General features: G+C 67.1%; 91 protein-coding genes and 4 tRNA genes (1 of these 95 running past the window's edge). 41 read left to right on the top strand and 54 right to left on the bottom strand.

The genetic code is table 11. From position 1 onward, the window contains the following. The 13 genes from ACP690_RS08250 to ACP690_RS08190 all read right to left on the bottom strand — a co-directional run. Positions 1-927, bottom strand: partial view of a choline dehydrogenase gene (locus tag ACP690_RS08250; protein ID WP_426254730.1) — the 5' portion only. 693 nt of this gene lie to the left of the window's left edge; only the first 927 of its 1,620 coding nucleotides appear in the window; it begins with the start codon at positions 925-927; its stop codon lies off the left edge, out of view. Then, positions 894-1,529 carry a TetR/AcrR family transcriptional regulator gene (locus ACP690_RS08245; RefSeq protein WP_426254729.1) on the bottom strand — a complete coding sequence of 212 codons (636 nt, stop codon included), beginning with the start codon at positions 1,527-1,529 and terminating at the stop codon, positions 894-896. The genes ACP690_RS08250 and ACP690_RS08245 overlap by 34 nt, the downstream gene beginning before the upstream one ends. A 16-nt stretch (positions 1,530-1,545) precedes the next feature. Further along, complete coding sequence (gene treA, locus ACP690_RS08240; RefSeq protein ID WP_426260767.1) at positions 1,546-3,087, bottom strand: alpha,alpha-trehalase TreA; 1,542 nt, start codon at positions 3,085-3,087, stop codon at positions 1,546-1,548. Then, positions 3,084-4,853 (bottom strand): glycogen debranching protein GlgX, encoded by a 1,770-nt coding sequence (gene glgX / locus ACP690_RS08235; protein WP_426260766.1) that lies wholly within the window; start codon positions 4,851-4,853, stop codon positions 3,084-3,086. The genes treA and glgX overlap by 4 nt, the downstream gene beginning before the upstream one ends. Beyond that, complete coding sequence (locus tag ACP690_RS08230) at positions 4,850-6,469, bottom strand: alpha-D-glucose phosphate-specific phosphoglucomutase (protein WP_426260765.1); 1,620 nt, start codon at positions 6,467-6,469, stop codon at positions 4,850-4,852. The genes glgX and ACP690_RS08230 overlap by 4 nt, the downstream gene beginning before the upstream one ends. After that, the gene (glgA, locus tag ACP690_RS08225; protein ID WP_426260764.1) at positions 6,466-7,896 is read right to left on the bottom strand and encodes a glycogen synthase GlgA; all 1,431 of its coding nucleotides are present in this window, start codon (positions 7,894-7,896) and stop codon (positions 6,466-6,468) included. The genes ACP690_RS08230 and glgA overlap by 4 nt, the downstream gene beginning before the upstream one ends. Further along, positions 7,893-9,155 carry a glucose-1-phosphate adenylyltransferase gene (gene glgC, locus ACP690_RS08220; protein WP_257785364.1) on the bottom strand — a complete coding sequence of 421 codons (1,263 nt, stop codon included), beginning with the start codon at positions 9,153-9,155 and terminating at the stop codon, positions 7,893-7,895. The genes glgA and glgC overlap by 4 nt, the downstream gene beginning before the upstream one ends. Positions 9,156-9,203: 48 nt before the next feature. After that, entirely contained in the window at positions 9,204-11,369 is a 2,166-nt protein-coding gene (gene glgB, locus ACP690_RS08215) for a 1,4-alpha-glucan branching protein GlgB (RefSeq protein ID WP_426260763.1), read from the bottom strand. Beyond that, positions 11,366-13,807: a glycogen/starch/alpha-glucan phosphorylase gene (locus tag ACP690_RS08210; protein ID WP_426260762.1), complete on the bottom strand. Its 2,442-nt coding sequence runs from the start codon at positions 13,805-13,807 to the stop codon at positions 11,366-11,368. The genes glgB and ACP690_RS08210 overlap by 4 nt, the downstream gene beginning before the upstream one ends. A gap of 87 nt (positions 13,808-13,894) precedes the next feature. Further along, positions 13,895-15,202: an Nramp family divalent metal transporter gene (locus tag ACP690_RS08205; RefSeq protein WP_426260761.1), complete on the bottom strand. Its 1,308-nt coding sequence runs from the start codon at positions 15,200-15,202 to the stop codon at positions 13,895-13,897. Positions 15,203-15,290: 88 nt separating this feature from the next. Beyond that, positions 15,291-16,322, bottom strand: a complete 1,032-nt coding sequence (locus ACP690_RS08200) for a DUF6976 family protein (protein WP_426260760.1) — start codon at positions 16,320-16,322, stop codon at positions 15,291-15,293. Then, positions 16,319-16,564 (bottom strand): hypothetical protein, encoded by a 246-nt coding sequence (locus ACP690_RS08195; RefSeq protein ID WP_426254719.1) that lies wholly within the window; start codon positions 16,562-16,564, stop codon positions 16,319-16,321. Before ACP690_RS08195 ends, ACP690_RS08200 begins: the two co-directional genes overlap by 4 nt. 97 nt (positions 16,565-16,661) lie before the next feature. Next, positions 16,662-17,297 (bottom strand): DNA-3-methyladenine glycosylase family protein, encoded by a 636-nt coding sequence (locus ACP690_RS08190; protein ID WP_426254718.1) that lies wholly within the window; start codon positions 17,295-17,297, stop codon positions 16,662-16,664. 57 nt (positions 17,298-17,354) lie between these two features. Here ACP690_RS08190 and ACP690_RS08185 point away from each other — a divergent pair, with 57 nt between their 5' ends. Next, positions 17,355-17,672 carry a 2Fe-2S iron-sulfur cluster-binding protein gene (locus tag ACP690_RS08185; RefSeq protein WP_043059391.1) on the top strand — a complete coding sequence of 106 codons (318 nt, stop codon included), beginning with the start codon at positions 17,355-17,357 and terminating at the stop codon, positions 17,670-17,672. Positions 17,673-17,734: 62 nt separating this feature from the next. Here ACP690_RS08185 and rlmB read toward each other — a convergent pair whose 3' ends face one another. Then, positions 17,735-18,478: a 23S rRNA (guanosine(2251)-2'-O)-methyltransferase RlmB gene (gene rlmB / locus ACP690_RS08180; protein ID WP_426254717.1), complete on the bottom strand. Its 744-nt coding sequence runs from the start codon at positions 18,476-18,478 to the stop codon at positions 17,735-17,737. A 177-nt stretch (positions 18,479-18,655) separates the two neighbouring features. Between rlmB and ACP690_RS08175 the strand changes: the two genes are divergently transcribed. From ACP690_RS08175 to ACP690_RS08160, 4 genes are all read left to right on the top strand, one after another. Beyond that, positions 18,656-18,741 (top strand) — tRNA-Tyr (locus ACP690_RS08175). A 197-nt stretch (positions 18,742-18,938) separates the two neighbouring features. Beyond that, positions 18,939-19,514: an SRPBCC family protein gene (locus tag ACP690_RS08170; RefSeq protein ID WP_147035614.1), complete on the top strand. Its 576-nt coding sequence runs from the start codon at positions 18,939-18,941 to the stop codon at positions 19,512-19,514. Further along, entirely contained in the window at positions 19,511-20,698 is a 1,188-nt protein-coding gene (locus tag ACP690_RS08165; protein WP_426260759.1) for a zinc-dependent alcohol dehydrogenase, read from the top strand. The genes ACP690_RS08170 and ACP690_RS08165 overlap by 4 nt, the downstream gene beginning before the upstream one ends. 13 nt (positions 20,699-20,711) lie before the next feature. Further along, the gene (locus tag ACP690_RS08160) at positions 20,712-21,497 is read left to right on the top strand and encodes an SDR family NAD(P)-dependent oxidoreductase (protein ID WP_426260758.1); all 786 of its coding nucleotides are present in this window, start codon (positions 20,712-20,714) and stop codon (positions 21,495-21,497) included. Between the two features lie 66 nt (positions 21,498-21,563). On the opposite strand, the gene ACP690_RS08155 is transcribed toward ACP690_RS08160, so the two are convergent. Then, a tRNA-Gly gene (locus ACP690_RS08155) sits at positions 21,564-21,637 on the bottom strand. 225 nt (positions 21,638-21,862) lie between these two features. On the opposite strand from ACP690_RS08155, the gene ACP690_RS08150 reads away from it, so the two are divergent. Beyond that, positions 21,863-23,080, top strand: a complete 1,218-nt coding sequence (locus tag ACP690_RS08150; RefSeq protein WP_426260839.1) for a methyltransferase family protein — start codon at positions 21,863-21,865, stop codon at positions 23,078-23,080. Here ACP690_RS08150 and ACP690_RS08145 read toward each other — a convergent pair. From ACP690_RS08145 to purM, 4 genes are read right to left on the bottom strand one after another with little or no spacing between them, the layout of a single operon-like run. Then, on the bottom strand, positions 23,065-23,673 hold the full coding sequence (locus ACP690_RS08145; RefSeq protein WP_426260757.1) for a hypothetical protein: 609 nt from the start codon (positions 23,671-23,673) through the stop codon (positions 23,065-23,067). The genes ACP690_RS08150 and ACP690_RS08145 overlap by 16 nt on opposite strands. Next, a complete protein-coding gene (locus ACP690_RS08140) occupies positions 23,670-24,032 on the bottom strand; it encodes an MmcQ/YjbR family DNA-binding protein (RefSeq protein WP_426260756.1) in 363 nt (120 codons plus the stop codon). Before ACP690_RS08140 ends, ACP690_RS08145 begins: the two co-directional genes overlap by 4 nt. After that, a complete protein-coding gene (purN, locus tag ACP690_RS08135) occupies positions 24,029-24,574 on the bottom strand; it encodes a phosphoribosylglycinamide formyltransferase (RefSeq protein ID WP_426260838.1) in 546 nt (181 codons plus the stop codon). The genes ACP690_RS08140 and purN overlap by 4 nt, the downstream gene beginning before the upstream one ends. A gap of 7 nt (positions 24,575-24,581) precedes the next feature. Then, positions 24,582-25,697, bottom strand: coding sequence for a phosphoribosylformylglycinamidine cyclo-ligase (gene purM, locus ACP690_RS08130; protein WP_426260755.1), 1,116 nt, complete (start codon positions 25,695-25,697; stop codon positions 24,582-24,584). Positions 25,698-26,140: 443 nt separating this feature from the next. Here purM and ACP690_RS08125 point away from each other — a divergent pair, with 443 nt between their 5' ends. The 5 genes from ACP690_RS08125 to ACP690_RS08105 all read left to right on the top strand — a co-directional run bounded on the left by ACP690_RS08125 (position 26,141) and on the right by ACP690_RS08105 (position 32,454). Further along, the gene (locus ACP690_RS08125) at positions 26,141-26,542 is read left to right on the top strand and encodes a nuclear transport factor 2 family protein (RefSeq protein WP_426260754.1); all 402 of its coding nucleotides are present in this window, start codon (positions 26,141-26,143) and stop codon (positions 26,540-26,542) included. A gap of 187 nt (positions 26,543-26,729) precedes the next feature. Continuing rightward, the gene (locus tag ACP690_RS08120) at positions 26,730-27,977 is read left to right on the top strand and encodes a heavy-metal-associated domain-containing protein (RefSeq protein WP_426260753.1); all 1,248 of its coding nucleotides are present in this window, start codon (positions 26,730-26,732) and stop codon (positions 27,975-27,977) included. Between the two features lie 4 nt (positions 27,978-27,981). Then, complete coding sequence (locus tag ACP690_RS08115) at positions 27,982-28,614, top strand: HdaA/DnaA family protein (RefSeq protein ID WP_426260752.1); 633 nt, start codon at positions 27,982-27,984, stop codon at positions 28,612-28,614. A 2-nt stretch (positions 28,615-28,616) separates the two neighbouring features. After that, a complete protein-coding gene (locus ACP690_RS08110) occupies positions 28,617-30,782 on the top strand; it encodes an RNA degradosome polyphosphate kinase (protein WP_017978761.1) in 2,166 nt (721 codons plus the stop codon). A gap of 205 nt (positions 30,783-30,987) precedes the next feature. Further along, positions 30,988-32,454, top strand: a complete 1,467-nt coding sequence (locus ACP690_RS08105) for a Ppx/GppA family phosphatase (protein ID WP_426260751.1) — start codon at positions 30,988-30,990, stop codon at positions 32,452-32,454. Between the two features lie 126 nt (positions 32,455-32,580). Here the strand turns inward: ACP690_RS08105 and ACP690_RS08100 are convergent, their stop codons facing one another. Together ACP690_RS08100 and rnd are read right to left on the bottom strand one after the other, a co-directional pair. Further along, positions 32,581-32,877: an I78 family peptidase inhibitor gene (locus ACP690_RS08100; protein WP_043059379.1), complete on the bottom strand. Its 297-nt coding sequence runs from the start codon at positions 32,875-32,877 to the stop codon at positions 32,581-32,583. Next, positions 32,874-34,049, bottom strand: a complete 1,176-nt coding sequence (gene rnd / locus ACP690_RS08095; RefSeq protein WP_043059378.1) for a ribonuclease D — start codon at positions 34,047-34,049, stop codon at positions 32,874-32,876. Before rnd ends, ACP690_RS08100 begins: the two co-directional genes overlap by 4 nt. A 171-nt stretch (positions 34,050-34,220) precedes the next feature. On the opposite strand from rnd, the gene aspS reads away from it, so the two are divergent. Continuing rightward, positions 34,221-35,981 (top strand): aspartate--tRNA ligase, encoded by a 1,761-nt coding sequence (aspS, locus tag ACP690_RS08090; RefSeq protein ID WP_426260837.1) that lies wholly within the window; start codon positions 34,221-34,223, stop codon positions 35,979-35,981. 282 nt (positions 35,982-36,263) lie between these two features. Here aspS and ACP690_RS08085 read toward each other — a convergent pair whose 3' ends face one another. Continuing rightward, positions 36,264-37,097, bottom strand: a complete 834-nt coding sequence (locus ACP690_RS08085) for an AIM24 family protein (RefSeq protein ID WP_426260750.1) — start codon at positions 37,095-37,097, stop codon at positions 36,264-36,266. 139 nt (positions 37,098-37,236) lie between these two features. On the opposite strand from ACP690_RS08085, the gene ACP690_RS08080 reads away from it, so the two are divergent. Then, positions 37,237-38,628 (top strand): APC family permease, encoded by a 1,392-nt coding sequence (locus ACP690_RS08080; RefSeq protein WP_426260749.1) that lies wholly within the window; start codon positions 37,237-37,239, stop codon positions 38,626-38,628. 22 nt (positions 38,629-38,650) lie between these two features. Continuing rightward, on the top strand, positions 38,651-39,421 hold the full coding sequence (locus ACP690_RS08075; protein ID WP_426260748.1) for a polyphosphate kinase 2 family protein: 771 nt from the start codon (positions 38,651-38,653) through the stop codon (positions 39,419-39,421). A gap of 189 nt (positions 39,422-39,610) precedes the next feature. Here ACP690_RS08075 and ACP690_RS08070 read toward each other — a convergent pair whose 3' ends face one another. Genes ACP690_RS08070 through ACP690_RS08060 form a run of 3 tightly spaced genes read right to left on the bottom strand, consistent with a single transcriptional unit; the run spans position 39,611 to position 41,955 of the window. Next, positions 39,611-40,984 (bottom strand): glutamate--cysteine ligase, encoded by a 1,374-nt coding sequence (locus tag ACP690_RS08070; RefSeq protein ID WP_295562379.1) that lies wholly within the window; start codon positions 40,982-40,984, stop codon positions 39,611-39,613. Positions 40,985-41,029: 45 nt separating this feature from the next. Further along, positions 41,030-41,770 carry a 16S rRNA (uracil(1498)-N(3))-methyltransferase gene (locus ACP690_RS08065; protein WP_426260747.1) on the bottom strand — a complete coding sequence of 247 codons (741 nt, stop codon included), beginning with the start codon at positions 41,768-41,770 and terminating at the stop codon, positions 41,030-41,032. Next, positions 41,767-41,955: a hypothetical protein gene (locus tag ACP690_RS08060; protein ID WP_426254703.1), complete on the bottom strand. Its 189-nt coding sequence runs from the start codon at positions 41,953-41,955 to the stop codon at positions 41,767-41,769. The genes ACP690_RS08065 and ACP690_RS08060 overlap by 4 nt, the downstream gene beginning before the upstream one ends. A gap of 134 nt (positions 41,956-42,089) precedes the next feature. Between ACP690_RS08060 and ubiA the strand changes: the two genes are divergently transcribed. The 4 genes from ubiA to ACP690_RS08040 all read left to right on the top strand — a co-directional run bounded on the left by ubiA (position 42,090) and on the right by ACP690_RS08040 (position 45,458). After that, entirely contained in the window at positions 42,090-43,010 is a 921-nt protein-coding gene (gene ubiA, locus ACP690_RS08055) for a 4-hydroxybenzoate octaprenyltransferase (RefSeq protein ID WP_426260746.1), read from the top strand. A 49-nt stretch (positions 43,011-43,059) separates the two neighbouring features. After that, positions 43,060-44,409 carry a TldD/PmbA family protein gene (locus tag ACP690_RS08050; protein ID WP_426260745.1) on the top strand — a complete coding sequence of 450 codons (1,350 nt, stop codon included), beginning with the start codon at positions 43,060-43,062 and terminating at the stop codon, positions 44,407-44,409. Further along, positions 44,402-45,190: a 3'(2'),5'-bisphosphate nucleotidase CysQ gene (locus tag ACP690_RS08045; RefSeq protein WP_426260744.1), complete on the top strand. Its 789-nt coding sequence runs from the start codon at positions 44,402-44,404 to the stop codon at positions 45,188-45,190. The genes ACP690_RS08050 and ACP690_RS08045 overlap by 8 nt, the downstream gene beginning before the upstream one ends. 121 nt (positions 45,191-45,311) lie before the next feature. Next, positions 45,312-45,458, top strand: coding sequence for a lmo0937 family membrane protein (locus tag ACP690_RS08040; RefSeq protein WP_017978775.1), 147 nt, complete (start codon positions 45,312-45,314; stop codon positions 45,456-45,458). Positions 45,459-45,495: 37 nt separating this feature from the next. Here the strand turns inward: ACP690_RS08040 and ACP690_RS08035 are convergent, their stop codons facing one another. The 4 genes from ACP690_RS08035 to ligA form a co-directional block, all read right to left on the bottom strand. After that, on the bottom strand, positions 45,496-46,293 hold the full coding sequence (locus tag ACP690_RS08035) for a LytR/AlgR family response regulator transcription factor (RefSeq protein ID WP_017978776.1): 798 nt from the start codon (positions 46,291-46,293) through the stop codon (positions 45,496-45,498). After that, entirely contained in the window at positions 46,290-47,402 is a 1,113-nt protein-coding gene (locus ACP690_RS08030) for a sensor histidine kinase (protein WP_018250763.1), read from the bottom strand. The genes ACP690_RS08035 and ACP690_RS08030 overlap by 4 nt, the downstream gene beginning before the upstream one ends. A gap of 107 nt (positions 47,403-47,509) precedes the next feature. Next, the gene (locus tag ACP690_RS08025; RefSeq protein ID WP_426260836.1) at positions 47,510-50,365 is read right to left on the bottom strand and encodes a TonB-dependent receptor; all 2,856 of its coding nucleotides are present in this window, start codon (positions 50,363-50,365) and stop codon (positions 47,510-47,512) included. 178 nt (positions 50,366-50,543) lie between these two features. Further along, positions 50,544-52,679 carry an NAD-dependent DNA ligase LigA gene (ligA, locus tag ACP690_RS08020; protein ID WP_426260743.1) on the bottom strand — a complete coding sequence of 712 codons (2,136 nt, stop codon included), beginning with the start codon at positions 52,677-52,679 and terminating at the stop codon, positions 50,544-50,546. Between the two features lie 165 nt (positions 52,680-52,844). Between ligA and ACP690_RS08015 the strand changes: the two genes are divergently transcribed. Further along, on the top strand, positions 52,845-53,819 hold the full coding sequence (locus ACP690_RS08015) for an SDR family oxidoreductase (protein WP_426260742.1): 975 nt from the start codon (positions 52,845-52,847) through the stop codon (positions 53,817-53,819). A 29-nt stretch (positions 53,820-53,848) separates the two neighbouring features. On the opposite strand, the gene recN is transcribed toward ACP690_RS08015, so the two are convergent. Then, a complete protein-coding gene (recN, locus tag ACP690_RS08010; RefSeq protein WP_294282331.1) occupies positions 53,849-55,507 on the bottom strand; it encodes a DNA repair protein RecN in 1,659 nt (552 codons plus the stop codon). A 79-nt stretch (positions 55,508-55,586) separates the two neighbouring features. Beyond that, on the bottom strand, positions 55,587-56,555 hold the full coding sequence (locus ACP690_RS08005; protein WP_017978782.1) for an outer membrane protein assembly factor BamD: 969 nt from the start codon (positions 56,553-56,555) through the stop codon (positions 55,587-55,589). Between the two features lie 89 nt (positions 56,556-56,644). On the opposite strand from ACP690_RS08005, the gene ACP690_RS08000 reads away from it, so the two are divergent. Further along, positions 56,645-57,469, top strand: a complete 825-nt coding sequence (locus tag ACP690_RS08000) for a phosphoheptose isomerase (protein WP_426260741.1) — start codon at positions 56,645-56,647, stop codon at positions 57,467-57,469. A gap of 59 nt (positions 57,470-57,528) precedes the next feature. Then, a complete protein-coding gene (locus ACP690_RS07995) occupies positions 57,529-58,722 on the top strand; it encodes a glycosyltransferase (protein ID WP_426260740.1) in 1,194 nt (397 codons plus the stop codon). Here ACP690_RS07995 and ACP690_RS07990 read toward each other — a convergent pair. Genes ACP690_RS07990 through yajC form a run of 4 tightly spaced genes read right to left on the bottom strand, consistent with a single transcriptional unit; the run spans position 58,704 to position 62,010 of the window. Then, positions 58,704-59,072 carry an MTH938/NDUFAF3 family protein gene (locus ACP690_RS07990; RefSeq protein WP_426260739.1) on the bottom strand — a complete coding sequence of 123 codons (369 nt, stop codon included), beginning with the start codon at positions 59,070-59,072 and terminating at the stop codon, positions 58,704-58,706. The genes ACP690_RS07995 and ACP690_RS07990 overlap by 19 nt on opposite strands. Before the next feature lie 10 nt (positions 59,073-59,082). Continuing rightward, positions 59,083-60,057, bottom strand: coding sequence for a protein translocase subunit SecF (gene secF, locus ACP690_RS07985; RefSeq protein WP_018250758.1), 975 nt, complete (start codon positions 60,055-60,057; stop codon positions 59,083-59,085). A gap of 16 nt (positions 60,058-60,073) precedes the next feature. After that, on the bottom strand, positions 60,074-61,672 hold the full coding sequence (gene secD / locus ACP690_RS07980) for a protein translocase subunit SecD (RefSeq protein WP_426260738.1): 1,599 nt from the start codon (positions 61,670-61,672) through the stop codon (positions 60,074-60,076). After that, positions 61,672-62,010, bottom strand: a complete 339-nt coding sequence (gene yajC / locus ACP690_RS07975; protein ID WP_017978788.1) for a preprotein translocase subunit YajC — start codon at positions 62,008-62,010, stop codon at positions 61,672-61,674. Before yajC ends, secD begins: the two co-directional genes overlap by 1 nt. A 216-nt stretch (positions 62,011-62,226) precedes the next feature. On the opposite strand from yajC, the gene ACP690_RS07970 reads away from it, so the two are divergent. Beyond that, positions 62,227-62,303, top strand: a tRNA-Pro gene (locus tag ACP690_RS07970). 94 nt (positions 62,304-62,397) lie between these two features. On the opposite strand, the gene ACP690_RS07965 is transcribed toward ACP690_RS07970, so the two are convergent. From ACP690_RS07965 to ACP690_RS07955, 3 genes are all read right to left on the bottom strand, one after another. Next, positions 62,398-63,561 carry a serine hydrolase domain-containing protein gene (locus tag ACP690_RS07965; RefSeq protein WP_426260737.1) on the bottom strand — a complete coding sequence of 388 codons (1,164 nt, stop codon included), beginning with the start codon at positions 63,559-63,561 and terminating at the stop codon, positions 62,398-62,400. Between the two features lie 26 nt (positions 63,562-63,587). Then, on the bottom strand, positions 63,588-65,813 hold the full coding sequence (locus tag ACP690_RS07960) for a penicillin acylase family protein (protein WP_426260736.1): 2,226 nt from the start codon (positions 65,811-65,813) through the stop codon (positions 63,588-63,590). 160 nt (positions 65,814-65,973) lie between these two features. Continuing rightward, entirely contained in the window at positions 65,974-68,904 is a 2,931-nt protein-coding gene (locus ACP690_RS07955) for a TonB-dependent receptor plug domain-containing protein (protein WP_426289625.1), read from the bottom strand. A gap of 302 nt (positions 68,905-69,206) precedes the next feature. Between ACP690_RS07955 and ACP690_RS07950 the strand changes: the two genes are divergently transcribed. From ACP690_RS07950 to dacB, 7 genes are all read left to right on the top strand, one after another. After that, complete coding sequence (locus tag ACP690_RS07950) at positions 69,207-71,543, top strand: penicillin acylase family protein (RefSeq protein ID WP_426260734.1); 2,337 nt, start codon at positions 69,207-69,209, stop codon at positions 71,541-71,543. Next, complete coding sequence (locus ACP690_RS07945; protein WP_426260733.1) at positions 71,540-73,126, top strand: N-acyl-D-amino-acid deacylase family protein; 1,587 nt, start codon at positions 71,540-71,542, stop codon at positions 73,124-73,126. The genes ACP690_RS07950 and ACP690_RS07945 overlap by 4 nt, the downstream gene beginning before the upstream one ends. Positions 73,127-73,197: 71 nt before the next feature. Next, positions 73,198-74,244 (top strand): N-acetyltransferase DgcN, encoded by a 1,047-nt coding sequence (gene dgcN, locus ACP690_RS07940; protein WP_017978794.1) that lies wholly within the window; start codon positions 73,198-73,200, stop codon positions 74,242-74,244. Further along, positions 74,202-75,200 (top strand): N-acetyl-D-Glu racemase DgcA, encoded by a 999-nt coding sequence (dgcA, locus tag ACP690_RS07935; RefSeq protein ID WP_426260732.1) that lies wholly within the window; start codon positions 74,202-74,204, stop codon positions 75,198-75,200. The genes dgcN and dgcA overlap by 43 nt, the downstream gene beginning before the upstream one ends. Further along, on the top strand, positions 75,191-76,441 hold the full coding sequence (locus ACP690_RS07930; RefSeq protein ID WP_426260731.1) for a dicarboxylate/amino acid:cation symporter: 1,251 nt from the start codon (positions 75,191-75,193) through the stop codon (positions 76,439-76,441). The genes dgcA and ACP690_RS07930 overlap by 10 nt, the downstream gene beginning before the upstream one ends. A gap of 25 nt (positions 76,442-76,466) precedes the next feature. Further along, positions 76,467-77,351: a LysR family transcriptional regulator gene (locus tag ACP690_RS07925; RefSeq protein ID WP_426260730.1), complete on the top strand. Its 885-nt coding sequence runs from the start codon at positions 76,467-76,469 to the stop codon at positions 77,349-77,351. Beyond that, positions 77,348-78,778: a D-alanyl-D-alanine carboxypeptidase/D-alanyl-D-alanine endopeptidase gene (gene dacB, locus ACP690_RS07920; protein WP_426260729.1), complete on the top strand. Its 1,431-nt coding sequence runs from the start codon at positions 77,348-77,350 to the stop codon at positions 78,776-78,778. The genes ACP690_RS07925 and dacB overlap by 4 nt, the downstream gene beginning before the upstream one ends. 148 nt (positions 78,779-78,926) lie before the next feature. On the opposite strand, the gene ACP690_RS07915 is transcribed toward dacB, so the two are convergent. The 7 genes from ACP690_RS07915 to ACP690_RS07885 form a co-directional block, all read right to left on the bottom strand. Further along, entirely contained in the window at positions 78,927-79,811 is an 885-nt protein-coding gene (locus tag ACP690_RS07915) for a BadF/BadG/BcrA/BcrD ATPase family protein (RefSeq protein ID WP_426260728.1), read from the bottom strand. A 12-nt stretch (positions 79,812-79,823) separates the two neighbouring features. Beyond that, on the bottom strand, positions 79,824-80,888 hold the full coding sequence (locus tag ACP690_RS07910) for a beta-N-acetylglucosaminidase domain-containing protein (protein WP_426260727.1): 1,065 nt from the start codon (positions 80,886-80,888) through the stop codon (positions 79,824-79,826). A 25-nt stretch (positions 80,889-80,913) separates the two neighbouring features. Next, positions 80,914-82,191, bottom strand: a complete 1,278-nt coding sequence (locus tag ACP690_RS07905; protein WP_426260726.1) for a serine hydrolase domain-containing protein — start codon at positions 82,189-82,191, stop codon at positions 80,914-80,916. A gap of 146 nt (positions 82,192-82,337) precedes the next feature. Beyond that, positions 82,338-84,263 (bottom strand): M1 family metallopeptidase, encoded by a 1,926-nt coding sequence (locus ACP690_RS07900; RefSeq protein WP_426260725.1) that lies wholly within the window; start codon positions 84,261-84,263, stop codon positions 82,338-82,340. Further along, on the bottom strand, positions 84,260-85,096 hold the full coding sequence (locus ACP690_RS07895) for an acid phosphatase (RefSeq protein ID WP_426260724.1): 837 nt from the start codon (positions 85,094-85,096) through the stop codon (positions 84,260-84,262). The genes ACP690_RS07900 and ACP690_RS07895 overlap by 4 nt, the downstream gene beginning before the upstream one ends. Positions 85,097-85,165: 69 nt before the next feature. Continuing rightward, positions 85,166-88,339: an efflux RND transporter permease subunit gene (locus ACP690_RS07890; RefSeq protein ID WP_426260723.1), complete on the bottom strand. Its 3,174-nt coding sequence runs from the start codon at positions 88,337-88,339 to the stop codon at positions 85,166-85,168. Then, entirely contained in the window at positions 88,336-89,598 is a 1,263-nt protein-coding gene (locus ACP690_RS07885) for a TolC family protein (RefSeq protein WP_426260722.1), read from the bottom strand. The genes ACP690_RS07890 and ACP690_RS07885 overlap by 4 nt, the downstream gene beginning before the upstream one ends. A gap of 213 nt (positions 89,599-89,811) precedes the next feature. Between ACP690_RS07885 and ACP690_RS07880 the strand changes: the two genes are divergently transcribed. Continuing rightward, entirely contained in the window at positions 89,812-90,489 is a 678-nt protein-coding gene (locus ACP690_RS07880; RefSeq protein ID WP_426260721.1) for a response regulator transcription factor, read from the top strand. After that, positions 90,467-91,816 carry a sensor histidine kinase gene (locus ACP690_RS07875; RefSeq protein ID WP_426260720.1) on the top strand — a complete coding sequence of 450 codons (1,350 nt, stop codon included), beginning with the start codon at positions 90,467-90,469 and terminating at the stop codon, positions 91,814-91,816. Before ACP690_RS07880 ends, ACP690_RS07875 begins: the two co-directional genes overlap by 23 nt. 18 nt (positions 91,817-91,834) lie before the next feature. Here ACP690_RS07875 and ACP690_RS07870 read toward each other — a convergent pair whose 3' ends face one another. The 3 genes from ACP690_RS07870 to ACP690_RS07860 are packed head-to-tail and all read right to left on the bottom strand — an operon-like array spanning position 91,835 to position 96,035. Next, entirely contained in the window at positions 91,835-93,277 is a 1,443-nt protein-coding gene (locus ACP690_RS07870; protein ID WP_426260719.1) for an efflux transporter outer membrane subunit, read from the bottom strand. Between the two features lie 8 nt (positions 93,278-93,285). Further along, positions 93,286-94,866, bottom strand: a complete 1,581-nt coding sequence (locus tag ACP690_RS07865) for an MDR family MFS transporter (protein WP_426254671.1) — start codon at positions 94,864-94,866, stop codon at positions 93,286-93,288. Continuing rightward, positions 94,863-96,035 carry an HlyD family secretion protein gene (locus ACP690_RS07860; RefSeq protein WP_426260718.1) on the bottom strand — a complete coding sequence of 391 codons (1,173 nt, stop codon included), beginning with the start codon at positions 96,033-96,035 and terminating at the stop codon, positions 94,863-94,865. Before ACP690_RS07860 ends, ACP690_RS07865 begins: the two co-directional genes overlap by 4 nt. An 86-nt stretch (positions 96,036-96,121) precedes the next feature. On the opposite strand from ACP690_RS07860, the gene ACP690_RS07855 reads away from it, so the two are divergent. Next, positions 96,122-96,562: a MarR family winged helix-turn-helix transcriptional regulator gene (locus ACP690_RS07855; protein ID WP_147036618.1), complete on the top strand. Its 441-nt coding sequence runs from the start codon at positions 96,122-96,124 to the stop codon at positions 96,560-96,562. A gap of 230 nt (positions 96,563-96,792) precedes the next feature. Here the strand turns inward: ACP690_RS07855 and ACP690_RS07850 are convergent, their stop codons facing one another. From ACP690_RS07850 to ACP690_RS07835, 4 genes are all read right to left on the bottom strand, one after another. Then, a complete protein-coding gene (locus ACP690_RS07850; protein ID WP_426260717.1) occupies positions 96,793-96,984 on the bottom strand; it encodes a YbdD/YjiX family protein in 192 nt (63 codons plus the stop codon). Further along, a complete protein-coding gene (locus ACP690_RS07845) occupies positions 96,981-99,032 on the bottom strand; it encodes a carbon starvation CstA family protein (RefSeq protein WP_426260716.1) in 2,052 nt (683 codons plus the stop codon). Before ACP690_RS07845 ends, ACP690_RS07850 begins: the two co-directional genes overlap by 4 nt. A 229-nt stretch (positions 99,033-99,261) precedes the next feature. Continuing rightward, positions 99,262-101,199, bottom strand: a complete 1,938-nt coding sequence (gene acs, locus ACP690_RS07840; protein WP_426260715.1) for an acetate--CoA ligase — start codon at positions 101,197-101,199, stop codon at positions 99,262-99,264. 87 nt (positions 101,200-101,286) lie between these two features. Next, entirely contained in the window at positions 101,287-102,114 is an 828-nt protein-coding gene (locus ACP690_RS07835; protein ID WP_147036614.1) for an alpha/beta fold hydrolase, read from the bottom strand. A 218-nt stretch (positions 102,115-102,332) separates the two neighbouring features. On the opposite strand from ACP690_RS07835, the gene ACP690_RS07830 reads away from it, so the two are divergent. Next, entirely contained in the window at positions 102,333-104,063 is a 1,731-nt protein-coding gene (locus ACP690_RS07830) for a DUF885 domain-containing protein (protein WP_426260835.1), read from the top strand. A 293-nt stretch (positions 104,064-104,356) separates the two neighbouring features. On the opposite strand, the gene ACP690_RS07825 is transcribed toward ACP690_RS07830, so the two are convergent. Beyond that, positions 104,357-105,796: an MFS transporter gene (locus ACP690_RS07825; protein WP_426260714.1), complete on the bottom strand. Its 1,440-nt coding sequence runs from the start codon at positions 105,794-105,796 to the stop codon at positions 104,357-104,359. Positions 105,797-105,842: 46 nt separating this feature from the next. Between ACP690_RS07825 and ACP690_RS07820 the strand changes: the two genes are divergently transcribed. After that, the gene (locus ACP690_RS07820; RefSeq protein ID WP_426289624.1) at positions 105,843-107,951 is read left to right on the top strand and encodes a prolyl oligopeptidase family serine peptidase; all 2,109 of its coding nucleotides are present in this window, start codon (positions 105,843-105,845) and stop codon (positions 107,949-107,951) included. A gap of 35 nt (positions 107,952-107,986) precedes the next feature. Here the strand turns inward: ACP690_RS07820 and ACP690_RS07815 are convergent. After that, positions 107,987-108,076 (bottom strand) — tRNA-Ser (locus ACP690_RS07815). A gap of 139 nt (positions 108,077-108,215) precedes the next feature. On the opposite strand from ACP690_RS07815, the gene ACP690_RS07810 reads away from it, so the two are divergent. The 7 genes from ACP690_RS07810 (at position 108,216) to ACP690_RS07780 (ending at position 115,192) form a co-directional block, all read left to right on the top strand. Then, positions 108,216-109,217: a lytic murein transglycosylase gene (locus ACP690_RS07810; protein WP_426260713.1), complete on the top strand. Its 1,002-nt coding sequence runs from the start codon at positions 108,216-108,218 to the stop codon at positions 109,215-109,217. Between the two features lie 72 nt (positions 109,218-109,289). Further along, positions 109,290-110,456, top strand: coding sequence for a D-alanyl-D-alanine carboxypeptidase family protein (locus ACP690_RS07805; RefSeq protein ID WP_017978821.1), 1,167 nt, complete (start codon positions 109,290-109,292; stop codon positions 110,454-110,456). 13 nt (positions 110,457-110,469) lie between these two features. After that, positions 110,470-111,444, top strand: coding sequence for a DNA polymerase III subunit delta' (locus tag ACP690_RS07800; protein WP_426260712.1), 975 nt, complete (start codon positions 110,470-110,472; stop codon positions 111,442-111,444). Positions 111,445-111,487: 43 nt separating this feature from the next. Then, entirely contained in the window at positions 111,488-113,041 is a 1,554-nt protein-coding gene (gene metG, locus ACP690_RS07795) for a methionine--tRNA ligase (RefSeq protein ID WP_426260711.1), read from the top strand. Continuing rightward, on the top strand, positions 113,041-113,817 hold the full coding sequence (locus ACP690_RS07790) for a TatD family hydrolase (protein WP_426260834.1): 777 nt from the start codon (positions 113,041-113,043) through the stop codon (positions 113,815-113,817). Before metG ends, ACP690_RS07790 begins: the two co-directional genes overlap by 1 nt. Beyond that, complete coding sequence (locus ACP690_RS07785) at positions 113,814-114,578, top strand: MBL fold metallo-hydrolase (RefSeq protein ID WP_426260710.1); 765 nt, start codon at positions 113,814-113,816, stop codon at positions 114,576-114,578. Before ACP690_RS07790 ends, ACP690_RS07785 begins: the two co-directional genes overlap by 4 nt. After that, positions 114,575-115,192: a retropepsin-like aspartic protease family protein gene (locus tag ACP690_RS07780; RefSeq protein WP_426260709.1), complete on the top strand. Its 618-nt coding sequence runs from the start codon at positions 114,575-114,577 to the stop codon at positions 115,190-115,192. The genes ACP690_RS07785 and ACP690_RS07780 overlap by 4 nt, the downstream gene beginning before the upstream one ends. Positions 115,193-115,343 lie beyond the last annotated feature (151 nt).

The following is a 115,343-nucleotide window of genomic DNA, read 5'->3' as shown; positions in this document are numbered from 1 at the left end:
CGTGCGCAGGCCGCGGCTGCGCCAGTTCATGATGACGTCGAGATGATCCTGCAGGTTGCGCCCGACACCGGGTAGCTCATGCAGGGTCTTGATACCGACGCCGCGCAGATGCGCGGGATCGCCGATGCCCGACAGCTGGAGCAGCTGCGGTGACTGGACTGCGCCCGTGCACAGCAGGATTTCGCCGGAGGCGGTCGCCCGGCGCGCCTCGCGCCCGACCACATAGTCGACCGCGACAGCCCGTCCGCCCTGCACCTCGATACGCGTGGTACGCGCATCCGTCGCGATCGTCAGGTTCGGTCGGGCTAAGGCGGGGAACAGATACGCCTCCGCCGCGGTCCAGCGCCGGCCGTTGGCGATGGTCAGGTCATAGGGGCCGAAGCCTTCGGGATGCGCGCCATTGAAATCGTCGGTGATCGGATAGCCGGCCTGTCGCCCCGCGGCGATGAAGGCGGCGTTGAACGGGCTGTCGCTTTCGCCTGCCGAGACGCGCAGCGGGCCATCGGTCCCGTGCAGCGGTCCGCTGCGATGGTGCCCCTCCAGCTTGCGGAAATAGGGGAGGACGTCGTCCCAGCCCCAACCGGAGAGGCCGGATTGCGCCCAGCGATCGTAATCGCGTGGATGGCCCCGCGAATAGATCATGCCGTTGATCGCCGAACTCCCGCCCAGCCCTTTGCCACGCGGCCACCACAGGCGCCGGTTGTCGAGGTGCGGTTCGGGGGCGGTCCAGAAGCCCCAATTGTGCTTGCTCTTCGTCTTGATCAGCTCGCCGACGCCGGCCGGCATGCGGACAAGGAGGTCCCGGTTGTGGCCACCGGCTTCGATCAGCAGCACGCGGACCGCGGGGTCTTCGGACAGGCGCGCGGCCATGACGCAGCCGGCGGAGCCGCCGCCTATGACGATATAGTCGAAGCCTTGGTCTGCCATGCTCTCTCCTCCTGCGCGGCCTTGTCGACCGTCGCATCCGTGGGTGTGCAGAGGAGCGCGATCAGCTCCTCCATCAATGCCGGCCGATCGAGATCGGGCGCGTGGACCTTGCCGAGCCCCAGCGTCATCAACGCATAGCCGCGCACGCGTGCCTGATGCGGCGTGAGGCCGTTCGCCTCGAGGCAGTGCGACAGGAAGGCGAGGACTTGCGCGTCGTTGCGTTCGACCGCAGCCTGCGCACGGGGATCGCTTTCGGCCCAGGCGCGCATTGCGAGTGAGAGACGGAACAGACCCCGCCGGCGGACGATCTCGGCGAGCAGGCGGATGCGATCGACGGGATTTCGCTCCGCCTTCATGATCGTGTCGAGGATGCTGGCGAGATGTTCGCCCGCAAAATAGTCCGCCAGCCGGCCCTGATAGGCGTCGAAGTCGGTAAAATGGTGATAGAAGCTGCCTGTCGAAACGTTCAGCTCCGCAGCGAGCGGACGCAGCTTCAGCGCCCGCAGGCCGCCCCGCCGCAGAAGCGACTGCCCCGCCTCCAGCCAATCGCGTGGCGTAAGGTCCGTCGCGCGGAGCGTCCGGTCGGGGGCGGCGGTGGCCATAACCGATGTTATGCAGCTATTGCGCTGTGGTAAACCCCTTGGCGATGAGCGCCCGAGTGACGCCGTTGGTCCAGCCGAACCCGTCCTGCAGCGGGTATTCGCCGCCGCCGCCGGGCAGGCGCTGCACGACGTTGTACTTTTCGAGCAGCTTGCCGCTGGCATCATATTCGCGGGTCACGCTGGCCAGCCAATGGGCGGCGATCCGGCGGGCGAGGGTGGTTTCGCCATAGCGTTCGAGCCCCGTGATCGCGACCCATTGCAAGGGCGCCCAGCCGTTGGGATCGTCCCATTGCTGCCCGGTGTCCACCAGCGTGGTGCGAAGCCCGCCCTCGCCGATCAGCGGGGCCAGCGCCTTGGCGGTCGCTTGGGCGCGATCGGGCGTCGCGATGCCGACGAACAGGGGGAAGGCCATGGCGGCGGTGCGCCCGCCCGCGACCGTGTCCGCATCCACGTCGTAATCGGCATAATAGCCGCCAGCGTTCCACAGATGGCGGTTGATCGCCACCGCGCGTGCGTCTGCCGCCGCGGTGTAGCGGCTGGCGCAGGGATCGTCCTTCAGCGTCCGGCAGTTCGTCGCGATGCTGCGTTCAAGCCCGTAGAGCAGGCTGTTGAGATCGACCGGGACGACGCGCGTCGTGCGGATCGTCGCCAGCGTCTTGCCATCGGCGAGCCAGCGCGAACTGAAGTCCCAGCCGCTCTCGGCGCCCGCGCGTAGATCGCGGTAAAGGACCTTGGCGTCGCGACCGGGGTTCGCCTGCGCGAGCAGCGCGTCCTCGCGATAGCTTTCGTCGCGGGGATCGTCGCGGTCGTCCCAATAGCGGTTGAGCAGGCTGCCGTCGCGAAGGCGTACGACGCGGGCGCTCGCCTCGCCGGCCCGCAGGCCATCGGCGCCACGCATCCAGAAATCGTGCTCGGCGCGCAGCCAGCGCGTGCGCTGTGCGAGCGTGTCGGCGCGCTTCGACATGCCGGCGATCAGGTAGAAGAAGGGCGGCTGTGAGCGGCTGAGATAATAGGTACGCGTGCCGTTGGGAATGCGGCCGTAGCGGTCGAGCAGGCTGCCGAAGTCGACAATCATGTCCTCGACCAGATCCTGCCTACTGGAGGCCTGCAGGCCCAGCATCGTGAACCAGCTGTCCCAATAATACATTTCGCGAAACCGGCCGCCGGGGACGACGAAGCGCTTCGGCAACGGCAGCGCCGACGAACCCGGGGCGACGCTCGGCAAGGTGCGCGTGAGCTGCGGCCACAGTGCATCGATATGCGCGGTGAGCGAGAGTTTGGCCGAGGGTGGCGGCACGGTCGGCGTGATCGGCAGGGTGAAGTTCGCCTGCACGAAGGCTTCGAGCGCCGCGCGATCCTTGCAGGCGCACTGGCGATAGGCCTTCATGATGGCTGCATCGCTGCGGCGCGGCTGGGCGTCGGCGAAGGTCTTCGAATCGGGGAAGACGCGCTGCATCTGCACCGCGCGGAACAACTCGCCGAAGCGCTGTGCAGGCGACAGCGGCGTGGCGGCGACGAGCAGCGTCGTCAGGGCAAGCAGCAGCGGGCGGATCATCATCGGCTCTCCACGATGGTTCTACGGCTCAGCGAGACGCGCCGGGTCTGGCGATCGATACGCAGCGCGATCTGGGCGTCGCCGTCGCCCAGGCGAAGTTCGAAACCGGGCGCGTCGTGCCAGCGGTCTGGCGTCATGACCTCGCCATCGAGTGCGCGCCAGTCGGCGTCGGCGTAGGGGGCCACGGCGTTCAGACAGTTGGTGCTGCGAAAGGCAGTGAGGGCGGCGACGAAATCCTCGAGATCGCGGTCACGGTGCTGCCAGTCGACCCAGCCGATTGCATTGTCTTGCGCATAGGCGTTGTTGTTACCCTGCTGCGTGCGGCCGAATTCGTCGCCGGCGGTCAGCATGATTGTGCCGCGCGAGGCGAACAGCGTGGCGAGCAGCGCGCGGAGGTCGTCACGGCGGCGCTGGCGGATGATGGGATCGTCGCTCGGCCCCTCGACGCCATTGTTCCAGCTCAGATTGTCGCCATGGCCATCGCGATTGTCCTCGCCATTGGCGTGGTTGTGGCGCTCGGCATAGCTGACGAGATCGGCGAGCGTGAAGCCATCGTGCGCCGCGAGGAAGTTGACGGTGCGCGTGTCGCGGGGACCGAAGAGGTCCGCCGATCCTGCGATGCGGGTGGCCAGGTCGCCTGCGCTGCCGTCGCCGCGCCAGAAGCGGCGGACGTCGTCGCGATAGCGGTCGTTCCACTCCAGCCAATGGTCGGGGAAGTGGCCGAGCTGATAGCCGCCGGGGCCGATGTCCCACGGCTCGGCGATCATGATGCGGCTGGCGAGCAGCGGGTCGGCGGCGATTTCGGCGAAGATCGGCGCATGCGGATCGAACCCGGGGCCGCGGGCGAGTATCGTCGCGAGGTCGAACCGGAAGCCGTCGACTCCGCACCGAGCGAAATGGCGCAGGCTGCCGAGGATCAGCGCGCGAACCTCCGGCCGGTTGCAATCGAGCGTATTGCCCGTGCCGGTGTCGTTGACGAGGCGGCCGTCGGGCGCGTGCGCGTAATAGAGCGCCTCATCGAACCCGCGCAGCGACAGCGTCGGGCCGAGGCGGTCGCTCTCGCCCGTGTGGTTGAAGACCAGGTCGAGGATCACGCCGATCCCGGCGCTGCGGAGGGCGGCGACCGTCTCGACCAGTTCGGCGACGCCGCCGGGGGCGAGCCGCGGGTCGATCGCCATCGGGACGACCGGATTGTAGCCCCAGCTGTTGGTGAGGCCGAGCGGCGGCAGGTGGCGCTCGTCGATCCATGCGACGATCGGCATCAGTTCGATCGCGGCGACGTTCAGCTTCTTAAGATGCGCGATGACAGCGGGTTGGGCGAGGGCGGCGATCGTGCCCCGCTGCGCCTCCGGTACGTCGGGGTGCAGCATGGTGAAGCCGCGGACGTTGAGTTCGTAGATCAGGCCGCCGGGGGTGAAGAGGGGCGCCGCGACAGGCGCGGTAGCGGGGGGCGTGACGATAGCACGCGGGACCACCGCGGTCGTGTTGATGCCCGGCTTGCCGAGGCACGGGTCGTAGCGGAACGCCCGGTCCAGCTGGATCGCATAGGGATCGACCAGCAGTTTCGCCGGGTCGGATGCCGCGCGATAGCCGTAGTGCGTCCCGACGCCGACGCCCTCGACCTCCGCATGCCAGACGCCGTCCGCACCGGTCATGGGTATCTGCCGTTCGCCGGCATCGTCGAACAGGCAAAGCGTGACCGGGGTCGCGCTTCGCACGGCAAAACGGGTGCCGCCGTCAACCACTTCGGCGCCGAGCGACACGCTCACGTGATGACGTCGGGCTCGGTGCGGCCGGTGTGGCGGGCGATCCCGGCGATCGCATCCGCTGCGGCGACGATATCGGCGAGCATCTCGCCGGTATCGCGGTCGAGGTCGCCGTCGGCAGGTTCGTAGCGTTCGAGATAGACGCGCAACGTCGCGCCGCTGGTGCCCGTGCCCGACAGGCGGAAGACGACGCGGCTGCCACCGTCGAACAGGATGCGCACGCCCTGGTTGCGGCTGACCGATCCGTCGGTGGGGTCGGTATAGGCGAAATCATCGGCTTCGGCGACGCGCAGGCCTGCGACATGCGTGCCGGCGAGCGTGTCGAGCTTGCCGCGCAGCTCGGCCATCAACGCATCGGCGCGGTCGCTCTCCACACCTTCATAATCGTGGCGGGCGTAATAGTTGCGGCCGTAGGTCGCCCAGTGATCACGCGCGATCGCATCGACCGATTGGCCGCGAACGGCGAGGATGTTGAGCCACAGGAGCACCGCCCACAGGCCGTCCTTTTCCCGTACGTGATCGGACCCGGTGCCCGCGCTTTCTTCGCCGCAGATCGTCGCCATGCCGGCGTCGAGCAGATTGCCGAAGAACTTCCACCCCGTCGGCGTTTCGAAGATCGGAAGCCCCTTGGCCGCCGCGACGCGATCGGCGGCGGCGCTGGTCGGCATCGATCGGGCGATGCCCTTCAGCCCGTCGGCATAGCCAGGCGCAAGGTGGGCATTGGCGGCGAGCATCGCGAGGCTGTCGGATGGGGTCACGAACCGGCCGCGGCCGATAATGAGGTTGCGGTCGCCGTCGCCGTCCGACGCGGCGCCGAAATCGGGCGCATCAGGGGCCATCATCGTCTCGTACAGCGCATGCGCGTGGACGAGATTGGGGTCGGGGTGATGGCCCCCGAAATCCTCTAGCGGCGTGCCGTTGCGCACCGTGCCCTTGGCGAAGCCAAGACGGTTTTCGAGGATTTCGGTCGCATAGGGGCCGGTAACGGCACTCATCGCGTCGAATGCCATGGTCAGGCCGGCGGCACGAATGGCGTCGAAGTCGAACAGCCGCTCCATCAGGGCGGCATAATCGGCGACCGAATCGACGATCTCGACGGTCATATCGCCGACCTGCGTTTCGCCTATCGTGTCGAGGTCGACGTCCGCCGCGTCGACGGTCAGCCAGCGGTCGATCACCTTGGTGCGCTGGTACAGCGCTTCGGTGACGCTTTCGGGCGCGGGGCCGCCGTTGGCGATATTGTACTTGATGCCGAAATCCTCGGTCGGGCCGCCGGGATTGTGGCTTGCCGACAGAACGAGGCCGCCCAGCGCCTTGCGGATACGGATCATGTTGCTGGCGGCGGGCGTCGACAGGATGCCGCCGCGGCCGATCACCGCCCGCCCGAAACCGTTGGCGGCGGCGATGCGGATCGCCTTCTGGATCACCTCGCGATTGAGGAAGCGGCCGTCGCCGCCGATGACCAGTGTCGCGCCCTGCTTGCCGTCGATGACGTCGAACACCGACTGGACAAAATTCTCCGCGTAATTGGGCTGCTGGAACACCGTCACCTTCTTGCGGAGGCCCGAGGTGCCGGGCTTCTGGTCGGTGTAGGGCTGGGTCGGGCAGGTGCGGATCATGCGTGTCCTGTCAGGGTCTTGTAGAGGTCGGCGTAACGGCGGCCGCTTTGGCCCCAGGAGAAATCGGCGCGCATCCCGTTGCGCTGGAGGGTGCACCATAGATCGGGCCGGGCATATGCGGCAATCGCGCGCCGGATCGCGTGCGCGAGCGTGTGGTAGCCGGTCTCGCCATGCTGGAAACCGGTGGCGACGCCGGCGGCGAGCGCCGCTTCGTTGGCATCGATGACCGTGTCGGCAAGACCGCCCGTGCGCGCGACGATCGGCACACAGCCGTAAGTAAGGCCGTACAGCTGGGTCAGACCGCACGGTTCGAAGCGCGACGGGATCAGGATGGCGTCCGCGCCACCTTGCAGCAGATGCGAGAGCGGCTCGTCATAGCCGATCTGCACGCCGATCCGGCCGGGATAGCGCGCGGCGGCGGCAAGGAATGCCGCCTCGAGATGCGCATCGCCCGATCCCAGCAGCGCCAGCCGTCCGCCCGGCGCGACGAGTTCGTCGAGGCATTGCGTCAGGACATCCATGCCCTTCTGCCAGGTCAGGCGGCTGATGACGGTGAACAGGGGGCCGTCCCCCGCTTCCAATCCGAATACGCTTTCGATCGCGCGCTTGTTCGCCTTGCGCCGGCCGAGCGCGCGCGTGGTGTAGCGGCTGGGAAGGGCGGCGTCGGTTTCCGGGTTCCAGACCGCGGGGTCGATGCCGTTGACGATGCCGTGGACGCGGTCGCGGCGCGCTTCGATCAGGCCTTCCAGGCCCATGCCGAAGCGGCCTTCGCGGATTTCGGCCGCATAGGTCGGGCTGACGGTGGTGATCGCATCGGCGGCGGCGAGGCCCGCCTTCAGAAAGCCGACGCCGCCATAATATTCGACGCCGTCGATCGCATAGGCCATCGCGGGCAGACCGAGGTCAGTGAACACCTCCGCGCCGAACTGGCCCTGAAAGGCGATGTTGTGGACGGTCATCACGCTCGCTGGGCGGCGATCGGCGTGCAGGAAGCGGAGATAGGCCGGTGCCATCGCCGCCTGCCAGTCGTGCGCGTGAAGCAGGTCGAAGCGATAGCCCGGCACCACGCCCGCGGCGATTTCGGCGGCCGCAAAGGCGAACGCCGCAAACCGCTGCCAGTCGTCGGTCTGGCCATAGAGTCCGCCTGGTCGGGCGAACAATTCGGGCGCGTCGAGCACCAGCAGCGGATGTTCGCCGATGTGCGAGGCCAGCAGCCGCGCCTCGACGCCGAGCAGATCGGGCCAGCGGTGGACGACCGTCGCACCCTTCACCGCCTTGGCGAGCACGGGGTAGCCGGGGAGCAGCGTGGTCGCTGCGATCCCATGCGGGCTGAGCGCGTCGGGCAGGGCACCGACGACGTCCGCCAGCCCGCCGGTCTTCACCAGCGGGAAGGCTTCGGACGCGACCGAGAGAACCGACAGAGTCACAGCGCCAGGCGGTCGATCATCGGTTGGGTGATGAGGCAGATGCCCTTGTCGGTTCGGCGGAAGCGGCGGCTGTCGAGTTCCGGGTCCTCGCCGACGATGAGCCCGTCCGGGATGACGACGCCGCGATCGAGCACCACGCGCTTCAGGCGGGCGCCGCGGCCGATGTGGCAATAGGGAAGCACGACCGCTTCATCGAGGGCCGAAAAGCTGTGCGCGCGCACGCCGGTCGACAGCAGGCTGCGATGGATCGACGAGCCCGACACGATGCAATTGCCCGACACCAGGCTTGATACCGCCGAGCCGCGCCGGCCCTCTTCGTCGTGGACGAACTTCGCGGGCGGCGTGATCTCCGAATAGGTCCAGATGGGCCATTCGTGATCGTAGACGTCGAGCTGCGGGATGACATCGGTGAGGTCGATATTCGCCTCCCAATACGCATCGACCGTGCCGACGTCGCGCCAATAGGCGGCGGGCTCCTCGCTGGTGCGGACGCAGCTTGCCGAGAAGCGGTGGGCCTGCGCCTTGCCGTGCTGGACGAGGTAGGGGATGATGTCCTTGCCGAAGTCGCGCGCGGAGCCGGGCGTGTCGGCGTCGCGGCGCAACTGCTCGATCAGGAACTTCGTGCGGAAGACGTAGATGCCGAGGCTGGCGAGCGCGATGTCGGGCTGGCCTGGGATCGACGGCGGATCGGCGGGCTTTTCGACAAAGTCGATGATCCGGTCGGTCTCATCGACGTGCATCACGCCGAACGCGACCGCCTCCATCCGCGGCACCTCCATACACGCGACGGTGACGTCGGCGCCACTGTCGCAATGCTGCTGGAGCATCACCTCGTAATCCATCTTGTAGATGTGATCGCCGGCCAGGATCACCATGTACTCAACATCATAGGCCTCGATGATGTCGATGTTCTGGTAGACCGCGTCGGCGGTGCCTTCATACCATTGGAATTCGCTGATCCGCTGGCTGGCGGGCAGGATGTCGAAGCTTTCGTTGCGTTCGGGGCGCAGGAAGTTCCAGCCACGTTGCAGGTGGCGGATCAGCGAATGCGCCTTGTACTGGGTCGCGACGCCGATGCGGCGGATCCCCGAATTGATCGCGTTCGACAGCGCGAAATCGATGATCCGGCTCTTGCCGCCGAAATAGACCGCGGGCTTGGCGCGCGTGTCGGTCAGTTCCATCAGCCGGCTGCCGCGGCCACCCGCCAGCACATAGGCCATCGCATCACGCGATAGCGGCTGTCCTCGTCTGTCTACCACCGGCATCCTCCTATTATCTGTACGTCGACCGTCCTGCCCCTGGATCGGTCAACCGTCGTATTGCAGCATGATGGTCGCGAGCGGTGGCAGTGTCACCCATGCCGCGCCGTCCTTCGCGTCGACGCCCCCCATATTGCCGAGGCCGGAGCCCCAATAATGGTGCGCGTCGGAATTGATGATCTCGCGCCAGCGCCCGTCGTGCGGCAGCGGCACGCGATAGGGCGCGCGCGCGACCGGCGTCAGGTTGGCGATCACCGCCACCGGCTTCTCGCCCGGCGCCTTGCGCAGCCAGGCGAAGACCGAATTGGCGGCATCGTCGCCGATCAGCCATTCGAAGCCCTCGCCCTCGCAGTCGCGTGCATGCAGCGCGGGCGTTTCGCGGTACAGGCGGTTGAGGTCGCGGACCAGATTGCGAATCCCCTCGTGCGACGACGAACAGCGCAAATGCCAGTCGAGCGCCCGATCCTCGCTCCATTCCTGCCGCTGCGCGAACTCCTGGCCCATGAATAGCAGCTTCTTGCCGGGATAGCCCCACATGAAGGCGTAATAGGCGCGCAGGTTCGCGAATTGCTGCCAATCGTCTCCGGCCATCTTGGCGAGCAGCGACCCTTTGCCGTGGACGACCTCGTCATGGCTGAGCGGGAGCACGAAATTCTCGTCGAAGGCATAGACGAGGCCGAAGGTGATCTCGCCATGGTGATGCCGCCGGTGGATCGGTTCGCGGGCGAAATACTGGAGCGTGTCGTGCATCCAGCCCATGTTCCACTTGAGCCCGAAGCCCAGGTTGGTGCGCGGCCCGTCGTCGAAGGCGGGGGTGGAGACGCCGGGCCAGCTGGTTGATTCCTCGGCGACGGTGAACACGCCGTCGCGCTTGCCGTACACCGCGCGGTTCATGTCGCGCAGGAAATGCACGGCCTCCCAGTTCTCGCGGCCACCCTCGTCGTTGGGGATCCATTCCCCTGCCTTGCGGCTGTAGTCGCGGTACAGCATCGAGGCGACGGCATCCACGCGCAGCCCGTCGACGTGATAGCGCTCGGTCCAGAACAAAGCGTTGTTGATCAGGAAGCTGCGCACCTCGCGCCGCCCGAAATTGTAGATCGCGGTATTCCAGTCGGGGTGGAAGCCCAGACGAGGGTCTTCGTGTTCGTATAGCGCGGTGCCGTCGAACCGGGCGAGACCGTGGACGTCGACGGGGAAGTGCGCGGGCACCCAATCGAGCAGCACGCCGATCCCCGCCCGGTGCGCACCATCGACGAAGCGCGCGAAGCCGTCCGGATCGCCGAAGCGCGCGGAGGGCGCGTATAATCCGGTGGTCTGGTAACCCCATGACGGATCATAGGGGTGTTCGCTGATCGGCATGAATTCGATATGGGTGAAGCCCATGTCGACGACATAGGGGATCAGGCGGTCGGCGAGCGCGTCCCACGACAGATACCAGCCGTTTTCGTCGCGGTCCCAGCTGCCGGCATGGACCTCGTAGATGCTCATCGGCACGCGGCGGGGATCGAGCTTCGACCAGCTGTCGCGATGCGCGGCGTCGCCCCAGTTATGCGCGGAAGGCGCGGTGGTGATCGACGCGGTCTTCGGGCGCAGTTCGGACTGGAAGGCGAAGGGGTCCGCCTTCAGCGGTTGCAGCGTGCCGTCCGGGCCGAGGATCGCGAACTTGTAGCTGCGGCCCGCACCGATATCGGGCAGGAAAATTTCCCAAACGCCGATGTCGGCGCGGCGGCGCATCACGTGGCGGGTGTCATTCCAGTCGTTGAAGTCGCCGACCACTGACACGCGCTGTGCATTGGGGGCCCAGACGGCAAAGTGCATGCCGCTCGCGCCCTGATGCTCGATCAGATGCGCGCCCATCTTGTCGTACAGGCGGAAATGCGACCCTTCCGCGATCAGATAATCGTCGGTGGGGCCGAGCACCGGGCCGAAACTGTACGGGTCCGTCACCCACCATTCGGCGCCATAGCCTTGCGCGCGATACTTCACCGGCTGCGGGCCGCCGTCGATCGCGCCTTCGAACAAGCCGGCGGCGTCGACACGGTTCACGCGGCCGAGCGACGTGCCCGAAAGGTCATACGCTTCGGCCGTTTCCGCGCCGGGAATCAGTGCGCGCGCGAACGTCCCGTTCGGACCGGCGAAGACACCCAGCAGCGAAAAGGGATCGTCGTGGCGCCCGGCGAGCAGGGCAGCGATGGCGCCACGCGGCGGCTTCACATCACGTTCCAGACGTCGCGCGCATATTCACCGATCGTGCGATCCGACGAGAACCAGCCCATATTGGCGACGTTGAGCACGGCCGATCGGCCCCATGCCGCGGGATCGCTCCAGCGCGCATCGACCATGCGTTGGGCGGCGGCATAGCCGTCGAAGTCGGCGGCCAGCATGAACCAGTCGTGATCGCGAATGCCGTCCATCAGTCCCCCGTAACGATTTGGATCGTCCGGAGAAAACACCCCAGAGGCGATTGCGTTCACCGCCTGCGCCAATTCGCGCGACGCACCGATCGCGTCCGTACCGCGATAGCCGCTGGCGCGCTTCTCGGCGACCTCTTCTGCGGTCAGGCCGAAAATGAAGATATTGTTCGCGCCGACATGGTCGCGGATCTCGATATTCGCGCCGTCCAGCGTGCCGATCGTCAGCGCGCCGTTCAGCGCGAACTTCATGTTGCCGGTGCCGGATGCCTCCATGCCCGCGGTCGAAATCTGTTCGGACAGGTCGGCCGCCGGGATGATACGTTCGGCGAGGCTGACGTTGTAATTGGGGACGAAGGCGACCTTCAACAGATCGCCGACCGCGGGATCGGCGTTGATCCGCTTGGCGACGTCGTTCGCCAGTTTGATGATCAGCTTGGCGTTGTGGTAGCTCGACGCCGCCTTGCCGGCGAACAGCTTGACGCGCGGCGTCCAGTCGCGCTCGGGATGGCTGCGGATTTGATCGTATAGCGCGACCGTCTCGACGATGCCGAGCAGCTGGCGCTTATATTCGTGGATGCGCTTGATCTGCACGTCGAAGATCGCATCGGGATCGAGCTTCAGCTCCATCGTGTCATGCAGATACTGGCTGAGCGCGACCTTGTTCGCGCGCTTCACCGCGGCGAAGCGGTCGCGGAAGCCCGCATCGTCGGCGAAGGGCGCGAGCGCGGTCAGCGCCTGCGCATCGTCGCGGAAGCCGTCGCCGATCGCGCTTTCGATCAGATCGGTGAGCCCGGGATTGCACTGCTGCAGCCAGCGGCGCGGGGTGATGCCGTTCGTCTTGTTGTTGATCCGATCGGGATAGAGACGGTGGAGGTCAGCGAAGACCGTCTTCTTCATCAGATCGGTGTGCAGCGCTGCCACGCCATTGACGCTGTGGCTGCCCGCAAAGGCAAGGTTCGCCATGCGGACGCGGCGCTCGCCGCCTTCGTCGATCAGGCTGATCGCGGCGATCGCGCGATCGTCGGCACCGCTTTCGCGCGCCTCGCGCAGCAGTTTGGCATTGATCGCATAGACCAATTGCATGTGCCGCGGCAGCAGCCGTTCGAACAGCGGTAGTGGCCAGCTTTCCAGCGCTTCGGGCAGCAGCGTGTGGTTGGTGTAGCCGAACGTCCGTCGCGTGATGTCCCACGCCTCGTCGAAGGTCAGGCCGTGGAAATCTTTCAGCAGCCGCATCAGTTCGGCGACCGACACCGCGGGGTGCGTGTCGTTGAGCTGGATCGCCGCCTTGTCCGGCAGCGTGCGGATATCGCCGAAATATTGGACGTGGCGCCGGACGATGTCCTGGATCGAGGCGGACGAGAAGAAATATTCCTGTCGCAGCCGCAGCTCCTGGCCCGCAGGCGTGCTGTCATTGGGATAGAGGACGCGGGTCAGCGTTTCGGCGCGGAGCTGCCCGGCGAGCGCGCCTTCGAAATCGCCGGCGTTGAACTGGTCGAGCTTGATCGGATCGAACGCGCGGGCGTTCCACAGCCGCAGCGTGTTGACGCGCTTGCCGCGCCAGCCGACCATCGGCGTGTCGAAGGCGACCGCCTCCACCGCTTCGGCGGGCGACCAGTGACTGCGGCCGTCGGCCAGCGTCGTCACCTCACCGCCGAAACCGACGAAATAGGCGCTTTCCCGCCGCTCAAACTCCCACGGATTGCCGTGGGCGAGCCAGGTTTCGGGCAGCTCGACCTGCCAGCCGTCGTCCAGCCGCTGGCGGAACATGCCGTTCACGTAGCGGATGCCATAGCCATAGGCCGGCAGGTCAAGGCTCGCGAGGCTCTCCATGAAACACGCAGCCAGCCGCCCGAGGCCGCCGTTGCCGAGCGCCGCGTCCGGCTCGATCTCTTCGATCACCGCAAGGTCGACCCCGAGCGAGGCCAGTGCCTGCGCGACCTCCTCGTTATGCCGCAGGTTCGACAGTGCGTCGCGCAGCAACCGCCCGATCAGGAATTCGAGGCTGAGATAATAGACCCGCTTTGCGCCCGCCGCATGCGCCTCCTTGGTCGAGCGCATCCAGCGTTCGATGATCTCGTTCCGCAGCGTGAAGATCGTCGCCGCGAGCCAATCGTGCGGGCGGGCGGCCTGCCGGTCCTTGCCGATCCGATGGACGAGGGTGTCCACGATCTCGCTGGCGAGATCGGGGGCGAGCGCATGGGTCTGCGCAGGGGTCGGTGCGGCAGCTGGTTCGGTCACGATCGATCCGGGGAAGAAGAGGGATACGCTGCCGTAACTAAACGATAGGTGCCGGCGAAAGTCACCCTCTAAATGGCCGAAGTGGCATCACAGCATGCCGACCAGCAGCGTGAGGTTGAGCCCGATGATGATCGCCGCGATCAGCCAGGCGAGCAGACGCAACCAACGCGGGCTGACGAAGCGGCCCATGACGCGCGACTGCCCGGTAAACAGAACCAGCGGCACGACGGCGAAGGGCAGTTGCAGGCTGAGGATGACCTGGCTCAGCACCAGCAGCCGGGTCGCACCACCGTCGCCGCTCGCGCCGACGACGATCACCGCCGGCACGATCGCGAGCAGGCGCGTGACGAGGCGGCGCAGCCAGACGGGCAGGCGGAGCTGCAGGAAGCCCTCCATCACGATCTGCCCGGCGAGCGTGCCGGTGACGGTGGAGTTCTGGCCCGAGGCCAGCAGCGCGATACCGAATACGACGCTCGCCGCGCCGACGCCCATCATCGGGGCGAGCAGGCGATAGGCCTCATCGATCTCGGCGACTTCGGTGCGGCCCGCGGTGTGGAATACCGCCGCCGCCGTCACGAGGATGGCGGCGTTGATGAAGAAGGCGAGGCCCAGCGCGATCGTGCCGTCGATCGTCGCCATCCGCGCCGCCTCGGCCTTTCCCGCGTCGGTGGGTTCGAAGTCGCGGGTCTGGACGATCGAGGAATGGAGGTAGAGGTTGTGCGGCATCACCGTCGCGCCGAGGATCCCGATCGCGAGGTACAATTTGGCTGGATCGGTGACGATACCGGGGCTGGGGACGAGGCCCGCGAGCATCGCGCCGACGTCTGGCTTTGCATGGAACAGCTCAAACGCGAAGCAGCCCGCGATGATGACGAGCAGCGCGATGATGAACGCCTCGATCTTGCGGAAGCCATAGCGTTGCAGCGCCAGGATCAGGAAGACGTCGAGCGCGGTGAGGATCACGCCCCAGACCAGCGGGATACCGAACAGCAGCTTCAGCGCGATCGCCGTGCCCAGCACTTCGGCCAGGTCGCAGGCGATGATCGCGACCTCCGCCAGCGCCCACAGCGCGAACGACACCGGCCGGCTGTAATAGGCCCGGCAGGCCTGTGCGAGGTCGAGGCCGGAGGCGACGCCCAGTCGTGCCGAGAGCGCCTGCAACACGATCGCCATCAGGTTCGACAGCAGAATGACCGACAGCAAGGTGTAACCGAAGGCCGACCCGCCGGCGATGTCGGTCGCCCAATTGCCGGGGTCCATATAACCGACGGCGACGAGGAAGCCCGGCCCCATGAAGGCCGCCAGCCGCCGCCAGCCCGACCCACCGGTCGGCACCGAGACGCTGCGATGGCTGCCGATCAGTGAGGGTGCGGGCGAGGTGGCGGGGGGCGTCATCCCCGCGGTCTGTGCGGCAAGCGCGTCACGACCGCAAGTGTCGCACGCGACGCGAAAAACTTCGTTGCGCGCTCGGCTGGTGGTCGGGTCAGACGGCCTTGATGGTGAGGTAGACCAAGGTCTGGGTCAGCAGCATATAGGCGATCTCGCCGAACGACATCGGCCCGGCGACATCCGCGGTGCGTTTGCCCGCAAGACCCGCATAATTGTAGTTGAGGATGCAGTTGCAGGCGAAGGCCAGCGTGTCATGCCGTTCGCCGAGCTGCTCAGCGAACAGCGTCTCATAATCCCCGATCGGCTTGGCGAAGCGATAGGTGATGTGGGGGAACACTGGCGCGAAAAACGTGACGTGGCCGGTGTCCGCCGCGATGCTGGCCGTCGCGACGTTGATCATCGCGCCGTTATAGTCGGCGACGAGCGGCAACCGCGTATCGATGCCATGGTCCGCGATATAATCGACCAGCCGCGTGCGTACGCCATCGACGTGAACATGTTCGACAGTGAAACCGGTATCGGCGCCATCGTCGTTTCCGAAGGTCAGTGCGGGGCCGTCGCCGGGTTCGAAGAGGTTGACGATGTCGACGTCGGCATAATGGCTGTCGGGCAGCGCGACGTGCATGACCACGGCGTCCGTGCCGGAGATCTGCCCGGTCGCGCCGTCGAAGACCTTGGGACTATCGGTGTCGAGACGATCAAGCGCGGCCCCCGTGACCCAGCCGACCAGCGGGCGGCGGAACACCCCGGGCCATTCGCCGCTGCGCAGCGCAAACGCCTGATGCGCTGGGCTCTGCGACGGCAGCAGGATGACGGTAAAGCCGTTGTCGGGACCTCCGTCCGCCAGGGTCGACAGCGCATCGGCCGGCAGCAGGTGTTGCGCGTGAACGGCCGCCATGTCTGGCAGGCGTTGCACGAAAATACGGTCGCGATCGAACGTGCCGCCGGCTTCATGCGTCATGAAATAAGGGATGGTGCCGCCGATCCACCGGCCTTGCGGCAGCGCAGCGAGCAGCTGCTCCTCGCCGGCCAGCAGCAGGGCATCGCCAGCGGCGATCATCGCGCCGACCTCGTCAACGCTGTAGAGCGAACGGTCGGCGGCAGGCTGATCCAGGCTAATGGTCATCGCGCGCTCGCCTCTGCGATGGTGGCATAATCAGGGGCCGCGAACCGGGCATTGTCGCGGAAGAAGGTGCGCAGTTCGGCAACGATGTCCGCCTTGTCGGCGGTTCCGTCGCGATAGGCATGCGTGAGTCGGATCATCAGAATCCGAAGGGCCAGGCAGCGATAGGTCGGCTTGATCTCGCCCGACAGCAGCCGATGCCACAAGGGATCGGAGGCTGGTGCGATATCGACTGTCGTTGTCATCAAGCCTCCTCTCGCGCAGCGTGCCTCTTCTGACGACGATACACTGATCTGTGTTAATCAGATGTAATCGCACGATCTTATTCGGAAGCGAGCGCCTTTACACCGGAGCGGCGTCGACGTCCGGCCCGGCGCCGTAATGGTGCCAGGTGAAGATCGCGAGCGCCCCGCGATGCGGCCGCCATGCCTCGGCAAGCGCGCGGACCTGCTTTTCGGTCGGGCGGGCGTCATGACCTAGCAGACGGCCGACTTCGATCTGCACGGCGAGGTCGCCGGCAGGCCAGATGTCGGGCCTTCCTTCGGCAAAGAGGAGATAGATTTCGGCCGACCAGCGTCCGATCCCCTTCACGCGGACGAGCTGCGCGATCGCCTCTTCGTCATCCTCGGGTAGCGCGTCGAGGTTCAGGCGACCGCTCGTCACCTCCTCGGCCAGGCTGCGCGCATACCCCGCCTTCTGGCGCGAAAGCCCCGCCGCACGCAGCGTCTCGTCGCTGGCCGCCAGGATGGTATGCGGATCGCCCGGATCGCCCACCAAGGATTCGAGCTTGCGATAGACGGCGTTCGCCGATGCGACGCTCACCTGCTGGCCGATGATCGTGCGCAGCAACGTGATGTAGCCGCGCGCGCGCAGCCGCGGTGGCGGATAGCCGACGCGGGCGAGCCCGGCGGCAAAGGCGGGTTCGGCGGCAGCGAGGGCGTCCATACTCGCGCGGATTTGCTCGGCGCTCAGGCCCATGCTTGATCCTGGGGCGGTGGCGAGGCATGGCCCGCGGCAACTCTAGGGGAGATTATCATGCCCAAGCTTATCGTCGTCACGCGCGAGGGGGAAGAACGCGAAATCAACGGCGAGGCCGGTTTGTCGGTGATGGAAGTCATCCGCGACGCCGGCATCGACGAACTGCTGGCGCTGTGCGGCGGCTGCTGCAGCTGCGCGACCTGCCACGTTCATGTCGACCCGGCCTTCGCCGACCAATTGCCCGCGATGAGCCCGGACGAGGACGATCTGCTCGATTCGAGCGACGAGCGCAACGCCACCTCGCGCCTGTCGTGCCAGCTGCCGTTCACCGATGCGCTCGACGGCCTGAAGGTGACGATCGCCGGCGAGGATTGAGGGGCCCGGCATCCTAATGTCGTCATTCCCGCCTGCGCGGGAATGACGATGTTCACATGGCCTTATCGCGCCGCTACCGCATACAATGCGATCGCCGCGGCGTTCGAGACGTTCAGGCTTTCCACCTTGTCGCTGATCGGCAGCTTGGCGAGTTCGTCGCAATGCGCCTCGGTATTCTGGCGCATGCCTTCGCCTTCCGCGCCGAGCACGATGCAGATGCGCTGCGTGCCCATCGCATCGGCCAGCGTCTGATCGGCGTGGCCAGTCAGGCCGATGCGCCAGAAGCCGGCTTCGGCGATCTCTTCCAATGCGCGTGCCAGATTGACGACGCGGCACCACGGCACCGTTTCCAGCGCACCCGAGGCCGAGCGCGCGACCGTGCCGCTTTCGGGCGGTGCGTGCCGGTCCTGCGTGACGATTCCGAGTGCGTCGAACGCTGCTGCTGAGCGCAGGATCGCGCCGACATTGTGCGGGTCGGTCACCTGGTCGAGCACGATCAGCGGGCGGTTGTCGTCCTTGCCCTCCATCAGCAGGTCGGCCAGCCACATCTCCTCGAGCGGTTCGACCTCAGCGACGAGGCCCTGGTGCGGCGCGTCCGATGGCACCAGCCGGCCGAGGTCCGCGGCGTCGGCGTAGACGACCGGCATCGCGGGCGGCAGGTCGAGCGACGACAGCGCCTCGCGCGTGCCCCAGATTTTGCGCACGGTGCGGTTGGGGTTGGCGAGCGCCGCCGTCACCGGGTGACGACCCCAGAATTTGGGGCGATTGGCGGTGCCCGTCGACGGGCGATGGCCGCGGCGCGCCATCAGCGCAGGCCGCCGGACACGGAGGGGAAGGGGGCGTAAGTCATCGCCGGCCTGCTAGGCCGCGACGGCGGAGCACGCAAGCTGTGCAGCTTATGCACAGTTTTGTGGGCAAAGCGGCGTTGACAGGCGCGTCGCCCCACGCCAATAGGCCGCCTCGCTTCGGCGAAGCTCCCATCTGGACAGGTGGCCGAGTGGTTAAAGGCAGCAGACTGTAAATCTGCCCGTGCAAGCGTACGCTGGTTCGAATCCAGCCCTGTCCACCATCCTTCCCGACGCAGGGAAGGCCGATCCGCACCGCCGGATCGTTCCTCACCAACATAGCGACATCGTTCTTGAGCGGATGCCCGCGCGCAAGCGGCGCACGCGGGAAAGAGACTTATCTAGTTGAATCTACGGGCGTAACGACTGGAACGCTGGTTGCTACGTCGGGTTGGTGCCCCTCTTCTCGAGGGAGCTGAGGATGACCTATCCACGCGACGATGCGCCACCGACGACGTCCAAACATGGCGATGCCGCCGATGCTGCAACCGAATCGCTCATCGATGCCAAGGGCTCGTCCGCGATCGCAACGGCGGTGACGATCAATCGGCCGGTGGCCGAGGTCTATGCCTACTTCCGCGACTTCGCGAACCTGCCGAGCTTCATGGAGAATGTCATCTCGATCGAGGTGACGGACGATAAGACCTCGCATTGGACCGTGAAGGCGCCCGCCGGCGCCACGGTGTCGTGGGACGCGCGGATCACGCAGGAAGAACCGGATCGGCTGATCGCCTGGACGTCCGAGCCCGGTGCCGATGTGCCCAACTCGGGCCGGGTCACGTTCCGCGATGCGGGCCCGCGCGGGACGGTCGTCACCGCGACGATCGCTTACGATCCGCCCGGCGGGGTGATCGGCAAGGTCATCGCCAAGATGTTCCAGCGCGAACCCGCGATCCAGGCGCGTCGCGACCTGGCGCGCTTCAAGCAGCTGATGGAGGCGGGCGAGATCGCCACGCCGGCCATGACGCTCAAGCAATTCGAGGAGATGGGGCTGTGAAAGCGCTCGCATGGCACGGCAAGCATGACGTCCGCATGGATACGGTCGACGATCCCGAAATCGTCAACCCGCGCGATTGCATCATCAAGGTAACCTCCACCGCAATCTGCGGATCGGATCTGCACCTGTACGACGGCTATATTCCGACGATGAAGGCCGGCGATGTCCTGGGCCATGAGTTCATGGGCGAGGTGGTGGAGGTCGGCTCGAAGTCGACGCTGAAAAAGGGGCAGCGCGTCGTCGTGCCCTTCACCATCGCCTGCGGCAGCTGCTTCCATTGCGGCAAACACCAATATTCCGCCTGTCCCAACGGCCTGCCCGCCGACAATCAGGATATCGCGCGCGAGCTGTACGGGCATGAAATGTCGGCGCTGTTCGGTTACAGCCACATGACCGGCGGCTATGCGGGCGGCCAGGCCGAGTATGTCCGCGTGCCGTTCAGCGATGTCGGACCGATCGTGATCCCGGACGGGGTGGAGGACGACAAGGTGTTGTTCCTTAGCGACATCCTGCCGACCGGCTGGCAGGCTGCGGAATATGCCCAGATCGAACCCGGCGACACGGTTGCCGTGTGGGGCTGCGGCCCGGTCGGGCTGTTCGCCGTCCAGTCGGCGTTCCTGATGGGGGCCGAGCGCGTCATCGCCATCGATCATTTCCCCCGCCGCCTCGACCTCGCCAAGCGCTTCGGCGCGGAGACGATCAATTTCGAGGACAGTGCGACCTATGACGCGCTGATGGAGATGACCGGTGGCATCGGCCCCGATGCGGTGATCGACGCGGTGGGGCTGGAGGCGCACGGAATGTTCGTCGACAACGTCATCGACCAGATCAAGGCATCGACCTTCCTCGGCACCGATCGGCCGCATTCGATCCGCCAGGCGATCATCGCCTGTCGCAAGGGCGGACGCGTGTCGATGCCGGCGGTGTACGGCGGCTTCGTCGACAAGTTTCCGCTCGGCGCGTTCATGGAAAAGGGGCTGACGCTGAAGACCGGCCAGACCCACGTTCAGCATTACATGCCCGCACTCCTGAATGCGATCCTGGAGGGCAAGATCGACACCGAATTCCTGATCTCTCACCGCATGCCGCTGATGGACGCGCCCAAGGGCTACAAGATGTTCAAGGACCAGCAGAACGAGACGACGAAGATCGTGCTGAAGCCCGGCATGACGGCCACCTCATAAGGAACGCGACATCATGGCACATCCCTTTGCGATCATTACCGGCGCCTCGACCGGCATCGGCTTCGAACTCGCCACGTTGGCGGCTAAAAACGGCTATGACATTCTGGTCGTCGCGGACGAACCGTTGATCGAGGCGGCGGCGGAAGACTTTCGCCAGTTCGGCACCGAAGTACGATCCGTCGAGGCAGACCTGTCGACCCTGCAGGGTGTCGATGAACTGCTCAAGGCTGCGGAGGGGCGGTCCGTCGACTTGCTGTGCGCCAATGCCGGGCGGGGACTTGGTCACGCCTTCCTCGATCAGCGCGTCGAAGATTGGCGCCGCGTGGTCGACACCAACATCGTCGGCACGAGCTATCTGTTGCAAAAGGTGCTGGCCGACATGGTCGCGCGTAACGCGGGCAAGGTGCTGGTGACCGGCTCGATCGCAGGCTACATCCCCGGCGCGTTCCAGGCGGTTTACAACGGCACCAAGGCCTTCGTGGACAGCTTCGTCGCCGCGATCCAGAACGAGATCAAGGATGCGGACGGCGTCACGCTCACCAACCTGATGCCGGGCCCCGTCGACACCGAGTTCTTCGCGCGTGGCGATATGCTGGACACGTCGGTCGGCAGCGATCCGAAGAAGAGCGACCCCGCCGACGTCGCCCGCGATGGCTGGGACGCGCTGATGGCCGGCAAGGCACAGGTCGTGTCCGGTTGGAAAAACAAGATTCAGTCGGCCGTCGCGAACGTCACGCCGAACGCCGTACTCGCGGAGCGCCACCGCGCCATGGCCGAGCCGGGAACGGCGAAGGACTGAACGACGAACGCTCGCGCCCATTATGCCGGAGCGCACCCGGCATAATGGGCGGCGCCTGGGGAGGGATGGAGCGGGTAACGGGAATCGAACCCGTGTATTCAGCTTGGAAGGCTGCTGCACTACCATTGTGCTATACCCGCATGACGCTGGCAGCGGAGCCTGAGGCCCGGCGATCGTCGCGTGGGGGCCTATCTATCGTCGCCCTTCGTGCGGTGCAAGCGGCAGCGTGGTTCATGGCTTGATTACCGTTCGCACGGTAGAAGCGGGCCATGTCCGTCGACCCTGTACCAAGCTGCGTGTCCTTGCACGATCATCGCCCGCCGTCAGCGGTCAGCCATGGCGTGGGGCTCGCGGGCCTTGCGGGCTTGGGCGCGTGGCTGGTCTTCGCGGGCAGCATCGGCATGGACGGGCCCTATGCGGCGTTGGTCGCGCTGGTCGCCTGCGCAGCGCCGATGATTTTGTGGTCGCTGGTCGTCGACAAGGTGCATCGCCATGCGACGACGGGGGTCGACTGGGGCAGTCCGCGGCCGTTCGCCGAGACGCGGGAGATCAGCCTGACCAAGCTTGCCGGCCTGTTCGCGACCTGGGCGGCGATCGGCATCATGTATGGCATGGGGCGCTTTTACTGGGAGGGCAATTTCGCCTTTGCCATGTGGTGCTTCAGCTGGGGCATGCCGATCGTCGCACTGCTGGCGGTGCCCTATGTCCTGTGGCTGGATCGCTATCTGGAGCAGCCGCGTGACGGCAGCTGGCATGTCGGCGCGTGGCTGACCGGGCAGGCGGGCGTCGAGCGCGAGGCGATCTGGGGGCATATGCGCAGCTGGGGAGTGAAGGCGTTCTTCCTGGCCTTCATGCTGGCGGTGGTGCCGGGCAATTACGGCAGCTTCATCCGCAGCGATCTGACGCGGCTGAGCGATCCGGTGATGCTGGCGAGCTGGCTGATCGCGCTGATGTTCGTGATCGACGTCAGCTTCGCGACCGTCGGCTATGTGCTGACATTGCGGCCGCTCGATTCGCATATCCGCAGCGCCAATCCGTTTGCGGCGGCATGGACCGCGGCGCTGATCTGCTATCCGCCGTTCATCATGATGGAGACCGGCGGACCGCTGGATTATCATCCGGGGACGCAGGAGTGGAGCAGCTGGTTCGCCGGACACCCGGCGCTGCTGTGGCTATGGGGCGCGGTGCTCGTCGCCCTGACCGCAGTCTATGCCTGGGCGACCGTGGCGTTCGGCCTGCGCTTTTCCAACCTCACGCATCGCGGCATCCTGACCCATGGGCCCTATGCCTGGTCGCGGCATCCGGCCTATCTGTCGAAGAACCTGTTCTGGTGGCTGTCGACGCTGCCGCTGTTGACGACGGGTTCGTTGGTCGATGCGATCCGGGCGACGCTGCTGATGGGCGTGGTGAGCGGCGTCTATTATTGGCGGGCGAAGACCGAGGAACGGCATCTGGGTCTCGACCCGACCTATCGCGCGTACAGTGACTGGATGGGGCGGCATGGCGCCGTGCCGCGGTTCGTCCGCTGGCTGGTCGGCGCGCCTGCACCGGCGCCGGCCGAGGCGCCTCAGGTGGCGGGATGATCCTTCACCCATAAGGCATCGATCCGCGCCTGGTTGCCGCCGGTTTCGCGCAGGCGCAGATCGATCAGTTCGACCACGCGGCCGCGTAGCGGGCGGCCGTGCGTTTCCCACACGAGATCGTAGACCGCCTGTCGCGTCGTCGGCTGATCGTCGGTGAGATAGGTGTAGCGGATCAGCACGGGCAGCCGCCCGCTCTGCGCGTCGGGGCCGCCATCGGTCGCCTTGCGCAGCGCCTTTTCGAACCAGCGCGATTCGATCGTCTGGTCGACGGCATCCTGCGGGCCGACGTCGAGCGCGGTCGGGAAGGTGACGCGGACGTCGCCCAACGGATGCGTCTCCGTCTTGGCGAGGACGATCTGGCTCTTGTCCTTCGACGGTGTGCCGCGCAGCACGAAACGGGTCTTGTCACGGGTCGCGCTTGCCGCTTCGACCGCTTTGTCGGCAGCGGCGTCGCGGCGTTCCTGCCAATTGTTGTACAGCGTCAGCGCGGCGATGATGACGCCGGCGACGGCGACCACCTCCGCCAGCGTGATCCAGCGGCGGCGCGTCTGCGCCTGATCGGGCGTTTCGCTGCTGCCGCCGGTGCCGCTCATCGGCCGCCGGCCTCCAGCAGGCGTTCGGGCGCCGCCAGTTCCCAACTGTGGGCGATGCGATCCTCGATCAGCGTCCAGTCGGGGTCGCCGCGCAGCGTCATGCCGATCCACGGTTCGGGGCCGAGATCGTCGGCGGGTTCATAGGCGTCGGGATCGCTTTCCAGCGCGTCGGCCTGTTCCTCGGCATCGGCGGTGCGGACACACACCGTCTCGTCGTCGGTCAGCTGTGCGAAGGGGACGTCATCGACGACGAACACGGGGAGGCCGCCCTCGTCGCGTTCTTCCGCCTCGGGCAATAGCAGGGCGATCGCGCGGACGCGGTCGATCGGGGTAGACGCGTCGGTCAATTCGGGGGTCATCGGCTGGCGAACTCCTTGAGCACCTGCGGATACAGGCGATGTTCGGCGACCAGAACGCGCGCGGCGAGCGTATCGGGTGTGTCGCCGGCAAAAATCGGCACCTCGGCCTGGCCGAGCAGGGCGCCAGCGTCCAGTTCCTCGGTGACGATATGGACCGAGCAACCGCCGACCGCATCGCCAGCGTCGATCGCCCGCGCGTGCGTGTCGAGGCCCTTGTACTTGGGCAGCAGCGAAGGGTGGATGTTGACGATGCGGTCACGCCACCGCGCGACGAAGTCGTTCGACAACAGCCGCATATAGCCGGCGAGCGCAACGATCTCGCACCCTGCCTCGCGCAGCGCGGCGTCGACCTGTTCCTCATAGGCCGCCTTGCCGATCCCCTTGGGCGACAGCGCGAAGGTCTTGAGACCCCGCTCGCGCGCCCAGGCGAGGCCCGCGGCATCCGGCTTGTCGGAAGCGACGAGGCCGACCGGTACGCCCGATTCGACCAAAGCCATCATGTTCGAACCGCGGCCCGAGATCAGGATGCCGACGGTCTTCATCGCCTGATCAGCCATGGGTGTGCGTAGCGGTCCAGTCGGCGCGCGCGCTCCAGGTTTCGGTGCTGCCGCACACGGTGCAGCCGCGCGGACCGGCGTCGATGTGGCCGATCGTGTGGACGGTTTCGCCCGCCGCGGTCAGCGCTGCGGCGACCGCTTCCGCCTGATCCGCCGCGACGACGACCGCCATGCCGATGCCACAGTTGAAGGTGCGCGCCATTTCCTCGGGCTCGATCGCGCCCTGCGCCTGCAGGAACGCCATGAGGCGCGGCTGCTCCCAGGCATCGGCGTCGACCACGGCATGCGTGCCGTCGGGCAGGACGCGCGGAATGTTCTCGAGCAGGCCACCGCCCGTGATGTGGGCGAGGCCTTTGATCCGGCGCTCGCGAAGAAGCGGCAGCAGCGATGCGACATAGATGCGCGTCGGCGCCATCAGCGTGTCGATCAGCAGTCGGTCGGCGTCGAACAGCGCCGGGCGATCGAGCTTCCAGGCGCGATCCGCGGCGAGGCGGCGGACCAGCGAGAAGCCGTTCGAATGCACGCCCGACGAGGCGAGGCCGAGGATGACGTCACCCGCGGCGATCGTCTGCCCGGTCAGCACGGCATCGCGCTCGACCGCGCCGACGCAGAAGCCGGCAAGATCGTAATCGCCCTCAGCATACATGCCGGGCATTTCGGCGGTTTCGCCACCGATCAGTGCGCAGCCGGCCTGGCGGCAGCCCTCCGCGATCGAGGCGACGACGCGTTCGGCGATGCCGTTGTCGAGCTTCGCGGTGGCGTAATAATCGAGGAAGAACAGAGGTTCTGCGCCCTGTACGATCAGGTCGTTGGCGCACATCGCGACGAGATCTACGCCGACGCCTTCATGCCGATCCCATTCGATCGCGAGCTTCAGCTTGGTGCCAACGCCGTCGTTCGCCGCGACCAGCAGCGGATCGGTGAAGCCCGCCGCGCGCAGATCGAACATGCCGCCGAAGCCGCCAAGGTCGGCGTCGGCGCCCGGCCGCCGCGTCGCCTTGGCCAGCGGCCCGATCGCGCGGACCAGCGCGTTGCCCGCGGCAATCGATACGCCGGCGTCGGCATAGGTGTAGGACTGGTCGGCGGGGGAGGATGGCTCGGTGCTCATCCGGCCAGCCTGCTACGATCTGTCCGGCGCGGTGGCAATGCCGAACCGGCGCCGGGTGCGAGGGCGGGCGATTCGGGTGGGGCGGACGGGACGAGATCGCCGAAATTTGCGCGCGGAAGTGGACGAAGTGGACGACACGTATCGTTCGAAACGCCCATCCCGCCTGCCCCCGCGTCGCGATGGGGGAGGTGGGCGCCGGTCGAGCACATGATGAGGATGTAGGGGGTAATCGGCGTGTAGGACAGGGGGGTGTGACGGCTGAAGTTCGTTCAGACGCGCCACCGGGCTTCCGATCAGCGCAGAGTGGGGGTGTACATAATTCGCCCGACCGGGTGTCCGTCGCCGTTCCCAAGCGGAGAGGACTGAAACACCCGTACAGGCCGTTGACCCTGAGGGGTCGCCAACATAGCTTTTCCGATGCGACGCAGCATAACGAGGACGCTATGGCCAACTCCGCTAAGGCGACGGTTGAGGAGTTCTTCCGCCGGAACGCATCCGGTGATCCTCCTGAGCATATTGCGGAATTGGTACGCGAGGATGTCGATTGGTACGTGGCGGGCGACGTCGACGTCGTCCCATGGATCGGGCGCAAGCAAGGTCGTGCTGGCGTAGCGGACTTTTATCGTGAACTTCGTCAACAGGTTATAGCCGAGAAATTCGAGATTACGGATACGCTGGCCAACGAAAACAGGGTCGTTGTGCTTGGTGAGCTGGCCTCGCGAGTGAGGCATACCGGGAAACTCATACAGACGGAATTCGCCTTCGACTTTACGGTCGAGGACGGTCAGATCGTTCGCTTCCGGCTGTTTGAAGATAGTCACGCCGTAGCGTTGGCCGCTGTGTAAGATCGACGATCATTCACACCTGATTTCGAAACCCAAAATTCGCGAGCGTCATTCCCGTTTTGCGATCGTTCTGGGGAGAAGCAGGCTGGCAGGCACGCCCCGACCGCCACTCTGCGTCTCCCCCACGGTGCCGCCCGATCACATCCCGCTTGGCTTACCGGCCGCGCTTCGCCAAAAGGCGGGCACGATGCGTGTCCGTACCCTGTTCTCGTCGCTGGCCGGTGCCGCGCTCCTCTTCGGCGCGGGTGCGCTTGCGCAGATTGAGGGCGGGCGTGGGGTCGCGCCGGTCGACAGTTCGGGCGATTTCGAGGTGAGCGGCGTCACGGTCGACGTCGCGGCGAAGACGGCGGAGGCCGCGCGCCTGGGCGGCTGGCGGCTGGCGCAGCGCAAGGCGTGGGTGCAGCTGTCGCGCCGGCTGGGCGGCGACGGCGCTCTGATTTCCGACAATGCGCTCGACCAGATCGTGTCGGGGATCGTCGTCGAGAACGAGCAATTGGGGCCGACGCGCTATATCGCCAAGCTGGGCGTGCTGTTCGACCGCGGCCGGGCCGCGTCGATCCTGGGAATCAGCGCCTATTCCGACCGGTCGCGCCCGATGCTGCTTGTGCCGTTGCAGATATCGGGCGGCGTCGAGACGGTGTTCGAACAGCGCAACGACTGGCAGGAGGCCTGGGCGCGCTTCCGCACCGGCAACAGCACGATCGATTACGTCCGCCCATCGGGCACGGGGGCCGATTCGCTGCTGCTGAATGCGGGCCAGATCGGCCGGCCGGGACGCGGCTGGTGGCGGACGATCATCGATCAATATGGCGCGTTCGACATCCTGATCCCGGTCGTGCGCCTGTATCGCAGCTATCCAGGCGGGCCGATCATCGGCGTGTTCCAGGCACGGCACGGGCCGGACAATCAGTTGCTCGGCAGCTTCACGTTGCGGGTCGGTACGGCGGCGGGCCTGCCGCAATTGCTCGATGCGGGCGTGACGCGGATGGACGGGCTGTTCCAGCAGGCGCTGCGCAGTGGCGCGCTGGGGCTTGACCCCACGCTGTCGCCGCCGCCTGAGCCCGAACCCGTCGTCGATCCGACGACCGAGGATACGAGCGGTGAGACGCTGGCGGAGATCGTCGGCGATACGGCGCCTGCAAGCGCCGGCATCGCGATCACGCTGCAATTCGATACGCCGAGCGCGAGCGCCGTGGCGAATACAGAAGGGCTCGTCCGCGGCATCCCCGGCGTCCGCTCCGCCTCCACCACCAGCCTGGCGCTGGGCGGCGTGTCGCTGATGCGCGTCACCTATGACGGCGATCCCGATGCGTTGCGCGCGGCGCTGGAGGTGCGGGGCTTGCAGGTGACAGGCAGCGGCCAGACGCTGCGGATCCGCCGCGCGCCGCAATTGCTGCCGCCGAACCTGCCGACCGACACCAACCCGGCAGGCTGACGCGATGACCAATCAGCTCGCGTTGCCGTTGGGGTGGCCCGCCGACCCCCGCGACGACGCCTTTCTCGTGACGCCCTCCAACGCCCGCGCCGCACAGACGCTGGAACATTGGGCGACGTGGCCGGTGATGGCGGCGGTGCTGACCGGCCCGCGCAAGTCCGGCCGCAGCCTGCTCGCACGAATCTTCGCCGCGAAGAGCAACGGCACGATCATCGACGATGCGGAGAACGTGCCCGAGGCGCAGATCTTCCATGCCTGGAACCAGGCGCAGGCAGAGCGGCGCCCGCTGGTGATCGTCGCGGACGCCTTGCCGCCGCTGTGGGCGGTGCGCCTGCCGGACCTGCGATCGCGCCTTGCGGCCAGCCCGCATGCGGCGATCCAGCCGCCCGATGACGAATTGATCGCGGCGCTGCTCGACCATTTGTTCCAACGCCGCGGCCTTGATGCGCGGCCCGATCTCGTCACCTGGCTCAGCACGCGGATCGAGCGCAGTCACATTATCGTCCAGCGCGTCGTCGATGCGCTGGATCAGGAGGTGCTCGAAAGCCGCAAGCGGTTGTCGATCCCGCTCGCGCGGACTGTTTTGACCGCGGCAGGGATCGTCACGCAACCGCAACCGTTGCTGCCTATGACCTGATCATGACTCGTCCAGCCCATCTCGCCCATCTGACCGACGCCGACGACGATCCCTTCGTCCCCGAGGTCAACGATCGCTATTTCAACCGCGAGCTGTCGTGGCTGGCGTTCAACAGGCGGGTGCTGGAAGAGGCGTGCAACGGATCTCATCCCTTGCTGGAGCGGCTGCGCTTCCTGTCGATCTCGGGCACCAACCTCGATGAATTTTTCATGGTGCGCGTGGCTGGCCTCAAGGGGCAGCAGCTGAAGGACGTCGATCGCCGCTCGACCGATGGTCTGACACCAGCACAGCAGCTCGCCGCGATCACTGCGGAGGCCGATTCGCTGATGGCGAGCCAGCAGGCGGTGTGGGGCGACCTGCGCACCGCGCTCGACGAGGCGGGCGTCCACGTGTTGCGCCGCGACGAGGTGGATGCCGAGGCTGCGGTGTGGCTGGAACAGCATTTCCGCGAGCAAATCTTCCCGATCCTGACGCCCCAGGCGCTCGACCCGGCACATCCGTTTCCGTTCATCCCCAACAAGGGGTTGTCGGTGATGTTCGACGTCGTCCGCGATTCGGACGGCGAGCCGGTGCGCGAGCTGGTGATGATCCCCGCCAGCGCGCCGCGTTTCGTGCGCCTGCCGGGCGAGGTCGCGCGCTACGTGTCGATCGAGGCGCTGCTCAAGCGCTTCGCCTATGTGCTGTTCCCCGGATACACGCTGGTCGGCGCTGCGGCGTTCCGCGTGTTGCGTGACAGCGATATCGAGATCGACGAAGAGGCCGAGGATCTCGTCCGCTACTTCGCCAATGCGATCAAGCGCCGCCGTCGCGGTCGCGTGATCCGGTTGGAGCTGGAAACGGGCATGCCCGATGCGCTGGCCGACGTGCTGCGCAACGAATTGGGCGGGGCGGATGCGATCGTCACCGAAAGCGGCAATCTGCTCGGCATCGGCGACCTCGACATGGTGATCGATGAGGACCGGCCCGACCTGAAGTTCCTGCCGTTCGTGCCGCGTTTTCCCGAGCGCATCCGCGAATTCGGCGGCGATTGCTTCGCGGCGATCCGGGCCAAGGATATCATCGTCCACCACCCGTACGAAACCTTCGACGTGGTGCTTGCCTTCCTGAAGCAGGCGGCGGCGGACCCGGACGTTATCGCGATCAAGCAGACGTTGTACCGCGCCGGCAAACAGCCTGCCGTCATCAACGCGCTGATCGCCGCGGCGGAGGCGGGCAAATCGGTGACGGCAGTCGTCGAGCTGCGCGCGCGGTTCGATGAAGAGCAGAATATCCTGTGGGCGAGCGCGCTGGAACGCGCGGGCGTACAGGTGGTCTATGGCTTCCTGGAGTGGAAGACGCACGCCAAGGTATCGATGGTGGTACGGCGCGAGGGTGGGCAGTTCCGCACCTATTGCCACTTCGGCACCGGCAATTACCACCCGGTGACCGCGCGTATATATACCGACCTCAGCTTCTTCACTGCGGATGCGCGGATGGGGCGGGATGCGGCGCAGATGTTCAATTACGTCACGGGATATGTCGAACCGACCGATATTACCAAGCTGGCGCTCAGCCCACGCGACCTGCGCAAGACGCTGCTGGAGCAGATCGACGTCGAGATCGCCAATGCCCGCAGCGGCAAGCCCGGCGCGGTCTGGGCGAAGATGAACAGCCTAGTCGACCCGATCATCATCGACAAATTGTACGAGGCGAGCGGCGCGGGCGTCGCGGTGGAGCTGATCATCCGCGGCATCTGCTGCCTGCGGCCCGGCGTGCCCGGCATGTCGGAGAATATCCGCGTGAAGTCGATCATCGGTCGGTTCCTGGAGCACAGCCGCATCTTCTGCTTCGGCAACGGCGCGGCGCTGCCCAACGACAATGCGCATGTGTTCATCTCGTCCGCCGACTGGATGCCGCGCAACTTCGACCGGCGCGTCGAATATATGCTGCCGATCGAGAACCCGACGGTGCATGATCAGGTGCTCGACCAGGTGATGGTCGCCAACCTGATCGACACCGAGCAGAGCTGGGAGCTGGAGGCGGACGGCCGCTACGTGCGCGACGAGCCGGGCGACAAGCCGTTCAACCTGCATCGCTATTTCATGAACAATCCGTCGCTGTCCGGACGCGGTGCGGCGCTGGCGGAAAGCAATGCGGTGCCCACTTTGGCGCTTCGGCGGCGGCGTTAGGGTTGTTGGCGGACGTTTTGATCGCCATCACTCGGCTGATGGATCGTCAGCGCTCATCCCACATTCGTCGTCACCCCGGACTGGTTCCGGGGTCCGCCGCGCCGCTAGGGGGGTATTCGAGCCTCATGTCGTCCCCCTCGTCGCAGAGTGGACCCCGGACCGAGTCCGGGGTGACGGGGGTGTGGGGCGAAGGGTTCGCTCGCCCATGAGCCGCGCTTTTCCCCGTACCGGCATCATCGACATCGGATCGAACTCGGTTCGGCTGGTCGTGTACCAGGGGCACCCGCGCGTGCCGGCGACGCTGTTCAACGAAAAGGTGATGGCGGGCCTCGGCCGCAGCCTGGCCGCGACGGGGGCGATCGACGCCGACAGCATGAGCCTCGCGATCGGGGCGCTGCGCCGATTTGCGGCGGTGGCGCGCGAGATGGAGGCGACGGTGCGCACCGTCGCGACGGCAGCGGTGCGCGATGCGTCGAACGGCGGGGACTTCATCGCCGCCGCGCGTGACCTTGGCCTCGAAGTCGAGCTGCTGAGCGGCGAGCAGGAGGCGAATGCGGCGGGGCTGGGCGTCCTGTCCGCCATCCCCGATGCGGACGGGATCGTCGGCGATCTGGGCGGCGGCAGTCTGGAGCTGGTGCGAGTGGTGGCCGGCACCGTTACCGATCGCATCTCATTCCCGCTCGGCGTGCTGCGCATTGCGGCACTTCGGCGGGGCAGCCGCCCGGGGCTCGACCGCCATGTGTCGAAACTGATCCGCGATGCCGGATGGAACGGGCGGGGCAGGGGCCTGCCGCTGTACATGGTCGGCGGATCGTGGCGCGCGCTGGCGCGGCTCGACATGAGCCTGACGCATTTCCCGCTGCCGATCATCCATGGCTATGCGCTGGCGCCCGAGACGGTCGCACGCCTGGGCCGCAGCATCGCGCACATGTCCAAGCAGCGGCTGCGCGAAATTCCCGGCATGTCCGCAGGCCGGGCGTCGCAGCTTGGCGATGCGACCGCCCTGCTCGGCATCGTGCTGCGCGAACTGGGATCGTCCAGCGCGGTGGCATCGAGCTTCGGCCTGCGCGAGGGGCTGTTGTACGGCGCGCTCGACCGCCAGATCCGCAGCCTCGATCCGCTGATCGTCGCCGCGCGCGAAGAGGGGCGGCTGCTGGGGCGCTTTCCCGAACATGGCGATTTGCTGAGCGACTGGATCGCGCCGTTGTTCGCCGCCGATCCGCCGCATCTGGCGCGGATACGCCATGCCGCCTGCCTGCTGGCGGACGTGGGGTGGCGTGCGAACCCCGAATTTCGCGACGAGCGCGGGTTCGAGATCGCGCTGCACGGCAATTGGGTGGCGATCGAGGCGTCCGAACGCGCGATGCTGGCGCAGGCGCTGCATACCAGCCTGGGCGGCAGCACGACCCCGCATCCGCTGCTCGGCGGGCTGGCGGGGGATGCGCAGATCGCCTGTGCGATTCGCTGGGGTCTGGCGATCCGGTTGGGACAGCGGTTCAGCGGCGGGCTGGCCGGGCCATTGCAGCGATCCGCGCTGTCGATCGATGCCGGGCAAGTGACGCTGGCGCTGAAGGATGCGGATCGCGCGCTATACGCGGAGACGGTGGAGCGGCGGCATGCGGCGTTGGCGGCGGCGCTGGGGCGGAAGTCGGTGGTTCATTGGAGCGGGTGACGGGGGGCTGACGTGGGGGCGGGATGTTCCTGATAACGACGCGCTGCCCTTGCCTCCCCCTCCGTCATGCCTGCGGCATGCCACCTCCCCCTGGCGGGGGAGGACTTTGAGTGGGCTGTTATCGGCTCAGCCGCATTTGAGGCCGCTGATCTCGTTCATGTCGTCGAGCAGAATATTCAGGCGGTCGGGCCGGAAATCCATCGTCGCGGCATCGCCGGGGCGCAGAACGCGGGAAATGCGCGAGTGGGTTTCATATTCGATGGCATCGCGCATGCGTTCGCGGAACTTGACGCCGGCGTAGCGGATGCGCGCTTCTTCGGTCACGACGCACGGGCCGGCGGGCGGTGGCGGGGGCGCCATCGTCATGCAGCCGGAAAGACCGATCGGCAGCAGTGCCGCCAGCGTCCAGACCCGTGTCGTCATCCCGCTTCCTCCGTCCGCGTCATCGTGAGCTTACCGCCCTGTACGGCAAAACCCAGTCGACCTTCGACAAGATCCAACGCATCGCGACCGAATTGGTCGAATCGCCAGCCTTCCAACATCGGCAGGCCAGTGCGGGTGCCGGCGGCGAGCGCCTCCAGCTCGTCGGATCGGGCCAGCAGGCGCGAGGCGACGTCGATGTCGCGGGCGCGAATCTTCAGCAAGAGCTTCAGCAGATCGGCTACCAGCGCGCCGTCCTTGCCCAGGCCCGGCTTGCGATCGTCGCGCGGGGGCAGTTCGTCCGCGGACAGTGGCGCCGCGCTCTCCAGCGCCGCCATCAGTCGGCCGCCGATATCGTTCGACGCCCAGGTCGCCGACAGGCCCCGCACCTTGGCGAGGTCCGCCTGCCGCCGCGGCGGATGGCCGGCGAGGTCGCCCAGCGTCTCGTCCTTCACGATGCGGCCGCGTGGCAGGTCCTTGCCCTGCGCCTCCAGCTCGCGCCAGCGGGCGAGTGCCTTCAGCCGGCCCAGCACGTCGGGCTTGCGGCCCGAGATGCGCACGCGCTTCCACGCCTGATCGGGGTCGTTGGCGTAATTGGCGGGATCGGCGAGCCGCTCCATCTCCTGATCCAGCCAGACACCGCGACCGGTCTTGCGCAGCCGTTCCAGCATCTTGGGGAAGATCCGCGCGAGGTGCGTGACGTCGCCGATCGCATATTCGATCTGGCGCGCATCGAGCGGCCGGCGCGCCCAATCGGTGAAGCGCGCGCCCTTATCGACCTGAATGCCCAGCCAGCTGTCGACGAGGTTCGAATAGCCGATCTGTTCGCCCTGACCCAGCGCCATCGCCGCAACCTGCGTGTCGAACAGCGGGTGCGGCGTCTTGCCGGTGAGGTTGTAGATGATCTCGATATCCTGCCCGCCGGCATGGACGACCTTCAGCACGTCCTCGTTGTTCACGAGCAGATCGAGCAGCGGCGTCATGTCGAGCCCCGGCGCCATCGGGTCGATCGCGGCAGCCTCGTTCACGTCGGCGATCTGGATCAGGCACAGCTCGGGGTAATAGGTGCTTTCGCGCATGAACTCGGTGTCGACCGTGATGAAGTCGGCCTGGGCGAGGCGATGGCAGAGATTGGCGAGCGTCGCGCTGTCGGTAATCAACGGGTGGATATGCATCCGACGCTCCATAGACCGCCCGCGCGGGTTGACAAATAGGGGATGGGTGAAGATGCGATCCGTCATCCATCCCCGTCACCCCGGCCTCGAGCCGGGGTTCCGTTTCTTCTCCGTAGCGAGGGAGCGGGACCCCGGCTCGAGGCCGGGGTGACGACAGAAGAAGACACGATCATGCACGCCTATCGTACCCACACCTGCGCCGCGCTCTCCGCGAGCAACGTCGGCGATACCGTTCGCCTGTCGGGCTGGGTGCATCGCAAGCGCGACCATGGCGGCGTGCTGTTCGTCGACCTGCGCGACCATTACGGCATCACCCAGATCGTCGCCGACAGCGATTCGCCCGCGCTCGCCATTCTGGAGCAGGTGCGCGTCGAATCGGTCGTGACGATCGACGGCAGCGTCAAGGCGCGCTCGGCGGGCACGGTGAACGCCAACCTCGCGACGGGTGAGATCGAGGTGTTCGCGCGCGGTGCGACGGTGCTGTCGGCGGCGGACGAACTGCCGATGCCGGTCGCGGGCGAGCAGGAATACCCTGAGGACATCCGCCTGCGCTATCGCTTCCTCGACCTGCGCCGCGAGACACTGCATGCCAATATCGTGCGCCGGACGAAGGTGATTTCCGAAATGCGCCGCCGGATGGAAGGCGTGGGCTTCACCGAATATTCGACGCCGATCCTCACCGCCTCGTCGCCGGAAGGCGCACGCGACTTCCTGGTGCCGAGCCGCATCCATCCGGGCAAGTTCTACGCACTGCCGCAGGCGCCGCAGCAGTACAAGCAGCTGCTGATGGTGGCGGGCTTCGACCGCTATTTCCAGATCGCGCCCTGCTTCCGCGACGAAGACCCGCGCGCGGATCGCCTGCCGGGCGAGTTCTACCAGCTTGACCTGGAAATGAGCTTCGTCACGCAGGAAGAGGTGTGGGAGACGATGGAGCCGGTGATCGGCGGCATCTTCGAATCCTTCGCCGACGGGAAGAGCGTGACGCCGAGCGGCCAGTTCCCGCGCATTCCGCACGACGAAGCGATGCTGAAGTATGGCAGCGACAAGCCCGATCTGCGCAACCCGCTGATCATCACCGACGTGTCGGCGCATTTCACGCAGAGCGGCTTCGGTCTGTTCGAGAAGATCGTCGCGGGTGGCGGTGTCGTTCGCGCGATTCCGGCGCCGAAGACCGCGGACAAGAGCCGCAAGTTCTTCGACGAGATGAACGAATGGGCGCGTGCCGAGGGGCATGCGGGCCTGGGCTATGTCACGCGCAAGGGCGGCGAGTTCGGTGGGCCGATCGCGAAGAACCATGGCACCGAAGGCATGGAGGCGATCTATGCCGCGCTTGGCCTGGGGCCGGATGACGGCCTGTTCTTCGCGGCGGGCAAGGCGGAGGCGGCGGCGAAGCTCGCCGGTGCCGCACGCACGCGCGTGGCGGACCAGCTTGGGCTGATCGAGCAGGGCGCGTTCCGCCTGTGCTGGATCGTCGACTTCCCCTTCTATGAATATGACGAGGACGCGAAGAAGGTCGAATTCGCGCACAACCCGTTCTCGATGCCGCAGGGCGGCATGGATGCGCTGGAGAACCAGGATCCGCTGACGATCAAGGCGTATCAGTACGACCTCGTCTGCAACGGCTATGAGATCGCGTCGGGGTCGATCCGCAACCAGTCGCCCGAACTGATGGTGAAGGCGTTCGAACTGGTCGGCTTGAGCAAGTCGGACGTGGAAGAGCGCTTCGGCGGCCTCTATCGCGCGTTCCAGTACGGCGCGCCGCCGCACGGTGGCATGGCCGCCGGTGTCGACCGGATCGTCATGCTGGTCTGCGGCGCGCAGAATCTGCGCGAGGTGTCGCTGTTCCCGATGAACCAGCGTGCCGAGGACCTGCTGATGGGGGCGCCGTCGCCGGCGTCGGTGCAGCAGCTGCGCGAGCTGTCGATCCGTTAGGCGACCCCGCCGCAGCCGACAGTCAACGTCGACAAGGCGGTGGCGCCGAGCGCGGGGTAAGCTTCGCGCGGCTGGTCTACCGGCGACGGCGGCTCGGGCGTTATTGAGGTCGGGGGGAGACAGACGACAAGTCCTCCCCCGCCAGGGGGAGGTGGCATGCCGCAGGCATGACGGAGGGGGCGGACACGAAACCGATGTGTCGCTGACCTCCCCCTCCGTCACCGCTGCGCGGCGCCACCTCCCCCTGGCGGGGGAGGATTTTTACGTCGGATGCAGGTCCGACTAATCGTTGCCGCCGACCCAATCGCCGAAACCACCCAGTACCGATCCTTCGCCGCGGTTCTGGCCGCCGCCGTTCGCCGCCGCCATCATGCGGCCCGCAAGGCGCGAGAAGGGGAGCGACTGGATCCAGACTGTGCCCGGTCCGCGTAGCCGCGCGAAGAACAGGCCCTCGCCGCCGAACAGCGCGCTACGCACACCGCCGACCGTGACGAGGTCGAACTCCACCGACGGTGTCATCGCGGCAAGGCAGCCGGTGTCGACGTGCAGTTCCTCGCCCGGCGCCAGCGTCCGCTCGACGACGGTGCCGCCCATCTGGACGAAGGCCCAGCCATCTCCGGTCAACGACTGCATCACGAAGCCTTCGCCGCCGAACAGCCCGGTCATGACCCGCCGCTGGAAATAGATGCCGAGCTGCACGCCCTTCGCCGCGGCGAGGAACGCGTCCTTCTGGCAGATCAGTTGCCCACCCAGGTCCGACAGGCGCAGCGGCACGATCGAGCCCGGCGTCGGCGAGGCGAAGGCGACGCGTGCCTTGCCGTACCCCTCATGCGTGAAGACCGTGGTGAACAGGCTCTCGCCCGTGACCAGTCGCTTCCCCGCGCCGAGCAGCTTGCCCATGAAGCCGCCGCCGCTCGCGCCACTGCCGTCGCCGAACACGGTGGTCATCCCGATGCTGGCGTCCTTCCACACCATCGCGCCAGCTTCTGCGACCGCGCTTTCGCCGGGGTCGAGCTCGATCTCCAGGAACTGCAATTCCTGGCCCTTGATCTCATAGTCGATCTCATCCGCTACGCTCGATCGGCGCTGCTGCTGCCAGGGACTTTCATAGGGCATGGATCATCGTCCTCTTCAGGTGATGCACCGCCCTACCACGCCTGCAAAAACCAATGCGAGTAGCAAGCCGCGCAATTCCGTCGCTTCCCTCGCTCCGTTAACCATGTCACTAGGCCCCCGGGGTTAGACGTGGGGGGTCATGTTAGACGATCAGTTGCTTCCGGCACGGCCGGCCCCGCTCGTCCGCAGTCTCGGTGTCATGGGTGTCCTGTTCCTGACCTTGTCGGTGGCGACGCCGGCTTCGTCGGTGTTCGTCATCATTCCGGGCATGTTGCAGGTGGCAGGAACGGGGACGATCTGGGCGCTGATCCTGGCGGGGATCGTCTGTGTCGCGACGGCCTTCGTCTATGCCGAGCTGTCGAGCGCCTGGCCCGTCGCGGGCGGCGAATATGTCGCCGTCGCCAAGACGCTGGGGCCGCTATCTGGATTCGTGATGCTGGGCGTCAACGTCTTCAACAATCTGTTCTTTCCGCCCGCCGCGGCGCTGGGGATCAGCGCGGTTCTGTCCACCGTCTATCCGGGCCTGCCGACGGTGCCGGTCGCGATCGCGGTCGTCGCGGCATCGACGCTGATCGCGCTGCTGCAAATCCGCGTGAATGCGTGGATCACTGGCCTGTTTCTGGCGGGCGAGGTGCTGGCGCTGCTCGTCGTCACCGCGCTCGGCTGGTCGGATGTGGTGCGGCCGTTCGCCGTGCTGCTGACCGCGCCGGTGATGCCGGACGGCGGCGCGATGGTGCCCGCATCGGCCGCGGGGATCGGCCTTGCCACCTCGATCGCGATCTTCGCGCTCAATGGCTATGGCGCGGCGGTCTATTTCGGCGAGGAGATGAAGGAGCCGTCGCGGCTGATCGCGCGGGCGATCCTGGCGAGCCTCGTGCTGACGTTGCTGTTCGAGATCGTCCCGACGATCGCCGTGCTGATGGGCGCGCCCGACCTGCATGCGCTGACCACCGCCAGCGACCCGTTCGGGCTGATCGCGCGGTTGCGCGGTAACGGCTGGGTGGCGGATGCGACCGCGATCGGCGTCGTGGTCGCGATCGTCAACGCGATCATCGCCTGCATCCTGGCCTGTTCGCGCTTCTTCTACGGCACCGCGCGCGACGGCAGCTGGGGGCGGCCGATCGACCTGTGGATGACGCGCATCCATCCGCGCTTCGGATCGCCCTGGGTCGGCACGCTGATCGTCGGGGGGGTGGGCGTCGCTTGCTGCTTCCTGCCGCTGACACTGTTGCTGGTGCTGAGCGGGACCGGCCTCGTCGCGATCTACGCCGGCATCGCGATCGCCGCGATGGTCGGGCGGCGGACCGGGGCGACGGCGCATGCCCGCTATCGGATGCCGCTGTATCCGCTGGCCCCGGTCGTGACGCTGGTTGCGCTTGCTTATGTCGTGTGGACGAGCTGGCAGGACGCGAGCGAGGGGCGGCCCGGCCTGCTGATGACGGGCGCGCAGATCGTCGCCTCCGCGGCCTATTACTGGTTCGTCCTGCGTCGTCGCGGCGACTGGAGCGTTCACGTTCCTGATGAGGGTTAGGAGCGAAAGGACGGACCGACGCATGATCGACCTGCGCGATTACGAGAAGAAGCAGGCCTATAAGGGCCATTACAAGCGCGACCTCGCCGGGCTGCAGGAGCGGCTGGAGCAGATCCTCGTCGCGCATATCGTCCATGGCCGCCGTGCGGTCGTGATGCTGGAAGGCTGGGACGCGGCGGGCAAGGGCGGCATCATCCAGCGGCTCACCGCGGAATGGGACCCGCGCTATTACGAGGTCTATCCGATCGCGGCGCCATCGGCGGAGGAAAAGGCGCATGATTTCCTGTGGCGCTTTCGCAACCGCCTGCCGAAACCGGGCAATATCATCGTCTTCGACCGGAGCTGGTACGGCCGTGTGCTGGTCGAGCGGGTCGAAGGCTTTGCCAGCGAGGCGGAATGGCGCGCGGGCTATGACGCGATCAACGCGTTCGAGGCGGAGCTGGCCGAGGGTGGTACGACGCTGGTGAAGCTGTTCGTCCATGTGTCGCAGAAGGAACAGGACAAACGGCTGGAAGCGCGGCTCGACGATCCGTGGAAGCGGTGGAAGACGGGTCTGGAGGATTATCGCAACCGCGCCAAACGCGAGGAGTATCTCGCCGCGATGCACGACATGTTCGCCCGCACCGACACGGGCGGCGCGCCCTGGACGGTGATCAACGGCAACGACAAGAAGGCGGCGCGCATCCACGCGCTGACGGAGGTGGCCGACCAGCTTGAAGCTGCAGTAGATATGACGCCGCCGCCGCTCGATCCGGAACTGGAGCGCGTCGCGCGGGCCGCGTTGAGGCGGTAGGCACGCGCTCTTGGGGCGGATCGGTATTGAACCGGCTTGGCAGTTCCTCCCCCGCCAGGGGGAGGTGGCATGCCATAGGCATGGCGGAGGGGGCGGACACGAAACCGATGTGTCGCTTACCTCCCCCTCCGTCACCGCTGCGCGGCGCCACCTCCCCCTGGCGGGGGAGGATTAATCAGTCGAGGCGTTTTAGAAGCTCGCCTCATCGTACACGCGGGACAGGTCGCCTGCCCAGGCGCCGTTGTAACGATCGAGCAGCACCTGCGCGGGCACCTTGCCGCTCCGGACGACTTCGCGGAGCGGATCGAGGAAGCCGGTTTCGTTTTCGCCGATGCCGTTGATCCGCGCGCGCGCGGCGAGGCCGGCGTGGGCGATGTCGAGCACGGTGCCGGCGATATCGGCCAGCCGTCCGCCACCCGGCAGCGGCGCGTCGAGCGCCATCCGCGGCACCGCGTCGCGCAGCGCCTGCCGCTCGGCGAGGCTCCAGTCCTTCACCACGTCCCACGCCGCATCGAGCGCGGCATCGTCGTAGAGCAGGCCGACCCAGAAGGCGGGCAGGGCGCAGATACGGCCCCACGGACCGCCATCGGCGCCGCGCATTTCGAGGAAGGTCTTCAACCGCACTTCGGGGAAGGCGGTGGACAGATGATCGTTCCAGTCGTCCAGCGTCGGCTTTTCGCCGGGCAGGACGCTGAGCTCGCCCTTCAGGAAGTCGCGGAACGACAGACCGGCGGCATCGATGTAGCGACCGTCGCGGTAGACGAAGTACATCGGCACATCGAGCATATAGTCGGCGTAGCGTTCGTAGCCGAAGCCGTCTTCGAACACGAAGGGCAGCATGCCGGTGCGGGCGGGATCGGTGTCCGACCAGATATGGCTGCGATACGACAGAAAGCCGTTGGGCTTGCCATCGGTGAAGGGCGAATTGGCGAACAGCGCGGTCGCGAGCGGCTGGAGGGCCAGCCCGACGCGGAACTTCTTCGCCATGTCGGCTTCCGACGCATAGTCGAGGTTCACCTGGATCGTGCAGGTGCGCAGCATCATGTCGAGGCCCATGCTGCCGACCCGCGGCATGTGGCGCAGCATGATCGCATAGCGGCCCTTGGGCATGATCGGCAGTTGGTCGCGCGTCTTGTCGGGCCACATGCCGAGGCCGAGGAAGCCGATGCCGAGCTTCTCACCCGCCGCCTTCACCTGATCGAGGTGGCGGCCGGTTTCGGCACAGGTCTGGTGCAGGTTGTCGAGCGGTGCGCCGGACAGTTCGAACTGGCCGGCCGGTTCCAAGCTGACGCTGCCGTCCGCGCCGGTCAGCGCGATAAGGTTTCCGCCTTCCTCAACGGGTTGCCAGCCATATTGCTGAAGCTCTGTCAGGAGTGCGCGGATGCCGCCGGGCTCGCCCCAGCTCGGCGCGTGATGGTCGGTCGTGCTGTAAACGAACTTCTCATGTTCGGTGCCGATCCGCCACCGTTCGCGCGGCTTTTCCCCGCGGGCGAAACTCGCGATCAGCTGCTCGCGCGACTCGATGAGGGGTGAGCCCTCGGCGATAACGGTCTTGGTCGTCATGGCGCGCCCTTACGCGGGGATGAACAGCGACGCCAGCAAGCTTTGCTACCAGTCGCCCGCAGCCGCCATCCATAATGCGACCGCGGCGGCCGCGGCCGTGTCGGCGCGCAGGATGCGGGGCCCCAGGCTGATGCCAATCGCTTGAGAATGTTCGCGTATCATCGCGCGTTCGGCATCGGTGAAACCGCCTTCCGGACCGATCAGGATGGCGCCCGGGCCGGGATGCGCCCGCATCGCCGCGACGGCGGGATCGCCGCCCGCTTCGTCCGCGAAGAACAAGGTCCGCGTCGCCGGCCAGTCGCGCAGCATGGCAGCGAGCTTCACGGGCTCGTCTACCGCGGGCAGAGCGGTGCGGGCGCATTGCTCCGCCGCCTCGATCATGTGCGCGCGCAAGCGATCGGTCTTCAGCTTGTCGACGATGGTGCGCGCGGTGACGACGGGGACCAACCGATCGACCCCAAGCTCGCAGGCCTTCTCAGCGAGCCAGTCGATCCGCCCTTTCTTCAGTGGCGCAGCGCACAGCCACAGGTCGGGCACCGGCTCCCGCTCGCGCAAACGTGTCGACACGTCGACGGTCAGATCGCGGCGCCCGACCTGTACCGCGGTCGCCAGCCATTCCCCGGTGACGTCGTCGAACAGCTTGACCGGATCGCCCGGCGCGGTTCGCATTACCGACAGCAGATAATGCGCCGCCGGCCCGTCGATGCGCAGCGGACCGGGCGCGAGGGGCTGCTCGACGAACAGGCGCGGGGTGGATTGCGGGGGCCAGGCGGGCGTGGCGGTCATGGTCGATGCTCGGATGGGGCCTTGAGGCGCTTCTGTCGCGCCCAGATTTTACGGGCGACGATCGCGACGAGCAGCGCGCCCACCGCGATCGCGACGACGACGACGGTCACCACGCCTGCCACGCGCAGGATCGCCCAGAACAGCGCCTCGACGAAGCGGCCGACCGCGACCGAGAGGCCGATCATCGGTCGTTCCGGCGGGGGCAGGAGGGGCGGGTGGCGTCCATCGCGGACGATCTGCCGCATCTTCGCGGCGATAGCGAGGCAAAAGCCCGGGAACGGCCTTGCCCGCGGGCGGTGTCGCGCGGCAAAGGCGAAGCATGGCCGCGCATCCCCCCACCGATATCGTCCCCGACAGCGAACATCGCGGTCTGGTCGGCCGCCTGCCGCCCCGCGCGCGGGGACTGGCGCTGCTGGCTCGGCTCGACCGGCCGATCGGCTGGTGGCTGTTGTTCTGGCCCGGGGCGTGGGCGATCGCGCTCGCCGGGGGCGGGATCGCGCGCTGGCCACTGCTGTTGTGGTTCCTCGCTGGCAGCATTGCGATGCGTGGTGCGGGCTGCGTGTACAACGACATCGTCGATCGCGACCTCGACGCGCAGGTGGCGCGCACGCGGGCGCGGCCGATCCCGAGCGGGCTGGTGTCGGTGCGGCTCGCCTGGGTGTGGCTGGTCGCGCTGTGTCTGGTCGGGCTGGTCGTGCTGCTCCAGCTCGGCACGCTGGCGAAGATCGTTGCGCTGGCGAGCCTAGCGCCGGTGGCGGCCTATCCCTTCATGAAGCGGATCACCTGGTGGCCGCAGGCATGGCTGGGCCTCGTGTTTTCCTGGGCGGCGCTGGTCGGCTGGGCGGAGGTGGCGGGTGCGCTGTCGGCGCCGCTGTGGCTGCTCTACGCGGGGTGTATCGCCTGGGTGATCGGCTATGACACGATCTATGCGCTGCAGGATCGCGAGGACGATGCGCTGATCGGCGTGCGCTCGTCGGCGCTGCGGATGGGTGCGCGGGTGCGATCGGGGACGGCTGGCTTCTACCTGCTGGCGGTGCTGTGCTGGGCGGGGGCGATCTGGCTGGTGCATGCCGATCCGCTCGCGTTGGTCGCGTTGGTGCCGGTCGCGCTGCACCTCGGCTGGCAGGTGACGACCCTGGTGCCGGACGATGGCGGCAATGCCTTGGCCCGCTTTCGCAGCAACCGCTTTACCGGGTTGCTGATGTTCCTCGCCTGTCTGGTCGTCGGATCGACCGCCTGAGCCGCCGTCGGGCCTAGCATCGTGCCCGCCCCGCCCCTAATTGGGGGCGATGCTGACTCCCGACCAAGCGCGTGACCGCGCCGCCGATATCGTTTCCCGCGCCGTTCGGGCGGGGGCGGATGCCGCGGACGCCGTCTTCGCCGCGGATGCCTCGACCGATGTCGGCGTGCGGCTGGGCGCGCTCGAGGATCTGGGTCGGTCGGAAAGCGAAGAGCTGGGGCTGCGGGTCTTCGTCGGCCAGCGCTCGGCGAGCGTCTCGACGTCCGACCTGTCCGCCGACGCGCTGGGCGCGCTGGTGGAGCGTGCGGTGGCGATGGCGCGCGAGGCGCCGGAGGATCGCTGGGCGGGCCTCGCGCCGCAGGAGCGGCTGATGCACGGGGCGCCGCCGCTGCTCGATCTCGACGATGGCGGCGACATTTCGCCGGCCGATTTGCGGGCGTGGGCCGAGGAGGCCGAGGACGCGGCGCGCAGCGTCGCGGGCGTCAGCAATAGCGAGGGTGGCGGCGCGGCCGCGTCACGGTCCGTCTGGGGTCTGGCGACTAGCCACGGCTTTGCCGGCGCCTATGCCACGACCACCTACAGCCTGTCCGCGAGCGTGCTGGCGGGCGACGTCGCGAGCGGCATGCAGCGCGATTACGCCCATCACGCGGCGCGCAAGCGGGCGCATCTCGAGACGCCCGAGGCGATCGGCCGGCGCGCCGGGGAGCGTGCCGTCGCCCGGATCAACCCCGGCCGCCTCGCCAGCGGTGCGATGCCGGTCGTGCTCGATCCGCGCGTCGGCTCGTCGCTGCTCGGCCATCTCACCGGCGCGATTGCCGGCCAGGCGATCGCACGGCGGACCAGCTTTCTGCTCGACGCGCTGGGGACGCGCGTATTCGCCGACGGCGTGACCATCTGCGACGATCCGCATCGCCCGCACGGGCTAAGGTCGCGCCCCTTCGACGGTGAAGGGCTGCCGGTATCGCCGACCGCGATCATTGCGGACGGTATGCTGGAGACCTGGCTGCTCGACAGTGGATCGGCACGGCAACTGGGGTTGGAGCCGACCGGCCATGCCGCGCGCGGCGTCGGCGGATCGCCCGGCGTCTCGCCCAGCAATCTGTACATGCAGGCCGGTGTGATCCCGGTCGAAACGCTGATCGGCGACTTTGCCGATGGCGTCTACATCACGGAGCTGATCGGCCAGGGGGTGAACTCCGTCACGGGCGACTACAGTCGCGGCGCGTCCGGCTTCCGGATCGTCGACGGGGCGATCGCCGGGCCGGTCGCCGAATTTACGATCGCGGGCAATCTGAAGGACATGTTCCTCAACCTGACGCCCGCGAGTGACCTCGAATTCCGCTACGGCATCAATGTGCCGACGCTGCGGATCGACGGGATGACGATCGCGAGTGGCTGATCCGGCGTTCGACCTGACGGCGGCCGTCGCCCAGATCGCGCACGAGGCAGGGCAGATGGCGCTTGCCCGCTGGCGGACCGATTTCCGCCGCTGGGAGAAGACACCGGGTAGCCCGGTGTGCGAGGTCGACCTCGACGTCGATCGTATGTTGCGTGCGCGCCTGGAGGGGCTGCTGCCCGATGCCGGTTGGCTGTCGGAGGAGACGGTGGACAATACCGACCGTTTGGCGCGCGAGGCGGTGTGGGTCGTCGATCCGATCGACGGGACCCGCGACTATATCCGCGGGCGCGAGGGCTGGGCGGTCTCGGTCGCGCTGGTGCGCAACGGCGAGGTCGTGCTGGGGGTGCTCGATGCCCCGGCGCGTCGCGAACGTTGGACCGCGACGCGCGGGCAGGGGGCATGGCGCAACGGTGTTGCGCTGCACGCTGGTACACGATCCGCTTTGTCCGGAGCGCGTGTGCCTACCGATGCGCTGCCGAAGATCGATCGTCATCTGACGATCGTCCATAAGCCCAATTCGATCGCGCTGCGGATGGCAATGGTGGCGGCGGACGAGGCCGACCTCGTCGCGACGCTGCGCTGGGGCAACGAATGGGATATCGCGGCCGCGGCGGTGATCGCGGGAGAGGCGGGCGCGGGGGTGAGCGACGCGCTGGGTGGGCCGCTCCGCTATAACAAGCCCGATCCAACCGCTTTCGGTGTGATGGTCGCTGCACCTGGCATCCATGACGAGGCGCTCGCGTGGATCAAGCCACGGGCGGAGACGGCCTCGATTCGCTGACCGCGTATCGTAAGCGCCTCACAAACAATCACTCTTCGGCCACAACGGAACCGGTATCGCCTGCGTAACGTTTTGTTGCTGACGCCGGGCGCTGGGCTTGGCGAAGAGAGGGATGCCAATCATGTTGTGGACGATCGCCGTAATCCTGCTGATCCTGTGGCTGCTGGGCTTCTCGCTCCACATCGCCGGCGGTCTGATCCACATCCTGCTGGTCATCGCGATCATCGTCGGCCTGATCCAGCTCTTCACCGGTCGCCGCGCTTTATAGGATCGATCGGGGGCGGCATCGGCCGCCCCCGCTTTGGTCAGTGGACGAAACGCGCGACGACGTCGCGATAGCTGCGGCTGACCTTCACGCTGGCGCCCGAATCGAGCACCAGGAAGCATTCGCCGTTGGTATGCGGCTTCACCTGCTTGACGAGGTCCAGATTGACGATCGTCGAGCGATGGACGCGCTGGAAGCGACGCGGATCGAGCCGCTTTTCTAGATCCTTCATCGTCTCGCGCAGGATCAGGTTCCGGTCGCCGGTGTAGATCACCATGTAGTCGCCTGCCGCGTCGATCCGCTCGATCGTGTCGACGTCGACGCGGAAGATTTGGCCCTGGTCCTTGATGTTGATGAGCTTCTCGTAGCGATTGGCCGACAGGTCGCCCGCGTCGGCGATATCGGCGGCCGCCTCGGGCGCATGCTCGGCGAGCACCTCCTTCAGCTTTTCCACCTCCTCGACGCCGCGCTTCTCGCTAAGCCTTTGCCGCACCCGTTCGATCGTGTCGGCAAGACGCGACTCCTCGACCGGTTTCATCAGATAATCGACTGCCTGCGCCTCGAACGCCCGCAGCGCATGGTCGCTATAGGCGGTGACGAACACGAACAGCGGCGGCTCGACCTCCATCAGGCCCTGCACAACCGAAAAGCCATCGAACCCTGGCATCTGGATGTCGAGGAAGACGAGGTCGGGCTTGTGCGTCTTGATCGCCCGGATCGCCTCGCGCCCGTTCGAGCACTTTTCGATGATCTCGATGTCTTCATGCGCCTGGAGCCGGAGCTCCAATCCCTGGATCGCGAGCGGTTCGTCGTCCACCAGGATGGTTCTGATCGTCATGCGGCCTCTCTACTCACATCGTCGAGCTGGAAGGGAATTTCGATTTCCACCGAAAACCCGCCAGCCGGCGCGGTACGCGTCTCAAAACGGTGATCCGGGCCATAGGCCTGGACCAGCCGCTCCCTAATATTGGGGAGACCCACGCCGGTTGAAAGGCTTGGCATCGCACGCCCCTCCTGCAAACCCGGCCCCGTGTCGGATACGCCGATCTGCACGCGATCCCCGGCGAGCCGCGCGCGGATGCAGATTTCGGCGCCCTGCTCCTGCGTACTGACCGCATATTTGATCGCGTTCTCGACCAAGGGTTGCAGCAGCAGCGAGGGCAGGCGGGCGCGTTCGGCGCGCGGATCGACGTCGAACACCGGGCGCAGGCGATCCTCGAACCGCATCTTCTCGATCTCGAGATACAGCTTCAGCGTCTCGACCTCTTGCAGCACGGTGACGTGCGCGGTCGGCTCGTTGGCCAGCGTGTAGCGCAGGAAGGACGACAGCCGGCTCAGCATCGCATTCGCCCGCTCGGTTTGCTTCAGCAGTACTAGCGTCGAGATCGAATTGAGCGTATTGAACAGGAAGTGCGGGTTGAGCTGATAGCGCAGCATCGCCAGCTGCGCCGACGACGCCTGACTTTCCAAATGCTGCATCTGGTCGATCTGATCCTCGACGATCAGATAGAAGTTGATGCCGAAGTACAGTGCCGACCAGCCGAACAGCGCGGTGAAGGCGACGTAGAAGGCGACGACCATGCGCGGGAGCGTGACGCCGGGCTGACCGTTCTGGATCAGCGACCAAGTGAAGGCATCGACGAAGGTCGAGAATATCGTCGCGACCACGAAGGCGAGGATCGTCAGGATCAGCCCGCTGACCCGCGGCAAGCGCCGGAAATAGCCATAGAAGGTCGAGAGCAGCAGCGTGACGCAATAGCCGACGATCGCCTCGACGATCACGGGGATGATCGTGTCGAGCGACAGGTTGGTGAGCGTCGAGGCGCCGCGCAGCAGCAGATAGCCGGTCCAGCCGACCGCCTGCAGCGTCCAGAAGGCGCGGCTCTTGTTCTCGAAGAAGGGGCGCACGTTGAGCGCCGGGCGGGTGGGGGCGGGAAGGGTCGCCATATAGGCGGCGTCTCTACACGCGTGCGCACCGCCGTGCAAAACAGAAGGGCCGCCGCTGCCCGAAGGAAGCGACGGCCCTGTCCGTCAGACCGTTTCGGTTAGGTCGATCAGAAGGCGGTGTTCACCGACATGATGAACGCACGCGGGCTGCCGATCTGCACGAACGGGATCGTGTTGTTGTAGGTCAAAGTCGAACCGCCGGGGAAGCCGCCAACATAGAACTTGTTGAACGCGTTGACGACGTTCAGCTGCAGGTAGGTCTTGTTCTTGCCGCCGATGCCGACCCAGTCGAGCGCCAGACGGGCGTCGAAGTCGACGACCGTGTAGCCCGGCGCCGTAGCACCCCACGTCTGGACCAGGATACCGCGCGTGCCGGTGTAGGTGGCGGGCACGTCGTTCACGGTCGGGCAAACGTTGTTCACAAGCGACACGGTGCAACCGAAGTTCGGCAGGTTCTGGTCGTTGACATAACGACGGCCGGTACGCTTCGCCTGGACACCCAGTTCGAGCGGGCCCAGCGTCGCCTGGATACGACCACCGAAGGTGTAGACCGGCGCACCCGATTCACGCTTGCCGGCGGTCTGCGCCAGGATCGGGGCGCCAGCGACCGTGCAGTTGTTGGTCGTGTTCGCCGCGGTCAGCGTCTGCGGGCAGCGACCGATCTCGACGTTCGTCTTGATCTCCGACTTCAGATACGAACCGTATGCGTAGAACAGCAGTTCGCGGATCGGACGATAGGTGATGCTGCCGTCGATGCCGTACTTATCGACGCGACCCAGGTTGCGATAGATCGTCTGCTGCGTGTCGATGTCATAGGCGCTCGCCAGACGGTTCTGGAAGCGGGTGTACCACGGGCCCAGCGACGCCTGGATGCGGCTGGAGGTGTAACGGATGCCCGCGTCGAAGTTGTCCGTCGTCTCCGGCTTCGGGTTCGCAGGGGTGGTGTTCTGCGGATAGTAGAACGCCTGATACAGGTTGTCCGTACCCGGGACCTGTATGCCCTTCGAATAGTTGCCGAAGATGCTGACCGCGTCGGTGACTTCGTAGGTCAGGCCGCCTGCCGGCAGGATGCGGTCGTACTTGTAGACGCGGTTCTGCGGCGCAGCATAGCCGGTCACGGTCGGAACCGCCGTGGTGCCGCCCACGACATACGGGAAGGCTGCGGCATAGGCCGCATTCTGCGCACCCGAAGCGATACAGTCGACGTTGCCGCCGGCCGACGTGGTGAAGCAATAGTTGGTCAGGTCGCGCTTGAACCACTTGCCGGTCACCGACGCTTCGACGCGCAGCTTGCTGTCGAAGAAGTTGCCGATGTACTGCGCGAAGCCCTGGTTCAGGATCGCCTTCGAGAAGCGGTTACGCTTTTGCAGGACGCCGCCGCTGATGGCGAGGATGCCGTTGTTGACCGGGAAGACGTCAAACGGCTTGCCGTTCGCCTGCAGGAAGCCCAGCTCGCCGGTCTGCTTGTGACGGCCGTAATCGAGCGTGTAGCCGACGCGGATGCTCTGCGTGTCCGAAAAATTGTAGCGCAGCGATGCGATCACGCCGTAGCGGTTGGTGATCGTCTGGCTGGGTGCCAGCAGGGTCACGCCATTGCTCGACGTCGCGCTGGTGCAGGACACGGCGCCGGTCGTGGCGTTGGTCTGCAGGGCGCAGGTGTCGAGCACGTCACCATCGCCATTCAGGTCGCGGCCGAAATAATACTGGTTGCCGATATAGCCATAGATCGGCGTCGTGACGGCGGGTAGACCCGACGTCGACGTGCCACGCACCCAGCCGCCTTCACGCGCGGTCACGGTGCCGCCGCCGTTGGCCTTCGTGTACTGATACGACGGATCGACGAACAGCGTCAGCTTGTCGCTGAGCGAGAAGCGCGAGTTGACGCGAATGTTAGCGGTGTTCGACGGGTTGTAGCGCTCGTCGAAGCTGCTGCCGCAGGCGCTGCCGTTGTTCGAATTGCCCGGCGCGTTGACGATCGCGGGCTGGTCGGCGACGCCGGCCTGCGCCACGTCGATCTGACACCGCGCGACCGAATAGGGCAGCTCGTCGCGGCTGCGCGGGAAGCGGTTCAGGCTGCCGGTGCCCGCGGTGCGGGCGACGCCGGTCACCAGCGTTGGGGCGGCAGCGTTCGCGCCGGTTCCACCGGTCGAGGTGTATACGAAATCTTCGTTCCGCAGCGGCGCCGAACCGAAGAAGTTGTTGCGGTTCTGGTTGTAGTGGCCCGAAACCGAGATGAAGTCCTTGCCACTGCCGATCGGCTGATAGATCTTGGCGTTATACTGCTGCTTGTTGATGCGGCCGAAGTTGTTGAACACGACGTCATTGGTCGCGCTCGAACCCGAGAACCAGGCCTTGGTGCCCCAGGGGGTGAACACGCCGGTGTTGACCAGGCCGAAGACGCGGAAGAACTTATAGTCGCCGATCGAGCCGACCATACGCGCACCGAATTCGTCGGTGGGGATCAGCGTGCGATAGTTGACCGTCGAACCCGAAGCCGATGCGGTGGGCGAGTCGGGGTCGGTCGAGCCGAGATTGACGTTGACCTGCTCGATCAGCTCGGGGTCCAGCTGCTGGTTGGAATAGATGGCATAGTTGCCGGTGTCGTTCAGCGGAATGCCGTCGAACGTCTGGCTGATGCGGCTGCTGTCGAACCCGCGGATAGTGAGCGTACCGCCCGCCGAACCGAACGGATCGTTGTTCTGGAAGCTGACGCCCGGCAGCTGGTTGATGATGTCGTTGATCGTCTGGCCAGGGGTCTGGTGCGAGATGAACGTCTGGTTGAGGACCTGCTTGTTCTTCGACGTGTTCGGAATGTCCACGCCGCCGACGCCGGGTTCGCGCGCGCCGGTGACGACGATGTCACCCGAACCGACGGTGTCGGCTTCGGTCGAACCGGTCGACTGGGCGAAGGCGGCGCCCGGCAGCATGAGCGCGGCGAAGGCAACGCCGCAAGCGAAAGTCATACGCATCTGATCTTGTCCCCTTTGAGCATGGTGCTCTTGGATTCGCGGCTCGTGTTTTTTGCCGTTGCCGCGGCCCATGTGAGATCAATATTGCGAGTTTGTGACAATCAAAGGGCAGCGACGTTGACCCGCGTCGCTTCGTCCCGCTGCGTTGCAAAAAGGCAACGCCCCCGGTTCGTCATGCGGCCGTTTCGGCAACGATTTCAGCCCATTGCACTTCGGTGATGACCGTGACGCCCAGGTCCGTTGCCTTCTTGAGCTTCGACCCCGCATCGGCACCGGCCACCACGAGGTCGGTCTTGGCAGACACCGACCCCGACACGCGCGCACCCAGTGCCTCGGCCTGCGCCTTGGCCTCGTCGCGACTCAGCGTTTCGAGCTTGCCGGTGAAGACGACGATCTTGCCGCTGACCTGCGAGGCGCGGGTTTCCCACACGACGTCGGCGGGCGTAACCTCGCTCAAGAGGTCGTCGACGACCTCGCGGTTATGCGCCTCGGCGAAGAAGTCGAGCAGCGCGTCGGCGACTTCGGGGCCGATCTGGGGCGTGTCGATCGCCGCGACGATCGCGCGCTGGCGGCGCAGCTCGAACTTGCGGTCGGGTTCGCCGAGCGCGGGCACGGTGTCGGCCCGGACCTGAAGCGCGGCGTCAATCATCGCGCTGAAGCCCGCCATCGAGACGAAGCGGCGGGCCAGGTCGCGCGCGGTGATCTCGCCGACATGGCGGATGCCGAGCGCGAAGAGGAAGCGGTCGAGCGATATGTCACGCCGCGCATCGATCGCGGCGAGCAGCTTGTCGACGACCAGTTCGGACATACGCTCGCGCTGGATCAGCGCCTCGCGATGCAGGTGCAGGCGGAAGATATCGGCGGGCGAGGCGATCAGGCCATCGCGGAAGAATTCCTCGACGCGGACCAGGCCGAGACCGGTAATGTCGAAGGCGTGGCGCGAGACGAAGTGGATCAGGCGTTCCACGCGCTGCGCCGGGCAGATCAGGCCGCCGGTGCAGCGGATGACGACCTCGCCCTCCTCGCGCGTCGCCAAGCTGCCGCATTCAGGGCAGTGATCGGGGAAGATAAAGGGCTCGCGGGTGACGTCGCGGGTCAGGTTCTCGACGATCTGCGGGATGACGTCGCCTGCACGCTGCAGGACCACGCGGTCGCCGGGGCGGACGCCCAGCCGTTCGATCTCGTCGGCATTGTGCAGCGTGGCGTTGGTGACGACGACACCGCCGACCGTCACGGGCTCCAGCCGGGCGACCGGGGTGAGGGCACCGGTGCGGCCGACCTGGATGTCGATCTTCTGCAGCGTGGTCTGGGCGCGCTCGGCGGGGAATTTGTGCGCGATCGCCCAGCGTGGCGTACGCCCGACGATCCCCAGCCGCGCCTGCCAGTCGAGCCGGTCGACCTTATAGACGACGCCGTCGATGTCGAAGGGCAGGTCGGCGCGCTGCGCCTCGATGGTGCGATAGATGGCCAGCGCCGCCGCCGCATCGGGCACGCGGGCAAAGGCGTCGGCGATGGGAAAGCCCCAGCGGCGCCATGCCTCGACCATGTCATATTGGGACTCGACCGGCACGTCGCTCGCCTCGCCCCAGCCATGCGCCAGGAAGCGCAAGGGACGCCCGGCGGTGATCGCCGGGTTCTTCTGGCGCAGCGATCCGGCGGCGGCGTTGCGTGGATTGGCGAACTGGCGGGCTTCCTTGCCCGTCTCGGCTGCTTCCTGCGCCAGCCGGGCGTTGAGCGCGGCGAAATCGGCCTTGCTCATATAGACCTCGCCGCGCACCTCGAACACGTTCGGCGCGTCGGCGGGCAGGGTCTGGAGAATGTCGGCAATGGTGCGGACATTCTCGGTCACGTCCTCACCGATCGCGCCGTCACCGCGGGTCAGCGCCTGGACCAGCCGCTGGTCGACATAGCGCAGCGAACAGGACAGGCCGTCGATCTTGGGCTCGGCGGTCAGGGTGACCGGCTCGTCCTCGGGCAGCTTCAGATAGCGGCGGACGCGGGCGACGAACTCCTCGACCTCTTCGTCGGTAAAGGCGTTGTCCAGGCTGGTCATCGGCCGGGCGTGCGGCACCTTGGCCAGGTGCGCGGCCGGAGCGGCGCCGACCTTGCGGCTGGGCGAATCGGTGCGGATCAGGTCAGGGAAGGCCGCCTCGATCGCGCTGTTGCGGCGGACCAGCGCGTCATAGTCCGCGTCCGAGATCTCGGGCGCGTCATGCGTGTGGTAGAGGCTGTTGTGGTGCGCGATCTGCGCGGCGAGCGCCTCCAGTTCGGCGGCGGCATCGAGCGGCGTCTGCGGCAGGTCGGTCATGGCTGCCGACTAGGGGAGAGAAAGGCGGTCGGGCAAGCGGGGAGTGGAATAGCCCCGATCAAGGGCGGTAGATGCTTGATCCGCCGCATGAATTTCCGCCGCCGATGAACCAACCACGGCCCCCGGCGATTGCGTCTTCATCCATCCGCCATCGAAGGCCGCATCATGACCGATCAGACCAATCGCCGCGATCTGTTCAAGGGCGCTGCCGTCGCGAGCGTCGCCGCCGCTGCGGCCCCCGCCTTCGCCCAAAGCGCACCCGCGCTCAGCGATCCGCAGACGCGCTACACCAGCCAGCCGTTTCCCGAACAGCGCCAGAAGTGGCCGGCGCTGCAACGCGACATGAAGCCGGTGCCCGACAGCGGTGAGCGCAGCTATCGCGGGTCGGGGCGGTTGGCCGGGCGCAAGGCGCTGGTCACGGGCGGCGATTCCGGCATCGGCCGCGCCGCGGTGATCGCCTTTGCGCGCGAGGGCGCCGATGTCGCGATCAATTACTATCCGACCGAGGAGCCCGATGCGCAGGACGTCGCCAAGCTGCTGCGGGCCGAAGGGCGCAAGGTGGTACTGATCCCCGGCGACCTCACGGACGAAAAATTCTGCCGCGACCTGATCGCGCGTGCCAACCGAGAGCTGGGTGGCCTCGATATCCTGGTCAACAATGCGGCTTACCAGCAGTCGAAGGCGTCGATCGCGGAGATCAGCACCGAACAGTTCGACCGGACGATGAAGACCAACGTCTATGCGATGTTTCACCTGTGCAAGGCGGCGATCCCGCTGATGCCGCGGGGTGCGGCGATCATCAACACCGGGTCGGTCAATTCGGTCAACCCGGGCGAAGAGCTGCTGGATTATGCCACGACGAAGGCAGCGATCCTCGTCTTCACCAAGGGTCTGGCGAAACAGCTGGGGCCGAAGGGAATCCGCGTGAATATGGTCGCGCCGGGCCCGGTGTGGACGCCGCTACAGGTGGCGGGCGGCCAGCTGCCGGGCAAGATGGGTGAGTTCGGGCAGGACACGCCATTGGGCCGGGCGGGTCAGCCAGCGGAACTGGCAGGGCTGTATGTTGCGCTGGCCGAGGCGGGCAACAGCTTCACCACCGGCAGCGCCTTTGGCGCGAACGGCGGCACCGGCGCGATCTGACGTTTTCCCCTTCCGATGGAGGGGGAGGCTCAGGCCGTCTCCAACAGGCGGTCGGCCTGTGCCCGCGCTTCATCGGTGACGGTCGCGCCCGACAGCATCCGCGCGATCTCTTCGCGTCGCTCAGCCTCGTCCAGCACGCGAACGCCGGTGCGGGTGACGGTGCCGTCGTGGCTCTTGGCGATCAGCAGATGCTCGGCACCGCGCGCCGCGACTTGGGGCGAGTGCGTCACCACCAGCAGCTGCGTGTGTTCGGCGAGTCGCGCGAGGCGCTCACCGATCGCGCTCGCCACCGCACCGCCGACGCCCCGATCGATTTCGTCGAAGATCATCGTCGCCGCGCCGCCTTCCTCCGCCAGCGCGACCTTCAGCGCCAGGATGAAGCGCGACAGCTCGCCACCGCTGGCGATCTTAGCGAGCGGGGCGAAGGGCGCGCCGGGATTGGTCGCGATCTCGAATTCGACACGATCCTTGCCGTGCGCGGACCACCCGTCGGCCCCGACCGACACAACGGTCGTGCGGAAGCGCGCGGCGTCGAGCTTCAACGGCGCGAGTTCACCCGCGACCGCCGCGTCGAGCCGCTCCGCCGCGGCATGGCGGCGCTGCGACAGGATGTCGGCGGCCGCGTCGTAATCGGCGCGGGCGGCAGCGACGGTCGCTTCCAGCAGCGCGATCCCGTCCTCGCCGGCCTCGAGCCGCTCCAATCGGCCGCGCAAATCTTCGGTCAGCGCGGCGAGATCGTCGGGCTGGACGCGATGCTTGCGCGCCATACCGCGCAGTTCGAACAGGCGCGCCTCATCCTCTTCCAGCGCCCGTGGGTCGAAGGCGAGGGCACGGCGCGCCTCGACCAGCTGTTCCTCGGCAGCCGCCGCCTCGATCACCGCGCGATCGATCGCAGCCAGCGCTTCGCCGAGCGCGGGATGATCCTCGGCAATGCGTTCCAGCACACGCGCCGCCTGGCGCAGCTGCGCTAGCCCGCCGTTCGAGCCTTCCAGATAGTCGTCGATCGCGGCCAGTTCGTCCGCGACCTTTTCGGCGCGCTGCATGCCGCGTCGCTTGTCGGCGAGCGCTTCCTCTTCGCCCGGTTCGGCGGCCAGCGTGGTGAGTTCCCCAACCGCATGCTCCAGCCATTCGCGATCGCGCGCCGCCGTCTCGATCTCGGCCTGCGCCGCGGCGAGCTTTGCCTGCGCGTCTCGCAAACTTGCCCAGGCGCGCGCGGTATCGCCCGGATCGACGCGCCCGAACGCATCGAGCAGCGCCCGATGCCCGCGTGGATTGAGCAGGCCGCGATCGTCATGCTGGCCGTGGATCTCGACCAGCATCGGCGCCATCTCGCGCAGCAGCGCGACGCCTGCGGGCTGGTTGTTGACGAGCGCGCGGCTGCCGCCATCGGCCTTGACGATGCGGCGGACGAGCAAGGGCTCGCCCGGCTCCACCTCGACGCCATTCTCTTCCAATAGGGCGCCGAGCGCGCCGACGGGCGGATCGAAGGTCGCGGTGACGATGGCCTGTGCCGCACCGTGGCGCACCAGCCCCGATTCGCCGCGTCCCCCCAGCGCCAGCCCGAGGGCATCGAGCAGGATCGACTTGCCCGCGCCGGTTTCCCCGGTCAGCACGTCGAGCCCGGCCCCGAATTCGAGGTCAAGCGCCTCGATCAGCACCACATCGCGAATGGACAGCGCGGTCAGCATCGCAGGCGCTATAGCGCGCCCGCGCGACGATGTTGATCCTTAAATGTTCTCATCGCCGCGATGACGGCCGGGGCGCCGATCAGTTGGTCGGCGTCTCGGTGGTCGGCACCGGCGCGCCGGCCGTGCCGCCGCTGGGGGCGACCGGCGTCGGCGGCGTGGGGGCTTCCGCCTTGGGCTTGGCAGCCTCCAGCTCGCCCGGTTCGGCGAGCTTCTTGGTGCCCGGCGTGTTGGGCGGGATGATCGGCTGGCCGGCGGGAATCGGCGCGGTCGGCGTGAAGGGATGCTCCTGCATCAGCTTGTACGCATGCGCATACCAGTCGCTGCCGGGATAGTTGGCGCCGAGCACCGCCGCGGCCTTCTCGGCTTCGCCGCGCAGACCCAGCTCCAGATAGCATTCGACGAGGCGCATCAGCGCTTCGGGTGTGTGCGTGGTGGTCTGATATTTGTCGATCACGGTGCGGAAGCGCAGCGCGGCGCCCAGCCACTGACCACGGGTTTCGTAGAACCGCCCGATCTCCATTTCCTTGCCGGCGAGGTGATCGTTGACGAGGTCGATCTTCAGGCGCGCGTCGGAGGCGTAACGGGTGTTCGGATAGCGGCGGGTCAGTTCGCCCAGCGCGCTCAGCGCCTGGAGCGTGATCTTCTGGTCGCGCGTGACGTCGCGAATCTGTTCGTAATAGCTCAGCGCGATCAGATAATAGGCGTAGGGAGCATCGCGGTTGCCGGGGTGGACCGACAGGAAGCGCTGTGCCGACTGGATGCTCGCGGTGTAATCGCGGTCGAGATAATAGCTGAACGCGCTCATCAGCTGCGCGCGGCGGGCCCAGATCGAATAGGGGTGCTGGCGCTCGACCTCGTCGAACAGCAGCGCCGCCTCCTTGTAGCGGCCCTGATCCAGCCGCGTCTTCGCGGTCGAATAGAGCGTGCCCACGTCGCGCGCGACATAGGGCAGGTCGGACTTCGCCTTGTTACGGGCGCAACCGGCGACCGGAAGCGCGAGGACGGCGATCATCGCGGCGGCAAGCGCCTTGGACTGTGGGATACGCATCGGCTAAGGCTCTTAGCGTAAGCGCGTGCCAGCGAACAATCCCCTGCGTCGCACGTTGGCGCGCCTGTTACGGACTCGAAAGGACCCTCATGCCTGCTACGTTGCTCCACACCCACCGCGTCGAAAAGCCGTGGGGCCGGCATGACCTGGGGTTCGGCTTTGAGGACGCGCCCAGGGACGGCGAGCCGATCGGCGAAATCTGGTTTCAGGAGCCGGGTGACAGCACGCCCGATCTGCTGATCAAATATCTGTTCACCGATCACAAATTGTCCGTGCAGGTCCACCCGGACGACGAGCAGGCGCATGCCCGCGGCCTGCCGCGCGGCAAGGACGAATGCTGGACGATCCTGGCGGCCCGCCCTGATTCGACGATCGCTCTGGGCCCCAAGCAGCCGATCACCGCCGAGCAATTGCGCGCCGACGCACAGGACGGCAGCATCGAGGACGACCTCGACTGGGTGCCGGTGAAGGCCGGCGACTTCTACTACGCCCCCAGCGGCACGATCCACGCGATCGGCGGTGGCCTGACGCTGATCGAGGTGCAGCAGAACAGCGAGACGACCTATCGCCTGTACGACTACGGCAGCGACCGGGAATTGCACCTCGACGATGGCGTCGCGGTATCGCACCTGACGCCGTACCAGCCGATCGTCTCGCCGGGTGCAGCGGGCGAGGGGCGCGACATTTTGGTCGAGGGGCCGAAGTTCGTGCTGGAGCGCTGGACCGGCGGCGAACACCAGATCGCGCTGCAGGACGGTCAGACCGGCTGGCTGGTGCCGATCCGCGGGACGGGCGAGGTTGCCGGCGTCGCGTTCAAAGCGGGCGAATGCGTTACCGTCACCGGTAGCGAGACGATCACGAGCAGCGCCGATGCGGACCTGCTGTTCGCCTATCCGGGCACGCAGCGCCTCTGATTCGCGGGCGGGCGCCGGGTAGGGGAAGCCTTAACCCGGCGCCGTTAGGCCAAGCCGCGATGCTGCGCGTCCTGACCCTGTCGTCCCTGTATCCGGATGCGAACCGGCCGAATTTCGGCGTGTTCGTCGAACGGCAGACGCAGGGGCTGGCGGCCGCGGACGGCGTCGCGGTGCGGGTCGTCGCGCCGGTGGGTGTCGCCCCCTGGCCGGTGTCGCGCTTGCGGCAAGGCGAACGGCTGGCACTGCCCACGCGCGAGACTTGGCGCGGCGTCGATGTGCATCGGCCGCGCTTTATCGCGATACCGGGCACCGCCGGCCGGTGGCATGCTCGTATGCTCACGCGCACGCTGGTGCCGGTGCTGGACGCGATACGGCGCGACTTTCCGTTCGATGTGATCGATACCTCCTTCTTCTTTCCCGATGGGCCGGCCGCGGTGATGCTCGGGCGGCGCTACGGCGTTCCCGTCTCGATCAAGGCGCGCGGGGCGGATATCCATCTTTGGGGCCGATCGGGCCCGACGGCGGCGCAGGTGAGAGAGGCGGGTCGCGCGGCGGACGGCCTGCTCGCGGTCAGCGGCGCGATGCGGGACGACATGATCGCGCTCGGCATGCCGGGAGACCGCATCCGCGTGCATCACACGGGCATCGACACGGACGCCTTCCACCCGGTCGATCGGGCCGCTGCCAAGGCCGCGCTGGGCGTCACCGGGCCGCTTGTCCTGTCCTTGGGGGCACTGATCCCCCGCAAGGGCCATGACATCCTGCTGCGCGCGGTAGCGACGCTGCCCGGTGTCACGCTGATGATCGTGGGCGAGGGGGCGGAGCGGGCGAGCCTGACCGCGCTTGCCGCGTCGTTGGGGATTGCCGATCGCGTCCGCATCGCGGGCGGCGTGCCGCATCGGGCGCTGCCGGCAGTGATCGCCGCGGCCGACGTCATGGCGCTGGCCTCGCGTTCGGAAGGGCTGGCCAATGCGTGGATCGAGGCGCTCGCCTGCGGCACCCCTGTCGTCATTCCGCCGATCGGGGGTGCGGCGGAGGTGGTGACCTCAGCGGACGCCGGACGGATCGTCGCGCGCACCCCGGAGGCCTTTGCCGCCGCCATACGGGAGCTGATCGCCGCTCCGCCTGCGCCCGACGCAGTCTCTGCGACGGTGAAGTGCTTTACCTGGCAAGCCAATACCTCGGCGCTGGTGGAGCACCTGTCGGCTCTCGTCGCCCACCGGCGCGAGAGGGATCAGGCGTCCAGCGGGTAGAGCGCCGCGCCGATCACGCGGCCCTCGCCGCGCAGCACGCCCCAGGCGCGCGCTGCGGCGCGGCTGTCCATTGCCTCGACGCCGATGCCCGTGTCTTCCAGCGCGCGGACCAGCGCGACCGGCGGGCGGGTCAGCCCGGCGCCCGTGCCGATCAGGATGAACTCCGGCGCCGCGTCGATCAGCGGCTGCAACGCTGCCGTGTCGAGCCGGTCGAGCGCGGGCGGCGTCCATTCGGACGCCGTCTCCACCGTCATCAACAGCGCGCGGAACACCCGCTCGTCGTCGACCCGGAACCCCGAGCCGACGAAGCCGCGCACGATCGGGCCGCCGGCGGCGGCCTCACGGTCCATTCGCACCGCGTCAGCCCTCGCGCGGGCCGACCCGCTCCGCATTGCTGATGCCGCCCTTTGCCGTGCGTTCGCCGGCATTCGGATCGGCGCGCAGGCCGAGCGTGATGAGCAGCGACGACGACACGTAGATCGACGAATAGGTGCCGACGACGATGCCAAGGATCATCGCGGCGGTGAAGCCGCGCAGCACATGGCCGCCGAGCAGCAGCATCGCGATCAGCGCGAGGAGGATCGTGACCGAGGTCATGACGGTACGCGGCAGCGTTTCATTGACCGACAGGTTGATGATCTCGCGCATCTCCATCTTGCGATAGCGGCGCATGTTTTCGCGGATACGGTCGTCGATCACGATCTTGTCGTTGATCGAATAGCCGATGATCGTCAGCACCGCGGCGATGATGTTCAGGTCGAATTCGAAGCGCGACAGCGCGAAGAAGCCGACCGTCATCAGCAGATCGTGGACGATCGCGACGATCGTCGACACACCGAACTGCCATTCGAAGCGCACGATCGCGAACAGGCCGATGCCCAGGATCGCGAGGACGACGGCGAGCACGCCGTTGCGGATCAGTTCGCCCGACACCTTGCTCGACACGGTCGAATAGCGGCTGAAGGTCGCGCCCGGGAAAGCCTGTCCCAATGCGCCTTCCACCTTCTTGACGACGGCGTTGGTCGCGCCTTCGTCGGCGCCTTCCTGCACGGGCAGGCGGATGGTCAGTGTCTTGGGGTCGCCGAACTGCTGGAGCGCGGCTTCGCCGACGCCCAGGCCGTCGATGACCTGGCGGACCTTGTTCTGGTCGGGCTGGGTCGGGAACTTCTCTTCGATCATCAGTCCGCCGACGAAGTCGACGCCGAAGTTGAGGCCCTTCACCACCGTCAGCCCGACCGCGAGCAGGCTGAGCGCGAGCGTCAGCCCGAATGCCCAGCCGCGCAGGCGGACGAAGTCGATGTTGGTGTTGTCGGGTACGATTTTCAGGAGGCGCATGAGGTGTCCTTTCGCCTCAAATGTTGATCGTCTTGGGCTTCTCGCGCCGGATCCACAGCGCGACGAGCATGCGCGTGAAGGTGACGGCGGTGAAGACCGAGGTGACGATACCGATGAGCAGAACGACCGCGAAGCCGCGGACCGGACCAGACCCCAGCACGAACATGATCGCGCCCGAGATGAAGTGGGTCATGTTCGCTTCGAAGATGGTGCGGCTGGCTTCCTTGTAGCCCAGCTCGACCGCCTGCACGACGCTGCGGCCGCGACGGCGTTCCTCGCGGATACGCTCGTTGATCAGCACGTTCGCGTCGACCGCGGTGCCGATGGTGAGCACGAAGCCCGCGATGCCCGGCAATGTCAGCGTGCCGCTGATCAGCGCGAGGACGCCGAGGATGACGAACACGTTGATGACGACGGCCAAGTTCGCATAGGCGCCGAAGCGGCCGTAGGTCAGGAACATGAACGCCATGACCAGCGCGACCGCGACCGAGCAGGCGAGGATGCCGGCGCGGATCGAATCGGCGCCCAGTTCCGGCCCGACGGTCGATTCCTCGATCACCTTAAGGTTGATCGACAGCTTGCCCGAACGCAGCGCGATGGCGAGCTGGTTGGCGCTTTCGACGGTGAAGCCGCCGTTGATGACCGCCGATCCACCCAGGATCGGTTCGTTGATGTTGGCGACCGAGACGACCTGATTGTCGACCACCACCGCGAACGGCTTGCCGACGTTCGCCTGCGTGACGCGCGCGAAGCGGTTGCCGCCGACGCCGTTGAACGTGATCTGGACGTTGGGTGCGTTGGTCTGCTGGTCGAAGCCCTGGCGCGCGTCGGCGACCATGTCGCCGGTGATGACCGCGGTGCGCTTCACGACGCTGACCGGCACCCCGTCACGGCTGCCGGGATGGGGCAGGATCTGGCTGCCGATCGGGGCAATGCCCTTGGCGACGTCGGCCGGGTTGGCGGTGGTGTCGACCAGCTTGAATTCGAGGCGCGCGGTCTTGCCGAGCAGGTCTTTCAGCTGCTGCGGGTTCTGTAGGCCCGGCACCTGCACCAGGATGCGGTTGTCGCCCTGGCGCACGATCGTCGGCTCGCGGGTGCCGAGCGCGTCGATACGACGGCGCACGACGTCGGTCGCATCCTCCATCGCGGTCTTGATCGCCTGGTTGAGGCCCGCCTGCGTCGGGGTCAGCACGAAGCGGCTGCCGTCGACGACCTGGATGTCCCATTCGCGCTGGCCGGTCATGCCGGCGCCGCCACCGGTGATGCCGAGCAGGCGCTCGCGCGCCGCATCGACTTGCGCCGGGTTGCGCAGCATGAAGCTGATCTGGTTGTTGCGCGTCGAAATGTCGCCGATGTCGATCCGGGGCGTGCCGTTGCGCATCGTCCCCTGGATCTGGTCGCGCATCGCCTCGATCCGCGTGTTGGCGAGATCCTGCGTATCGGCTTCCAGCATCAGATAGCTGCCGCCGGCGAGGTCCAGCCCCTTGTTGACCCGCGGATGGAACGGCCAATTCGCGGTCATCGATTCGGGCAGGAACGTCGGGATGGCCAGCGCGCACAGCAGTGCGAGCACCGTCCAGATCGTCGCTACCTTCCAGCGCGGAAAGTCCAGCATCAGTCGTTCGCCGGCTTCGAATTGGGGCTGGTGACTTCGGCCAGCGTCGCCTTCACCACGCGAATGCGCGTGTTCGCGGCGATCTCGACCTCGACGAAGGCGTCCTCCACCTTGGTGACGCGGCCGACGATGCCGCCGGCGGTGACGACCTGATCGTTCTTCTTCACGCCCGCGATCGCGGCCTGCAGCGCCTTCATGCGGCTCTGCTGCGGGCGAATCATCAGGAAGTAGAAGACGACGAAGATGAGAAGCAGCGGTGCGAAGCTGATCAGCGAGGCAAGGCCGCCGGATTCAGCGGCGCCACCCGCGGTCTGGGCATAGGCTGGGGAGATGAACATCTGATCCGTGCATGGCTGATCGGCGGAGGAAATCCCCCGCACTGGAAGCGCCGCGCGCTAGCATCGCACGGCGACTTGCGCAATGTTGCGCCGCTGCAACGGCACACGCGACCGCATTGTATCGGCCAGGCGACGATCAGCGCTTGCATCGCCGGTCCGCGCCGCCTAAAGGCCCGCGCTCTGGGATCGGCAGCGAATGCCGCACGGTCCCTCGGTCGGGGCGTAGCGCAGCCTGGTAGCGCATCACACTGGGGGTGTGGGGGTCGCAGGTTCGAATCCTGTCGCCCCGACCATTTTATCTCGCAAATCGAACACGTTGAATGCGGCGCCCTATGGCGTCCCGAGTCACGAATCGTGCTATTTACGCACCATTGCGAACGGTCAGCGTTAACGCGTCAGGCTGCCGGCTGACGGCATCGCCGCAGCATCGATGGCGGAGAGGATGGCGGTGTGGATCGCGATCCGGGCCTCGGCGATCTGCTTGTTGGTCCGGGTGGGATTCACGCGGTTGGTCAGCAGGATGACGAACGCGTCGCGCGACCGGTCGATATAGATCGACGTGCCCGTGAAGCCGGTGTGGATCAGCGCGTCGGGTGAGGCGAGGGGGCCGGCGAAGCTGCCGGCCGGATCGGGCATGTCCCATCCCAGGGCGCGGAAGCTTCCGGGCGGAAAGGCCGTCCGGGTGGTGAAGGCGGCAAGGCTGCCGGGCTTCAGGAATGGGCGACCATTGTGACGGCCATGGTCGAGATAGACCTGCGCGAGCCGCGAAATGTCTCGCGCGGTAGAAAACAGCCCTGCATGGCCGGCGACACCGCCGAAGACGAAAGCGTTTTCGTCATGCACCTCGCCCCGCACCAGCCGATGACGGAATAGGTCGTCCTGTTCGGTGGGCGGTATCCGGGCGATCCGGCTGGCGGGGGGATTGAAGCCCGTGTCTGTCATGCCGAGCGGCGCGAACACCGCATCGTGCAGGAAGCGGTCGAGCGGCTGACCGGAGAGACGCTCGATGATCTCGCCCATCAGGATCATATTTTCGTCGCGATACTGATAGTGCGTGCCCGGCGCCCAGGCCATCGGCATCCGATCGATCAGCGCGAGCAGCTCCTGCCGGTTGCGGCTGTGCTGCCACAACAGGTCGGACGTGAAGAGGCCCGAACTGTGGCTGAGCAGGTGGCGGACGGTGATCCGCTCATGACCCGGCGTGCCGGCGAAGGACGGCAGATACGCGACGACGGGGCGGTCGAGGTCGAGCAGGCCGCGGTCGTAGAGGATTTCCGCGGCGGTCGTGGTGCCGACCACCTTGGTGAGTGACGCGAGGTCGAAGATCGCATCGCGCGGCATCGGCGGTGCGTCCGGAGCGGAGGATATATGCCCGAAGGCCTTCAACGCGACCAGCCGTCCATGGACGCCGACCGCCACCACCGCGCCGAGGAACGCCTTGCCGACCCAGGATTGCACCTCGGCAAAGGCGGCGTCGAAGTTCGGTGTGCGGTCTGCGGCGATGGCTGGGGTGGGGGCGGGAGCTATTGTAACGGCGCTCAACGCGGACATGAGCGCCGCTGCTCTGATGAGGCCTCTCATGGTCGAAGCTCCGTAATCTGGCGTATGGTCGCATCGACGGCGTGCCGGCTGAAGGCGAGGCGGCGCGGTTCGCCCGCAACCCATGCGGCATAGCTGTCGGAATAATGCGGCGAGCGCGGGTCGATCGACTGGCCCGGCAGCGCGCAGACGAGCGATTCGTCCCAGTTTCCGACGTCGCAGACGATCATGAAATTGGCCCCGTGGCTCACGGTATAATCGCGCGCCGCGACATAGCCGCGCGCCATCACGGTGAAGGCATCGCCGCCCGACCGGCCGCCCTCGATCGCGGGGCTGACGGCCGCGACCTCAGGCAGCGCGGACAGCGGATGGCGCAGCACGACGCGGTGCGCGTCTCCCCAGCGCCATCCCTTGGGATCGGGCCCGAACGCGGCGATGGTCGCCTCCCAGCCTTCGGCGAGCGCCGTCGCCAGGAGTCTGTCCCGCGCGGCTTCGGGTTCGGGACCGAAGCGGGCATCGGGATGGGACAGCATCGCCAGCATCGGCCGGGGGTCGACGGATGTGACGAGATCGCGCGCTGCATCCGGCACGATCGCGGCAAGAAAGGCCTTGCCGAGCGCGATCCAGACCATTTCGAACACGGCCGCCGCCGCGCTGTCGACCCCCAACCGGCAGTCCCAGTCGCGGAGCAGTGCGGCGGCGCTGGCGGCACTCCCGTCCAGACGATCGGGCAACAGCGCCATGAGCGCACGTGCTGGTAGCGACAGATCGTCGTGTTGCAGCGCGACGCTGTCGGCGAGGCTATGCCTGTCCTGCTGTTCGAGCGCTTCGACGATCCGATCGTGGCGATAGGGCGCGTTCCAGATGAAGCTGCTGACCCGTTTGTCGGGGCCCCAATTGGCGGGCAGGTTGAACTGGTTGGCCGATGCGAACCAGCCGTCGGGCGGGTTCAGCATCGCCGGCATGTCCTCCGTCGCGATGATGCCCTGCCAGTCGTACCGTCCGTCACCCGGGACCGGCATCAACCCGTCGTGATGAGCCCTGCGGACCGGCACATGGCCCAGCATCCGCCAGCCGGTGTTCCCGTCGCGATCGGCATAGTGCAAATTCGTCGGCGCGACATGCAGCCGGGCGGCCTGCGCCAGCGCGTCCCAGTCCCGGGCGAGGTTCAGCGCGATGATCGCAAAGGTCATGTTCGCGCCCGGTTGCAACGACACCGACGCCATCGCCGTTGCGCGTCGGCGCGACGGGTCGTGCGACAGAACCGGGCCGTGCACGCACTGGCGGATCGTGACGGTCACGTCCGCCGCGTCTTTCACCCGGATCGTCTCGGTCCGCGTCTCGAACCGCTTCCAGACGTCGTCGTGGCGATAGGTCTCCGGGTCGTCCGGGTGCAGGTCCAGGACGAACAGGTCTTCCTGATCGATATGCGAGTTGGTGCGCCCGAACGCATAATGATCGGTGTGGCCCTGCATGATGCCGGGCATGCCCGGGCTGCCAGCGCCGATTACGTCGAACCCCGGTGCGGTCAGGTGCGCGATATGGCGCGGCGAAAAGCCGCCGATGCCGAGATGGGGATCGTTGGCCAGGATCGGGCGACCGGTTGCGGAGCGGTCCGCAGCGATCGTCCAAGCATTGCTGCCGTGCGCGTCTCGGTCGAGCCGATCGTGGACAGGATCGTAGCGTGCCTGCACCGCCGCGTCCCACGGCAGCGGCCCATCGGTCAGCGCAAGAACGCCAAGGTCGGCGTCGGACACCGCCGCCATGTCGAGCCCGTCGGGCACCACGGGCTGCCAATCCCAGGCGAGGGGCGCCATCAGGCGGTCGAGGTCGAGCAAGCCGCGCGCCGCAAGCCGGGCGCGGCGCACCTCGTCATCGGGCCGGCCCATGTCGCCGCTGCGGATGCGGACCAGATCGGCGATATCCCAGCGGAGCGGCGTCAGTCCCAGCGCGTCATATTCCGGCGGGAGCAGCGCGGGATGCGCCTCCAGCTCCGCAATCCGGGCGTTGATCCCGTCGACATAGGCGCGCGCGCACGCCACCACGTCCGGCGGCAAGGCGTCGAGCTCTGTCGCGACATCGCCCCGGAACAGCAGCAGGCGCGCGGCGTGATCATAAGGCACGAACCGCGGCCCGAAGCTCTCCGCCAGCCGCCCAAGGTCGCGGCGCCGTTGCAGGTCGATCTGGAACAGTCGATCGCGGGCGACAACATAGCCCTGCCCGAAATAGGCGTCGGGGATCGAGCCCGCCCGGATATGGGGCACGCCCCATATGTCGTCCGCAATCGTCACCGGACCGCGTGTTGCCGCACTGCTCATTCCGGCGACGCTGGTCTCGACCCCGCGGCCGCATCGCCGGGCGCGGCGATGGCGGCGCGGGGTGTCGGGCGGGCTGCGCGACGATGGGTCATCGTCGCCGCCCGGCTCAGCGCGTCTGGAAGCGGATGCCGACCCGGAAGGCGCGGCCGAGCAGATCCGAATAGGTGCTGTTCGCCGCCAGCCCGGTTTCAGGCAGCAGGATAGGATCGCGGTCGAACAGGTTGGTAACGTTGAGGAACAGCTCCGCGCGTCCGCCGCTGTGCGTTTCGATCTTGGTCGTCAGATTGAGGTCGAAATAGGTGACGCCGGAGATCGAATTGTTGTCGATCGTCGGGAATTGCGAGACGGTGGCGGCGGGGCGACCCGTCGGGCAATTGCCGTCGCAGACGATATAGGCATTGCCATAGGTGCCGCTGCTCACCCCGCGCGCGGTGCCGGTCACGGAGAAGCTGTCGGTCTCGTAGCTAGCGTTGAAACGATAGATCCACTTGGGTGGGCTGATGCCGCTCAGCTGGCCGACGGTATCGACCGGTATCACGTTCGGCACGCCGCTGTCGGTGATGTTGTGGATGTAGCGCGTCGCGAGGCCATGCAGCGTGACCGTGCCCGGCGCGCGCTGGATGATGTTGGCGAGCGGCAGGCGGTAGCTTGCGTCGAAGTCGATGCCGCGCACCCATTGGCGGGCGAAGTTGAACGGGCTGGCGCGGAAGAACAGCTCGCGGTCGCCCGTGGGATCGGGGCCATAGGCGGCGCAGAATTCGGCCCGCCCCTCAAAGCAGCGGTTGATGATGTCCTGCGCGAAGAACTGGCCGATCGCGTCCTTCAGCTTGATGTCGAACCCGTCGACCGACGCCGAGAAGCCGGGCAGGAACGTCGGCTGGAACACCACGCCGACCGAGACGGAATCCGCCTTTTCGGGGCGCAGGTTCGGGTTTCCGGTGGTCGTCTCGCGGAAGGTGACGGTGGTGCGCCCCGTCGCCGGATCGGTCAGCGTATTGGTGCGCGACGTGCCCGACGCGTACAATTCGCTGAGGTTGGGCGCGCGGATGTCGCGCGAGCGGGTGGCGCGGAAGCGGATGTCGGGGATCGGCTGCCACGTCGCACCGAGCTTCCACGTCGTCACATAGCCCGACGTCGAATAGTCGGTCCCGCGCACCGCGCCGTTGAACTCGAGGCCGAGGCCCAGCGGCACGACCGTTTCGAGATAGGCTTCCTTGACGTTGTAGCTGCCGAAGGTGGGCAGGAAGTTGCCAACCGACCAGCCGGTCTGGAACTGCGTCGGCACCGATCCCGACACCGATTCGCGTCGATATTCGCCGCCCACCGCAACGCTGACGTCGCCCGCCCAGGTCGCGAACGGTGTCAGCGACAAATTGACGCCCGCCACCGTCTGCTTGAGCTTCTGATCGCGATACGGATCGCCCAGCACATAGGCGAAAGCGGCCGGATTGGCGACGCCGATGCCCAGCCGGTTCAACGGTACGCAGCCGTTGGTCGGCGCGGTCAGCGACGAGCGGCACACGACCGTGCCCGCCGCCACGCCCAGCGCATTGCCGGCCGGCGCCGCGACCGCATCGGTGGCATTGGCCATGTTGGCCGTGTTCATGATGTCGCGCAGCTGCTCGTGCGCATTCGTCTCGCCATATTGGCCGTAGATGTTCCAGAACGCCTTGTGGCCAAAGGCCTGGAACTCACCCTCCGCGCCGATCGCATAGCGCTGCACGTCGCGGCTGCTGTTGTTCTTGCGATAGGGCAGGTCGACTGCGGTGCTGCCGACCGTCACCGACGTGACGGCAGCGCGCTCCGCCGCGGTGATGAGGCCAGCGGACACCGCATTGGCGAGCGCGCTCTGCAGATACGGATTGGCCGACGTCAGCGTGATCGAGGTCGTCGATTGAGGCCCCGCGTTGAACAGCGTCTTCTGCCAATTGTACGAGGCTTCGGCGAAGAGCGTCACGCCGGTGGCGACTTCGTAGCTCAGCCGCCCGAAGGCGCCGCGGCGATCGTCGTCGGCGTCGAGGCCGATGTTGCGGCCCTGATCGTTGACCTGCCAGTCACCGCCCTGCGTCAGCGAGGGCGCGGTCGCGCCGCCCACCGCGGGGAAGGTGAGCGCGCCATATTGGAACTGGCTCGCCGCGGCGCCCTGGCCGAAATAGATGCCGCGCAGCCGGTTGGCGACGCCGCCGCTGGAATTGAGGATGATGCCGCCGGGCGTGGTATTGGCGACACCCACCGGCTGGCGGATCAGGAATTGCGCCTGCCCGTTGGTGTTGGTGTAATTGGGGTTGGTGATCCGCACGCCGCCGCGCGCGTTCCACTCGCGATCGACGCGGAAGATGCCGTCGCGATGCGCCCATTCGCCGCTGAGTAGCAGATGCCCGCGATCGTCGCTGCCGAAAGCAAGGCCCGCCGCGGCGCTGAACGAGTAATTGGCGCCGTCGCCGCGTTCGGTGACGCCGCTGTCCGCCTGGATCTTGATGCCCTTGTACGTCTTGTCGAGCACGAAGTTGACCACGCCCGCAACCGCGTCGGAGCCATAGGCCGCCGAAGCGCCGCCGGTGACGATCTCGACGCTCTTCACCAAAGCCTGCGGGAAGGTGTTGACGTCGACCAGCCCGGTGACGCTCGATCCCACCGTGCGGCGCCCGTCGAGCAGCACCAGTGTGCGGATTTCACCCAGCCCGCGCAGGTTGAGCGCGTTGATGCCGGCCAGCCCGGAGCTGATCGCGAGGCGGGAGTTCGAGGGGCGGGTGGACCCAACCAGCGCCGGCAGCTGGTTGACGAAGTCGGCGATGTTGTTCGTCGGCGAGGTGTTGAGGATATCCTCCTGCGTCGCGACGGTGAGCGGCGTCGGCGACTTGAAGCCATCGCGCACGATGCGCGTGCCGGTGACCATGATGTCGTCCGGCGCGATGTCGCCGGGGTTGGTCTCCGGCGGGGGTGGACTGGCGTCGGCCGGGGCGGCCGGCGTCGTCTGCGCGAAGGCGGGAGCGGTGAGCGCCATCGACAAGGCCGTCAATGCGGTCCCGGTCGCCATCACCCTGCGCCATGATCCGTCCGTCATCTGCAATCCCCCTTATTCACGATCGTTTTGAGCGTGATCACCCTGCGGCCGGTCATGGTCTTGTCGCTGATCCGGGCAGCGGCGATGGTGCAGGCGGGATGCAACCTAGGTCAAGGGTTGACCGACACCGATCGTTGGGTGGGCCATAGCCTGCGATTATGGTGGCATTGCGCGGCCCCGACGCCGGCCTATGCTCCGCCGCGAACCGCCCCGCCGACCGTTGCGCCGCCGATCATGCGCGGCCGTATCGTGGGTCGGCCGAACAAGGGGAAACCATGGTCTCTCGCCGTACCTTCCTGCTCGGCGCCACGGCATTCGGCGCGCTCGCGCCCTGGCGGGCGGCGGCACGGCTGTCCGCCGCACCCGCCTATGCGACCGTGCCGGGGCTGTCGCAGCCGATCACCATCATCGACGACCTGTGGGGCGTTCCCCATATCCGCGCCGCGACCAAGGCCGATGCTTTTTTCGGGCAGGGCTATGTGGTCGCGCGCGACCGCCTGTTCCAGATCGACTTCGCGCATCGCCGCGAGATGGGGCGGATGGCCGAGGTGTTCGGCCGGGATTTCGCCGCCCATGACGCGGCGGCGCGGCTGTTCCATTATCGCGGCGATCTCGACGCCGAGCTGGCGCGCATTCCACGTGAGGTGCTCGACTGCGTGCGCGGCTATATCGCCGGCATCAATGCGCGCATCGCGGAGGTGGAGCGCGATCGGTCGTTGCTGCCGCTCGAATACCGTATCCTCGGCGTCATGCCGCTGCGCTGGGACGTGCGCGACCTCGTGCTGGCGCGGGGCGGCGGCATCGGCAATGTCGACGACGAGATCCGCCGCGCGCAGCTGGCCGCGTTGGGGTTGCTCGACCTCGACCAGCTGGTGGCGCCGCTACGCCCGTCGATCCCGCTCGAGGTGCCCGACGGCCTTGACCCCGCGCAGGTCAGCGAGGCCGATCTGGGCGTGCTGCGCCTCGGACCGCTGCCGTTCGGCCGCGAAACGCACACGCAGGACCCGGACGAGCTGCTGAACGCCGCCAACGCCGGCTCCAATGCCTGGACGATCGCGGGCAGCCGGACTGCGACCGGGCGCCCGATCCTGGCCAACGATCCGCACCTCGGCATCGGCGGGTTCGGCCCGCGCCATGTCGCGCATCTGACCGCGCCGGGGCTGGACGTGATCGGCGGCGGCGCGCCGGGCCTCGCGGGCATCATGCAGGGCCATACCGATCGCTTCGCCTTCGGCCGCACCAATTTCCACATCGACCAGGAGGATCTGTTCGTCCTGGAACTCGATCCGGCCGACCCCGAACGCTACCGCCACGACGGCGGGTGGAAGCGCTTCACGGCGGTCGATGTCGCGATCCCCGTCAAGGACGCCGCGCCCCGCACCGTGCGGCTGCGCTATGCCGTACAGGGGCCCGTCATCGCCCACGATCCGGCCCGGTCGCGCGCCACCGTGCTGGCTTCGGTCGAGATGCAGCCCGGCGGATCGGGCGCGTTCGCCATGGTGGCGATCAACCTCGCGCAGGATTGGGACGGCTTGCGCGAGGCGTTCAAGCTACACCCGTCACCGACCAATTTCCATTATGCCGACGTGCACGGCCATCATGGCTGGCAGGCGATCGGCTTCTGGCCACAGCGCAAGCGCGGCCATGGCCTGCTGCCGGTGCCGGGCGACGGCCGCTACGACTGGGCAGGGATGCGTGATTTCCGTGCCTTGCCCGGCGTCATCGATCCACCCGCCGGATGGTTCGCCTCCGCCAACCAAGACAATCTGCCCGATGGCTGGCCCGCAGACCAGAGCCCGGCCTTTTCGTTTCGTAGCCCGGCGCGCTACGACCGGATCGCCGAGGTGCTATCGACGCAGACGCGCCACAGCCTCGCCGATAGCGTTGCGCTCCAGCATGACACGCTGTCGCTACCCGCCCGGCGCTTTCAGGCGCTGCTGCCAAGCACGCCATCCGCCGGGGCTGCCGCCGCCACGGCCATGCTGGCTCGCTGGGACGGCCGGATCGACGGCGCAAGCGGCGCGGCGGCGCTGTACGAGATCGTGCTGCGCGATCTCAATTCGAAGATGATCGCCGCACTGGTGCCTGAGAGCGCGCGCGCCCTGATCCCCGCGATCGAGCCGCCCGAGCTGATCCGGGTCGCCGCAAAGCGGCCCGACCTGATCGACGCAGCGCTTGCCGATGGCTGGGCGAAAGCGACGACGCTGCTTGGCAACAACTCCGCCGCGTGGCGGTGGGATACGCTCCACCGCGTCCGGATCGCCCACCCGCTCGCCCGTATCCCCGCCATTGCCGCGGCCTTTCCGCCGATCGAGGTGGGTGGGTCCGGTGGCGATGGCTTTACCGTGATGGCGCGCTGGCTTGGCAACGGGCCGGACTGGCGGGTCGGTGGCGGCGCGAGCTACCTGCAGGTGATCGATGTCGGCGATTGGGATCGATCGGTCATGCTCAATCTGCCCGGCCAGTCCAACGATCCGCGGTCCGTCCATCGCGACGATCAGGCCGCCCCGTGGATCGCGGGGCGGATGCTGCCCATGCCCTTCAGCCGGGCGGCGGTCGACGCGGTTGCGGCCGCCACCACTCACCTTCGACCCGAAAGGAGCCCGCGATGACGCGCCTCACCCTGACCGCTCTCGTCTGGTGCATTGCCACCTCGGCGAGCAACCCGCGCGTCGATGTCGTGATCCACGGCGGCACCGTCTATACCGGAGCGGAAGGCGTGCCCTTTGTCGGCGATGTCGAGCTGACCGGCGACCGCATCGTCTATGTCGGGCGACCGCGCGGCACCGCCGCGGGGGAAGTGATCGATGCGCGGGGGATGATCGTCGCGCCGGGCTTGATCGATGCCCACACCCATCCCGACAGCTACATCCGTTCGCCCGATCCCAGGGCGCGCCTCAACCTGCCGTGGCTGACCCAGGGTGTCTCCACGGTCGTGATCGGCGTCGACGGCTATGGCACGTACGAGGTCGCCAAGGATGCACACGCGCTGGAGGCGAGTGGGATCGGCACCAATATCGTCCCCTTCGTCGGCTTCGGCGCGATCCGGACGCATGTGCTGGGGCAAGATGCCCGCGCACCCACTCCGGCCGAATTGGCGGAGGAACGGCGCCTCGCCGCCAAGGGGATGTGCGAAGGGGCCTATGGTCTGTCCACCGGCCTGTTCTATCCGCCGCAAAGCTTCGCCAAGACCGACGAGGTGGCGGCCGTCGCCAGCGAATCGGGCAAGCGCAGCGGAATGTACGACACGCACCAGCGCGACGAATCCAACTATTCGATCGGCCTGCTTGCCTCGACGCGCGAGGCGATTGCGATTGGGAAGAGCGCCGGCACTCCGGTGCATTTCGCGCATCTGAAGGCGCTGGGCGTGCCCGTGCAGGGGCAGGCCCCCGCGCTGATCGCCACGATCGAGGCAGCGCGGCGCGCGGGGCAGGTCGTGACGGCCGACCAATATCCGTGGCTCGCCTCGGGATCGAGCGTCGATGCCGCGCTGGTGCCGGGCTGGGCGATGGACGGTGGCTATACGCGGCTGCTCGCGCGCTTCGACGATCCGGCGACGATGGCGCGGTTGCAGTCGGCGATGGCGGACAATCTGCGCCGCCGGGGCGGGCCGGGGGCGCTGCTGCTCACCGCTCAGGGCCAGCCGTGGACCGGCAAGACGCTCGCCGAGATGGCGACGACGTGGCACCTTTCCCCAATCGATGCGGCGATCCGCATCCTGCGCACGCCAAATGCGGCAGGCGACGGCCCGGCGGGGTCCGACGTCGCCAGCTTCAACATGGTCGATCGCGATGTCGACCTGATCATGAAGCAGCCCTGGGTCGTGACGTCGTCGGACGGATCGGACGGGCACCCGCGCCAATATGCGACCTTCCCGCGGCTGTATCGCACCTATGTCGTCAATCGGAAGGTCATCACGCTGCGGCAGTTCATTCGCCGCTCCACCGGCGCGACCGCGGACATGTACCGTATCCCGCAGCGCGGGTATCTGCGGCCGGGCTATTTTGCGGACGTCGTGGTGCTGGACCCCAAAGGCTATGCGCCGCGGGCCGACTATCTGCATCCCCGCGAAACGAGCGTCGGCGTCGTCGCTTTGTTCGTCAACGGCCGACGCGCGCTGACCGATGGCACGGCGACCGGCGCCGCGGCCGGACGGGCTCTGCTCCGCCCACGCCCCGCGGGCTGCGACCAATAGCCGAACGTTATAGGCAGCGCCGCGAGCGCGATTGGCACCATCAGCGATCCCCCCTCTATCATGCTGGCATCATGACCATTCCCGCTCCCTATCTGCTCTATCTCGGCCATTCCGATGACGAGATCGGCCTCAAGACCTCCCGCGGGCTCGCCGCCTTTCGCGGGGCGGATTGCGTCGGCGAATGGCGGCACAGCGATTGCCCCTTCACGCTTGGTCTGCCGCAGATGAATGCGGACACCGCCCGTGCCGCAGGCGCCCGTACGTTGGTGCTCGGCATCGCCAATCCCGGCGGACGCTTTCCCGGCTGGATGATCGGCGACGCACTCGCCGCGATCCGTGCGGGGCTGAACGTCGCCTGCGGCCTGCACGAGCGGCTGCGCGACGTGCCGGAACTCGTCGAGGCGGCGAAGGCGGCGGGGGTTCAATTGTTCGACGTGCGCGACGCGCCCGCCGGCCTTCCCGTCGGCAATGGTCGTCGTCGTGCGGGCAACCGCCTGCTGACCGTGGGCACGGATTGTTCGGTCGGCAAGATGTATGCGACGCTCGGCCTGCGCGACGCCCTGCGGGCCCGCGGCGTCACCGCCGATTTCCGAGCGACGGGCCAGACCGGCATCCTGATCGCGGGCGAGGGCGTACCGCTCGACGCCGTCGTCGCCGACTTTATCGCTGGGGCCATCGAAACGCTCGCCCCGGCACGTGAAGACGATGGCTGGGACCTGATCGAAGGGCAGGGATCGCTGTTCCACCCGGCCTTCGCCGGTGTGTCGACCGGGCTGCTGCACGGCGCGCAGCCGGCGGCGCTGGTCCTATGCCATGATCCGTTGCGCCCGCACATGCGCGGCCTGCCGCATTGCCCGATGCCGGGCCTAGCCGAATGCCTGGAGGCAAACCTGCGCGTTGCCCGGCTGACCAGCCCGAACGTCCGCGGCGTCGGCGTGGCGCTCAACACGGCGAAGCTTGACGAGCTGACCGCCCGCCGGATGTGCCGTGAGGCCGAAGATGCGCTGGGCCTGCCCTGCACCGACCCGTATCGCTTCGGGTCGGAGGCGATCATCGACCTGCTGCTGGAGACATCATGCGCCGCACCCTCATCGTTCGCCATGACCGCTTCCCACTGAGGGCGCCGTTCCGCATCGCCCGCGGCGTGAAGACCGCGGCCGATGTGGTGACGGTCACGATCGCGCAGGGTGACGTACGCGGATGGGGAGAGGGCGTGCCCTATCCCCGCTATGGCGAAACGATCGATGGCGCGATCGCCGCGATCTACGGGGTCCGCGCGCTGATCGAAGCAGGCGGATCACGGCAGGATCTCGCTGAGGCGATGCCGCCGGGCGCCGCACGCAACGCGGTCGAATGCGCTCTATGGGACCTGGAGGCGCGGATCGGCCGTACCGACGTTGCCGCGCTGGCGAGCGTGGCGCCCGTCTCGGCGCTGCCCTCCGCGATCACGATCGGCATCGACACGCCCGAGGCCATGGCCGCCATCGCGACGACGGTGGCGCACGTGCCGCTGTTGAAGATCAAGGTGAACCGCGAGGAGGCCGCAACCCAGATCGCGGCGGTCCGTGCCGCTGCGCCTGCCCCCCGGCTGATCGTCGATCCCAATGAAAGCTGGCGGGTCGAGGACATCGCCGCCTATCTGCCGCTGCTGCGCGCGCAGCGGGTCGATCTGCTCGAACAGCCCGTGCCGGCCAATGACGACGAGGGGCTGGCGGCACTGGCCGGTGCCATCCCGATCTGTGCGGACGAAGCCTTGCACACCCGCGACGATCTCGATCGGCTGGCCGGCCGCTACAGCCATGTGAACGTCAAGCTCGACAAGACGGGCGGCTTGACCGAAGCCCTTGCGCTCGCCGGTGAGGCGCGGGAGCGGGGGTTCGGTGTGATGGTGGGCTGTATGGTGTGTTCGTCGCTGGGTATCGCGCCGGCGATGCTGGTTGCGAATGGCGCGGACTTCGTCGATCTCGATGGCCCGCTGTGGCTGGCGCAGGATCGCGACGGCGGCGCGCGTGACAGTGACGGCATCCTGTACCCACCGGCGCCTGGCTTTTGGGGGACGCCCGCTTGCGCCTGATCGGGGGCTGGTTCGCCATTCCGCTGTGGCAGCGGGTGGTCGGCGGGTTGATCCTGGGCGTCGCACTCGGGCTGCTGTGGCCCGAGGCGGCGGGTGCGATCCGGCTGATCGGCGATCTGTTCGTGCGCCTGATCAAGATGCTGGTGGTGCCGGTGGTGCTGGTCACCATCGCGGCGGGGATCGCCACGCTGGGTGATCCGAGGCGGCTGGGGTCGATCGGCCTGCGCACCGTGGGCCTGTTCGCAGCCACCACGCTAATTTCGGTATCGATCGGCATGGCCGCAGGACTGATCCTGCGTCCCGGCGCGGCCATGTCGCTGGGCGGCGTCGTGCCGCATGCGCTGGGCGCCGCAGTGACGCCGGCCGATCAGCTGCTGTCGATCGTGCCGCTCAACATCGTCGAGGCGCTGGTCCGCGGCGACATGCTGGCGATCATCTTCGTCGCGGTGCTGCTGGGCACGGGGACCATCCTGGCGGGTGAGGCGGGCAAGCCGGTCGTGGCGCTGCTGCAGGGCTTGTCGGCGGTGCTGTTGCAGATCGTCCGATTGGTGATGGAGGCGACCCCGTTCGGCGTCTTGGCGCTGATCGCTCAGGCGGTCGCGACCAATGGCGCGGGGGTGTTCGTCCATGTCGGCTGGCTGGCGCTGGCCGTGGTGCTCGCCTCGCTCGTCCAGATGCTGGTGGTACACGCCGGGCTGATCCGCTTCGTCGCGCGCCTGCCGGTGACGCGGTTCTTCAAGGGGATCGTCGACGCGCTGGTCGTCGCCTTCTCGACCGCATCGTCATCGGCGACGCTGCCCGTCGCGCTGCGGGTGGCGCAGGACAATCTCGGCGTCTCGCGTGCAGTCGCTTCCACGGTCCTGCCGCTCGGCGCGTCGATCGGCAAGGATGGGACGGCCATGTATGTCGGCCTGCTCGGCCAGTTCGCGTTACAGGCGCTGGGCCTCGTTCCCGACGCGACGATGCTCGTCACCATGCTGTTGACCGGCGCGCTGGCGGCATTCGGCACTGCACCTGTACCGTCCGCCTCGCTGTTCATGCTGGCGGCGATGCTGTCGGCGGTGGGGGTCAGTACGGAGCAGACCGCGCTGGTCATCGGACTGGTGCTGCCGTTCGATCGCCTGCTCGACATGACGCGCACCGTCCCCTCCGCCTCCGCCAATCTGACGGTGGCGACCCTCGTTGCGCGCGGCGAGGGGGCGTTGGACGCCGCACGGTTCCGCGGGCCGGTGGCCGAATAGCCTCGGCTTCGCTACGCTGCTGTCCATGAACCTGCGCCACATCGAGATCTTCCACGCCGTCTACGTCAACGGCTCCGTCTCGGCCGCGGCGCGCGCGCTCAACGTGTCGCAGCCGTCGGTCTCGAAGACGCTGCGGCACGCCGAAAGCCTGTTGGGGTTCGAGCTGTTTCAGCGTTCCAACGGCCGGCTACTGCCCACCGAGGACGCGCACGCCCTGTTCGCCGATGTCGCCGACATTCAGGAACGCGTCCGCGCGCTGCGCGAGGCGGGCCGCAATTTGCGTGTCGGCGCGGGTACGACGCTGCGCATTTCTGCGCTGCCCAGCCTCGCGCTCAGTGTCCTGCCCGATGCGGTCGCGCGATTTCTGACGCGTCACCCCGACGTCAGTTTCGATTTACAGACCGTCCACCACGACGACTTGCTGCGCAAATTGTACGAGCGCGAAAGCGACATCGCCATCGCCAGCGAGCCGCCGCGCGGGGTCGCTTTGTCGCGCAGCTGGCTAGGCGAGGGAGAGCTCGTCGTGCTGTATCGCGAACAGACCATGCCCGATGCGCCGCCCCGGATCGAGCTGTCGCAACTGGTCGATCAGCCGATCATCTCGATGAAGGGCAGTGGCCCGATCGGCAAGCTGTTCGGCGACGAGATCGATCGTCTCGGGCTCGCGCTGAACGAGGTGGCCGTCGCGCGGACCTTCTATATCGCCGCCGCTCTGGTGCAGGCGGGCGTGGGCGTCGCGATCGTCGATAATTTCACCGCAGCGGCGTCGATCAGCCAGGGGCTGTTGATGCGTCCACTGCGCCCGTCGGTGACGTTCGATGTCCATGCGATCCACCTGCTCGACCGCCCGCCATCGGCGCTGGCCGCCGAGTTCCTGACCCTGTTGAGCGAGGAAATCGAACGTCGATGATCGGTACGGCTCTGCTGCTACCCCTGATGCTGGCGGGACAGGCGGCCCCGGCATCCCCTCCGCCTGCGCCAACCCCGCCCCCGCCTGCGGTGGCGGAGGCACTGGCGAAGGCGCCGCCCGGCACGCGCATCGGTTTGCTGGTGGTCGATGGCGACGGGCAGGAGATCGTCGCGATCCGGCCCGACGAGCGGTTCATCCCCGCCTCGAACACCAAGCTGTTCACCACCGCCGCCGCCTTCGCGACGATCGATGTGGCTGCGCCGGATACGCGCGGCGGTGCGACAGTGCGACTGGAGGGCGCGGAGCGGCCGATGGTGATCCTGGCAGGGCATGGCGATGCGCGGCTGTCCTCCGCGCCGGATTGCCGGGTCGATTGCCTGTCGACGCTGGCAACCGCGGTGGCGCAGCGCACCCGGATCGTCGGCGATGTCGTCGGCGACGATACCGCGTTCCCGGACGAACGCTGGCCGCAGGGCATGAGCTGGAACAATATGGACAGCGTCTATGGCACCGGCGTGTCGGCATTGACGCTGGACGACAATGCCGTGCCGCTGACGGTCGTGCCGACGACGCCGGGATCGCCGCTCACGGTAACGGGCGACGGCTATTTCCAGATCGACAACAGCGCGACGACCGGTCCGACTGGCAGCGCGCGCACGCTGACGGTCGAGCGTATGCCGGGGAGCGATCGCCTGCACGTGTCTGGCAGCGTTCCCGCTGGGCATGCACCGATCGTCATCCCTCTCGGGATCGACGATCCCGCGCATCACGCCGCGTGGCGCTTCGCGCAACTGTTGCGCGCGGCAGGCGTGACGGTGACGGGGCGGATTACCGTGCGGCACCGTCCACCCGCTCCCGCGGCAATGCCGGAAGAGGTTGGCGCGCCCCCTTTGCCGGTGCTGGCAGGGCTGACCCCGCCGCCGTTGGCCGAGGATATCCAGCGCACCAACAAGATGAGCCAGAACCTCCATGGCGAACTGCTGCTCCGCCGGCTGACCCCCAGCGGGTCGGTCGCGGATGGTCATGCCGTGGTCACCGCGACGCTGGCCCGTGCGGGCGTGGCGACGCCGGCGTTCGACCTCGCGGACGGGGCGGGTATGTCGAACTATAATCGTGTCACGCCGCGGGCGACGGTGGCTCTGCTCCGCTGGGCGATGACCCAGCCGTGGGGCGCGGCGTGGCGGGCGACGCTGCCGATCGCGGCGACCGATGGTACGCTGACGCGGCGGTTCGTTGGCACGCCGCTGGCGGGACGATTGTCTGCCAAGACCGGGACGCTCAACGCTGCCAATGCCTTGTCCGGCTATCTCACGGCAGCGAGCGGGCGGACGCTGATCTTCTCGGCCTATGCCAACGACATGGCGGGGGATGCGAGCGCGACCGCGGCAATCGATGCGGCCTTGGTAGCGGTTGCCGCTGCGAATTGAGCGACGGGAGCTTAGGCCAGCAATGCGGCCAGCGCGCTCGATGCGAGGAGAGGGGGCGCCGACGGCAACGGGATAGCGCGAACCACCGGCGCTGCGACCGGCGCTAGTCCGGCGCTCGCGACGGCGACAAGGACCCTGCGGCGGTCGATCATGCTACCCCCTCCTTCGCGCAGGCGGGCAGCCCCGCCAGATACAGCGCGCCGTCCAGCGCATCCCCCAGCGGATCGCTCAGCCGCGCGACGGTCCGCGCCCGGAGCCATGGGCGCATTGCCTGCGACAAGCCACCCAGCAGCGCGCAGCGCGTCGCGCCGCGTTCGAAGATCGTTTCGATGAAGCGCTCGATATGGCCCGCGGCATCCTCGACGATCGACCGGGCGATTACGTCGTCCGCCTCCGCATGCGCCATGACCAACGGTGCGAAGCTGCCATAATCGCGCGGGGTCGCTTGATCCATCCATGCGATCGCACGCGCGGTGTCGTGGCCGAAGCGTTCGGTCACGGCCGCACTCAGCGGCGTCGCGCGCGTGCGGCCGTCCAGCGCCCGCATCGCATGGCGCATCGCACTCAGGCCCAGTGCGGCACCGCTACCCTCGTCCGATATCGGGAAGCCATAGCCGCCGATGCGGAAGGTCTCGCCGTTCACGCGCACCAGCGCGATACTGCCCGTGCCGATGATCAGGATCGCGCCATCGGCACCGCCGTGCGCCCCCAGGTTCGCAATCTCCGCGTCACTCTCGAAGACCGTGGTCGCGAAGGGAAAGGCGAAACCCTCCAGCGCCGCGCGCACGCCGGAACGGGAAATGCCGGCCACGCCCATCGCGGCACTGGTCTGCGCTACATCCGCCGCATCAAGGCCCGCCTGCCGAACCACGCGATCGGTCACGTCGCGTAGCGTCGCATGGAGCGCGATCAGCCCCAATCCGGCATTGGCGGGCCCCGCCTGAGCCTCGGCCAGGACCCGACCGCTCGCATCGACCAGACGGCTGCGGCTATGGCTGCCACCGGCGTCCACGCCCAGAAAAAAACGCGTCATTCCGCTCCCCCGCTATTGCGTCTGTACCTCTTCCAGCGTCGTGCGGAAGCGGCCGTCCAGCCAGTCGGTGATCTCGCGTGCCGCCGGATGATCGATAGCGCCATAGCGCGCGCGCAATTCGGCATGGCGCGGCCCCAGATTATCGAGCCCTGTATCCTGCAGCGGCAGGATGTCCCGGCGCAGCGTCGCGGCGAAATCGGGCCCCAGCACCGTTGTCGCCGCTGTCAGAAACGCCTGGCCATAGGCATAACCGTCCCCCTCGCGATAGCTCGCTGCCAGCGTCAGCGCCGGTATGCAGGACAGCAGAGGTTGCGAGGCGGGATTGATCGCATGGCCGCTGACATGGTTCCGGATCGCCGCAGGTCGCCCGGTAAAGGCGCGCAGGTGAAGATATTGCGACATCCGCACACCATCGTTGACCGGATAATTATCCCACAGGCACACTTTGCGGCCGAGTTCGTCCTGCACCCGCTTCAGATGCGCGACGCCGATCTCCCGCGAAATCACCTCTTCGCCCGTCCAATAGACCTGGACACGCCGGTCGAGAAACCGGCCGAGATCGGTCAGATACGCCGGCGGGCGGCGGCCCCAGGCGCGTTCGAGGATGGGATCGTCCGAATAGAAGCTGGGGCAGAAGAACACGCGGCTGGCGCGGGTGGCGTTCGCGCAGAAATCGACGAGGTTCGCCTGGCTGCGCGCCAGATCGGGCAGTTCGGCGGGCAGATCGTCGAACAGGATGGCAAGGTCGTCGAGACCCAGCGTGTCGAGGTGCGCGAGCTTCCGCCGCAGCGCCGCGCGCGATGCGTCATCGAAGGGATGCGTGCTGCCGACCGGGGTCAGCGCTACGCCGAAGCGAACGCCCCGTGCCCGGCACTCCGCGGCGAAAGCAGCCAGCGCGGCGAACTGTTCGGGCGGGTGGGGTTCCTGCCAGCGACGGCGAAGAAAGGGGTCGGCCTTGGGCCCGTAATGGTAGAAGCGATAGCCGGCCGGGGCGAGGGTTCGCAAGACGGTGGTGCGATCGGCCCAGCTCCACGGCTTGCCGAACAGCCCTTCGATCACGCCGAGGTTCACTGTCATAGCCGTACCTTTCTGCCGTCCCGGATCATTGGCCAGACGCCGCCACCGCGCCACGCAGCACCGTCTCGCGCAGCGCATCGAGCGATGGATATGGCTCGCCATCGGGACGATGGACGCGATTGGTGAGCAAGACGACGGTCAGCCCCAATTGCGGGGAGACGGCGAACCACGTGCCCGTAAAGCCGGAATGGCCGAAGAAGGGCGCCGCGATACCGGCGAGCTGCGTCTTGTGGAAGCCGAGCGCCTGATCGGGATCGTACGGCGTCTGCTCGAACGCCGCCACCGTCGCTGCCGGCGCCAGCCGCCAGCGGCCGTAGCAGCCGCCGTTACTCAGCACCTGCGCGTAGCGCGCAACGTCCGTCGCCGTCGAGAACAGCCCGGCATGCCCCGCGACGCCGCCCCAGCCGAGCGCGGCATTGGCGTCGTTCGCCTCGCCGACCAGCACCCGGCTTCGATAACCGGAAAATGGTTGTGCCGGTGGGTAGGGGGCCTGCGGATAGGGCTTACCCGTTTCCGCCATCCGGCGCTGGTACGCATCCCCTTGCGACGTCGCCGCGGCCCGTGACTGCTGGTCCGCGTCCGGCAGGAACCCGGTGCCCATCATGCCGAGCGGCCGGTAAATCGCCTCGCGTACGTAGCGATCCAGTGGGATCCCCGATACCTTGGCGACGACTGCGCCCAGGATCATGAAGCCGAGGTCCGAATAGGCAAAGCGCGCCCCTGTGGGATAGCGCAGCGGTAGCGCCGCGAGATAGGGCAGGGCGCCTCCCGCGGGTGCCCGATGCAGCCACGTCGGCTGCCATTCCCACACTCCGCTGCGATGCGTTAGCAACTGGCGCACGGTGATGCCGGCCTTGTCGGTATCGCGAAATTCGGGCAGCAGCGTGCCGAGCCTATCGTCGAGCGACACCTGTCCGCGCCCGACGAGGTGAAGGATCGCCGCAGTGGTCGCCTCCACCTTGGTGATCGACGCCATGTCGAACGGCGTCTCGACCGTCATTGGCTGCGGCGGGGCAAGGGCGCGCAGATCGCCCTCCGGCGTCGTAGTCAGCGTCTGTGCATTGCCGAAGGCGGCGCGATGCACGATCGCGCCATGATGCGCGATCAGCAACACCGCGCCGGGGTACAGTTTGCCGACACCCCCGCGCACGGCGGCGTCGATCGATGCGAACCGCGTGTCGGTTTTTGGCGCCTGATCGTGGAGGATCGGACAGCTGTCGGCCGCGGCCACCGCACCGGCAGGCGAGGCGGCGAGACATGCCGCCCCTGCTACCAGCCACCCGACCCGCGAGAGGCGGTGCAAGCGGGCTCTGGCCGCGCCTCGGATCGTCCTGCCGTCCATGTCAGGGCGCATAGCATGACCGCTGCCCGCGACCCATTCCACCATGACGTCCGCCCATAACGAAGCGTCATAGGCCGCCCTCGAGACCGCATCGGCCTTCAGGATCGTCAGCGTTGCGCGACGTTGTTCGACCGTTCGCGGTCGGGCAGCTTATGGTCGGGGTCGAGTTCCGCCTTCACGACCGTTCCCGCGGGCACAGAGACCGCGGTCGATGCCTGACGGATCCACGTTTCCGCTGGCAGGCGGACATCGCGTGTCGTGCCGTTCGCATAGGTCACGCGCAACGTCGCTGGCATCACCAACCGATCGCGTGAAGTGACCCGGACGAGCGGCGTCCCGTCCTTCGCCGTCTCGATCCCGGCCACGGCGAGATCGAGCTGCCAATTGTGCGCGTACCAGCCGTTCCACCAATAGGACAAATCCTCGCCCGCCTCGCTTTCCATCGCCCGGAAGAAGTCCGCGGGCTGCGGGTGGCGATAGGCCCAGGCGGCGATGAACCGGCGGAAGGCGGGGTCGAAACGGTCCGGCCCCAAGATCTGCTCGCGCAGCAGCACAAGGCCCAGTGCCGACTTGAAATAGGTGACCGGGTGCCGCCACTTTTCGATCACCGTATCCGCACGGGACAGGATCGGCGGCGCGGTGGGATCGGCCAGGACGGGGAGGATCTCGTCGACCGGATTGCCGCCACCTTCGGCATATTCGCTGTCGCGCTTGGGCGCATATTCGCCGCGGTTGAAATCGTCCGACTGATAGACGTCGATGAACGTGTTGAAGCCCTCGTCCATCCACGCATGCCGCCGTTCGTCGAAGCCGACGATCATCGGAAACCAATTGTGCCCGATCTCATGCGCGGTGACCCAGAACAGTTCCTTGCCCGCATCTTCAGGCGCATCGAACACGATGCCGGGATATTCCATTCCGCTCGTAGGGCCCGCGACATTGATCGCGGCCGGCCAGGGATAGGGATACCAGCGGGCCGAGAAGCGCTCGACCGTATCCTTCACATATTCGGTCGATCGGCCCCATCGCGCGGTGCCGGCGCTTTCGGCGGGGTAATAGGACATGGCGAGCGCGGTCTTGCCGTCCGGCAGGCGGATGCGCGCCGCATCCCAGGCAAAGGCGGAAGACGCTGAAAATGCGACGTCGCGCGTATTCTGCATGCGATAATGCCAGGTCAGCGTGCGGGCCTTCCGTGGCCGTGATGCCGGATCACCGATCTCGGCGACGCTGCGGATCGGCACTGTCGTGTCGCTGCGCCGCGCCGCATCGAGCCGCGCGGCCTGCGTCGGGGTCAGGACCTCGCGCGGGTTCATCAGTTCGCCGGACCCCGCCATCACCATTGATGCCGGCAGCGTCACCCAATAATCGAAGTCGCCATATTCCAGGTAGAATTCCTGCGCGAGATACGGCGCCGTGTCCCAGCCGCGGATGTCGTCATACACCGCCATGCGCGGATACCATTGCGCGATATCGTAAATCTCGCCGTCGCGCGATCGCCCCCAGGATGTGCGGCCGCCCCATTCCCCCGGGATGGTGTAATGGTAGCGGATCGTGACAACCGCCTTCGCATGCGGCGCAAGCGCGGTCGGCAGCCGCAGCTGCGCTCGCGTATCGCTGACCAGCGGCGTGACCGACACGGCCTTGCCGGTCCCGACCGCGACGCCGACCGCATCCAGCGTCATCCCGTCGGTATGGCCACCCGCCGCACCGCCCCGCGCCATGCCGCCGCGCGAACCGGGCCTGTAGAGGTTCTGATCGATCTGCAGCCACAGGACGTCCAGCGTATCGGGGCTGTTGTTGGTGTAGGTGATCGTCGCCGTCCCCGCGATCGTCTTGGCGACGGGATCGAGCGTCACGCGTAACTGATAATCGGCGCGATTCTGCCAATAATCGGGGCCGGGCAGCCCGTTCGCGCTGCGATAGCGGTTGATCGGCTGCGCCATATCGAACGGCGCGAACGTCTCGCGCGGTTGATAGTCCTGCGCGCTGGCGGCCGTGGCGGCCAGCGCGATCAGGAGCGGTGCGGGCCTCAACGGTCGAGCTTCGGCATCACGCGTTGCGCAACCAGCGCCTCTTCCGCGGCACAGCCCTGCGGCCGGGGCGTCGCGGGATCGGCGCGCAAACGGTCGAGTTCGGCGCGTGCGGCGGCCAGGTCCTGCTGGAAGGCCGGCTTGGTCCGCACCAGCGCCATCGTCGCGCTCGCCGATAGCATGCCACCCTCGACAGCGCTTTCGTTATGCGCGCCGCAGACGAAGCGGCTGTCGCCATAAGCCCGGCCGCGCCGCAGGATCGGCCCGGCGCGATCGGGCGCCAGTTCGGTGAGGATCAGCGCCCAGGTCCATCCCCAGGTGGTATGGCCGGAGGGATAATCGTAACTGTCGGCAAGCTGCGCGACGGGTTGGCACACCGGACCCTTATCCTGGTGATAGGGGCGGGCGCGGCGATAGTAATTCTTGGCGATGTTGGTCTGCGCGGCCGTATCCGCACCGGCGCGCGAAATCAGGCGCAGCGTCAGCGGTGCGGTTTCCGGGGTCAGCGCGACGCCGACCGCGCAGCTGAAGTCCCGCATCAGCGCCGGCCGCGAGGTATCGGCGTCGTTCGTCGCGAGCTGCCACCGCGGCGTGCCGACCAGCTTGCGGGTCGCCCGGAAGATGATCCGGTCGGTCTCATAGCGGGGATCGCCCTTGCGCGGCGCCGGTTCGAGGACATGCGTCACCTCGAACTCCCCGGCGTTGAGATAGCCGGGCGTGTCGCTCTTCGCGGTGCTGCCCCCCGCCGCAAAGGCGACGAGCAGGCCGCTCGCGACGATCGCGGCAGTACGGATGGGACGACGGGTGACGGGTGAGGGGAGGATGTCGATGGGCATGACCGCACTCGGCTGTGAGACTCGGCGGTGACTTTGTATCATTCCCGCCGGCTCCACAACCGGCCGCGATCATGCCGACGGCTGTTCGTCGCTGTGCCGCCGCGCCGCGCGTCGCTCGATCCAGGCATACAGGCTGGGTAGCAGCAGCAACGTCAGGATCGTCGAGGTGATGATCCCGCCGATCACCACGGTGGCGAGCGGCCGCTGCACCTCCGCCCCCGCGCCCGTCGCGATCGCCATCGGCACGAACCCGACCGAGGCGACCAGCGCGGTCGACAGCACCGGCCGCAACCGATCGTGCGCGCCCTGCCGCACCGCATCCTCGACCGGCAGCGGATCGCCCTCCCGCCCGTCGCGAAGCGCGTTGATGTGGTCGATGAGGACCAAGCCGTTCAGCATCGCGATTCCGGACAAGGCGATAAAGCCGATCGCGGCGGTGATCGAAAAGGGCATGCCGCGCAGCCACAGCGCCAGGACGCCGCCGGTCACGGCAAAGGGGATGCCGGTGTAGACGATCGCCGCCTCGCGTATGCTGCCCAGCGCCGCATAGACCAAGGCGAAGATCAGGATCAGCGCCACCGGCACGACGATCGACAGGCGTTTCTGCGCCGCTTCCAGCTGGTGATATTGGCCGCCGAACTCGATGCGATAGCCCGGCGGCAGCTTTACCTGCCCGTCGATCGCGGTTTTAGCCTTCTGCACATAGCCTTCGAGATCGCTGGTCGACAGATTGACCATCAGCGCGGCCCGGCGGTTGGTGTCGTCATGCAGGATCGGCTCGACGATCCGCGTCTGCCGCAACCGCGCGACCCGCGACAGCGGCACCATGCCATATTCGCCGACCCGCAAGGGCAGCGCGAGGATCGCCGACGGATCGGCGCGCAGGCTTTCGGGCATGCGGATCACGATCGCGTGGCGCGCGGGGCCATGCGGGATGAAGCCCACCTCCGCCCCGGCAAGCGCGTCGCGGATCGCGTTGTTGACCTCCTCGGCGCCGAGATTGAGGCGGATCAGCGCGTCGCGGTCGAGGTCGACGACGATGCTCTTCGGGCGGCCGGCCGTCTCGAACTCGACGCCCTCGGTGCCAGGCAGTTTCTCCAGGATCGCTTTCGCCTTCGCGGCCGCCTGCTCCAAACGGTCGTAATCATCGCCGTAGATCTTGACCGACACGTCAGCGCGGACGCCCTCCAGCATTTCGTTGAAGCGCATTTCGATTGGTTGGGCGAATTCGAAATTCTGACCGGCGTAGACGCGGCGTGCGACCTTTTCGATCCCGGCGATCAGCTCCTGCTTCGTGCGCGGCATGCCGTCGCCGGTCGGCCAGTCCTTTTGGGGGCCGTAGAAAATATACAGGTCGTTCTCGTTCGGCGGCATCGGATCGGTCGCCACCTCGCTGGTGCCGATGCGCGAGAAGGTGTGCGTGACCTGGGGGTAGGCACGGCGGATCGCGGCCTCGGTCCGCTGTTCGATCGCGAGGCTCTCTTCCAGCGACATGCCGACCGGGCGATAGACCATGGCGGTGATCGCACCTTCGTCGAGCTGCGGGGTGAACTGCGACCCCAGCGTCTTGAAGACGAGGAAGGTCGCGGCGAGCAGCGCCATCGCCCCAATCACCAGCAGCACCGGATGCGCCAGCGCCCGGTTCAGCGCGGGCGTGTAGACGCGCTCCGCCATGCCGACGAAGCCCTTGTGGTGGTCGCCCAGCGCATCGGCGGCGGGGGAGCGGAGCAGCCATGCCGATAAGGCCGGGACGATCGTGAAGGTCCATGCGAGCCCGGCGACGATGGCCAGCATCACCGCCTGCGCCATCGGCTGGAACAGCTTACCCTCGACCCCGCCGAGGCTCAGTACCGGCACATAGACCAAAGCGATGATCGCGATGCCGAAGAAGGTCGGCCGCGCGACCATACGCGCCGCATGCGCGACGACGTCGCGGCGGTCGTCCGCCGTCAGCGCCTCGCCCTTTTCCCGGCGACGTACGGCCATCAACCGCAGACTGTTTTCGACCACCACGATCGCGCCATCGACGATCAACCCGAAGTCGAGCGCGCCGAGGCTCATCAGATTGCCCGACACGCCGATGGCATGCATGCCTGATACGGTGACGAGGAAGGCGAGCGGAATGACGAGTGCGACGATCAGCGCCGCACGCCAATTGCCCATCACGAGCAACAGCACGAGCGCCACCAGCAGCGCGCCCTCGCCCAAATTCTTTTCGACCGTGTGGATGGTGCGATCAACCAGATCGGCGCGGCTATACTGGCGATCGATCACCATGCCCTTGGGCAGCGCGGCGCGGATGCCGGGCAGCGCGTCCTCGACCGCCAGCGCGGTTTCGCGGCTGTTTTGCCCGACGAGCATCATCACGGTGCCCAGCACCGTCTCGCGCCCGTTCTGCGTCGCCGCACCCTGTCGCGGGGCAGAGCCGATCACGACATCGGCGAGATCGCGCACCTGCAACGGCAGGACGCCGGCGGCGAACTTGACCGGGATCGCGCCGATCTGCGTCGCGTTCAGCACACGCGCATCGGTGCGGACGGTGAAGCGTTCCGGCCCGCGCCGGATGATGCCGCCGCCCGCATTCTCGACGTTCTTCGCCACCGCCGCGGCGAGCTCGCCAGCGGTGACGCCATGCAGCCTCAGCCGCACCGGATCGGGCGAGACGACGAACTGTTCCTCCAGCCCGCCGTTCGAATTGACGTCGGCGACGCCCGGCACCGCGCGCAGCATCGGGCGGACGGTATATTCCTGCGCCTCGTACAGCTCCATCAGCTGGCGCTGCGCGTCCATGCCCGGCGGCGGGCGGCGCCATTCAAGCGTATAGTAGTAGATTTCGCCCAGCCCGGTGGTGATCGGGGCGAGTTGCGGCGTGCTGCCGGGTGGCAATTGGTTCTGTACGGCCGTCAACCGTTCGGTGACGAGCTGGCGCGCCTTCAGCTGATCGGTGCCGTCCTTATAGAGCAACGTGACCTGGCTGAGCCCGGTCTTGGTCAGAGAACGGGTCTGGTCGAGCCCCGGCTGGCCGCCCATCGCGCGCTCGATCGGCAGCGTCACCAGCCGCTCGATCTCCTCGGGCGCCAGCGCGGGCACCTGCGTGTTGATCTGCACCTGCACGCCCGTGATATCGGGGATCGCATCAATCTGCAGGTTGATGAACGACCACAGACCGGCCGCGGCGACCAGGGCGGTGACGAGCGCCACCGCCAGCCGGTGGTGCGTGACGTAATGCAGCCAGCGGTTCATCGCGCCAGCGGTTCCCCGCCGTTGAGCGCGCGCAGTTGCAGCAGCGCCTCCAAGGCCTCGCGCCGGGTGTCGAGCATCGCGTTGACCGCCTCGACATAGCTTTGCTGCATCTGCGTGTAGGTGGTCAGCGGGATGGCGCCCAACCGGTAGTTGCGATCGGCATCGACCGCCGCCTGGGCGAAGCGCTTGGGCGTTTCGCCATCCCATTGCGCCAGCGCCTCACGCTTCGCCGCATATTGCGCCGCCTGATCGAAGACGTCGCGCGAGATCCGGCGTTCGGCATTGATCAGTGTGGCATTAGCCTGCGCCTGCCGACCCTGTTCGACCGCGACCTCGCCCGCCTGCCGGTTCCACAGCGGAATACTGGTCGACAGGCGGACGCCGTAATTGGTTTCGCGGATGTCGGACCGGGCCCGGTCGTAATAAGGGCCGACGCTGACCGTCGGGATACGCACCTTCTTCGCCAGATCTACCCGCAGCCCCTGCTGCTCGAATTGCGCACGCAGCGCCTTCAGTTCGAAATTGTTTTCGGACGCCCGGTTCGCGAGCACCTGACCGGAGGGTAGGGCCAGCAACGTCATGTCGGGGCGGACGATGCGGATACGCGCCGCAAAGGGCGCGCCGCGCAGCTGGTTGAGTTCGTAGAGGATCGAATTGGCCTCGGCATCGGCCGTCGCGGCGGTGCGCTCCGCGCCGATCGCGCTCGCCACCAGCGATGCAGCCTCCAGCTGCGGCGACGGCCCGGCCGGATCGCGCGAGACGATGACCTTCGCCAGCGTCCGCATCCGCCCGGCGACCTCGCGCGCGGCAGCGGCCTTTTCGTCCGCGGCGAACAAGCCATAACCCAGCGAGCGGGCACGTGCGGCGAGCGTCGCGTCGAATTGCTGCAAGCCGATCCGTGCCAGTGCCACCTGCCGATCGGCGATCGCCCGGCGTAGCGCGATACGCCCGCCGAACTCGATCGGCTGGACGACCGACACGGCGTAGGTCAGCCCTTCGCCGGTGACGGCGCCGCTGGTGACGTCCTGTGCGCGACGCTGGCCGAATTCCACCACCGCCTCGGGATCGGCCCAGCGCCCCGCCGCATCGCGCTCGACGCCCGCCGTCTCGATCTGCCGCTGGTAGAATTGTCGTTCGGGATTGTGCGTGACGACGTCCTGCGCCAGCGCATCGAGCGATAGCGCCGTGGACGGGACGGCAGATTGGCCCGCCGCGGGCGACGCCGCAATCATCAGACAGACGCACGCAACGGTCCGCATCGCAAACTCCGGATTCCTGTTGCCCGGCTGGTAGGCATCGGCGCGGCCAGGTGTCGACTAAATCAGGGTTTATTTTCCGGGACCGATCACCGTCTGGCAGAATGTCCCTGTCCCCAGCTGAAGCGTGAGGAGCCCTCCACGACGCGCAAGCGGGTCAAATCTAAATTGCTATTCAGTTGACCCCGACCCAGCCGCCCGGCGATCAGACCGATCATGGCGCGTATCCTCCTTATCGAAGACGACGACGGCACCGCCGACGAGATCGGTCTCGAGCTGACGTCGAGCGGTCATGACGTCACGCGCGTCGCCGCGCTGGAACCGGCACGGGCGTTGTCGACCGGCGAGCCCTTCGATCTACTGATCCTCGATCGCCAACTGCCCGATGGCGAGGGGCTGGAGCTGCTGTCCGACCTGCGACGGAACGGCCAACGCACGCCTGCGCTGGTATTGAGTGCGCTGGGCAGCCTGGACGACCGGGTGCGCGGCCTACGCGCAGGCGGCGACGATTATCTGCCCAAGCCCTTCGCGCTCGTCGAACTAATCGCGCGGGTCGAGGCGCTACTGCGCCGGCCCAACGATACGCGCGCGACGCGGCTGATCGCCGGGCCGCTGGAATTGGACCTGCTAGCCGGCACCGCGACGCGGGCCGGACGCCCGCTGGGCTTGCTGCCGCGCGAACTCAAGCTGCTCGACTATATGGTTCGCCGCGCCGGACAGATCGTGACCCGCGCGATGCTGTTGCGCGACGTCTGGGGCTATAGCTTCGAACCCGATACCAATGTCGTCGATGTCCACCTCGGTCGCCTGCGCCGCAAGATCGATGGCGAGGGCGAGACACCGATGATCCGCAACGTGCGCGGCCAGGGGTATGTGCTTGACGCGCCGCTTTGATCCGCGGACCCGGTCGACATGGCGCTGGGGCGGGGCGCTGGCGGCGATGCTGGTCGTCCAGTCGCTGGTGATGACCGCTGCGTTCTGGATGCTCGCCAACGGCAGCCACAGACGCGCGATCGAACATGCGCTGGGCGAGGATTGCGCCTTCTTCGCCCTGACCCCGGCGGAGGAGCGGCCCGAGGAACTGCGCGAAAAGCTGACGCGCGACATCCATCGCGATCGCTTCCTTGGGCTGTTCGACGCGCGCGGGCGCCTGATCGCGGGGAATATTGCGCGCCTTCCAACCGCGCCGTCGAAGGGCCGATCCTTCATCGCCGACCTCGCGCCGACGGAATTGCCCGGCAAGCGCAGCGACGAGGCGCGCGTGATGGTCTGCCCCATGCCCGATGGCACGCGGTTGCTGACTGGTATCGACCTCGACGATACCGAAGAGGCGCTGCAGCTGATCTGGCAGTCCTTGCTGTTGGGGCTGGTGCCCGGCGTGCTGCTCGCGGTCGCCTTCGGCTTCGTCGCCGGGCGCCGCGCCGCGCGGCAGGTGGATACCGTCCGCCGCCTCACGCAGCAGATCGTGTCGGGGGATCTGGAACAGCGGCTGCCCGTGGCACCCTATCCCGACAGCTTCGGGCTGCTGTGCGCGCATATCAACACGATGCTAGACCGGCTCCAGCAGTTGGTGGGCGACGTGCGCGGGATAGGCGACGATATCGCGCACCAGATGCGGACGCCGCTCACGCGTCTGCGCGCCCGGATCGATCGGGGGCTGCGCGATGCCACCGATCCCGCGGCGTTCGCTGCCGTGGCGGATCAGGCGCTCGCCGAGATCGATACGTTGCTCGGTATCGTCAGCGCGCTGCTGCGCCTGCGGGAGATGGAGGATCATGCCCGCCGCAGCCGTTTCGCGCCGGTCGATCTCGCCCGCCTGGTCGACGATGCCTGCGACCTGTATCGCCCCGCCGCGGAGGATCGTGGCCTGACGCTACACTGCTCGATCGCGCCGGTGCCGCCGGTCGAGGGCGACGCCAGCCTGCTGATGGAGGCGATCGCCAATCTGATCGACAATGCGATGAAGTTCGGCCCGGCGGGCGGAACGGTCCACGTCTCGGTCGGGCCAGTGGGCGAGGGCGCGGTCGTCACCGTCGCGGACGATGGCGAGGGCATACCGCTTGCCGATCGCGCCTTGGTGACCCAGCGCTTCTATCGCGCCCGGTCCGATGGCGGCGGCGCTGGGCTGGGGCTCAGCCTCGTGAAGGCGATCGCAGACCTGCACGCCTTCGACCTCCGCTTCGCCGACACGGGCAGTGCGGTGTCGCTGGTCGTCAGGTAACGCCGGTCGGGGCCGCAGCTATCGCGCGGGCCGGTTTTCGGCCGGCGGCACCGGCGCCCAGCCGAGGCCCAGCGCCTTTTGCAGCGAGACGTAATCGCCGGTGAGCGCCGCAACGCCCGCCGACAGATTCTGCTCTGCCGCGACGCGCTGACGTTCCGCATCCAACGTGTCGATCAGCGTCGCGGTGCCGGCCCGGAACCGCTGCTGCATCAGCCCCGCCGCGCGATCGGCGCTGGCCTTGCTCCGCATCAGGCTTGCCACCGTTTCGCGGCGGCGGCCAAAGCGCGACAGCGAATCCTCCGCGTCGCGCAGCGCCCCGAGCACCGCACCACGATATTGCGCCTCCGCCTCGTCGCGCTGGCCCTTGGCCTGATCGACACGCGCCCGGCCGCGGCCGAAATCGAGGAAATTCCACTGCAGCATCGGCGCCGCGATGCCGAGCAGCTTGTCCGGGCTGATGTCCGACAGGCGCGTGCCGCCGAGGCCGATGAGGCCCAGGATATTGAGCCGCGGGAAACGCGCCGCATCGGCGATACCGACCTGCGCCGTGCGCTGCGCGAGCTGGCGTTCGGCAGCGCGGATATCGGGGCGGCGTTGCAGCAGCGCGGCGGGATCGCCCACCGCCACCGACGCGGGCGGCAGCGGCACCGGGGCGGGTGCCGTCAGCTGGGCGTCGAGCGCGCCCGGTTCCTGCCCCGTCAGCACGGCCAGCGCGTTGAGATAGCTTTCGAGTTCGGCCTGCAACGGCACGATCTGGCCATTGGTCGCCTCGAGCTGCCCGGTCAGCCGCTCCACGTCGAGCGCGGAGGCGGCGCCCTGATCGAACCGCTGGCGGGTGAGGTCGAGCATGCGCTGCTGCATCTCGGCCGAACGGCGCGACAGCGCGATCCGCTGCTGCCGATCACGCAGCGCGACATAGGCGTTGGCGACATCGGCGGTCAGGCTCACCTGCGCATCGGCGACATTGGCCTCCGCCGCCTGCGCCTGCGCGCGCGCCGCTTCGACCTGTCGGCGCTGGCCGCCGAACAGATCGACCTCCCAGCTTGCGTCGAAGCCGAGGTTGTACAGGTCGACCGCGCTCGCGCCGGTGTCGCCCTTACCCGTCAGGTCAATGCCGGGGATACGGGCATGCGCATAGACGGCCGAGGCGTTCGCGCTGGGTGCCTGATTGGCGCGTTGCAGCCGCAGGCCGGCGCGGGCCTGACGCAGCCGGGCCTCCGCCACCGCAATAGTGGGATTGCCCGCCAGCGCCTGTTGCTCGAGCGCGGTCAGCGTCGGGTCGTTCAGCTGCGTCCACCAGTCGGCGACGGCCGGCGCAGCGTTGATGGTCGCAGGCCCCGCCCGCTTGAAGCCGGTGGTGCCGGTCGCATCGGCGAGCGTCTTCGGCGGGCCCGCATAATTGGGACCGACGGTGCAGGCGCCGAGCAGCAGCGCCGGGACGAGGAGGGGGAGGGTACGCATCAATCGCCTCAATGCATCGCCGCCATCTTGCCTTGCGGCAGGGGGCGCAGGAACAGGACCAGCGGCACGACACAGCAGATGCCGACCGACAGCAGCCAGAACAGATCGTTATACGTCATCACCAGCGCCTCGCGCTGGATCGTGCCGCCGAGCGCCCTGAGCGCCGCAGCGGGATCGCCCAGCGCCCGCCCCGTGGCGGCAAGGTAGGATTGCAGGTCGATCGAGTTGGCGTTCAGCGTCTCGTCGATCCGACGCGCATGCAAATAGCTGCGCTGGTCCTGCAACGTCGCGATGCCCGCGAGCGCGAACGACCCGCCGATGTTGCGCGCGGCGCTGAATAGCCCCGCGGCGTCGCCCGCCTCCGATGGTTTGACCGACGCGATCGCCGCCTGGTTGAGGAATACGAAGCCCAGGATCGTGCCGACACCGCGCAACAGCTGCGAATCGGTGAAGGCGCTGCCCACCGAGTCCGCCGTCAGCGTCGTGTCGAGGTGACAGCTCATCGCCATCAGCAGCAGGCCCGACGCTACCGCCAACCGGATGTCGAGATGCCGGATCATGATCGGCACCAGCGGCATCATCAGCAGGCTGGGGATGCCGCTCAGCAGCACGACCTTGCCCGATTGCAGCGCGTTATAATCCGCGATCGCCGCGAGGAACTGCGGGATCACATAGCTGCTGCCGTACAGCACCATGCCGAGCACCAGGCCCATCGTCGCGACGCTGCCGAACTGGCGGTCGAGCAGCAGGCGCAGCTTCACCACCGGGTTCTTGGCGATGAACTGGCCTGCAATCAGCATGACGAGGCCGAGCACCGTCAGCGCGGTCAGCTTGATGATGAGCGCCGACTGGAACCATTGCTCGCGCTGCCCCTCTTCCAGCACGACCGTGAGGCCGCCCAGCCCAAGCGCCAGGCCGGCGATACCCAGCCAGTCGGCCTTCAGCAGCTCTTCGAGATGCGCCTTCTGATGCGGCAGGCCGACGAGCAGCAGCACGAGCAACACCGCACCGACCGGCACGTTGAGGAAGAAGGCGTAATGCCAGCTGACGTTTTCCGTCAGGTATCCGCCGATCAGTGGGCCGAGCACGGGGCCCAGAATGGCGGTGACGCCGAACAAGGCCGTGCCGATCGGCTGCTGCGATCGCGGCAGACGGGTCGCAATTATCGTCATCGCGGTAGGGATCAGCGCACCGCCGGTGATGCCTTGCCCGGCGCGGCCGACGATCATCATGCCGAGCGACGTCGACAGGCCGCACACGACCGAAAAGCCGGTGAACAGGATCGAGGCGATCAGGAGGAAGGTGCGCAGGCCCAGCACCCGCTCCAGCCAGGCGGCAAGCGGAATGATGATGATCTCGGCGACGAGGTAAGATGTGGCGATCCACGTCCCCTCCGTCCCGCTCGCACCGATCTCGCCCTGGATGACGGGGAGCGCCGAATTGACGATCGAGATGTCGAGCGTCGCCATCAGCGCGCCGAGGCTTCCCGCCGCGACCGCCAGCCACGCGCCGAGGTCGGCCCGCTCCGGCGGCGCGTCGGCGTCCCGCTTCGGCGGCGCCGTGTCGGCGGGGAGCGTCGCGCTGCTCATTGCGCCCGGCGTTCGTTATGCTGGTCCTGCTCCTCGCGGATGCGCTTCACGGCACCCTTGGCCGAGCGCGTGTCTACCGTCACGTCGGCAGACATGCCCGGGACGAGCAGCGCGCGCGTTTCGGGGCCGGCATCGATCGCGATGCGGACGGGGATGCGTTGGACGATCTTGGTGAAGTTGCCCGTCGCATTCTGCGGCGGCAGCAGCGAGAATTGCGCGCCCGTGCCCGGCGACACGCTCTGCACATGGCCCTTGATCTCGACACCCGGCAGCGCATCGACCTCCAGGGTCACCGGCTGGCCGACCCGCATCAGGCCGAGCTGCGTTTCCTTGAAGTTCGCCTCGACGTACAGCTGCTTGACGGGCACGATCGACATCAGGCGCGTGCCGGCCTGCGCGAACTGGCCGACGCGCACCGTCTTGTCGCCGACGCGGCCGTCGATGCTGGCGCGGAGCACGGTCGCCCCCAGGTTGACGTTGGCCGCGGTCAGCTGGGCCCGGCTCGCTTCGCCTTGGGCGCGAGCCTGCTGCACCTGCGCCTGTAGGGTGCCCACACGGCGATTGGCGCTGGTCAGCGCCGCCTGCGCTGCGGCGACCTGCGAATCGGCCTGACGCGCCTGATTTTGCAGCTGCGACAAACGCTCGCGAGTCTCGGCACCCGACGCGGCGAGCGGCTGATAGCGGGCCACTTCGGCATGAGCGAAGGCGGCATCGCTGCGCGCCGCGGTCAGATCGGCCTGCGCCTTGGTAATGGCGGCCTGCTGCTCGCGGATCTGGGCGCGCACGCCCTCCGCATTCGCCCGCGCGACATCGATCTGCGCCTCGACCTGCGCGGCCTGGGCGCGATAGTCGCGGGCATCGATGCGCAGCAGCGGCTGCCCGGCCTTAACCGCCTGATTATCGGCGACGAACACCTGGTCGACATAGCCCGACACCTTGGGCGCGATCGTGACCGCATCCGCCTGGATATAGGCGTCGTCCGTCGCCTGCATGAACTTGCCCACGCTCTGGTAGCGGACATACCACAGCACGCCACCGATCACTGCGGCGGCGAGGACCAGCAACAGGATGATCCGCACCCGCGGGTTTTTCAGCGGCGACGGCTTCTTTGTTTCGGCATCGTCCTGCGAGTCGGAATGAACGTCCTGCGTCTGCTCGTGGTCTGCCATGCTCTTCATCTTTTCAGACTGCGTGAGGCGCCTCCATGCTCGCACTTGCAGCATAGCGCAAGACCATTTAATGAGGGTCCTCATATATGGCCTGCACCGAAAACCTCGCCTCCGACCTGTTCAGCCTGTTCCTGCGCATGCACCGGATGATGAACAAACGCCTCGCGGAGCAGGGTGCGTCGCTGGCACGCACGAAATTGCTGCTGTTCCTCGACCGGCGCGGCCCGTCCCGCGCGGCGGACATCGCGGATTTCTTCGATCAGGCGCCCCGCACGGTAACCGAGGCGATCGACGGGCTGGAGCGCGACGGCCTCGTCGTCCGGCGACCGCATCCGCACGATCGCCGCGTCAAGCAGATCTCGATCACCGAAGCGGGCGGGCGCGTGCTGGGCGAGACCGAACCGCTGCGGCAGGAGCTGATCGGCAGCGTGTTCGGAGCGCTGACCGACGACGAGCAGGCGCAGCTTTCGGTGCTGTTTGCGAAACTGTCCGCCGAGCTAGACGCGCAGGAGGCGCCGGCTACCTGACGCACAATCCGGGCTATTTCCTTCCGATCCGGCCCGTGTTACGCTCCGGTGGTCGCGTAACGACGCGATCGACAGGAGAGGTGCTATGGACCGGTATCAACCGACCTTGTGCCAATGCGGATTTGGAATCCTGTGCTGCGCCAGCGGCATGGCGGCTTCGATCTGCGCGGTGACGTTCCTGCTGCTCGGCTGACCGCCGGCAGCGTCATGGCCGAAACCTTCGCTGCGCGTCAGCAGCAACGCCCGCCGTTGCGCCCGCCGTACCGGGCCTGCTGCCGGTCGCGAAAGAACGCGCTCTCGCTCATGACCGGCCGGTCCGGATGTGCCTCCGCCATATGCGCCCGGTATGTCTCGTAGGACGGCATGCCCACCAATAGGTGCAGCGCATCGCGGAGCGCCCGAAGCGTGCGGGTGATCGTCACGCCGCCGCTCCCACGGTCGCCGGAAGTTCGCTGACCGAGGGCGCGTCGATCCGTCGCGCCGCCAGGCACGTACGAATGCCATATGCCACGATCGAGACGACCACCGCCAGGAACAGCGCGCACAGCGCCGCGTCGATCCGGTCGTTCATCACGATCCGCTGCATCTCGGCCAGCGACTTCGCCGGCGCCAGCACCTCGCCGCGCGCTGCCGCATCGGCAAAGCGGCTGGCATGGGCGAGGAAGCCGACACGCGGATCGGAGGCGAACAACTTCATCAGGCTGGCGGTGACCGTGCAGAGCACCAGCCAGCTCGCGGGCAGGATCGTGACCCAGGCGTAGCGCTGCCGCTTCATGCGGAACAGCACGACCGTCGCCAGCGTCAGCGCGACCGCCGCGAGCATCTGGTTCGAAATCCCGAACAGTGGCCACAGCGTGTTCACGCCGCCCAGGGGATCGGTGACGCCTTGATAGAGGAAGAACCCCCAAGCCGCGACGCACAGACCCGTGCCGATCAGGCCTGGCACGATCGACGTCGCGTTGCGGAAGCTCGGCACCGCCAGCCCGATCAGATCCTGCAACATGAAGCGCCCGGCACGGGTGCCGGCGTCCACCGCGGTCAGGATGAACAGCGCCTCGAACAGGATCGCGAAATGATACCAGAAGGCCATCATCTCACGCCCGCCAATCAGACGGCTGAAGATGTGCGCCATGCCAACCGCCAGCGTCGGTGCGCCGCCAGCGCGGCTGATGATCGTCGTTTCGCCGACATCCTTCGCGGTTGCGGCGATCGTATCCGCGCTGACGGCAAAGCCCATCCTGGTGACCGCGGCGGCTGCGCTGGCGGGATCGGTGCCGACGATCGCGGCGGGACTGTTCATCGTGAAATAGACGCCCGGATCGATCACCGATGCCGCGACCAGCGCCATGATCGCGACGAAGCTTTCCATCAGCATCGCGCCATAGCCGATGAAGCGGGCATCGCCCTCGCTCGCGATCAGCTTGGGCGTCGTGCCGCTGGCGATCAGCGCGTGGAAGCCCGACACCGCGCCGCAGGCGATCGTGATGAACAGGAACGGGAACAACGACCCCGACCACACCGGCCCGCTGCCGTCGATGAACTGCGTCAGCGCCGGCATGCGCAGCGGCGGAGCGACCACCACGATGCCGATCGCAAGCGCGGCGATCGCGCCGATCTTGAGGAAGGTCGACAGGTAATCGCGCGGCGCGAGCAACAGCCACACCGGCAGCAAGGCAGCGATGGCGCCATAGCCGATCAGGATCCAGCATAGCTGGACGGGCGTATAGGTGAACCACGGCGCCAGCGTCGCCGATTCTGCGACATTCTGGCCGTAGACGATCGCAAAGATCAGGCCGACCAGTCCCAGCAGTGAGACCTCGCCGATGCGTCCCGGCCGAATCCAGCGCGTATAGACGCCCATCAGCAGCGCGAGCGGGATAGTGGCGGCGACGGTGAACAGGCCCCAGGGACTGCCCGCGAGCGCGCGCACGACGATCAGCGCCAGCACCGCCAGGATAATCACCATGATCATGAAGGCGCCGAACAGCGCGATCGTGCCCGGCACTGCGCCCATTTCCATGCGGATCAGCTCGCCGAGCGAGCGCCCGTCGCGCCGCATCGAGAGGAACAGCACCATGAAGTCCTGCACCGCCCCCGCCAGCACGACGCCGGCGAGCAGCCACAGCATGCCGGGCAGATAGCCCATCTGTGCCGCCAGCACCGGCCCGACGAGCGGCCCCGCGCCGGCGATCGCCGCGAAATGATGGCCGAACAGCACGCGCCGGTCGGTGGGGACGAAATCGAGACCGTCGGGATGGCGCACCGCCGGGGTGGGGCGGGCGGGGTCGATACCGACGATCTTGGCGAGATAGAGCGCGTAGAAGCGATAGGCGATCAGATAGACGGAGACCGCCGCGACGACGATCCAGACGGCGTTCACCGCCTCGCCCCGCGCGGTCGCCACGACGCCCAGTGCCGCTGCCCCGACCAGTGCAAGGATGATCCAGCCGATCCTGCTAGCGATGCCCATCCGTCTGTCTCCCCTTTGCGGGAGATGCGTAGACGGCGAGGGGGTAGGGGGCAACCGGCAGGCGCGTTACGATGCGTTACACCCGCCCACCCGCACCGTCACCCCCGACTTGTTCCGGGGTCCACTCCGCGGCGAGGGGCATGACAAGAGGCTCGAGCGTTGCCCTCGCCGCCCGGTGGACCCCGGAACAAGTCCAGGGTGACGAGGAAGATTCGGCGACCGCGCCGCCTCACCCCACCCGGTTCGCCACCAGATCGTCCACCACCGCCGGGTCCGCCAGCGTCGACGTATCGCCCAGGCTCGACACATCGCCCTCGGCGATCTTTCGCAGGATGCGGCGCATGATCTTGCCCGATCGTGTCTTGGGCAATGCAGGCGCGAACTGGAGCTTGTCGGGCGTTGCGATCGGCCCGATCTCCTGCCGCACCCAGGCGACCAGCGCCTTGTGCAGCTCATCCGAACCTTCACGGCCGGCGTTCAGCGTCACATAGGCGTAGATGCCCTGACCCTTGACGTCATGCGGCATGCCGACGACCGCGGCCTCCGCCACCGCTTCGTGCAGCACCAGCGCGCTCTCGACCTCGGCAGTGCCCATCCGGTGACCGCTGACGTTGATGACGTCATCGACGCGGCCGGTGATCCAATAGTAACCGTCCGCGTCGCGGCGGCAACCGTCGCCGGTAAAATAGCTGCCCTTGTAGGTGGTGAAATAGGTCTGGAAGAACCGCTCGGCATCGCCCCACACGCCGCGCATCTGACCCGGCCAGCTTTCGGTGATGCAGAGGTTGCCCTGTGCTTCGCCGACCAATGGGCTGCCCTGATCGTCGACCAGTTGCAGCGTCACGCCCGGCAGGGGTTTGGCGGCGGAGCCCGGCTTCATCGGCACCGCACCGGGGATCGGCGCGATCATGATGCCGCCCGTTTCGGTCTGCCACCAGGCATCCACGATCGGCGCCCGGCCTTCGCCGACCACGTCGTGATACCAGCGCCACGCCTCCGGATTGATCGGCTCGCCGACCGACCCCAGCACCTTGAGCGAACTGCGGTCGGTCTTGCGGACGAAATCGTCGCCTTCCTTCATCAGCGCGCGCAGTGCCGTGGGGGCGGTGAACAGCGTATCGACCTTGTGCCGGTCGACGACCTGCCAGATGCGGCTGGCGTCGGGCCAGGTCGGCAGGCCTTCGAACATCACCGTCGTCGCCCGGTTCGCGAGCGGACCGTAGAGGATGTACGTGTGGCCCGTCACCCAGCCGATATCGGCCGCGCACCAGAAGATCTGACCGGGTTTGTAGTCGAACGCGATCTGATGGGTGAGGCTCGCCCACAGCAGATACCCGCCCGAGGTGTGCATCACGCCCTTGGGCTTGCCGGTCGAACCGCTGGTATAGAGGATGAACAGCGGGTCCTCGGCGTCCATCTCCTCCGCCGGGCAGTCGATGCCGACCGCGGCCGCCGCGTCGTGATACCAGACGTCGCGGTCACCCATCGGCACATCGGCGCCCGTCGCCTTGACGACGATGACCTTTTCGAGGCTGGGCGCGCGCGCCGCCGCTTCGTCGACGCAGGCCTTCAGCTTGATCCGCTTGCCGCCGCGCCGGCCTTCGTCGGCAGTGACGACGATGCGCGATCCGCAATCCTCGATCCGGCCCGCCAGCGCGTCCGCCGAAAAGCCACCGAACACCACCGAATGGATCGCCCCGATCCGCGCGCAGGCGAGCGCCGCATAGGCCGCCTCCGGGATCATCGGCATGTAGAGGGTGACGCGATCGCCCTTGCCGACACCCTGGCTCTTCAGCACGTTGGCGAAGCGGCAGACCTCGGCATGCAAGTCGCGATAGGTGATGTGCCGCGCCTCTTCGGTCGGCACGTCCGGCTCCCAGATGATCGCCACCGTGTCGCCATGCGCGGCCAGATGCCGGTCGATGCAATTGACCGCGACGTTCAGTTTGCCGTCGGCGAACCATTTGATGTGGAAATCGGCCTCGGCGAACGACCAGTCGCCGGCGATCGTGGGCGTGCGCGTCCAATCGAGGCACTTGGTCGCCTGATCCAGCCAGAAGCCGCCGGGGTTGCTCGCCGCCGCCTCGTACAGCTCGGCATAGGTCTTGGCGTTGAGGCTGGCGTTCGTCCAATCGCCGGTGATCGGGTAGATTTCTGGATCGGTCATCACGCTCCTCAACTCAAAACCGCGGGCACCTCCCGGGCGCCCGCGGCACTGCTTACCGATGCATCTCGCCCGGCGCCAGCCGTAGCGTCAGCGGCCGAGGAAGGTCAGCAGATCGTTGGTCAGCCGGTCGCCATGCGTGGCGAACAGGCCGTGCGGCGCGCCGTCATATTCGACCAGTTGGCTGTCCGCGATTGCCTCCGCCGCGGCGCGGCCGGTCGCATCGATCGGCACCGTCACGTCGGACGTACCGTGGATGATCAGCGTCGGCACGCGGAACGCGCCGAGATCGGGGCGGAAATCGGTGTGGCCGAACGCCTCGGCGCAGGCGAGCGTCGGCTTCAGTCCCGCCTGCATCGCGGTCGCCGTCGCCGCATCCAGCACCGCATCGCTCACCGGATGGCTGATCACGCCCACGCCGAAGAACTGCTTGAAGAAGGTGCTACGGAAGAAATGCGCCCGATCCTTCTGAATGTTCTCGCCGATCTCGGCCAGATCCGCCTCGGCGACGCCATTCGGATTGTCCTCGGTCTTCAGCATATAGGGGACGACCGATCCGACCAGCGCGGCAGCGATCACGCCCTTGCCGCCATGACGGCTCATGTAGCGCGCGACCTCGCCGCCGCCCATCGAGAAGCCGACCAGCGTCGCGTCGCTGTCCGCGCCGGTGGCAGCCATCACGTCGGCGAGATCGTCGGCGAGCGTGTCATAATCATAGCCGCTCCACGGCTGTCCCGACCGTCCGAACCCACGCCGGTCATAGGCGATCGCGCGGAAGCCCGCGTCCGCCAACGCCATCATCTGCGGGTCCCAGCTGTCCGCTGACAACGGCCACCCATGGATCAGGATCACCGGCCGGCCGGAGCCCCAGTCCTTGACGTAAATATCGGTGCCGTCGCGCGTTTTAATATAGGGCATGGCGATCATCCTCTCAGGCAATGCGCTGCCCCAACGAGGGGGATCGGGCGGCCGTTCCGCAACTTAGATCACATTTCCGCGCAACCGCACGGATAGCCATCGGCAGCTGAAGGGGGTGGCGCCATCGGGTCCGGCCTGTCAGGATCGGCCGCGACAAGCGCCGGAATGGCGGAGTGGAGACGGATATGACGGTGAGGGTCAGGGCATCCCTGTTGGCGATGGCGATCGCGGCGACGGTATCGGCAGGCTGTTCGCGCGGCGCGGCGCCCGCCGCCAACCAGGCGGCCACCGCGTCCGCGCCGAAGCCCGTCGCCACACCCAGCAATTGGGCGCGCTTTCGCGACGGCTTCATCGAAAGCTGGTTCCGGATCGATCCCGCCTTCGCGGTGTATGAAGGCCGCCACGATTTCGACGGTCAGCTGCCCGACTGGAGCGCGGCGGGGCTGAAGCGGCAGTCCGAATTCCTGCACCAGACGATCGATCGCGCCAAGGCGTTCGGCGACGCCGATCTATCGCCGCAGGACCGGTTCGAGCGCGACTATCTGGTGCGCGTTGCTGAGGGCAAGCTGTTCTGGCTTGACGACGCCGACCAGCCGCACAGCAACCCGGCCTATTATGTCGGCGGGGGCCTCGACCCCAACGTCTATATCGCGCGGCCCTATGCCGATGCGCCGACGCGGATGAAGGCGGTGATCGCCTTCCTGCAACGCGTGCCGGCGGCGGTCGGCAACATCCGCGCGAACCTGAAGACGCCGATGCCGCTGTCGTTCGTGAATTACGGGGTGGCCGGCTTTAACGGCTTTGCCGATTATTACGGCGGCGACGCAGTGAAGGCCTTCGCCGCTGTCGACGATCCCGCGCTACAGGAGCAGCTCAAAACCGCCTCCGCCGCCGCCAGCGAAGCGATGCGCGGCCTCGGCACGTGGCTCGCGTCGCAGCGCGGCAGCGCAACGCAGGATTTCGCGCTCGGCGCCGATCGCTTCCAGCGGATGGTCCGCGCGACCGAGGGCGTCGACGCCTCGCTCGACCAGCTCGAAGCGGCGGGCCGCGCCGATCTGAAGCGCAATCAGGACGCGCTGACCGCTGCCTGCGCGCTCTACGCCAAGGGCAAGACGATCCCGCAGTGCATCGACAAGATGAACGCCGACAAGGCGCCCGACGGCCCGGTCGCCGAAGCCCGCCGCCAGATCCCCGAGCTCCGCGCCTTCGTCGTCAAGCACGACCTCGTCACCATTCCCGGGACCGAAGAGGCGAAGGTCGAGGAAAGCCCGCCCTACAACCGTCAGAATTCCGCCTATATCGATCCCGCGGGGCCGTTCGAAAAGAACGTGCCGTCGGTCTATTATATCTCGCCGCCCGATCCGGCGTGGGACAAGAAGACGCAGGACGCGTTTGTGCCCGGGCGCAAGGACCTGCTGTTCACATCGATCCATGAGGTGATGCCGGGCCACTTCCTCCAGTTCCTGCATTCGAACCGGGCCAAATCGCCGATCGGTCGCCTGTTCGTCGGCTACGCCTTTGCCGAGGGGTGGGCGCATTACGCCGAAGAGATGATGTGGGAGGCCGGCATCGATAACGGCAAGCCCGAAACGCACATCGGCCAGCTCAGCAACGCGCTGCTGCGCGACTGCCGCTTCCTGTCCGCCATCGGACTGCACGCACGCGGCATGACCCAGGCGCAGAGCCTCCAGATGTTCCGCGAACAATGCTATCAGGACGAAGGCAATGCGCGCCAACAGGCGGCGCGCGGCACCTACGATCCCGCCTATCTCAACTACACGATGGGCAAACTGCTGATCCGCAAGCTCCGCGACGACTGGACCGCCAGCCGCGGCGGGCGAAAGGCGTGGAAGGCCTTCCACGATCAATTCCTCAGCTACGGCGGCCCGGCTATCCCCCTCGTCCGCCAGCAGATGATGGGTGAGGACACCGCCCGGGCGGTGTTCTGATCTCGCCTCCCCCGTCACCCTGGGCTCGACCCAGGGCCCCGCTTCTCACGCGCATCGGGAGTAGAAGCGGGACCCCGGCTCTTCGGCCGGGGTGACGGAATGTGGTTAAATGCCCACCGCGACGTATGCCGCGTTCTGATCGTACAATTCCTCCCTCGCTTCAGCGGGGGAGGGGGACCGTTCGCCGGAGGCGAATGGTGGAGGGGGCATTTCCGCACACGCCGAACTCGCCTCATCCTCCCCCCTCCGTCAGCTTCGCTGCCACCGCCCCTGGCGGGGGAGGACTGCACGATCTACCGCGACACCTGCGTGCCCGGCTGCTCATCCTCCGCCTCGTCACTGCGCGGATTGCGGATCGACGGACGCAGCCGGGCAAGACTGCACAGGCCCGCCACCAGCGACAGCCCCGCAGCGACCAACGGCGGGGTCGAGGTCGCGCCCACGCCCATCGCCAGCAGGGCCGCGACCAGTGTGGCGCCGGTCGTCTGGCCGACCAGCCGCACCGTGCCGACCAGCCCGCCGGCCGCCGCCGCCCGTTCGCGCGGGGCGGATCCGATAATCAGCCGCGCATTGGGCGGCAGGAACAGCCCGAACCCCGATCCGCACAGCGCCATCCGCCACGCGATATCGACATAGGTCGCATCCGCCGGCAGCAGCGCGATCAGCATCAGCGCGACGATCGATACCGCCATGCCGATGCCGCCCAGCAGCCCCGCGGGCACGCGGTCGGACAGCCAGCCCGCCAGCGGCGCGACGATCATGTTGGTCAGCGGCCACGGCGCGATCGCCGCGCCCACCGCGGCGGCGCTCCAGCCATAACCGTGCGTCAGCCGGAACGGCGTCGACAGCAGCAGCGTCATCGAAGCGGTGAAAGCGGTGTATGCGCCGATGGCCGACAGCGCGATCACGGGCTTCGCCAACAGATCGACCGGCAGGATGGGCTTGGCTTCGCCCCGCTCGCGGCGGATGAACACCCAGCCGATCGCCGCGCCGACCCCGACGATCGCGGCGGAGACGACCGGGCTGTCGCCATGTACCGCGCTCTCCGCCCCGGAAATGACCAGGCCGATCATGCTCGCGCACATCACCGCGCCGAGTACGTCGAACGGCTCCTTGCGCGGCTGCGGCGCGGGCAGGGCGCGGCCGAGGACCAGGCTGATGATCGCGAAGGGCACCGCGCTCGCGAACACCCACGGCCATGGCGCGATCCCCAGCACCAGACCGCCCAACGTCGGTGCCAGCGCGGCCGAACTCGACACGACGACCGAATTGATGCCCAGGCCACGGCCGAGCTGCGATGAGGGATAGATCGAGCGGATCAGCGCCGACGACACGCTCAACGCCGCCGCTGCGCCCAACGCCTGCGCTGCTCGCACCACCAGCAGGAACGGCAGGCTTTTGGCGAAGAAGCACAGCACTGTCGCCACGGTGAACAACAGCTGCCCGAACTGATAGGTGCGCTTCAGCCCGAACCGGTCGCCGAGGCCCGCAAAGGGCAGGATCATCATCGCGAGGATCAGCTGGTAGACGGTGACCACCGACACCACCGCACTGCTGCCGACGTGCAGGTCCGTCGCGATCGTCGGCAGCGCGACCGTGGCGATGCCGCCATCAATGATCGTCAGCGCGGTGCCGGCCGAAATCGCCCCGATCGCCACGAAGCGACGGGGCAGGGGCAGGCCATCGCCGCTTTCGCGTGCCGGTGCCTTGCCCGTGGGGCCATTGCCCGGCACAACCGGTCCATCACTGCTCGTAGCACCCCTGGGAGATTGCACCCCGATGATCGTCCGCACGCTGCTGATCGCCTCCACCATGCTTGCCGCGACCTCCGCCTTCGCGCAGAGCACGCCCGTGACCGATACCGATCCCTATATCTGGCTGGAAGACAAGGACGGCGCCAAGCCGCTCGCCTGGGTCGAGGCCGAAAACGCCCGCACGCTGCCCCGGTTGCAGAACGATCCGCGCTACCAGGGCTTTTACGCCGACGCGCTGGCGATTGCCTCTGCGAAGGATCGCATTCCGATGCCGAACCAGCTGTTCGGCCGCATCTACAATTTCTGGCGCGACGCCGATCACCCGCAGGGCATCTGGCGCTGGACGAGCGAGGCGGATTACGCAGCGCCGCAGCCCAAATGGACCGTCGCGCTCGATCTCGACGCGCTGTCGAAAGCCGAGGGCAAGAAGTGGGTGTGGAAGGGCGCAAGCTGCCTCCATCCCGAAGAGCGCCTCTGCCTCGTCGCATTGTCCGAAGGCGGCGAGGACGCGATCAGCTATCGCGAGTTCGACCTGGCGACCGGACAGTTCGTGCCCGGCGGTTTCTCGCTACCCAAGTCGAAGCAGGGCGCGAGCTGGCTCGACAAGGATACGCTGCTCGTCAGCCGCGACTGGGGCGCCGGCACGATGACCGGATCGAGCTATCCCTTCGTCGTCAAGATGGTGAAGCGCGGCCAACCGCTGGATGCCGCCAAGGAAATCTTCCGCGGCGCGCCGACCGATCAGCTGGGCACCTATGCCGGCGTGATGACCGACGGGCAGGGCCATCGTCTGGTCACGATCGAACGCCGCACCACCTTCTTCGGCGGCGAGACGCATGTCTGGACGCCAGAGGGCACGAAGAAGCTCGACATTCCGGCGCGTACCTTCCCCGCCGGCATGGTCGCCGGGCAGGTGCTGTTCCAAACCAGCGATCCCTGGGGCGCCGTTGCCGCCGGCTCGGTCGCCTCGGCCCCGCTCGCCATGGTCGAAAGCGGCCGGGTGACGCCGACGATATTGTTCGCGCCCAATCCGCGCCAATCGGTGGACGAAGTGGTAACGACCAAGGACCATGTCGTCCTGATCTATAACGACAATGTGCGCGGTCGCGCGGCGGTCTACACGCCGGGCAAGGCGGGCTGGACCGCGCGGCCGATCGCCTTGCCGGACAACGTCTCGCTCGGCGTCGCCAGTGCCGACGATCGCAGCGACCACGGCTATATGACCGTCACCGGCTTCCTGACGCCGACCACGCTGCTGCCGCTCGACGCCGCGACGGCGAGCGTCGGCAAGCCGGTCAAGACGCTGCCGCCCAAGTTCGATTCGGCAGGTCTGGTGGTCGAGCAGCATGAGGCGACGTCGACCGACGGCACCAAGGTCCCGTATTTCATCGTCCACCATAAGGACATTCCGCTCAACGGCAGCACGCCGACGATCATGACGGCCTACGGCGGCTTCGAGCTGCCGATGCTGCCCGCCTATTCGGCGATCACCGGCAAATTGTGGCTGGAGCGCGGCGGCTCCTACGTGCTCGCCAACATCCGTGGCGGCGGCGAATTCGGTCCCGCCTGGCACGATGCCGGTCGCAAGACCAAGCGCCAGATCATCTACGACGATTTCGCCAGCGTCGCGAAGGACCTGTTCGCGCGCAAACTGACCAGCCCGCAGGAGCTGGGCATCTACGGCGGCTCGAACGGGGGCCTGCTGATGGGTGTCGAGTTCAACCAGCACCCTGACCTGTGGAAGGCGGTGACGATCCAGGTCCCGCTGCTCGACATGATGCGCTACGAACAGATCGAAGCGGGTAAGTCCTGGGTCGACGAATATGGCTCGGTCGACGTGCCGGCAGAAAAGGCGTTCCTCCGCACGATCTCGCCCTATCAGAATATCAAGAAGGGGGTGGCGTACCCCGAACCCTATATCTGGACGACGACCAAGGACTACCGCGTCGGCCCGCAGCATGCCCGCAAGTTCGCGGCGCGCCTGAAGGAATACGGCCTGCCGTATCTGTTCTACGAAGACACCGCCGGCGGCCATTCGGGCGATGCCGACATCGAACAGGGTGCGCGTCTGCAAGCGCTGCAGATGACCTATTTCGCGCAGAAGCTGATGGGTCCGGCGCAGCCCGCAAAATAATCGCCGCTGCCTCCCCGGTTTCGGCCGGGGAGCCTTGGCGGAGGGAGTGGGATTCGAACCCACGGTAGGCTTCCACCTACGGCGGTTTTCAAGACCGCTGCCTTAAACCACTCGGCCATCCCTCCGTGTGGAGCGCCCGAATACGCGCACCGCGCTTGTCCGTGCAAGCCCCGCGACGATAGGAGGTTCACGCGGGATGCCGGCTGTGGCACCTGCGAGGGCATGTGGGGGCATCTGATGACGCGCGGGCTGAAGGCCGGTTTGATGGCGACGATCTTGGCGATGGCTTCGGCCGGACCGGTCGTGGCGCAGGACGAGCAGGGCTTCCAGTCCTATCTCGGCACGCTGCGCGCGCAGGCGTTGTCCGAGGGTGTCACGCGTCGCACGGTCGACGAGGTATTCCCGACGCTGACACTCAGCGAGCGGACGATCGAGCTCGACCGCGCGCAGCCGGGCAATCCGGGCCGCACCGCGACGCCGCCGTTCGCGCCCTATCGGATCAGCCACGTCGATGCCGCGCGGATCGGCCGCGGGCGCAGTACCTATCAGGCGCAGCGGGCGCGTCTCGCCCGTGTCGAGCGGGAGACGGGCGTCCCCGAATCGATCATGGTCGCGATCTGGGGCCATGAAACGAATTACGGGGCTTACACGGGCAATTTCGATCTGCTTCGCAGCCTGGCGACGCTCGCCTACGAGGGCCGTCGGCGCGAGCTGTTCGCCAGCGAGTTCATCGCCGGCCTGAAGATCCTCGATCGCGGCATTCCGCGCGAGCGACTGAAGGGCAGCTGGGCAGGCGCCACCGGCAATCCGCAGTTCCTGCCCTCGGTCTACCTGCGCCTCGCCCGTGACGGCGATGGCGACGGGCGCGCGGATATCTGGACCAGCCCGGCGGATACGCTCGCCTCGATCGGCAATTATTTTGAGAACGCCGGTTGGCGGCCGGGTCAGCCCTGGGGCATCGCGGTGCGCGTCCCCGCCGGCTTCGACCGCGCCGCCCTGACGACGCGCATGGTCTCGCCACGTTGCCCGCGGGTGTTCGAGCGGCACAGCCAGTGGCGGACGATGGCCGAATGGCGCGCACTCGGCCTCGTGCCGCAGGGCAGGGGCTGGCCCGCCGACAGCGTGCAGGCGACGCTGATCGAACCGGATGGCCCCAATGCCACCGCCTATCTGCTCACCAGCAATTACCGTGTAATCCTCGATTACAATTGCTCGAACTTCTACGCGCTGTCCGTCGGCCTGCTCGCCGACGCGGTTGAGGGCTGACGCGGCGCAGTTGCGGCGCTATGCCTGACCCATTCCACCCCTATTACCCTGCCGAAAGCCGAACCCGACGTCATGAAACCGCTGATCGCCGCTCCCTTCGCCATCGTCGCGCTCGCCATGCCCTCCGTCGCTGCGGCGCCACAGTTCCAGGGCATCGCGCCGATCGCCTTCATGCAGGATCTGTCGTCGGGCGCGGTGCTGTATCAGCGTGACGCCGACCGCCGCATGCCGCCCGCGTCGATGGCGAAGATGATGACGGTCTATGTCGCCTTCGACATGATCAAGAAGGGCGAGCTGAAGCTCGACCAGATGATCACCGTGCGCCCCGAGACCTGGGCCAAGTGGCATGGGCCGCAGGCGGGATCGACCATGTTCCTCTCGCCCAACGAAAACGTCAGCGTCGAGAACCTGCTGAAGGGCATCGTGACGCTGTCGGGCAACGACGCCTGCGTCGTGCTGGCCGAGGGTATTTCGGGCACCGAGCAAACCTTCACGGACCGGATGAATGCGCAGGCGAAGCGCCTTGGCCTCACGAACAGCCACTTCGGCACCGCCAACGGCTGGCCGGACAATGGCGTCACCTATGTGACCGCGCGCGACCTCGCGCATCTGGCCACCGCGACGATCCAGGATTTCCCGGATCTCTATAAGCGCTTCTACTCGCTGCCGAACTTCACCTGGGGCAAGACGCTGGGGGCAGGGGCCGACATCACGCAGGCGAATCGCGATCCGTTGCTGGGCCGCGTCGCCGGCGCCGATGGCCTAAAGACCGGCCATACCGAAGAGGCCGGCTACGGCTTCACCGGCTCTGCCGAGCAGAACGGCCGACGTCTGGTAATGGTCGTTGCAGGGCTGACGTCGTCCAAGGATCGCGCCGAGGAATCGGTGCGCTTCATGGAATGGGGCTTCCGCGCATGGCAGGCGAAGCCCGTCGTCGCGGCGGGCAAGCAGGTGTCGACGGCCGAGGTGCAGATGGGGAGTTCCAGCAACGTCGGTCTGGTCGCGCCGCGCCAGCTGACCGTCACGCTGCCCGCTGGCGCCGTGCCGCAGATGAGCGCCAAGGTCGTCTACGAAGGTCCAATCAAGGCGCCGATCACCAAGGGCCAGCATATCGCCGACCTCGTCGTGACGTCGCCCGATCTGCCCGAACAGCGCCTGCCGCTGGTTGCGGACAAGGACGTCGGTCAGGCGGGCTTCTTCGGTCGCGCCTGGGCAGGGCTGACCTCGTTCTTCGGTTGATCGCGCAACCGCGATGACCGCGTTGTTCGGTAATGCCGAGGCGCAGGAGGCCTTCGCGGCCGCCCTGCGCAGCGGCGTGCTGCATCACGCCTGGTTGCTGGTCGGGCCGCAAGGCGTGGGCAAGGCAAGCTTCGCCGAGATGGCGGCGTTGCGCATGCTGGCCGAGGCGAGCGCGAGCGGGGTAAGCGCGCCGGGACTGAGGGTGCCCGACGATCATCCCACGCGCGCCTTGGTGGAGGCCGGGTCGCATCCCGACCTACGCATCCTGCGCCGTCTGCCAAAGGATGCCGACAAGCCCGATCAGGATATCGCGCGGTCGATCAGCATCGCACAGGTGCGCAGCCTGCAACCGATGTTTGCGACGACGCCGTCGATGGGCGCACGCCGCGTCGTCATTATCGACGCGGCCGACGATCTCGAGCGCAACGGAGCCAATGCGCTGCTCAAGAACCTGGAGGAACCGCCGGTGGGAACGGTGTTCCTGCTGGTAAGCCATGCCCCCGGACGATTGCTCCCGACGATCCGCTCGCGATGCCGGGTCCTGCGCTTCGGCGCGCTCGACGAAGCCGACATGCGCCGTGCGTTGCATGACGCGTTGCCCGATGCCGAGAGCGACGAGATCCGGACGTTGATCGCGGCGGGGGAGGGCTCGCCGGGACGCGCGATCCGTTATGCGGGGCTCGACGTTGCCGGCCTCGACACCGCGATCGCCGCGATCGCCACCGACGGCGATCCGATGAACACACGCCGGGCGGCGCTTGCCAAGGCGCTGGCGGGGAAGGGGAATGCCGCGCGCTACGAAGTGTTCCTCGATCGGGTTCCGGCGATCATCGCACGCGAAGCCCGTGAACGGGCGGGAGTGCGCTTGAAAGCCGCGCTCGACGCTCAGGCTGCTGCGCGCGATCTCGCCGGGGCGGCGATGGGCCTGTCGCTCGATGCTCAGGCGACGGTGTTCGAGATGGCGGCGATCGTCGCACGGCTGCGCTGACGCCGCTTCACCTCGCCGGATCGATCGACTAGGGAAGCGCGCTATGGCCGATCCCTATTACATCACCACCGCAATCCATTACCCCAACGGCCGTCCGCACATCGGCCATGCCTATGAAATGATCGCCGCGGATACGATCGCGCGGTTTCAGCGGCAGGCGGGGCGCGACGTGCGCTTTCAGACCGGCACCGACGAACACGGGCTGAAGATGGCACAGACCGCGCGCACCCGCGGGATCGACGTGCGCACTTTCGCCGACGAAATGTCGTCGTATTTCAGCGCGATGGCGGACACGCTTAATATCTCGTACGACCGTTTCATCCGCACCGTCGAACCCGATCACTATGCGGCCAGCCAGGCGATCTGGCAGGCGATGCACGATGCCGGCGACCTGTACCTCGATCGGTATGAGGGCTGGTATTCGGTGCGCGACGAGGCCTTCTACGACGAGAAGGAACTCGTCGAGGGGGAAGGGGGCGCCAAGCTGTCGCCTCAGGGTACGCCCGTGGAGTGGACCGCCGAAGAAACGTGGTTCTTCCGCCTGTCGAAATATCAGCAGCCGCTGCTCGACCTGTACGCCGCCAACCCCGATTTCATCCGCCCCGAGGCGCGCCGCAACGAGGTGATGCGCTTCGTCGAGGGCGGTCTGTCGGACTTGTCCGTGTCGCGCACCAGCTTCGACTGGGGGGTGCCGGTGCCCGACAGCCCCGGGCACGTCATGTATGTGTGGGTCGATGCGCTGACCAATTATTTGACCGGTGCCGGTTATCCCAACGATGCCGAGACGATGGCACGCTTCTGGCCCGCCGATTTGCATCTGATCGGCAAGGACATCACGCGCTTCCATACCGTCTACTGGCCGGCATTCCTGATGTCGGCGAACCTGCCGCTCCCGAAGCAGGTTTTCGCGCACGGCTTCGTGCTGCACCGGGGCGAGAAGATGTCGAAGTCGGTCGGCAATGTCGTCAGCCCCGACGAACTGACCGATGCGTTCGGGGTCGATGCGGTCCGCTATTTCCTGCTGCGCGAGGTCAGCTTCGGACAGGACGGCAGCTATTCGGCCGAGGCGATCGTGACGCGCGTCAATGCGGAGCTCGCCAACAGCTTCGGCAATTTGGCGCAGCGCACGCTGTCGTTCATCGCCAAGAATTTGGATGGCGCGATGCCGGATGCCGGGCGCAGCGATCCGGCGGACGCGATGCTGATCGAGGAGATGGTCGTCGCCTGCGCCGGACTTCGTACGGCATTCGACGATCTGATGCTGAGCCAGGGCATCGAGGCATGGATGCGCGGGGTTTTCGCGTGCAATCAGTATATCGATGCTCAAGCGCCTTGGGCGTTGCGCAAAACCGATCCTGATCGGATGCATGCGGTGCTAGGCACGCTGGTGCGGGCGATCCGGATGCTGGCGATTGCGATCCTGCCCGTCGTGCCGCAATCGGCTGGCAAGGTGCTGGATCAGCTCGGCGCGGACGAGCGTGACCATGCCGCGATCGACGACGATGGCTGGTATGGCCGCCAGCAGGCCGCGGGCTTTACGATCGCACCGCCGTCGCCGGTCTTCCCACGGCTCGAACTGCCTGCCGCCGCGGCATGATGTTCGCCGACAGCCACTGCCACCTCAATTACAAAGGGGTGTTCGAGCAGCAGGGTGACGTGCTCGCCCGTGCCCGATCGCGTGGGGTGGGGGCGATGCTCAATATCTCGACGCGCGAAAGCGAATGGGATGCGGTGGTCGCCACAGCAGAGCGCGAACCCGACGTCTGGGCTTCGATCGGTATCCATCCGCACGAGGCCGATCAGCATTCCGACGTCGACATCGCGCGCCTCATCGACCGAGCGGCGCATCCGCGCATCGTCGGCATCGGTGAATCCGGACTCGATTATTACTACGATCATTCCGATCGTGCCCGCCAGCAGGCGAGCTTCCGCAGCCATATCGGAGCGTGTCGCGAAACAGGGCTTCCCCTCATCGTCCACACCCGCGATGCGGAAGAGGACACACTGGCGATCCTGCGCGATGAGATGAAGCAGGGGGCCTTCACGGGAGTCATTCACTGTTTCACCGCAAGCGGCGCCTTCGCCGACGCGGCCCTGGAACTCGGGTTCTACATCTCGATCTCGGGGATCGTGACGTTCAAGAATGCGCGCGACCTGCAGGAGACGGCGGCCCGGCTGCCGATCGAACGGCTGCTGATCGAAACCGACGCTCCATTTCTGGCGCCGGTGCCGCATCGCGGCAAACAGGGCGAGCCTGCTTTCGTCGCGGACACCGCGACCTTCCTCGCCCAGCTTCGCGGCGAAGCGATCGAAGAATTGGCGGCACGAACCGCGGATAACTTCTTCAGTTTGTTCAACAAGGCGCGCGCGTGAAGGTTCGCATTCTCGGATCGGGCACGTCATCGGGCGTGCCGCGGATCGGGAACGACTGGGGCGCTTGCGACCCCAATGAGCCACGTAACCGGCGTACGCGCGTATCGTTGCTCGTCGAGCATGACGACACGCGTATCCTGGTGGACACAGGCCCCGACATGCGGGAGCAATTGCTTGCAGCCGATGTGTCGACGGTCGACGCGATCCTGTGGACGCATGACCATGCAGACCATTGTCATGGCATCGACGACGTTCGCCAGATTTTTCACGCCATGCGCCGGCCGGTCCCGGGCTATGCGCGGACAAGCACGCTGACGGCGCTCCGCGACCGGTTTGCCTACGTCTTCGCCGGCCGACAGGGCTATCCGCCGACGGTGGAGAGTGCCGTGTTGCCCGATAGGCTGACGATCGGTGCGATCACAATCGACGTCGTCGATCAGCCTCATGGCCATATCACCTCGGCAGGCCTGCGCTTTTCCGTGGGTAGCGCGGTGGTGGGATATGCCACCGACTTTCACGAGCTGACCCCGGCGATGCGCGCACTCTACACGGGGCTCGACGTCTGGATCGTCGATGCGCTCCGCTATGCGCAGCATCCGACCCATCCGCACGTGCCGGAGGTGCTCGACTGGATCGCAGAGCTTCGGCCGAAACGGTCAGCCTTTATACATATGGATCAGAGCATGGATTACGCCACGCTGGTCCGCGATCTGCCGCCCGGCGTCGAACCCGGCTACGATGGATTAGAATTCGTCCTATGAACCTCGACTCGGGCGGCCAGGCGGTCATCTATCTGCTGCTGCTCATCCTGCCGATCTCGGCGCTGATCGCCCGGCGGGTGCCGGTATTGAGAGTCGTTTTGTCGCTGGTCAGTTGGGCGGTGATCGCGGGGTTACTGCTGGTAGTGATCACCGAGCGCGAACGGTTCGACCCGTATCTGCAATATGTTACGCGGCTGCTGAAACTAGACGACCAGAATGTCGTCGGCGAAGAAACCCGCATCAGAATGTCTGCCGACGGGCATTTCTGGGCGAAAGTGACGATCGATGGTGTGAACCGGCGCATGCTGGTCGATAGCGGCGCTACCCTGACGGCATTGTCGACGGACACCGCGGCCGCCGCGTCGCTGGACGTGAGGGACAGCCTGATCCCGATCGTGCTCAATACGGCGAACGGGCGCATCGAGGCGCGGAGCGCGACGGTGCGAGACTTGAAACTCGGCGATATCGTCGCGCGCGATCTGCCTGTGGTCGTATCGCCCGCGTTCGGCGACACCGACGTCCTCGGCATGAACTTCCTGTCGAAGCTGAAATCGTGGCGGGTCGAGGGCAATACGCTGATCCTCGTACCGCATCATGACCAGAAATTTACATAATGTATATTATCAATCTTTCGGTGGACGCGCGATTGTAGACGCAACGTACAAATGGCACACTCCCGCTATTTAGAAAAGGCACAGCCGTTCTGCAGCGGGCCTCCGGTGCCATAACCATCCTCGGACATCGAGGATGTGTGAGCGATGACGG

Source organism: Sphingomonas sp. DC4900, from assembly GCF_049896485.1.
In the GTDB taxonomy this organism is placed as follows: Bacteria; Pseudomonadota; Alphaproteobacteria; order Sphingomonadales; family Sphingomonadaceae; genus Sphingomonas; species Sphingomonas aquatilis.
This window is presented reverse-complemented; position numbering and strand designations above follow the sequence as displayed.

Excerpts from the sequence above, each read along its gene's own strand:
- ACP690_RS08100 (WP_043059379.1), bottom strand. The coding sequence starts at position 32,877 with ATGACGACACGGGTCTGGACGCTGGCGGCACTGCTGCCGATCGGTCTT.
- ACP690_RS08115 (WP_426260752.1), top strand. The coding sequence starts at position 27,982 with ATGACCAATCAGCTCGCGTTGCCGTTGGGGTGGCCCGCCGACCCCCGC.
- ACP690_RS07820 (WP_426289624.1), top strand. The coding sequence starts at position 105,843 with ATGATCGTCCGCACGCTGCTGATCGCCTCCACCATGCTTGCCGCGACC.
- treA (WP_426260767.1), bottom strand. The coding sequence starts at position 3,087 with ATGATGATCCGCCCGCTGCTGCTTGCCCTGACGACGCTGCTCGTCGCC.
- ACP690_RS07780 (WP_426260709.1), top strand. The coding sequence starts at position 114,575 with ATGAACCTCGACTCGGGCGGCCAGGCGGTCATCTATCTGCTGCTGCTC.
- ACP690_RS08105 (WP_426260751.1), top strand. The coding sequence starts at position 30,988 with ATGAGCCGCGCTTTTCCCCGTACCGGCATCATCGACATCGGATCGAAC.
- ACP690_RS07910 (WP_426260727.1), bottom strand. The coding sequence starts at position 80,888 with ATGACAGTGAACCTCGGCGTGATCGAAGGGCTGTTCGGCAAGCCGTGG.
- ACP690_RS08230 (WP_426260765.1), bottom strand. The coding sequence starts at position 6,469 with ATGATCCGCACCTGCCCGACCCAGCCCTACACCGACCAGAAGCCCGGC.
- ACP690_RS07990 (WP_426260739.1), bottom strand. The coding sequence starts at position 59,072 with ATGGACCGTGAGGCCGCCGCCGGCGGCCCGATCGTGCGCGGCTTCGTC.
- ACP690_RS07895 (WP_426260724.1), bottom strand. The coding sequence starts at position 85,096 with ATGCCCATCGACATCCTCCCCTCACCCGTCACCCGTCGTCCCATCCGT.
- ACP690_RS08075 (WP_426260748.1), top strand. The coding sequence starts at position 38,651 with ATGATCGACCTGCGCGATTACGAGAAGAAGCAGGCCTATAAGGGCCAT.
- ACP690_RS07805 (WP_017978821.1), top strand. The coding sequence starts at position 109,290 with ATGAAACCGCTGATCGCCGCTCCCTTCGCCATCGTCGCGCTCGCCATG.
- secD (WP_426260738.1), bottom strand. The coding sequence starts at position 61,672 with ATGCTGGACTTTCCGCGCTGGAAGGTAGCGACGATCTGGACGGTGCTC.
- ACP690_RS07955 (WP_426289625.1), bottom strand. The coding sequence starts at position 68,904 with ATGGCGACCGGGACCGCATTGACGGCCTTGTCGATGGCGCTCACCGCT.
- ACP690_RS08080 (WP_426260749.1), top strand. The coding sequence starts at position 37,237 with ATGTTAGACGATCAGTTGCTTCCGGCACGGCCGGCCCCGCTCGTCCGC.
- ACP690_RS08190 (WP_426254718.1), bottom strand. The coding sequence starts at position 17,297 with ATGGGCCTGAGCGCCGAGCAAATCCGCGCGAGTATGGACGCCCTCGCT.
- ACP690_RS07995 (WP_426260740.1), top strand. The coding sequence starts at position 57,529 with ATGCTGCGCGTCCTGACCCTGTCGTCCCTGTATCCGGATGCGAACCGG.
- ACP690_RS08140 (WP_426260756.1), bottom strand. The coding sequence starts at position 24,032 with ATGACCCCCGAATTGACCGACGCGTCTACCCCGATCGACCGCGTCCGC.
- ACP690_RS08085 (WP_426260750.1), bottom strand. The coding sequence starts at position 37,097 with ATGCCCTATGAAAGTCCCTGGCAGCAGCAGCGCCGATCGAGCGTAGCG.
- ACP690_RS08035 (WP_017978776.1), bottom strand. The coding sequence starts at position 46,293 with ATGACGATCAGAACCATCCTGGTGGACGACGAACCGCTCGCGATCCAG.
- ACP690_RS08200 (WP_426260760.1), bottom strand. The coding sequence starts at position 16,322 with ATGACCATTAGCCTGGATCAGCCTGCCGCCGACCGTTCGCTCTACAGC.
- dacB (WP_426260729.1), top strand. The coding sequence starts at position 77,348 with ATGATCGGTACGGCTCTGCTGCTACCCCTGATGCTGGCGGGACAGGCG.
- ACP690_RS07860 (WP_426260718.1), bottom strand. The coding sequence starts at position 96,035 with ATGGCAGACCACGAGCAGACGCAGGACGTTCATTCCGACTCGCAGGAC.
- ACP690_RS08120 (WP_426260753.1), top strand. The coding sequence starts at position 26,730 with ATGCGTGTCCGTACCCTGTTCTCGTCGCTGGCCGGTGCCGCGCTCCTC.
- ACP690_RS08205 (WP_426260761.1), bottom strand. The coding sequence starts at position 15,202 with ATGACGCCCCCCGCCACCTCGCCCGCACCCTCACTGATCGGCAGCCAT.
- ACP690_RS07830 (WP_426260835.1), top strand. The coding sequence starts at position 102,333 with ATGGCGATCGCGGCGACGGTATCGGCAGGCTGTTCGCGCGGCGCGGCG.
- ACP690_RS07880 (WP_426260721.1), top strand. The coding sequence starts at position 89,812 with ATGGCGCGTATCCTCCTTATCGAAGACGACGACGGCACCGCCGACGAG.
- ACP690_RS07835 (WP_147036614.1), bottom strand. The coding sequence starts at position 102,114 with ATGCCCTATATTAAAACGCGCGACGGCACCGATATTTACGTCAAGGAC.
- purM (WP_426260755.1), bottom strand. The coding sequence starts at position 25,697 with ATGAGCACCGAGCCATCCTCCCCCGCCGACCAGTCCTACACCTATGCC.
- dgcA (WP_426260732.1), top strand. The coding sequence starts at position 74,202 with ATGCGCCGCACCCTCATCGTTCGCCATGACCGCTTCCCACTGAGGGCG.
- ACP690_RS07810 (WP_426260713.1), top strand. The coding sequence starts at position 108,216 with ATGGCGACGATCTTGGCGATGGCTTCGGCCGGACCGGTCGTGGCGCAG.
- ACP690_RS08065 (WP_426260747.1), bottom strand. The coding sequence starts at position 41,770 with ATGACCGCCACGCCCGCCTGGCCCCCGCAATCCACCCCGCGCCTGTTC.
- purN (WP_426260838.1), bottom strand. The coding sequence starts at position 24,574 with ATGAAGACCGTCGGCATCCTGATCTCGGGCCGCGGTTCGAACATGATG.
- secF (WP_018250758.1), bottom strand. The coding sequence starts at position 60,057 with ATGCGCCTCCTGAAAATCGTACCCGACAACACCAACATCGACTTCGTC.
- recN (WP_294282331.1), bottom strand. The coding sequence starts at position 55,507 with ATGCTGACCGCGCTGTCCATTCGCGATGTGGTGCTGATCGAGGCGCTT.
- ACP690_RS07965 (WP_426260737.1), bottom strand. The coding sequence starts at position 63,561 with ATGTCCGCGTTGAGCGCCGTTACAATAGCTCCCGCCCCCACCCCAGCC.
- ACP690_RS07865 (WP_426254671.1), bottom strand. The coding sequence starts at position 94,866 with ATGAGCAGCGCGACGCTCCCCGCCGACACGGCGCCGCCGAAGCGGGAC.
- metG (WP_426260711.1), top strand. The coding sequence starts at position 111,488 with ATGGCCGATCCCTATTACATCACCACCGCAATCCATTACCCCAACGGC.
- ACP690_RS08125 (WP_426260754.1), top strand. The coding sequence starts at position 26,141 with ATGGCCAACTCCGCTAAGGCGACGGTTGAGGAGTTCTTCCGCCGGAAC.
- ACP690_RS07885 (WP_426260722.1), bottom strand. The coding sequence starts at position 89,598 with ATGCGGACCGTTGCGTGCGTCTGTCTGATGATTGCGGCGTCGCCCGCG.
- yajC (WP_017978788.1), bottom strand. The coding sequence starts at position 62,010 with ATGTTCATCTCCCCAGCCTATGCCCAGACCGCGGGTGGCGCCGCTGAA.
- ACP690_RS08000 (WP_426260741.1), top strand. The coding sequence starts at position 56,645 with ATGCCTGCTACGTTGCTCCACACCCACCGCGTCGAAAAGCCGTGGGGC.
- ACP690_RS08160 (WP_426260758.1), top strand. The coding sequence starts at position 20,712 with ATGGCACATCCCTTTGCGATCATTACCGGCGCCTCGACCGGCATCGGC.
- ACP690_RS07855 (WP_147036618.1), top strand. The coding sequence starts at position 96,122 with ATGGCCTGCACCGAAAACCTCGCCTCCGACCTGTTCAGCCTGTTCCTG.
- ACP690_RS08195 (WP_426254719.1), bottom strand. The coding sequence starts at position 16,564 with ATGACAACGACAGTCGATATCGCACCAGCCTCCGATCCCTTGTGGCAT.
- ACP690_RS07945 (WP_426260733.1), top strand. The coding sequence starts at position 71,540 with ATGACGCGCCTCACCCTGACCGCTCTCGTCTGGTGCATTGCCACCTCG.
- rlmB (WP_426254717.1), bottom strand. The coding sequence starts at position 18,478 with ATGGCGCGCCGCGGCCATCGCCCGTCGACGGGCACCGCCAATCGCCCC.
- ACP690_RS08145 (WP_426260757.1), bottom strand. The coding sequence starts at position 23,673 with ATGAGCGGCACCGGCGGCAGCAGCGAAACGCCCGATCAGGCGCAGACG.
- acs (WP_426260715.1), bottom strand. The coding sequence starts at position 101,199 with ATGACCGATCCAGAAATCTACCCGATCACCGGCGATTGGACGAACGCC.
- ACP690_RS07890 (WP_426260723.1), bottom strand. The coding sequence starts at position 88,339 with ATGAACCGCTGGCTGCATTACGTCACGCACCACCGGCTGGCGGTGGCG.
- ACP690_RS08170 (WP_147035614.1), top strand. The coding sequence starts at position 18,939 with ATGACCTATCCACGCGACGATGCGCCACCGACGACGTCCAAACATGGC.
- ACP690_RS08060 (WP_426254703.1), bottom strand. The coding sequence starts at position 41,955 with ATGATCGGCCTCTCGGTCGCGGTCGGCCGCTTCGTCGAGGCGCTGTTC.
- ACP690_RS07800 (WP_426260712.1), top strand. The coding sequence starts at position 110,470 with ATGACCGCGTTGTTCGGTAATGCCGAGGCGCAGGAGGCCTTCGCGGCC.
- ACP690_RS07925 (WP_426260730.1), top strand. The coding sequence starts at position 76,467 with ATGAACCTGCGCCACATCGAGATCTTCCACGCCGTCTACGTCAACGGC.
- ACP690_RS07875 (WP_426260720.1), top strand. The coding sequence starts at position 90,467 with ATGTGCTTGACGCGCCGCTTTGATCCGCGGACCCGGTCGACATGGCGC.
- ACP690_RS08025 (WP_426260836.1), bottom strand. The coding sequence starts at position 50,365 with ATGACTTTCGCTTGCGGCGTTGCCTTCGCCGCGCTCATGCTGCCGGGC.
- aspS (WP_426260837.1), top strand. The coding sequence starts at position 34,221 with ATGCACGCCTATCGTACCCACACCTGCGCCGCGCTCTCCGCGAGCAAC.
- ACP690_RS07915 (WP_426260728.1), bottom strand. The coding sequence starts at position 79,811 with ATGACGCGTTTTTTTCTGGGCGTGGACGCCGGTGGCAGCCATAGCCGC.
- ACP690_RS08185 (WP_043059391.1), top strand. The coding sequence starts at position 17,355 with ATGCCCAAGCTTATCGTCGTCACGCGCGAGGGGGAAGAACGCGAAATC.
- ACP690_RS07790 (WP_426260834.1), top strand. The coding sequence starts at position 113,041 with ATGTTCGCCGACAGCCACTGCCACCTCAATTACAAAGGGGTGTTCGAG.
- ligA (WP_426260743.1), bottom strand. The coding sequence starts at position 52,679 with ATGACCGACCTGCCGCAGACGCCGCTCGATGCCGCCGCCGAACTGGAG.
- ubiA (WP_426260746.1), top strand. The coding sequence starts at position 42,090 with ATGGCCGCGCATCCCCCCACCGATATCGTCCCCGACAGCGAACATCGC.
- ACP690_RS07870 (WP_426260719.1), bottom strand. The coding sequence starts at position 93,277 with ATGCGTACCCTCCCCCTCCTCGTCCCGGCGCTGCTGCTCGGCGCCTGC.
- ACP690_RS08015 (WP_426260742.1), top strand. The coding sequence starts at position 52,845 with ATGACCGATCAGACCAATCGCCGCGATCTGTTCAAGGGCGCTGCCGTC.
- ACP690_RS08070 (WP_295562379.1), bottom strand. The coding sequence starts at position 40,984 with ATGACGACCAAGACCGTTATCGCCGAGGGCTCACCCCTCATCGAGTCG.
- ACP690_RS08030 (WP_018250763.1), bottom strand. The coding sequence starts at position 47,402 with ATGGCGACCCTTCCCGCCCCCACCCGCCCGGCGCTCAACGTGCGCCCC.
- ACP690_RS08040 (WP_017978775.1), top strand. The coding sequence starts at position 45,312 with ATGTTGTGGACGATCGCCGTAATCCTGCTGATCCTGTGGCTGCTGGGC.
- rnd (WP_043059378.1), bottom strand. The coding sequence starts at position 34,049 with ATGCATATCCACCCGTTGATTACCGACAGCGCGACGCTCGCCAATCTC.
- ACP690_RS08110 (WP_017978761.1), top strand. The coding sequence starts at position 28,617 with ATGACTCGTCCAGCCCATCTCGCCCATCTGACCGACGCCGACGACGAT.
- ACP690_RS08245 (WP_426254729.1), bottom strand. The coding sequence starts at position 1,529 with ATGGCCACCGCCGCCCCCGACCGGACGCTCCGCGCGACGGACCTTACG.
- ACP690_RS08050 (WP_426260745.1), top strand. The coding sequence starts at position 43,060 with ATGCTGACTCCCGACCAAGCGCGTGACCGCGCCGCCGATATCGTTTCC.
- dgcN (WP_017978794.1), top strand. The coding sequence starts at position 73,198 with ATGACCATTCCCGCTCCCTATCTGCTCTATCTCGGCCATTCCGATGAC.
- ACP690_RS08005 (WP_017978782.1), bottom strand. The coding sequence starts at position 56,555 with ATGCGTATCCCACAGTCCAAGGCGCTTGCCGCCGCGATGATCGCCGTC.
- ACP690_RS07845 (WP_426260716.1), bottom strand. The coding sequence starts at position 99,032 with ATGGGCATCGCTAGCAGGATCGGCTGGATCATCCTTGCACTGGTCGGG.
- ACP690_RS07950 (WP_426260734.1), top strand. The coding sequence starts at position 69,207 with ATGGTCTCTCGCCGTACCTTCCTGCTCGGCGCCACGGCATTCGGCGCG.